Annotated in this window: 83 protein-coding genes, 1 tRNA gene and 1 pseudogene (2 of these 85 cut by a window edge); 27 read left to right on the top strand and 58 right to left on the bottom strand. The window is 62.1% G+C overall.

Annotated features, from left to right (window positions below; all coding sequences use genetic code 11):
* From KHZ24_04710 to KHZ24_04650, 13 genes are all read right to left on the bottom strand, one after another.
* Positions 1-764: the 5' portion of a glycosyltransferase family 2 protein gene (locus KHZ24_04710; protein MBS5450499.1), read on the bottom strand. Its footprint begins 349 nt before the window's first position; only the first 764 of its 1,113 coding nucleotides appear in the window; the start codon lies at positions 762-764; its stop codon lies off the left edge, out of view.
* A 10-nt stretch (positions 765-774) separates the two neighbouring features.
* Entirely contained in the window at positions 775-1,860 is a 1,086-nt protein-coding gene (locus KHZ24_04705; GenBank protein ID MBS5450498.1) for a glycosyltransferase, read from the bottom strand.
* Between the two features lie 38 nt (positions 1,861-1,898).
* Positions 1,899-4,979 carry a glycosyltransferase gene (locus KHZ24_04700; protein ID MBS5450497.1) on the bottom strand — a complete coding sequence of 1,027 codons (3,081 nt, stop codon included), beginning with the start codon at positions 4,977-4,979 and terminating at the stop codon, positions 1,899-1,901.
* On the bottom strand, positions 4,963-6,384 hold the full coding sequence (locus KHZ24_04695; protein ID MBS5450496.1) for a hypothetical protein: 1,422 nt from the start codon (positions 6,382-6,384) through the stop codon (positions 4,963-4,965). Before KHZ24_04695 ends, KHZ24_04700 begins: the two co-directional genes overlap by 17 nt.
* Positions 6,385-6,526: 142 nt before the next feature.
* Entirely contained in the window at positions 6,527-7,702 is a 1,176-nt protein-coding gene (locus KHZ24_04690; GenBank protein MBS5450495.1) for a nucleotide sugar dehydrogenase, read from the bottom strand.
* Between the two features lie 214 nt (positions 7,703-7,916).
* Positions 7,917-10,058 carry a glycosyltransferase gene (locus KHZ24_04685; GenBank protein MBS5450494.1) on the bottom strand — a complete coding sequence of 714 codons (2,142 nt, stop codon included), beginning with the start codon at positions 10,056-10,058 and terminating at the stop codon, positions 7,917-7,919.
* Positions 10,059-10,249: 191 nt separating this feature from the next.
* A complete protein-coding gene (locus KHZ24_04680; protein ID MBS5450493.1) occupies positions 10,250-10,438 on the bottom strand; it encodes a hypothetical protein in 189 nt (62 codons plus the stop codon).
* A gap of 736 nt (positions 10,439-11,174) precedes the next feature.
* Complete coding sequence (locus KHZ24_04675) at positions 11,175-11,555, bottom strand: P-II family nitrogen regulator (protein ID MBS5450492.1); 381 nt, start codon at positions 11,553-11,555, stop codon at positions 11,175-11,177.
* Between the two features lie 37 nt (positions 11,556-11,592).
* A complete protein-coding gene (locus tag KHZ24_04670; protein MBS5450491.1) occupies positions 11,593-12,861 on the bottom strand; it encodes an ammonium transporter in 1,269 nt (422 codons plus the stop codon).
* A gap of 696 nt (positions 12,862-13,557) precedes the next feature.
* On the bottom strand, positions 13,558-15,021 hold the full coding sequence (locus KHZ24_04665) for a trypsin-like peptidase domain-containing protein (GenBank protein MBS5450490.1): 1,464 nt from the start codon (positions 15,019-15,021) through the stop codon (positions 13,558-13,560).
* 363 nt (positions 15,022-15,384) lie between these two features.
* On the bottom strand, positions 15,385-17,025 hold the full coding sequence (groL, locus tag KHZ24_04660) for a chaperonin GroEL (protein MBS5450489.1): 1,641 nt from the start codon (positions 17,023-17,025) through the stop codon (positions 15,385-15,387).
* Positions 17,026-17,104: 79 nt separating this feature from the next.
* A complete protein-coding gene (gene groES, locus KHZ24_04655) occupies positions 17,105-17,395 on the bottom strand; it encodes a co-chaperone GroES (GenBank protein ID MBS5450488.1) in 291 nt (96 codons plus the stop codon).
* 302 nt (positions 17,396-17,697) lie between these two features.
* Positions 17,698-19,920 (bottom strand): serine hydrolase, encoded by a 2,223-nt coding sequence (locus KHZ24_04650; protein MBS5450487.1) that lies wholly within the window; start codon positions 19,918-19,920, stop codon positions 17,698-17,700.
* A 219-nt stretch (positions 19,921-20,139) separates the two neighbouring features.
* Here KHZ24_04650 and KHZ24_04645 point away from each other — a divergent pair, with 219 nt between their 5' ends.
* Complete coding sequence (locus KHZ24_04645; protein ID MBS5450486.1) at positions 20,140-21,630, top strand: M20/M25/M40 family metallo-hydrolase; 1,491 nt, start codon at positions 20,140-20,142, stop codon at positions 21,628-21,630.
* Positions 21,631-21,703: 73 nt separating this feature from the next.
* Here KHZ24_04645 and KHZ24_04640 read toward each other — a convergent pair whose 3' ends face one another.
* The 23 genes from KHZ24_04640 to KHZ24_04530 all read right to left on the bottom strand — a co-directional run bounded on the left by KHZ24_04640 (position 21,704) and on the right by KHZ24_04530 (position 53,037).
* Positions 21,704-24,040: an N-acetylmuramoyl-L-alanine amidase gene (locus KHZ24_04640; protein ID MBS5450485.1), complete on the bottom strand. Its 2,337-nt coding sequence runs from the start codon at positions 24,038-24,040 to the stop codon at positions 21,704-21,706.
* 68 nt (positions 24,041-24,108) lie between these two features.
* On the bottom strand, positions 24,109-25,371 hold the full coding sequence (locus KHZ24_04635) for an InlB B-repeat-containing protein (GenBank protein MBS5450484.1): 1,263 nt from the start codon (positions 25,369-25,371) through the stop codon (positions 24,109-24,111).
* 246 nt (positions 25,372-25,617) lie between these two features.
* Positions 25,618-27,735, bottom strand: coding sequence for a C40 family peptidase (locus KHZ24_04630; protein ID MBS5450483.1), 2,118 nt, complete (start codon positions 27,733-27,735; stop codon positions 25,618-25,620).
* Between the two features lie 54 nt (positions 27,736-27,789).
* Complete coding sequence (locus KHZ24_04625) at positions 27,790-29,478, bottom strand: hypothetical protein (protein ID MBS5450482.1); 1,689 nt, start codon at positions 29,476-29,478, stop codon at positions 27,790-27,792.
* 198 nt (positions 29,479-29,676) lie between these two features.
* Positions 29,677-30,405: a hypothetical protein gene (locus tag KHZ24_04620; protein ID MBS5450481.1), complete on the bottom strand. Its 729-nt coding sequence runs from the start codon at positions 30,403-30,405 to the stop codon at positions 29,677-29,679.
* 76 nt (positions 30,406-30,481) lie between these two features.
* A complete protein-coding gene (locus KHZ24_04615) occupies positions 30,482-32,092 on the bottom strand; it encodes a polysaccharide pyruvyl transferase family protein (GenBank protein MBS5450480.1) in 1,611 nt (536 codons plus the stop codon).
* A gap of 35 nt (positions 32,093-32,127) precedes the next feature.
* Positions 32,128-33,126, bottom strand: coding sequence for a glycosyltransferase (locus KHZ24_04610; protein MBS5450479.1), 999 nt, complete (start codon positions 33,124-33,126; stop codon positions 32,128-32,130).
* Between the two features lie 105 nt (positions 33,127-33,231).
* The gene (locus KHZ24_04605) at positions 33,232-34,497 is read right to left on the bottom strand and encodes a glycosyltransferase (protein ID MBS5450478.1); all 1,266 of its coding nucleotides are present in this window, start codon (positions 34,495-34,497) and stop codon (positions 33,232-33,234) included.
* Between the two features lie 26 nt (positions 34,498-34,523).
* Positions 34,524-36,650, bottom strand: coding sequence for a glycosyltransferase family 2 protein (locus KHZ24_04600; GenBank protein MBS5450477.1), 2,127 nt, complete (start codon positions 36,648-36,650; stop codon positions 34,524-34,526).
* Positions 36,651-36,722: 72 nt separating this feature from the next.
* A complete protein-coding gene (locus tag KHZ24_04595) occupies positions 36,723-37,817 on the bottom strand; it encodes an acyltransferase family protein (protein MBS5450476.1) in 1,095 nt (364 codons plus the stop codon).
* Between the two features lie 174 nt (positions 37,818-37,991).
* Entirely contained in the window at positions 37,992-40,652 is a 2,661-nt protein-coding gene (gene tsaD / locus KHZ24_04590; GenBank protein ID MBS5450475.1) for a tRNA (adenosine(37)-N6)-threonylcarbamoyltransferase complex transferase subunit TsaD, read from the bottom strand.
* An 83-nt stretch (positions 40,653-40,735) separates the two neighbouring features.
* Positions 40,736-41,026 (bottom strand): type II toxin-antitoxin system YafQ family toxin, encoded by a 291-nt coding sequence (locus KHZ24_04585; protein MBS5450474.1) that lies wholly within the window; start codon positions 41,024-41,026, stop codon positions 40,736-40,738.
* 3 nt (positions 41,027-41,029) lie between these two features.
* Positions 41,030-41,299, bottom strand: a complete 270-nt coding sequence (locus KHZ24_04580) for a type II toxin-antitoxin system RelB/DinJ family antitoxin (protein MBS5450473.1) — start codon at positions 41,297-41,299, stop codon at positions 41,030-41,032.
* Positions 41,300-41,398: 99 nt separating this feature from the next.
* On the bottom strand, positions 41,399-41,851 hold the full coding sequence (gene tsaE / locus KHZ24_04575) for a tRNA (adenosine(37)-N6)-threonylcarbamoyltransferase complex ATPase subunit type 1 TsaE (GenBank protein ID MBS5450472.1): 453 nt from the start codon (positions 41,849-41,851) through the stop codon (positions 41,399-41,401).
* 59 nt (positions 41,852-41,910) lie between these two features.
* On the bottom strand, positions 41,911-42,573 hold the full coding sequence (locus tag KHZ24_04570; protein MBS5450471.1) for a uracil-DNA glycosylase: 663 nt from the start codon (positions 42,571-42,573) through the stop codon (positions 41,911-41,913).
* Positions 42,574-42,617: 44 nt separating this feature from the next.
* Positions 42,618-43,805 (bottom strand): alanine racemase, encoded by a 1,188-nt coding sequence (gene alr, locus KHZ24_04565; GenBank protein ID MBS5450470.1) that lies wholly within the window; start codon positions 43,803-43,805, stop codon positions 42,618-42,620.
* 234 nt (positions 43,806-44,039) lie between these two features.
* On the bottom strand, positions 44,040-46,958 hold the full coding sequence (locus KHZ24_04560; protein ID MBS5450469.1) for an NAD(P)H-hydrate dehydratase: 2,919 nt from the start codon (positions 46,956-46,958) through the stop codon (positions 44,040-44,042).
* Positions 46,959-46,976: 18 nt separating this feature from the next.
* Positions 46,977-47,528: a holo-ACP synthase gene (gene acpS / locus KHZ24_04555; protein ID MBS5450468.1), complete on the bottom strand. Its 552-nt coding sequence runs from the start codon at positions 47,526-47,528 to the stop codon at positions 46,977-46,979.
* Positions 47,529-47,700: 172 nt separating this feature from the next.
* A complete protein-coding gene (glmS, locus tag KHZ24_04550; protein ID MBS5450467.1) occupies positions 47,701-49,530 on the bottom strand; it encodes a glutamine--fructose-6-phosphate transaminase (isomerizing) in 1,830 nt (609 codons plus the stop codon).
* Positions 49,531-49,766: 236 nt separating this feature from the next.
* On the bottom strand, positions 49,767-51,101 hold the full coding sequence (locus tag KHZ24_04545) for a phosphoglucosamine mutase (protein ID MBS5450466.1): 1,335 nt from the start codon (positions 51,099-51,101) through the stop codon (positions 49,767-49,769).
* Positions 51,102-51,342: 241 nt separating this feature from the next.
* On the bottom strand, positions 51,343-51,741 hold the full coding sequence (gene rpsI, locus KHZ24_04540; protein ID MBS5450465.1) for a 30S ribosomal protein S9: 399 nt from the start codon (positions 51,739-51,741) through the stop codon (positions 51,343-51,345).
* Between the two features lie 3 nt (positions 51,742-51,744).
* Complete coding sequence (rplM, locus tag KHZ24_04535; GenBank protein MBS5450464.1) at positions 51,745-52,197, bottom strand: 50S ribosomal protein L13; 453 nt, start codon at positions 52,195-52,197, stop codon at positions 51,745-51,747.
* A gap of 531 nt (positions 52,198-52,728) precedes the next feature.
* Positions 52,729-53,037 (bottom strand): CDP-alcohol phosphatidyltransferase, encoded by a 309-nt coding sequence (locus tag KHZ24_04530; GenBank protein ID MBS5450463.1) that lies wholly within the window; start codon positions 53,035-53,037, stop codon positions 52,729-52,731.
* Positions 53,038-53,372: 335 nt separating this feature from the next.
* Between KHZ24_04530 and KHZ24_04525 the strand changes: the two genes are divergently transcribed.
* The 3 genes from KHZ24_04525 to KHZ24_04515 are packed head-to-tail and all read left to right on the top strand — an operon-like array spanning position 53,373 to position 57,400.
* Positions 53,373-53,657, top strand: coding sequence for a hypothetical protein (locus KHZ24_04525; protein ID MBS5450462.1), 285 nt, complete (start codon positions 53,373-53,375; stop codon positions 53,655-53,657).
* Between the two features lie 34 nt (positions 53,658-53,691).
* On the top strand, positions 53,692-55,956 hold the full coding sequence (locus KHZ24_04520) for an AAA family ATPase (protein MBS5450461.1): 2,265 nt from the start codon (positions 53,692-53,694) through the stop codon (positions 55,954-55,956).
* Position 55,957: 1 nt separating this feature from the next.
* On the top strand, positions 55,958-57,400 hold the full coding sequence (locus KHZ24_04515) for an McrC family protein (GenBank protein MBS5450460.1): 1,443 nt from the start codon (positions 55,958-55,960) through the stop codon (positions 57,398-57,400).
* 9 nt (positions 57,401-57,409) lie between these two features.
* Here the strand turns inward: KHZ24_04515 and KHZ24_04510 are convergent, their stop codons facing one another.
* Positions 57,410-57,583 carry a hypothetical protein gene (locus KHZ24_04510; protein ID MBS5450459.1) on the bottom strand — a complete coding sequence of 58 codons (174 nt, stop codon included), beginning with the start codon at positions 57,581-57,583 and terminating at the stop codon, positions 57,410-57,412.
* Positions 57,584-57,991: 408 nt separating this feature from the next.
* Between KHZ24_04510 and KHZ24_04505 the strand changes: the two genes are divergently transcribed.
* The 4 genes from KHZ24_04505 (at position 57,992) to KHZ24_04490 (ending at position 62,940) form a co-directional block, all read left to right on the top strand.
* Positions 57,992-58,918 (top strand): hypothetical protein, encoded by a 927-nt coding sequence (locus tag KHZ24_04505; GenBank protein MBS5450458.1) that lies wholly within the window; start codon positions 57,992-57,994, stop codon positions 58,916-58,918.
* Positions 58,919-58,936: 18 nt separating this feature from the next.
* Complete coding sequence (locus KHZ24_04500) at positions 58,937-60,202, top strand: PD-(D/E)XK nuclease family protein (protein ID MBS5450457.1); 1,266 nt, start codon at positions 58,937-58,939, stop codon at positions 60,200-60,202.
* Between the two features lie 97 nt (positions 60,203-60,299).
* On the top strand, positions 60,300-61,619 hold the full coding sequence (locus KHZ24_04495; GenBank protein ID MBS5450456.1) for an AAA family ATPase: 1,320 nt from the start codon (positions 60,300-60,302) through the stop codon (positions 61,617-61,619).
* The gene (locus KHZ24_04490; protein ID MBS5450455.1) at positions 61,600-62,940 is read left to right on the top strand and encodes a hypothetical protein; all 1,341 of its coding nucleotides are present in this window, start codon (positions 61,600-61,602) and stop codon (positions 62,938-62,940) included. Before KHZ24_04495 ends, KHZ24_04490 begins: the two co-directional genes overlap by 20 nt.
* Before the next feature lie 184 nt (positions 62,941-63,124).
* Here KHZ24_04490 and KHZ24_04485 read toward each other — a convergent pair whose 3' ends face one another.
* Positions 63,125-64,738: a hypothetical protein gene (locus KHZ24_04485; protein MBS5450454.1), complete on the bottom strand. Its 1,614-nt coding sequence runs from the start codon at positions 64,736-64,738 to the stop codon at positions 63,125-63,127.
* Positions 64,739-64,887: 149 nt separating this feature from the next.
* A complete protein-coding gene (locus tag KHZ24_04480; protein MBS5450453.1) occupies positions 64,888-65,967 on the bottom strand; it encodes a hypothetical protein in 1,080 nt (359 codons plus the stop codon).
* 781 nt (positions 65,968-66,748) lie between these two features.
* Between KHZ24_04480 and KHZ24_04475 the strand changes: the two genes are divergently transcribed.
* The 5 genes from KHZ24_04475 to KHZ24_04455 all read left to right on the top strand — a co-directional run bounded on the left by KHZ24_04475 (position 66,749) and on the right by KHZ24_04455 (position 73,687).
* Positions 66,749-68,536 (top strand): AAA family ATPase, encoded by a 1,788-nt coding sequence (locus KHZ24_04475; protein ID MBS5450452.1) that lies wholly within the window; start codon positions 66,749-66,751, stop codon positions 68,534-68,536.
* A 157-nt stretch (positions 68,537-68,693) separates the two neighbouring features.
* Positions 68,694-69,395, top strand: a complete 702-nt coding sequence (locus tag KHZ24_04470) for a restriction endonuclease subunit S (protein ID MBS5450451.1) — start codon at positions 68,694-68,696, stop codon at positions 69,393-69,395.
* 2 nt (positions 69,396-69,397) lie between these two features.
* The gene (locus KHZ24_04465) at positions 69,398-70,921 is read left to right on the top strand and encodes an N-6 DNA methylase (protein ID MBS5450450.1); all 1,524 of its coding nucleotides are present in this window, start codon (positions 69,398-69,400) and stop codon (positions 70,919-70,921) included.
* An 81-nt stretch (positions 70,922-71,002) separates the two neighbouring features.
* Positions 71,003-71,854 carry a hypothetical protein gene (locus KHZ24_04460; protein ID MBS5450449.1) on the top strand — a complete coding sequence of 284 codons (852 nt, stop codon included), beginning with the start codon at positions 71,003-71,005 and terminating at the stop codon, positions 71,852-71,854.
* Between the two features lie 1,086 nt (positions 71,855-72,940).
* Complete coding sequence (locus tag KHZ24_04455) at positions 72,941-73,687, top strand: restriction endonuclease (GenBank protein MBS5450448.1); 747 nt, start codon at positions 72,941-72,943, stop codon at positions 73,685-73,687.
* 127 nt (positions 73,688-73,814) lie between these two features.
* On the opposite strand, the pseudogene KHZ24_04450 reads toward KHZ24_04455, so the two are convergent.
* Together KHZ24_04450 and KHZ24_04445 are read right to left on the bottom strand one after the other, a co-directional pair.
* A pseudogene (locus tag KHZ24_04450) lies at positions 73,815-76,708 on the bottom strand (SAM-dependent DNA methyltransferase).
* Positions 76,709-76,940: 232 nt separating this feature from the next.
* Positions 76,941-77,240: a hypothetical protein gene (locus KHZ24_04445; GenBank protein ID MBS5450447.1), complete on the bottom strand. Its 300-nt coding sequence runs from the start codon at positions 77,238-77,240 to the stop codon at positions 76,941-76,943.
* A gap of 479 nt (positions 77,241-77,719) precedes the next feature.
* Between KHZ24_04445 and KHZ24_04440 the strand changes: the two genes are divergently transcribed.
* From KHZ24_04440 to KHZ24_04425, 4 genes are read left to right on the top strand one after another with little or no spacing between them, the layout of a single operon-like run.
* Positions 77,720-79,798, top strand: coding sequence for a hypothetical protein (locus tag KHZ24_04440; protein ID MBS5450446.1), 2,079 nt, complete (start codon positions 77,720-77,722; stop codon positions 79,796-79,798).
* Positions 79,795-80,724: a hypothetical protein gene (locus KHZ24_04435; protein MBS5450445.1), complete on the top strand. Its 930-nt coding sequence runs from the start codon at positions 79,795-79,797 to the stop codon at positions 80,722-80,724. Before KHZ24_04440 ends, KHZ24_04435 begins: the two co-directional genes overlap by 4 nt.
* Positions 80,725-80,726: 2 nt before the next feature.
* Positions 80,727-81,809 (top strand): hypothetical protein, encoded by a 1,083-nt coding sequence (locus KHZ24_04430; protein ID MBS5450444.1) that lies wholly within the window; start codon positions 80,727-80,729, stop codon positions 81,807-81,809.
* A gap of 26 nt (positions 81,810-81,835) precedes the next feature.
* Positions 81,836-83,068: a hypothetical protein gene (locus KHZ24_04425; protein MBS5450443.1), complete on the top strand. Its 1,233-nt coding sequence runs from the start codon at positions 81,836-81,838 to the stop codon at positions 83,066-83,068.
* Between the two features lie 68 nt (positions 83,069-83,136).
* Here the strand turns inward: KHZ24_04425 and KHZ24_04420 are convergent, their stop codons facing one another.
* Entirely contained in the window at positions 83,137-86,949 is a 3,813-nt protein-coding gene (locus KHZ24_04420) for a UvrD-helicase domain-containing protein (protein MBS5450442.1), read from the bottom strand.
* On the bottom strand, positions 86,950-90,387 hold the full coding sequence (locus KHZ24_04415) for a PD-(D/E)XK nuclease family protein (protein ID MBS5450441.1): 3,438 nt from the start codon (positions 90,385-90,387) through the stop codon (positions 86,950-86,952).
* Positions 90,388-90,917: 530 nt separating this feature from the next.
* Between KHZ24_04415 and KHZ24_04410 the strand changes: the two genes are divergently transcribed.
* The 3 genes from KHZ24_04410 to KHZ24_04400 are packed head-to-tail and all read left to right on the top strand — an operon-like array spanning position 90,918 to position 92,006.
* Entirely contained in the window at positions 90,918-91,184 is a 267-nt protein-coding gene (locus KHZ24_04410; protein MBS5450440.1) for a hypothetical protein, read from the top strand.
* Between the two features lie 39 nt (positions 91,185-91,223).
* A complete protein-coding gene (locus tag KHZ24_04405) occupies positions 91,224-91,697 on the top strand; it encodes a hypothetical protein (protein MBS5450439.1) in 474 nt (157 codons plus the stop codon).
* Positions 91,698-91,712: 15 nt separating this feature from the next.
* Positions 91,713-92,006 (top strand): hypothetical protein, encoded by a 294-nt coding sequence (locus KHZ24_04400; GenBank protein MBS5450438.1) that lies wholly within the window; start codon positions 91,713-91,715, stop codon positions 92,004-92,006.
* A 191-nt stretch (positions 92,007-92,197) separates the two neighbouring features.
* Here KHZ24_04400 and KHZ24_04395 read toward each other — a convergent pair whose 3' ends face one another.
* Positions 92,198-92,479 (bottom strand): hypothetical protein, encoded by a 282-nt coding sequence (locus KHZ24_04395; protein ID MBS5450437.1) that lies wholly within the window; start codon positions 92,477-92,479, stop codon positions 92,198-92,200.
* 452 nt (positions 92,480-92,931) lie between these two features.
* Here KHZ24_04395 and KHZ24_04390 point away from each other — a divergent pair, with 452 nt between their 5' ends.
* Entirely contained in the window at positions 92,932-94,248 is a 1,317-nt protein-coding gene (locus tag KHZ24_04390; protein ID MBS5450436.1) for a tyrosine-type recombinase/integrase, read from the top strand.
* A 55-nt stretch (positions 94,249-94,303) separates the two neighbouring features.
* Positions 94,304-94,588: a type II toxin-antitoxin system HicB family antitoxin gene (locus KHZ24_04385; GenBank protein MBS5450435.1), complete on the top strand. Its 285-nt coding sequence runs from the start codon at positions 94,304-94,306 to the stop codon at positions 94,586-94,588.
* Positions 94,589-96,071: 1,483 nt separating this feature from the next.
* Here the strand turns inward: KHZ24_04385 and KHZ24_04380 are convergent.
* From KHZ24_04380 to KHZ24_04365, 4 genes are all read right to left on the bottom strand, one after another.
* The gene (locus tag KHZ24_04380) at positions 96,072-96,395 is read right to left on the bottom strand and encodes a type II toxin-antitoxin system RelE/ParE family toxin (protein MBS5450434.1); all 324 of its coding nucleotides are present in this window, start codon (positions 96,393-96,395) and stop codon (positions 96,072-96,074) included.
* Entirely contained in the window at positions 96,382-96,645 is a 264-nt protein-coding gene (locus KHZ24_04375; GenBank protein ID MBS5450433.1) for a type II toxin-antitoxin system prevent-host-death family antitoxin, read from the bottom strand. Before KHZ24_04375 ends, KHZ24_04380 begins: the two co-directional genes overlap by 14 nt.
* A gap of 335 nt (positions 96,646-96,980) precedes the next feature.
* Positions 96,981-97,283 (bottom strand): hypothetical protein, encoded by a 303-nt coding sequence (locus KHZ24_04370; protein MBS5450432.1) that lies wholly within the window; start codon positions 97,281-97,283, stop codon positions 96,981-96,983.
* 1,090 nt (positions 97,284-98,373) lie between these two features.
* Positions 98,374-99,228 carry a hypothetical protein gene (locus tag KHZ24_04365; GenBank protein ID MBS5450431.1) on the bottom strand — a complete coding sequence of 285 codons (855 nt, stop codon included), beginning with the start codon at positions 99,226-99,228 and terminating at the stop codon, positions 98,374-98,376.
* Between the two features lie 307 nt (positions 99,229-99,535).
* Between KHZ24_04365 and KHZ24_04360 the strand changes: the two genes are divergently transcribed.
* Complete coding sequence (locus KHZ24_04360) at positions 99,536-99,793, top strand: hypothetical protein (protein ID MBS5450430.1); 258 nt, start codon at positions 99,536-99,538, stop codon at positions 99,791-99,793.
* A gap of 405 nt (positions 99,794-100,198) precedes the next feature.
* Here KHZ24_04360 and KHZ24_04355 read toward each other — a convergent pair whose 3' ends face one another.
* Genes KHZ24_04355 through KHZ24_04340 form a run of 4 tightly spaced genes read right to left on the bottom strand, consistent with a single transcriptional unit; the run spans position 100,199 to position 103,107 of the window.
* The gene (locus KHZ24_04355) at positions 100,199-101,071 is read right to left on the bottom strand and encodes a Sir2 silent information regulator family NAD-dependent deacetylase (protein MBS5450429.1); all 873 of its coding nucleotides are present in this window, start codon (positions 101,069-101,071) and stop codon (positions 100,199-100,201) included.
* Entirely contained in the window at positions 101,022-101,795 is a 774-nt protein-coding gene (locus tag KHZ24_04350) for a protein-ADP-ribose hydrolase (protein ID MBS5450428.1), read from the bottom strand. Before KHZ24_04350 ends, KHZ24_04355 begins: the two co-directional genes overlap by 50 nt.
* A complete protein-coding gene (locus KHZ24_04345; GenBank protein ID MBS5450427.1) occupies positions 101,792-102,418 on the bottom strand; it encodes a 4Fe-4S binding protein in 627 nt (208 codons plus the stop codon). The genes KHZ24_04350 and KHZ24_04345 overlap by 4 nt, the downstream gene beginning before the upstream one ends.
* Before the next feature lie 59 nt (positions 102,419-102,477).
* Positions 102,478-103,107, bottom strand: a complete 630-nt coding sequence (locus KHZ24_04340) for an NAD(P)-dependent oxidoreductase (GenBank protein MBS5450426.1) — start codon at positions 103,105-103,107, stop codon at positions 102,478-102,480.
* Between the two features lie 142 nt (positions 103,108-103,249).
* Here KHZ24_04340 and KHZ24_04335 point away from each other — a divergent pair, with 142 nt between their 5' ends.
* The 4 genes from KHZ24_04335 to KHZ24_04320 all read left to right on the top strand — a co-directional run bounded on the left by KHZ24_04335 (position 103,250) and on the right by KHZ24_04320 (position 107,483).
* Positions 103,250-103,576, top strand: coding sequence for a helix-turn-helix transcriptional regulator (locus tag KHZ24_04335; GenBank protein ID MBS5450425.1), 327 nt, complete (start codon positions 103,250-103,252; stop codon positions 103,574-103,576).
* Between the two features lie 347 nt (positions 103,577-103,923).
* Complete coding sequence (locus tag KHZ24_04330; GenBank protein MBS5450424.1) at positions 103,924-104,643, top strand: hypothetical protein; 720 nt, start codon at positions 103,924-103,926, stop codon at positions 104,641-104,643.
* A gap of 242 nt (positions 104,644-104,885) precedes the next feature.
* On the top strand, positions 104,886-106,943 hold the full coding sequence (locus tag KHZ24_04325; protein MBS5450423.1) for a bifunctional DNA primase/polymerase: 2,058 nt from the start codon (positions 104,886-104,888) through the stop codon (positions 106,941-106,943).
* Positions 106,944-107,183: 240 nt separating this feature from the next.
* Positions 107,184-107,483, top strand: coding sequence for a helix-turn-helix domain-containing protein (locus tag KHZ24_04320; protein MBS5450422.1), 300 nt, complete (start codon positions 107,184-107,186; stop codon positions 107,481-107,483).
* 589 nt (positions 107,484-108,072) lie between these two features.
* Here the strand turns inward: KHZ24_04320 and KHZ24_04315 are convergent.
* From KHZ24_04315 to ccsA, 6 genes are all read right to left on the bottom strand, one after another.
* A tRNA-Glu gene (locus KHZ24_04315) sits at positions 108,073-108,148 on the bottom strand.
* A gap of 176 nt (positions 108,149-108,324) precedes the next feature.
* A complete protein-coding gene (locus KHZ24_04310; GenBank protein MBS5450421.1) occupies positions 108,325-110,397 on the bottom strand; it encodes a hypothetical protein in 2,073 nt (690 codons plus the stop codon).
* Between the two features lie 568 nt (positions 110,398-110,965).
* A complete protein-coding gene (locus KHZ24_04305; GenBank protein MBS5450420.1) occupies positions 110,966-112,510 on the bottom strand; it encodes a flavocytochrome c in 1,545 nt (514 codons plus the stop codon).
* Between the two features lie 291 nt (positions 112,511-112,801).
* Entirely contained in the window at positions 112,802-114,343 is a 1,542-nt protein-coding gene (locus KHZ24_04300; protein ID MBS5450419.1) for a helix-turn-helix transcriptional regulator, read from the bottom strand.
* A gap of 701 nt (positions 114,344-115,044) precedes the next feature.
* A complete protein-coding gene (locus tag KHZ24_04295; GenBank protein MBS5450418.1) occupies positions 115,045-115,239 on the bottom strand; it encodes a hypothetical protein in 195 nt (64 codons plus the stop codon).
* A gap of 48 nt (positions 115,240-115,287) precedes the next feature.
* Positions 115,288-115,343: the end of a cytochrome c biogenesis protein CcsA gene (ccsA, locus tag KHZ24_04290; protein ID MBS5450417.1), read on the bottom strand. It continues 715 nt past the right edge of the window; only the last 56 of its 771 coding nucleotides appear in the window; its start codon lies off the right edge, out of view; its stop codon occupies positions 115,288-115,290.

Below are 115,343 nucleotides of genomic sequence, written 5' to 3'. Positions count from 1 at the left end.
CTCACAGAGAGAGGGCCGAGCAGGCATCTCTGTTTCAACGTCTTCTGCAAAGCGCGCAGCGCCTCGAGAAAAGCAAGCGGTTCGGCGGACTTGCGCCCCTGGATACTACCAGCACGTCCCACGCGATGGTGGACGAGGCGATCAGGGCAAGTCGCAATACGAGTCGCCAGCGCAAGCGCCGCCATTGTGAAATAGAGGTCGTTGGCGTTTTGCATCCCCTGGAAACGAAGCCCCTCCCCTTGCACAAACGAGCGGAGAAACAGCTTTGTCCATGGTTCTGGGGTGCAAACTTGAAAGATACGATTTGGAACATCTTCCCAGCTGAACGGCTGCTTTCTGGGAACGAAGGCCGAATTGAGGTAGGGCGCGTCAACCCAATTGCCAGGTTTTCCCCTAAACTCATCAGCGCCGTAGAGCACGACCTCCGCCTTTGCCCGCTGGGCGCATGCGACCGCACGCTCGAGCAAAGTCGGCTCGAATAGGTCGTCGGCATCGAGAAACAGCACGTACGCACCGCGAGCGGCATCCAGGCCATCGTTACGCGAGGAGCCCGCGTGAAGGTTACTGGCATGTGTGATCACGCTGACGCGTTCGTCCTTCATGGCATACGACGAAAGCACGGCGGGCGTTTCGTCAGTTGAAGCGTCGTCAACTGCAATCAGCTCAAAGTCCGTCAGGGTCTGAGCGAGAATGCCGTCGAGGCAGCGCCGCAGATATGGCCCGCCGTTATAGACAGGCATCACTATCGAAACGAGAGGCGCCATAGACACTCCTTTACAGGTCATGTCTGGAACGGTACGCACGATACAGCATCCACGCAAGCATCCACGACCATGCGTGGGGATACACGATGAGGCACGTTGTTAGACGCCCTGTTATTCCAAAGCTTGCCCGCAACGCCGGAGAACCGGCATGCGCACGAGCAAACGCAGAGAAACTCGCAAGGCGCTTTCTCAGGGCGGGGGAAAGGGTACGACGTTCTTGCCAGACCAGCGGCCACAGGCGCACCATGGCGCGAATGATCCCGTCCTCCATCGTCTCGCACATGCGGGGGTATCGCTGGGAAAGTGCTTCGTAACGCTCGAGGTTGGCGCCGACGCAGTCAAGCTCTCCAGCCAGCGTCCGGCTTCTCACGATGCCGTCCCCGCGGAGTCGATAGAAGTAGAGACTATCAGGCAACAGCACGACACGCCTTGCTCGCTCAAATAGCTTATATGTCGTATTAACATCTTCAAATTGTTGCCCAACAGGGAATCGGATACCCTGCCAGAGCTCACGGCGGAACAACTTGTTCCAAACATAGTTCTGCAATTCATCGTCGCGCAATAGCAACTCGACGGCGTCATGAGGATCGAGGGCGCGCCGTTCTGAAACGCCGCGTCTCTTGATGAGACGGTTCTCCTCTGCGTCATCGCAGTTTTCCCGAGGGTCAGCCCCTTCGGGAAACTCAATGAAGCTACAGGCCACGATGTCAGCAGCCTCAGCTTCTAGTGCCCCGGCACAGCGCTCGACCATTTCCGGATGAATGATGTCGTCGGAATCTACGAAACCGATGAGGCCGCCCGTCGCGACATCCAAGCCAGCATTGCGCGCATCAGACAGACCACCGTTTGCCTTGTGGATGACGCGCACACGAGCATCTTGCCGCGCATACGCGTCACACAGGGCCGGGCAGCCATCTGGAGAGCCGTCATCGACGAGAATCACCTCGATGTGCCGGTATGTCTGTCCCAGTATGGAATCCATACAGGCAGGCAGATACTTCTCGACGCCATACACTGGGACAACGAGAGAAACGAGTTCGCTAATTTTATCTCCTTCTTTCTTGAATACCTGCCCACTGCCCCAGTGGACAGGTATATTGAAATGTCGGCAGAGAGGGCGTCATGCCTCACTCTCTAGTCATGAAGCAGCCTTTTATCCCACGAGCCCCGATATGCCTCGTTAAGGAAGGCGATCTGCTTGTCGTTTCCATCCAGATCAACGTTCACTTGTGTAAGAGTCCGTTCTTGCGAGCCCTCAATATAGTTAAGCGGCCGATTTGGCGCTATTTGAACCGTCTTCACGCCCGCAACAGTCTGCATCGTCTTAAGCCAAACATCGTCAGCCGTCGGACACGATGTCTCAAAAACATCGCGATCAAACAGGTGCTCAGACATGCAGTGCGGCGGATAAAGTGTTCCTGCTCCGCTTGTAGAAAAGAGCAACATCGAAGGGGTATCGAGGAACCGAGATTGTTCCTTCTCCCACAGCTTGTAAGGGAGGACCTTGCCATCTTGATCGAAACCGATAACATGACACCGTGTCGCGCAAACATATGTGGGAAAACGCTTGTGTCCATTTAATAAAATCTCAACAGTATCACTTGGATAATACAGATCATCATCAGCAGTAATTACTATTGCATCAGGGTACTCTTGCATTGCATAGTAATATTTTTTATGGCTACGTATATCGTCACACCAACGGATGGTCAATCCAAGCCGACGCAAGCGAAGAAGCGAGATTGGCAAATCTCGTAGCTTGTGAGGAAACTGAGACGAGGCTAGCCAAAGGATAACCATGTCCGGTTTAACAGTCTGAGCCAAAAGGGACTCGATTGCCTTGTGCACGCTATTGATCCGGTCAGGGAAGGACGTGAGGCTCACGATAACTGGAGTTGGGCGAGATGCCTCGTTGACACCACGGGAGATCTTCTGCATTTCAGCGTTGGCGGGAATACCAAAATGCTCTGGGATACGCCGCAAGGTGTAGGACATCCCATGCTCGTGGAAGCAGCGAGCAAGGCCGCGAACCTTGCGAGGCAGCCACGTGAGTGCACATCCAATTTTGTAGGACCGATAGTACTTAATCCTGTCAACGGAGCCGTCATCGCACTCTGCGGTCTGCGATAGCGTTTTCCCACCCGCTGTATTGGAGAGCATCCCCTTGTTAGTCCCGGCCTTCTGTACAGAGGACGGTGCCGAAACTGATGCAGATCTCCATTTAAGAAGAAGATAGGCTGTCGGGCTCAGCTCCAATACTGAGTGAATCCACTTCCAATCATCAACATAAACAAAATCTTCTTTTGGTAATGAGTCAATATTCCATTCTTTAAACGCTATTTGGTTGTAAAAAGAATACAGAAGGAGGAACTCTTGATCGTTTTTTGCGCGATCGAGATGAGTCCGGCACCCCGTGACAAAAAGAGAAACGAGGGACCGAGAGATTTCAGAATAACGCGGCTCGTATAGCATTCGGTTTTTTACCGCCGTAAGTGCTTCATAAAAGTTCAAAGGTTCTTTCGAGCGAGTTGCCTGAAGGCTCGTATGGACATTTGTACGATAATGGATGAGTTTCCTATCACAAACGGCAATACGATCAGCAAGCAATATGGCAGAGTCAACAAAGTAAACATCATTTGCTGACCTAATCTGTTGAAATACAAGTCCATGGTTTTTGATAAACGAAGCTTTAAAGAGCTTGTTCCACGGACAATCAATTGTCATATGCAGTATCTTGTCAGGGTTATCTTTGTATGAAAAGGGCATCGTTTTAGGTATATTATACCGTTGAAGCAGCATTCTTGCAGGCGTATTTATTTTTTTATCATTATCATAGTAATATCCATCACACAATACGATATCAGAATCGTATTGTTTAGCCACATGATATAAATAAAGTACCATATCTACGTGGAAAAAATCATCAGAGTCAAGAAACAGGTAGTAGTTTCCCCGAGCAACCTTCATGCCCGCATTTCGAGCAGCCCCAGCGTATTCATTGTCTTGAGTTAAAACTTGGATACGAGAATCTATCATTTCGTATTCTCTTAGGATCTGCAGAGAGCTGTCGGTTGAACCGTCATCTACGAGTATAATTTCGATATTTTTAAAAGATTGATCAATTAGACTATTCAAGCACTGTCTAAGGTAAGGAGCATTGTTATATACGGGCACTATAATTGATACTTCAGGATCTTGATTATTTATTTCAATATCAGATGTATTATCCATTAGCATTTTTAATCGATTATATATTTTTATATCAATATAATATTCATTAGTCTTATCAGAGATACGGAAGTCATTTGCTATAATTTTATTATAAAACAGTTTAAAGTATTTTTTTGTTTCACTATCAGATATAACATACTCATACTGATCGATAAAATCAGAAACAGATCTATTGATAAATGTCTGCTCAAAAATATCAAATATCTGCTTCCCCTGTAAGCGATCTTTGAGTATCTTATATGACTCGTAAATCCTAGTCGGATGATACTGAGCCTGCTGAACAAGTCCGTCGCCCTGAGACTTCTTTCGATAATGCTCTAGGGTTTTGTCGAGAAAGGAAATTCTATCAGCGAGAGCCATCGCATAATAGACAAAGGGAACATCCTCCAGACTTCTCATCTTAGGAAAAGTGATCTCATTTTCAGTTAGGAATCGGCGCTTGAACAACTTGTTACACGGGCCACCAGCAGCTATCAGAAAAAGCTTCTCAGCAACATCCCTAGAAGAAAAAACCTCTTGTACGTCTGCGAGAAGTCTTTTATTAATTAGCCAACTAGAGTCTTTATATTTATTCGTATCTTCCAAATATACATCTGCCATAAAAAGCAAAATATCAAGATTACGTTCTTGAGCACAGCAAAACGTTCTTTCGCACAAATCCAGTTCAAAAAAATCATCTGAATCAAGAAAGAGTATGTAGTCCCCTTGGGCCTGCTGTATCCCTAGATTACGGGCAGCATACGCACCGCAGTTTTCTTGGTGGATGACTCTGACTCTCTTGTCCTGCTCGGCATAGGCTCTACAGATAGAGAGACTTCCATCCTCAGATCCATCATCGATAAGTAATATTTCTATATTTTTTAATGTTTGATGTATGATAGTATTAATACATTCGTCTAAATGCTGCTCGGCATTGTATACAGGCACGACAATGGAGACATAGGGGGCCAGTTTTGCATCACCGTTTTTAGCAATATTCCGCATCGCGCTGCTCCTTCGGAAGGCACAGATATTTCCCCATAAGCGTGTCAGCTTCAGAAGGTAGCCATCTTCCCACGCCCGAGGCGCTCGAAAAAGTCATCTCACCAAACTTGATTGTACCGTCATCCAGCCGATACAGGTCCACGCGAACGTGGCAGAACCCCTTTGAGAGCTTCTCCGCCAGCTCCAGCATCTCAGATAGGTTGTCAGGACGCTCTACGACATCTTCCAAAAGCGGATGATCATAGACAAAAGGCATTGGGCGCCAATCTGTGTCCAGAAATAGCATTTTCATGCCCGTACGACGTTCAGCGATGTACTGGATATATTCTACTTTTCCGTTAAAACACCAAAATTTATAATCATTTAAATTTCCATCTTTGTTAGACAAATACTTTTCGATAATTATTTTTCTAGGTATATCATTATATTGCATTTCATATCCATTTACAAAAGCAAAATTCGTGTTAAGCCATGATCGAGCTTTGCTAAGCAACAGATTGGCTGTAATGTCTGATTTGGACGGCACAAGCAGATTCCACCCACTCCCATGCGTCGCCTTCATTACGAAGCTCTCAGGCAGCGTGTCGAACGCAATTTCTTCCGCTCGGTCATAGACGGCGCACAAGGGAATAAGATATTCCTCTCCGATTTTGCGCGCAACCCAATCGCGCACTTTTAGTTTATCTGCAAGTTCCGTCTTTCTAGGATCGTGATCGAATACCTTAAGCCATTGTATTTTTTCATTATATGTTGTTGGATTATATAAATCCAATGTGCAACCAGTTTTATTCTGATACCACATTCTCAAAGCATGTGCATATAAGCTCGGATCGAGGAGCTCATCTTGCCTAATGAATGCTCGACGGCCTAAACCATTAATCTCATCTTTGAGTCGTCGGTAATCAGAACTTATGATGAGCTGCGTCGATTCAATGCTGTCTTTAAGATCTTGGAGAAGTTCGTTATTCCTTTTTTGTTGAGAAATCAATTCACTATTCTCTTTTTGCAGAGAACGAACTGCAGTAATAAGCTCTGGTATGTTATTTGCCTGTAGATTGCCCTCTTTGCACAGATCCACGAGAGAATCGATTGATCCCGCAATCCACTCCATCGATTCTTTATTGCTGGCATATTGGCGCAAGTCTTCGCGATTCATCGATTCGAACAGATCGAATAGTCGCCCAACCGAGGAGTCATCTCGCGAAAGTAAATTCCTTATCGCAAGATTGTCTTGAATTGATCGGGCATTCATGCGTTCGACCTGCTTGGATATGCGTCCCAGTGTATTGGAAAGGTACTCTTCTGTCTGCCCGATAGACTGATCAAGCCTTGTGACCTCACGCATAAACGAGGCTGTGGGAGGGGGAAGAATATGTTTGAGCATCTTCTTGATACCCTGTATCACGTTCACGCACTCTCCTTTGCCGCTCGCGCAAAACACGCCTGGTCTGACGTTCTACATGCTGCGCCAAGAAGCCAGTAAATCGTCTCTTCCCCAGAAGGGCTCGCAGTTGCCTGGATCTCGGCCTCGCTTCAGCGCTCCGCCCTTAGTCCCGTTTGAACAGGTCGCGCGTGACCACCTTATCTGCAACGTCGCACAGCTCGGGCGACATGCGATTTGCTGCAATCGCATCGCTACGGCGCTTAAAGTCCTCCAGATCCTTCGTAACCTCGAGACCCATGAACTCCGCCCCCTGGGCCATAGGCTCGTAGATCAGAATCGTCGCACCACGCCTGCGCAGCTCCTTGATGACGCCCTGAATCGAAGACTGGCGGAAGTTGTCGGAATTTGACTTCATTGTGAGTCGATAGATGCCGACAACCTTCGGATTGTTTCGCAATATGGTCTCAGCGATGTATGCCATCCTCGTTTGGTTCGAGTCAACAATGGCCTGCATGAGGTTCTGCGGAACGTTGTCGTAGTTGGCCAGCAGCTGCTTCGTGTCCTTGGGCAAGCAGTAGCCGCCATAGCCAAAGGACGGATTGTTGTAGTGGCCGCCAATGCGTGGATCGAGGCAGACGCCATCGATGATTGACCGTGCATCAAGCCCTCGCACGTCAGCAAACGTATCCAGCTCGTTGAAGTAGCTTACGCGCAGGGCGAGATACGTGTTGGCAAAAAGTTTGACAGCCTCCGCCTCGGTGGACTGCATAACCAGCTCGGGAACATTCTCGTCAAGCGCTCCTTCAACAAGAAGATCGGCCGCTTGTCGGGCACGAGGATCATTCTTGTCGGCCGCGCCGACAATGACACGCGAGGGGTGCAGACAGTCATACAGGGCCTTGCCCTCCCGCAAGAATTCGGGAGAAAACAGAATCGCGTCATCGGACGCCTCTTCGCGCAGGCGTTGGGTATACCCAATCGGAACGGTCGACTTGATAACGATCGGGCATGCGATGTTCACCGCGCGAATTGCGCGATATGCCGCTTCGACAGAAGAGGTATCAAAAGCGTGAGTTTCCTCGTCGTAATTTGTAGGTGTAGCAATGAAAGCTATATCGGCTCCGGTATATGCGGAGGGCGCATCTAGCGTCGCCGTTAAGTTCAGATCGCTTTTGCCTAGATATTCCGAGATTTCACGGTCAATAATGGGAGAAGTCCCCTGGTTGATGAGCTCGACTTTCTCCGGGACAACATCAACGAGGCGAACTTCGTGATGGCGTGCCAGCATGACGGCATTCGCAAGGCCCACATAGCCCGCGCCAGCAACTGCAATCTTCAGTGACATACACATCTCCCATCCAACCAAGGCGTTCACAAAAAACAAGAGCGCCCCATCGCGCAAGAATTCTCCAGTTGAATTATATGTATTAGGCAAAATTCAACTCATCTAGATTACCCGACAACTATTCACTTCACGGAATGTAGACCGCCAAAATGCATTCAAAGCTTTTCGGTTTAGTAAGCGAAACACCAAAAGCGTTGCATACTCTGAATCATCTATTCGTCGCGTTGCTACGATTATCACAAGCAAGCCTTTGCGTTAAAGACAGCCTGAACATACGAATAGCTAAAATCAACTTAGAGCGCAGGGACACATAGGGAGAGCGAAGTGCTTCACCGAACGAGAGTCGAAGAACCGCCGTAAGACCGCGCTGCTTCCCGTCGGCATCCCGATAATCCAGGGCAATAGCCTGGATGCGATGGCACAGCGTCGCGGCTGTCAGGTCTTCTAGCTGCTTGTCCCCTTGAAGATGATAGAACTCCTTGCGCTCCTTCAACGCATCGATTGCATCAAAGCTCTTCTCACTCACTCCTCGGCCCATGATGCTCTCAGGCCGCTGGCGATAGAAGTAAAGCGGAGCCTCCGTTATGGCGACGCGAGACGCGCTCCAGAAGGCCTGCCAGCTCACAAACTCGTCCTCGTGCTGTTTGCCCTGGGGAAACCTCAGGTCATCGAACACGCGCCGCCTAAACAGCTTGTTCCAAACGACGGTGTATGAGCCCGTTCGGTCTCGCGCGAGAGCCTCACACGCGTCACGGCCAGACAGCCTTTCTACGCTGTCAGGCAAGCACTGGTCGTCAGGCGCCAGCCCCTCTTCCTCGGTAGAGAAACCACACTGGGCGATATCGGCATCCAGGCCCAGCAGCGTCTCGACAAAGAACGGGCTTACGACGTCGTCGCTGTCCACGAAAGCGTAATAATCTCCCCGAGCGATGTCCAAGCCCGCATTGCGGGCGGCAGAGAGACCGGCGTTCTTCTGATGTATGACTCTAACGCGCCCGTCACGCTCTGCATAGGCATCGCACAGCTTACCGCTTCCGTCAGTTGAGCCGTCATCCACCAGGATGATCTCCAGATTGCTGTATGTTTGCGCTAGCAGACTATCAAGGCAGTCCGCAAGATAGGGCTCAACCTGGTAGACGGGAACGATGATGCTGACGAGGGCATCTGCCAAACAGCCGCCCGTGTCATCAGAATCCATGCGCGTCCTGCCAGGTATTGCGTCCAAACGAGATTCCCCATGCTCCTTGCCGATGCCCCCGTCGTTGCAGTACGACGTCCAGATCTTTCTCGCCGTATCCTGGATGTCGTACCCCGCCAGGGCGAGACGGCTCCGCACGTCCTTTGAGAGCCGTTCGCGCGCACCGGGATCAGCCGTCATCTTAGCCAAGCGCTCTCCCCACGCGTTATGTCCGAGCTCGTGGTACTCGCAGAGCTCGGTCACGTGAGCCTCGGGAGGAACCGCTGGTGAGCAAAGAACCGGCAAGCAAGCCGCCTGGCCCTCGATCGCCACGATACCGAGCCCCTCAAAAAGCGAGGGGACGCACAGGACGTCCATCGCGCTGTAGAGCGGGGCCACATCCGAGATCGTCCCCGCGAATATCACGCGGTCCACCACGCCCCTCTCGGCAACGAGGACCCGTAGCATCGACTCGTCCTCGCCTTTACCCACAAGGAGCAAAGCTGCGCGGGGGATCTCCGCGAGCAGATCTATCAAGAAAGCCTGATTCTTCTGGGCGCACAAGCGTCCCACGCAGCCCAAGAGCAGCTGATCCTCGGAAACACCCAGCGCCGCGCGCTCTTTGGTGCGTGCCTCAGCGTCAAACGCGAATCGCCCCGGCTCGATGCCATTCAGCAAAAGCGTCCAGGGCAGGTCGCCGAACAAGAAGCGCGCTGCCACCTCCGACGGCGCCCAGCGCACATCGGACTGCCCCGCATACCGCCGCACAAAACTGCGGTGCACCGCCAGCTTAAGGGAACGAAGCATACCGGGATGCAGGTCGGTGTTATGGCTGTGGACGATAATCTTGGGAACGCCCGCGCGACGTGCCTCTGCTGCGAAGAGCAGGCCCGCGCCCTCATACAGGTTCAGGTGCGCTACGTCATAGCGTTCTTTGGCGAGCAGCTCTCGATACAGCCTGAGATTACGACCCAGCTTGCGCACGCTACCAGATAGAACGCGCACGCTCAGGCCCACCCGCGCAAGACGCTCGTCATAGATGCCCGGCGCGTACTGGCACGTCACGATATCGATACGGAGGTCAGAAAGATCCATGCGTTCGTAGACACTCGTGAGGAATGCCTCGATACCGCCAGACTCCCACTTTTCGCAAAAGCACAGAACGCGACGCATGCACATCCCTCCCCCTACGGCCCACGATACCGCAAACCAACGAAAGCAACGCGTCCCATTGTGACGCATGGACAAGCCATTCCGCCTGCAACCAGCAGAAAAGAGATTCGGGATTCCTCGCGCAGACGGGCCTCATTTGGCCAGAGCTCGCCCGACAGAATGACCCCAACGGGCCGCAGGCGTCGGAAACATCACGCCGTCTGTTTCCAATCGCCTAGCAAGCCATCGAAAAGCACGCCATCCACGATCCGCAAGGCCAGCGTGGATCGATTCGCCCCGAAACAGCCTAAGCGCCGCAACAATGAAGCGATCAGAGCCGGCGACTTGGGCTTCTGCAGGCGAAGGCTCGATTTTTGGGCAAAAAAGTCGATCATGTACATGCACGACACCCTAAAGCCAGGCCGACGGCCTCAAAAGGGAGCCGCACCAGCAGGGCATATCGGTATGCGCCATACACAGACGGCTTTCCAGGCCATCACGGGCCGATTTCGTGCAAACTGGCCCCTGCAACACCGCACAGGTGCCGGTGCGCGACGCCGTTCAGGCGGTTCTTCCACCCAACTGCTTGAAAGTGGCCCGCCGAGAGGCAGCACCCGAGATGAGACCGGCACCCAGCCGTCCAGCAAACCGACGCAACGGGCAGCGATAGACTTGTAGTCGAAAGCATCGCCTGGATCTTCGGCTAGCCCAAGAAACCGAGGCAGAGAGACTTGGCCGAATTCTACGGTTATGCCAGGTCTTGCAAAATGCGGGGCTAGAAATGGGCGCGAATTACGGTAGTGCTAGGTTTGCGCCGTCCTTTTTCGCGCAAGACGAGGGCACCTCAAGACATACAGCTCTTCTACCTGCAGGTTTCTCTAGGCGCATAGCACACAGGCAGTGACATCGAGCCTACAAACCTAGCACGTCCGCAATTCGAGGCCATTTTTGGGAGCTCCGTTTGCAAAACCTGGCACAACCGAAAATCGCGCCCAGTAAACGAAGGCGCACCGGGGACGGTCCCCCCGCGCAGACACCCCTTCGCCCACATCATCGGCCATGTGACGCAAAAGGTCCCGCGCCTCCCTCTCGAGAGGCGCGGGACCCAGACGGAGCTCGCTATGCCTCGGACGTCCCTTACGCCGCGCCGGCCGCGACCTTCTTGCTCGTCAGGATGGCCGCGTCGCCACGTTCGCCCGTACGGATACGGATGGCCTCCTCGACCGGGTAGATAAAGATCTTACCGTCACCGACCTCGCCATCCGTCCCGGTCTTCGCCGAGCCGATGATCGTATCCACGACGGTGTCGACCTCGTCGTCAGGCAGCACGATCTCGATCTTCACCTTGGCGCGCATCTGCACGAGCACCTCGGTGCCGCGGTAGTACTCCGTCCACCCGTGCTGGTTGCCCGCGCCCAGTGCCTGCGAGATCGTCATGCCCTCGATATCAGCCGCGAACAGCGCGTTCTTGATGTCCTCGATGACCTCGGGACGGACGATCGCCTCGATCTTCTTCATGTCGAATCTCCTTCCTCGTGCCTAGGGCACTCGCACCTTAGTTGAGATCCATACCGCTGAACGCAGGGTACGCAGGCTCACCGTGCTCGGACACGTCCAGGCCCACGGCCTCCTGACGCTCCGTGACGCGCAGCGGGCCGCCAACCAGCTGGATGACCTTCGCGATGGCGAACGCCATCACACCCGCAAACACGATGACGAACAGCACGGACTCGAGCTGCGCCACGACCTGCATCGGGTTGCCGTACAGCAGGCCCGTCAGGTCGCTGTAGTTGGCGGGATTCGCGAAGATGCCAGTCAGCACCGTGCCGCACATGCCGCCGATGCCATGCACGCCGAACGCGTCGAGCGCGTCGTCGTAGCCGAAGTGCTTCTTGAGCTTGGATACCGCGAAGTAGCAGACGACACCCACGATCGCGCCCATGACGACCGACGCCCACACATCGACGTAGCCCGCGCCGGGCGTAATGGCCACGAGGCCCGCAACCGCACCGGAGCACGCGCCGAGCAGCGTCACCTTGCCCGTGCACAGGCGCTCGACGGACATCCATGCCAGCATCGCCGTGGCAGCTGCGGTGTTCGTCGTCGCGAATGCCAGGCCAGCCTGACCGTTAGCCGCCAAAGCCGAGCCCGGGTTGAAGCCGAACCAGCCGAACCACAGGAACAGCGTGCCCAGCAGCACAAACGGGATGTTGTGTGGCTGATACGTCAGCTTGCCGTTGCCCTTGCGCGGCCCGATGACAAGCGCAAGCACGAGCGCCGTGACACCCGAGGAGATATGCACGACGTCGCCGCCGGCAAAGTCGTACGCGCCGAGCGTCGTCGCGATCCAGCCGCCGCCCCACACCATGTGAGCCAGCGGTGCGTATACGAGCAACAACCAGCACGCGATGAAGATGAGGAAGCGGCTGAAGCGCATACGCTCGACGATGCCGCCGGAGATGATGGCGATCGTGATGAGAGCGAACATGCACTGGAACAGCGCGAACACAAACTCGGGGATCGTGCCCCACGCCGTGTCGATCGTGATGCCCGAAAGAAACAGGCGATCAAGGCCGCCCAGAATCGGGTTGGCAACCGACTCGCCCGCAGCATCAGTCGTCGCGAAGCCGCTACCAAACGCCAGGGAGTAGCCCACGGCCACCCACAGCACGCTGATGAGGCCCGCGACGCTCGTGCACATGAGCATCGTGTTACCCACGTTCTTGCGCCGGACCATTCCTCCGTAGAAGAAGGCAATGCCGAGCGTCATGACGAACACCAGAAACGCGCAGATGATGATAAACGCGGTGTCGCCGGCACTGATTTCGGACATGCTCTCTCACCTCGCCTTTTCGTCGCGTCCTGCACCTTGTGGGCGCAAGATCGGCCATCTCTTACCTATCGAGATGAAGGGTGAACTCGACACGTTACACCAGCGTTTCCGCAGGCAGATGTACGCAAGCGGAAGCGAAGTGCTAACGAGGGGGACGCGCGACGGAAACTCGCGAGAAATATGTGCGGCGGGGAATAGCCTACTCACATGGCTTCTTGCGACAGAGAGCGGGGCGTCGGGCAGTACGTGCTCCGTTATGGCCCGAACCTGCGCGCCGGAAGTCGATCCGTGGACAGGAGCGGAGCTCGTGTATGTCCCTCGTTCGAGGGGAGGCGCCATCCTGCCGCTATGACGGCAAGACACTCTACGACATGCGGCGTTATTGCTACTGGATGTTGAACCTGCGATTGTCGATGTGCAAGCTGATGTGATCCCGCGAGACAACCTCAGGAGAGGGCATGTTCATGGGCGGCATTCCTGGCCAAAAATCGGCTATCCCCGCACGGGGCGTGCCGCTTGAGGCCTTCGAACCATCCGGGGAGACAGCACCAGCCAAGAAAAGGGCAGGGCCACCGTCGGGATGTCGAAAACCCGAGCGGCGGCCCTGCCCCAAAGGAGGAGTGGTGCACGTATGTGGATGCCCGGCCACGAAGCTCGGGCCGGGCAGGCGTGCCTATCGATCAGTCGTTATGCGCTCGTACGCTCGGAGGCAGGGAGCCCGCTATCTCCGTAGCCGTAACCGTAGCCATAGCTGCCTTCGCTATAGCCGTTGTCATACCCATACCCCGAGCCATAGCCGCTACCCGAGCCGTAGCCCGAACCAGGATTGCTCCAGAAGCCCCACGAGCCGCCGTTAGAGCCGTTGCCGCCCCAGCCCCAGCCCCACGTGTCGCCACCGGAGCCGTTGGAGCCGCCGTTAGAGCCGTCATTCCCGCCGAAGAACGAGAAGCCGCCACCGTTCGAACCGGTGTCCTCGGCAGCCGCCTCGCTCTCGGAGCCCGTCGTGCTCTCAGAGTCCGAGCCCAGCGTCACGTCGACGTCAACGCTCTTGCCGTTGCGATTGACCGTAAACGTCACCGTATCGCCGATCGCGTGAGAGCGCACGGCGATGATAGCGGCATCGGCAGAGCTCACGTCGTCGCCGTCGATAGCCGTGATGATGTCACCCGACTGGAGGCCAGCCTCCTCAGCAGGGCTGCCGCTCACGACTTCTCCAATGTAAGCGCCCCAATACGCGTCAGAGCCGGTTGCCTGATAGTTGTACGGCGTCACATCGCCAAGGGTCACGCCCACGAACGGGTGCTCGACGGAACCGTCCTCGATGATCTGCTGCGCGACGCTCATGGCATAGTCAGACGGGATGGCGTAGGACATGCCGGCCCAGTCGCCCGACGTTGTTGCAGACAGCGTCGTGATGCCCACGAGTGCGCCATCGGCATTGACGAGCGCACCGCCCGAACTGCCCTCGTTGATCATGGCATCCGTCTGAATGAGGCCGGTGTAGATGGCCTCCGCCGTGCCGAGCTCATAGGAGGCCGTGCGCGACAGGCCGGAGACGATGCCCTGCGAGACGCTCTGGGACTCACCCTTAGGGGCGCCGATCGTCATGACCCACTCTCCCAGCGCCAGATTTGACGAGGAGCCGACCTCGATGGGCGCCGGCGTGTTCTCGTCGGGCGTGATGTTGAGAACAGCCAAGTCGCTCGAAGGATCGGACCCAACGACCGTCGCATCGTAGTCCGCACCGTTGAGGTTGACCTGGATCTGCGTGGAGCCCTCGATGACGTGGTAGTTCGTCAGGATGTTGCCCTGGTCATCGATAAGCACGCAGCTGCCCATGGCCATGCCCTGCGTCTCGGGCGTCGAGATGGCCGCCGTGACGGTGCCGACCGACGGGCTTGCCTTGGCTGCGACGTCTTGGGCGAGCGAAACAGAATCCGTGTCAGTGTTCGTGGCCGAACCAGTGCCGCCCGTCGTAGCAGTGGCAGCCGCATCATCGTTGGCGGAGGAGTTGGCATTGGCCGCCAGTGCGGGAACGCCGACGGCAAGACCCAGCGAGAGGGCCGCCGCGGCAAACGTGCCGGCAAAGCCAAGCATCTTGCGGCGAGAGGTCATCAGGGCGCCTTCGACGCCGGTATTCGTGCGCTTCATGATGTGCTCCCTTCCGGTAAGGGCCCCGTCAGGTCCGCGTTTGAGGTGTGTCAGACGGGGCTTGTTCTTGCTTACTGAAAGGCATGGTACCCGGCGGGTGCTGAAAGTACCTGAAATCTGCTCGAGCTCTGGCAGGAGGCCTCTTTCCCCTCAAGACTGACACATATCGTTTCAGTGGGTTTTCAGGCGGAAGATTTTCTGCCTCGGAAACCTTGTGCGAAAGCAGGAGCTGCGCACGCAAAAGGGCCCCGCACCGGCATGCGCCAGCGCGAGGCCCTGAGAGCGGGACCGGCCGAGTCGTTGTCAGCCCCGCAGGCTATATAGCCGTCCCGAACCCGCAAGGGGCTCAGCAGACGTCATGCCTTAGTACATGCCGCCGCCCTGGCCGCCCTGAGCAGCAGCCGCAGCGATGGCGTCCTCGATCGTCGTGTCCTTGGGAACATCGGTGACCGTGGCCTCGGTGATGAGGATAAGGCCGGCGATGGACGCGGCGTTCTGCAGCGTCGTGCGCGTGACCTTGACCGGGTCGAGCACGCCCATCTCGATCATGTCGCCCCACTGGCCAGACGCGGAGTCCAGACCGTGGCCGGCCTCCATGTTCTTGACCTTCTCGACGATGACCTGGCCCTCGTAGCCGGCGTTGGAGGCGATGGTGGCCACAGGAGCCGTCAGGGCCTTCTTCACGATCTCGACGCCGATCTTCTCGTCGGCATCGCAGACCTTGAGCTCGTCGAGCGCGGGCAGGGCGTCCATGAAGGCGACGCCACCGCCGGCGACGATGCCCTCCTCGACAGCAGCGCGCGTGGCCTGCAGCGCGTCCTCGATGCGGTGCTTGATCTCCTTCATCTCGGACTCGGTAGCAGCACCGACCTTGATGACGGCAACACCGCCAGACAGCTTGGCCATGCGCTCCTGGAGCTTCTCGCGGTCGAAGTCGCTCTTCGTGTTCTCGATCTCGCCCTTGATCTGCTCGATGCGCTCGTCGATCTTGGCCTTCTCGCCAGCGCCGTCAACGATGGTCGTGTTGTCCTTCGTGACCTTGACGGACTTGGCGCGACCGAGCATGTCGATCGTCACGGCGTCGAGCTTGATGCCCAGGTCGCTCATGGCAGGCTCGGCGCCCGTCACGATGGCGATGTCCTCGAGCATGCGCTTACGACGGTCGCCGTAGCCGGGGGCCTTGACGGCAACGACGTTCAGCGTGCCGCGGAGCTTGTTGAGGATCAGCGTGGCCAGAGCCTCGCCGTCGACGTCCTCAGCGATGATGAGCAGCGCCTTGCCGGACTTCATGACGCCCTCGAGCAGCGGCAGGATGTCCTGGATGTTGCTGACCTTCTGGTCGGTGACGAGGATGTAGGGATCCTTGAAGTCGGCGACCATGCGCTCGTTGTCCGTCGCGAAGTAGGGCGAGATGTAGCCCTTGTCGAACTGCATGCCCTCGACAGCATCGATGTCGATGCCGAACGTCTGGGACTCCTCGACCGTGATGACGCCGTCCTTGCCCACGACCTCCATGGCCTCGGCGATCTTGTTGCCGACCGTAGCGTCGCCGGCGGAAATGGTGCCGACAGAGGCGATCTGCTCCTTTGTGGAGACAGGCTTGGCCTCCTTCTTCATGTGCTCGACGACGGCGTTGACGGCCTTGTCGATGCCGCGACGGATGGCGAGCGGGTTGGCGCCGGCCGTGACGTTGCGCAGGCCCTGGTTCACGATGACCTGGGCGAGCAGCGTGGCCGTGGTGGTGCCGTCACCGACGATGTCGTTCGTCTTGGTGGCGACCTCCTTCACGAGCTGGGCACCCATGTTCTCGATGTTGTCCTGGAGCTCGATCTCCTTGGCGACCGACACGCCATCGTTCGTGATGGTCGGGGCGCCGTAGGAGCGCTGCAGGGCGACGTAGCGGCCCTTGGGGCCCATCGTGACGGTGACAGCGTCAGCCAGGGTGTTGACGCCCTTGGCCAGCTTGGCGCGAGCCTCGGCGTTGAAAGCAATCTGCTTAGCCATAGGTATGGTGACCTCCTAGATACGAGTGCAAGCAAGCGGAGAAGCGGTTCTTGGCAAGGGGCCGTGGCCCCGGCGCGCGCTACTCCTCGACGATGGCGTAGATGTCAGAGTCGCGCATGAGGAGGTAGTCCTCGCCGTCGACCTTGACCTCGTTGCCGCCGTACTTGCCGTAGATGACGACGTCGCCGACCTTGACGTCCATGGGGATACGATCGCCGTCGTCATCGAGCTTGCCGGCGCCCACGGCCACGACCGTGCCGCGCTGCGGCTTCTCCTGCGCACCGCTGGAGATGTACAGGCCCGAGGCCGTCTTCTCCTCCGCCTTGTCGGGCTTAACCAGGACGCGATCACCCAGTGGCCTCAACTGCATGTGTAGGACCTCCTCGTCGAAATCTACCGACCGCAGCGCCCCCTTGAAGGCGCCCGGCCGTCCCCAGGCTGTTCGCGGTGTGGCCGCGAGGCTCGGGGCGCTATCTTGTCGGGGAGAATAGTACCCACATGGGCGGGGCCTAACGCTGCGATAAGAAAAAATCTCACATTTCAACGCTTAGATTTTATGGGTCGTGTGAGCTGGGCTTTTCTTGCGCGTGCGCGCACAGGGGGAAGGAAGGGCGCGGGGGCGCCCGCGGCCCACGCGACAGGCACCCCGCACACCGTTCCCCGCCAGTCGGCTTAACCGACCATGCTGGCGTGCACGTTTTCGAGGGCGCGCACGAGCGCCTGCGTGAGGTCAAGGCGCACCGGCGCATCGGACATCACGGCCACCAGGTACGGGCGGTCCCCCGCATACACAATGCCGGCGTCGTTCGTGGCAGTATATCCCGGGTCGTAGGGGTACCAACCAGGCTTCGAGCGAACGGTGTACTGATCGCCGAGCTCGTAGTAGATGCTGGAATAGTAGCCATGGGAGAACAGCCCCGACATCTGATGGCCGGCGTCCCCTGCCGTGCCGAAATAGTCGAACATGCGCACCCAAAGCTTGCCAAGCTCACGAGGGGTAAACCACGTGTAGTTGGTCGCCGCCTTGTTGGGGTCGACGCCGTTGTCGCCAAGCCACTGCGCGAACGGGGCGGATCCGAACGCGTTGCGCAGCGCATAGTAAGCGTCATTGTCAGACCAGACGCACGCATCACTCAGTGTCTGATACCACGCAGCTGCCGCAGAGGCATCATCATGGAACGCGTTCTCGTACAGGCTCGCGACGTAGGGAGCCTTCACTGTGCTCGCCGAGTAGAACGTCTGGTCAGCATTGGACGAAACGCCCTGGCCCGTGGCCAGGTCCATCATCACGAAACCCACCGAAAGCCCCTGGCCCGTAAACGAGCCAACCGCTCGGGCGAGCTGCGTCATGGAATCCGAGGACGCATGGGCGCCGCCAAACAGGGAGAGCCCTCCCGAGCTCGTCGCGTGGTTGAGCCGCCAGCGAAGCACCTGCGCATAGTTGGAAGAACCATCGCGCGGGTCAAGCCAATACCGATCGCCATCGATCCACTGCTCGCCATAGCGCATCTTGCCGTCGGCGCCGTAGTAGACCCACTTGGGAAAAGCGCTCAGATACGTCCAGCCGCGAGCCATATGGCCGTCGTAGGTGTCGAAGTAGTACCACCCGCCGTCGATGAGCCGCTCGCCCGTCACCATGGCGCCATCGAAGCCGTCGTAATAGACGGTTTTGCCGGATGTTGAGCCTCCGTCAGACATGAATCCGGTAGCCATGGCTCCGGTGTCATCATCAAAGCAGCGCTGTCCGCCGTGAAGCCGCTGCTCGCCCGTCAGCATCTGCCCCGAGTCGAGATCGAAGAAGAACGTCCCGGAGTCCACGGCCTTCTGAGCCGTGTCGAGAACGGCGAAGCCCGTTGTCATCGCACCCGTGGAGGGGTCGAAATAGTACGTCCGGCCGTCAATCTCAGCCAGCCCGGTGACCCGCTTGCCATCCTTGTCGTAGTACACCGTCTTGAAAGATCCGGAGCCTGTAGATATGGGCTGGCGAACAAACCCTGTCGCCATCGCGCGGTCCCCTACGGGGTCGAAGTAGTACCAGAAGCCATCGATGGAGCGCTCGCCAACAGCTCGCTCCCCATCGGGCTCGTAGTAGAACGTCTGGCCCGTGGCGTCATCGGTGAGCCATCCGGAAATAGCTGCGCCATCGGCCTCGGACGGAGAGAGGACGGCAGAGTCCCCAGGGGCTCCCTCGGCGCCGGGTGCCTGGCTGTCTAAGCGCACGAGATCGTTGCCAGGAAGCGCGGCGCCCCCGTCATTAGCCGCAGAATCGGCGGGAACAATCGCATCCGAAGGGTCCGCGACGGGATCGCGTGAATCATCCAACGTTGCGTCGGCCTCAGCCGAAGGAGGCTGATCCGACATGGCAGGGTCAGCCTCGGCGTCGCCAGCAGCGACATCGCCTGCGGGACGATCAGCCGCAAGGTCAGGCACAGTAGGGCTATCGGCATCGGCATCGGCATCGGCATCGGCATCGGCATCGGCATCGAGCGTACCGTCTGCGGATCCTTCGACCACAGGGTCGTGCTCCGTCTTGGCAGGCAGGTCTCCGCCTGAAGGAAGGGAAGCCGCCGCGTCATCTAGCGGGGGCGTTTCGGGCTGGGCGTCAGCAGCCTCCGCAGCAGCGTCGGACGGCTCATCGGAAACAGCAGGCAATAGTTCGGCCGGAGAAACAGGCGTCTGCCCAGCCTCGGGAGCCAGAACCTCGGCAGGCTCGGCATCAGGAGTCGAAGTGGCCAAAGGACCGTCCGGAACAGCAGCGTCCTCTTGTGCGACGGCGAGAGAGGCATCCGCATCGAGCGCCTCAGCTGCCAGCGCGGTCGGTACAAGGATGCACGACGACAAAACGACGCCCGCGGCAAGCGCGAACACCGTTGAATGGCGCTTTCTCGACCACATCTCCAGCCCCCTCACCTACCAAGACGCGCGCTTCTCGTTCATTATCCCCCTTTACAAAGCATCCACCCCGCCGGATAGGAGCAGCGCGACGGATCGCCTCACGGCCGCGGCGGGCCCGCCGTTCCAAGGGAGCTCGTCAACAAGCCTGCCCTGTTCACGTCACGGATATTTGCGCCAAGTATTATGTGGGCGTTTTCGACCCCAAGGAGGTTCCCACCCATGAGCACAAGCGCCCAACCCGGCCAGGGCACCGACGTCTATCGCTACCTCGCCAACGAGCAGGACTACCCAGGCCTGCCCGCCGACGCCGCCATCGAGCACCTCTCCCGCGCGCTGCAGTGCCGCACGGTTAGCTCTGTCGACGTCAGCGAGATCGACTACGGCGAGCTCGACAAGCTCCACGATCTCATCCGCGCAAGCTACCCGCACGTCATGGCTGCCGGCACGTACGAGGAGATCGGCCACAGCCTGCTCATCACGATTCCCGGCACCGACCCCTCTCTGCGCCCCGTTCAGCTCATGGCGCACCAGGACGTCGTGCCCGTCGTCCCCGGCACAGAGGCGGACTGGACACACGACGCGTTCTCGGGTCACGTGGACGACGAGTTCATCTGGGGCCGCGGCGCCATGGACATTAAGGAGATGCTCATCGGCGAGCTTGAGGCCGTCGAGTACCTGCTCGCGCAGCTCGAAGCAGAAGGTCGTCAGCTCAAGCGAACGCTCATCCTTGCGTTCGGCGAGGACGAGGAGTGCTTGCAGCAGGGTTCGCGCGCCATCGCAAAGGTGCTGGCCGAGCGCGGCGTGCGGCTAGAGTTTCTCGTGGACGAGGGCGACTATGCCATAGCGGACGGTGCCAACTACGGGGCGCCCGGCGTGCCGTTCAAGCTCGTTGAGCTCGGGGAGAAGGGCTACTGCGACGTGCGCATCACCGTGCGCAGCGCCGGCGGCCACTCGTCCAACCCGTTCGGCGGCACGTCGCTGGCCACGCTGGCACGCGCCATCTCGCGCATCGTCAACAACCCCTACCCGCTGCGCCTCTCCCCGCCGGCGCAGGCAACGTTTTCCGCGCTAGCGCCGCGCATCACTGAGGAGCCGTTTGCGAGCCTCGTGAGCGCTGAGGGGTTGTCTGCGGCCGAGGCCGTGTCCCTCAACGCCAGCCACCTTGCCGCCGAATGCGCCCAGCGTCGCGCGCTCTACCCGCTCGTGACGACGACAATCGCGCCCGACATGATCGAAGGAGGCTCGAAGGGCTCCAACGTCATGCCGCAGGACATGTGGGCCGTCATCAACTTCCGACTCGACCCCTACGTGACGAGCGCCGACGTTATGGAACGCTGCCGCGAGCTCACGGCCGATCTGGGCGTCGAGCTCGACATGTACCAGACGCCGAGCGAGCCCACGCCCGCCGACGCGGGGACGGGCGCGACCGAGGGTCTGGGCATGCAGGTCGTCTCGGAGGCCGTGGCGCACTTCCTGCACGATCCCTCGACGGGCTCCGGCCTCAGCTGCGTGCCGGCGCTGGCGACGGGCGGCACGGACGCGCACATGTACGAGGGCATCTGCGACGCGTGCCTGCGCCTCGGCCCCATGGTCGTCGACGCCGACGAGCAGCATCGCGGCGTGCACGGCACCGACGAGCGCGTCACGAAGCGTGGCTACCTGCAGGGCATCCGCATGCTGGTGAGGATCGTCGAGAAGGCGTGCCTGTAAGCGGACACAAACCCGCAGCACGCAAGGGCCGGCCGGGATTCAAGCAGAGCATCCCGGCCGGCCCGAAAGGGTTTTATGCGCCGAGCACGTCGCGGTGAAGAACGGTGATTACCTTGGCGGCCTGGGCGCGCGTCGCCGACTCGTTTGGCAGCATCCGCTTGGTAAGGTCGTCACCCGTGATGATGCCCTCGGACGCGCACCACCTGATGGCGTCTATGCCATACGCCCACATTTCTTCCTTGTCGGTGAACTTGTTAAAGTTGGTGGGGTCCGGGTTGGAGACGTCGACGCCCGCCCATTTCTCGGCAAAACGCCAGACCATCGTGGCGAGCTCTTCGCGCGTGATAGGTCGGTCGGCCAGGAACTTGCCGGCATTTCCGTCGTTGCCGTTGTAACCGGTCACAATGCCCTGTTCGGCGCACCAGGAGATGGCCGCGTTGTAGTAGAGGTACTCCCCGGTGTCGGGGAAGCCCGAGTACTGGGCATAGGCGGCGGGGTCAGTCGTGTCCGTCGAGTTCGGATTTGCGGCACGGTAGAGAATTGTGGCGACCTGGCCACGTGTCAGATAATCATCAGGATAAAAGTTGCGCGCTACGCCGTCGTCGTCCTTCGCACCGGTCATCAAACCGTTCTCCACGACATAGGGGATCCACCCCTGCGCCATGTACCACGAGCCCGGCAGGGTATCACCAAACGGGGAGGCAAGATCCGTCCCTATGCCATACGTTTGGGCGATTCCCTCGGCATCGGCATAGCCCATTTGGCGCAGCATGGCATCAGACCCCATAAGCTGAGCGTCACTCCAGCTGGAGATGTAGGCGTGCTCGACAATGACGCCCGTGAAACCAAGGCGACGCGCATAGCGCAGGATGCCGTAATAGTCCGCCGCAGATCCATCAGGGTTGATGTCGGACGGGCCCTCGATCTCGCTGATCAGCATCGTGCGGACCCTTATGCCGCGGTCGTTCAAGCCCAGCGCCACCAGTTTGTCCAGCACGTTTTGCGCAAGCTGTTCGCCCGGAACATGCGTCTGTGCGTACTTCCAAGAGCTGCCGTTGGGAAACCAGATCTCTGCGCCCGAGGCCGAGCCGCTGGGATCGGAATTGATGTGGATGCTCACGAGCACGTTGGCCCCGGCATCGTAGGCACGCTGCACGCGATCCCAAATAGACGGGCATTCGTCCTCGGAACGAGTGAGCACGACGCGAACCCCGGGATACTGCTCGAGAGCCTCTTTGCAGTAAAGCGTGATAGCCCACGTGAGGTCTTTTTCTTGCAGGCCATATCCAATCGCACCGGAATCGTAGCCGCCGTGGCCGGGGTCAAGCGCGATAACGAACTCGCCGGAGCTCGCATCACGGCCAATCGTGCGAAACGTGGCGTCCAGACCCGAAAGCGACGCCGCTTCAGCCAAGGAGCCGACTTCGCACAGAGAACCATCGCTGGCAATCCCGTACATTGAGGCAGCGCCCAGCTCTTCCGCGCCGTCTTCGATAGAAGCGACGCTAGTGCCATCGGATACCGTGAATGACCACGCCGAGTCGGCGATGCCCGCGAAGTCGAGAACCGCGCCGGAGATTGTCGTTCCCTCAGCGGAGATGGCATCGTACTTCAGCCCCGTAAGCTGGTATGTGCCAAGGGCATCCAGAGAGAACTGGAAGAGGGCCGCGTTGCCAGCCAGAGCCGAGGCATCGATCTCTCGGGTGGTGCCCGTACCATCAGCGTAGGCGAGGCGCGCCCCGGTCAGCACGAGCTGGTCATCGTCGAGGACAACGGCAACGCTCTGCGTGCTCCCAAGGGTTGGAGCCATCTCGTCGACATAGACGAAGCCGACTCCCGTCGAAGAAACGGGAGCCGACTCCTCGTCACCAAGAAGGGACGCGGATCCCTCGCCATCGGAAGCATCGAGGGTGGCCGAGACCTCTGGCGAAACCGAATCGGCAAGCGTCTCGTCGCCATCGGACACCGCAGACCCATCTGTAGCCGCGCCAGGCACCGCAGGATCCCCGCCCTCATCAGGAGAAGCAGAGCCAGTCCCCTGCCCAGCCTCAGATCCCGAAGCATCCTCTGCGCTGTCGGACACGAACGCGTCCTCGCTGTCTGAGCCATCAAGACCCGAGGCTCCCGCTTCGTCCGCCAGAACACCATCGGAGGTCGCACCGTCAGCGAGTGACGCATCCGGATCCGCGACGTCGCTCTCTGCAGGTTGAGGGACAGCGCCGGCCATCTCGGTCAGGACAGCACCAACGGGAGCCTCCCCCGCCTCACCAGCCCAGGCATTGTCGGCCGGAGCAAAACCCGCCAGCGACACCGCCACCAAAAGCCCGAGCGCGAGCATGACCGCAGAATGGCAGCCCCACAGACCCGCCCCGGCACTTGAGCTGCAAGCTCCCCGTTCTTTATGTCGCATAATCGTCCTTTCAAAGACATCGCGCGTCGCCTCCTGTTCGAAAGCGACGCGCGAGATATCAAAACGCGCTATGCAGCGGGGACATACTCCCCGGGGGCATCAGCGTCGGCCCCATTCGCCACGGCAGGCTCGGATGGCTCGGAAGCCCCGTCGACATCGGTAGCGGCATCGGAATCAGCCGCTCCATCGCCGGCCCCAGAGGAGTCAGGCGACGTGGGCTCGTCCGTCGAGCCATCGTCCGTGCCGGGCTGCACCGCGGGGCCATCGATGACGGGTTCATCGCTATCGCCAGGCACCTCATCGGGCTCGGAAACAACCGGCTGGTCGACAGGCTCATCCGGCATGGAGGGATCCTCGTCAGCCGAAACGGAGGGGTCACCGGTCTCATCCGTCACAGGCACATCAGCAACCGGTTCCTCGGGCTGGGCAGCCCTCTCCTCGGCCTCGACCTCTGCGGCAAGCGCCACGATGTCGATGCCGCGCGCCTCGGCTTCCTCGCCCATGGCCAGGGCCTCTTGCTTGGTCACCCACTTCGCATACAGCGTGATGTTGCCAGTCACGTTGGAGTCGAAACCGTAGACCCGCGTCAGCTCTTTATCGGCATACCAGTCCCAGAAGACATATCCATTGCGCGTCGGATAGGCGCGCTGAGCCTTGTTGCCCGACGTCACCGTCTGGGAAGGAACGATAGATCCGCCGTTGGAGTTGAAGGCGACCGTGTAGACGCCGCTCATCTCGACGACGTCGCGCTTGAGAACGGTGAGGACCTTCGCCGCCTGCGCACGCGTCGCCGTCGCGCGGACGTCGAGCCAGGCAACGCCGTCATCGATCGTACCCGTCAGCACGCCGCGATCAGCCGCCCATGCCAGGGGCACATACGCATAGTCGAACATCGAGCCGGGAACGAGATCCCCGTCAGGCGTTGCGTTAAACGCGCTGTAGTCGATATTGTCCACGTCGGCACCCATGACCCGTGCGAACCGGTATGCCATCGTAGCCAGCTGCGCACGCGTGATGTTGTCCTCAGGGAGGAAGTTACCAGTCGCAGAGTCTCCCGTCGTGATGCCGTTATCGCGGCACCAATTGATCGCGGCCGTGTAGTACACCCCGCCCGCGACATCCGGGAATTTCGAGGCTTGCTCGAAGTGGGAGGGATTCGTCGTCGCATCGCTCCCGGGGTTCGCGATGCGATAGAGAACGGTGGCGAACTGTCCTCGCGTGATACCGCTCTCGGGGAGGAAGTTACCAGTTGCAGAATCGCCGGTCATGATCCGGTTGTCCGCAACGTAGTCGATCCACCCCTCGTCCACTGCCCAGTGCGTGCTGTCCACATCAGGGAAGCGCGACGGAGCAGCCTGCGCGGTCCCAGGCAGCACGCACGCGCACACCAACAAGATGGCCAGCATCACGGCAAGGGCACGTGACGCAGTTCTTCTCAGTCGTTCAGTCACAGGACTATCCCTTCACTCAATTCCTCGGGCGGAACTCGAGTTCTGCCTCGCTTGGCCCCTTCGGATTTCGGTACAGCCAATCAGGACAGCACGCATCCAGAAAGACCGCCCGGCATCCGCAACTCCTTACACAAACGGCCTCTTTACGATGTAGTTGACGTCGTAGTGCCACATGCTGCGAACGGCAACGCCGTAGTACCCGTTGCCGGGGAACGAGTCGATAACCAGATCGTCCCCCAGATAGATGGCAACATGGCCCGGATAGAAGATCAGGTCACCACGCTGGCGATCGGAGAACGGCACCGTCATGAAACCCGGGTCGGCCGCCATGTCGTTGGCGTAGTGGTCGTGACCGGGCGTGAAGTAATGGTCGTAAGGCGTGTAGCCGCTGCCGAGGTCCATGCCCGTCGCATAGAGCGCCTGCATGACCAGGCCAGCGCAGTCGATGCCAACGCCAGGTGCCAGCGCGTAATCCCACACGTACGGCGTATACATGTAATCATAGGCGCGGCTGATAAACGTCTCGATGCAGTCCCAGCGATCGGCGGCAAGACCAATCTGCGACGGCGAGACGTACGAAAAGGCCGGGTTACCCGAGTAGTTGGGGACCCATACGTTCCAGGTGCTCACCTGGTAGTACCCGAGAGGGTTCTGGTACCCGTACTTGTTGACGGCGCCGGTCTCGTTGTCGAAGACGCGACGATACCCGTCGATGACGTGCGTGCCGTGCAGCATGCGTCCGTCGGCACCGTAGTAGACCATGCGATCGCCGTTGTTGAGCCACTTCCAGCCGGTGAGCATATGGCCGTCGGCCTCGTCGAAGTAGTACCAGCCGCCATTGAGGTACTGCTCGCCGTACTTCCTCTTGCCGTCGCTGCCGTACAGGGCGGTCTTCACGCCGCCCTGCTGGGTGGTGACCTCAGTCAGCCCCGTCGCCATGGCGCCATTGGTGGGGTTGAAATAGTACCAACTGCCTTTGACGTTCGTCTCGCCACTCGCCCGGGCGCCGTCGTACTCGTCATAGTAGACTTTCCTTGAGGGGCCTCCCTGCTCCGCCGTGCCGAACCCGACCTCCATGAAGCCGTCGGCACCGAAATCGCGCCAGCCGCCGTGGAGGGGCTGCTCGCCGGTGAGTTTGCGGCCATCGTCCAGCGCGTGGAACGAGTAGCCCTTGCCGCTAGGATCGCGCAGGAAACCCGTCGTCATGGCTCCCGTCGTCTTGTCGAAGTAGTACGAGTCGCCGTCAATGGTGCGCGAGCCGGAGACGCGAACGCCATCCTTGCCGTAATACGTCACCTTAAACGAGCCGGACCCCGAGGACACCGCGACGCGCGCGAAGCCGGTCGTCATGGCATTGTCCGAAGTGGGATCGAAGTAGTACCACTTGCCATCGATCTTCAGCTCGCCGGACGCCTTTTGGCCATCTTCGCCGTAGTAGTAGCGCTTGCCGGTCTGCTTATCGACAACCCAGCCGGTCTGCGCGGTTGCCTTGTCCGCAGTGTCCTCTTCGGGAGCGCTAGCCACCCCGGAGTCAGCCTCCCCCTTGTCGGCAGATGAATCCACAGCGACGTCCGGAGACGAGACGTCTGGATCCTGCCCCCCTTCCGGAGAGGGATCCGTCTCAGGCGCGCTGGCCTCGGGAGCGGTGGGTGAAGAGGGCTTGGGATCGGCAGGAACCCCCTCCTCGATCCCCGGCTCGGTTGCGCCTTCGGCAGCGCCGGCATCGATATCCGGCACGTCGGGAGCAGCCTCATCAAGAGCTGCATCATTCTCTACGGGCGGCACGTCGTCGCCGGGGGCAGCGTCAGTCCCGGACGCCGGGGCCTCGTCAGTCCCAAACTCCCCGGTGCCCTCGGACGCCGGAGCATCCTCTGGAGCAGCAGGATCCCCCTGCGGCGGGATAACATCCCCGGAGTTCCCCGCGCCGCCGGCCGGAGGCTCGGCAACCAGGTCGCCAGAAGATGCCGTATCCTCAGGCGTCGCGACGGAGCCCTCCGACACATCACCCGGCATATCGCTCGGTGCAGCAGAGTCGGGCGTCAACAGAGACGACTCGTCAATGAGCACCCCTGCGACGTCGTCGCCAGAGCCGCTCGTGAAGAACTCCGGAACAGCCACTTCCTGCCCGCTTGGTTCAACCGTCGCGCTCTCGCTTGCCAGCGCTACGGATCCCATCGCCGAGCATGCAACAACCGCCGTCAGGGACAACGACGCGAACGTGCGCGCTCCCATCCTGAAAAGCATTCGGCCAACTCCTTTCCAGAGTCTCGTTCCCACAACACGAGTGCACCCTCAGTGTCAGTAGCTCGGCACGCCATACCCAACGATATAGTCATAGGGGAAATAATGCACCTGGATACCCCCTTCGAGAGCGCCTATTGATAGAATATAAGTATCGTTTACTTCGACGACAATCTCGGCATGACTTGCTGACAGGTCGTCCCTTTCGGCAAACGTGCCGGGATACTTGAAGAAAACGACGTCTCCGACTCGGGGCGTTGAAGACGCCTGCCCATGCCACCACATGTAGTCATACACTTCATGCGGCCAGCCAGACACGAACCCGTCAGCGAGGAACCGATCCATGCCCGCCGCTTTGAAGCAGTGCCACACGAAGCTCATACAGGGACCCTCAATGCAGTAGCGCCCACCTGCGGCAACGACGTCATTCTGGTATCCCCACGCCTGTCCCTCAGACTGCCCGACAGAGTCATAGGCAACCGCCAGGACGCGATCCCGCTCCTCCTCGGCCGTATACATGCGGCCTGTATCCTCATCGAAGAAGTGCCATCGACCATCGACATACTGCTGGCCATACTGCATAGAGCCGTCAAAGGGGTCGTAGTAGACCGTCTTTGCGTCTTCTCCCGTAAGCGTCGTGAGCCCCGTCGAGAGAGCTCCCGTCGCTTCGTCGAAATGGCGCAGCTGGTCGTGAATGACCTGCTGACCGTACAGCCGAGTCCCGCTGCCAAGGTCGTAGAAGTTGAACGCGTTCGCGTCTTGGCGAATGAAGCCCGTCGACAGGGCACCGGACACGTCATCGAAGAAGAACGTGTTGCCGTCAACGCTCTGAACGCCCGACAAACGCCTGCCGTCGTCGCCGTAATAGGCGACCTTGAACGAGCCGGGGCCCGACGAGATAGGCTGGCGCACGAACCCCGTAGCCATGGCGCCATTGTTGTCAGGGTCGAAGTAATACCACGCACCATCAATTCGGTGCTCCCCAACAAGTCTCTCGCCAGTCGCGTCGTCGTAGTAGGTCTTGCCCCCTTCGGTGTGCCATCCGGCCGTTCGCGCAGGCACATTCTTAGCGGCATCGGCCTCAGCGTCCGGTGCCTCATCGCCCTGGACGGGAAGAGATGCCCCCGACATCGGCGCATCCGCCCCGCCCTCGTTAGACGAGGCCGCCTCATCGGAAGAGTCTGCCTGGCCTGTCTCCCCCAAACGTCCGCCAGCAGTCCCGTCGGAAGATGAGTCCTGCGAGGTAGATTCGCCCGCCTGAGGCAGCCCAGCCTCCGGGCTTGTCGGCTGAACCTGGGAGGCGCCATCTATGGCATCGTCGATGGTATCGTCCAAATCAGCAGGCGCGTCCCCGTCCACAGGAACGCCGTCTTCCTCCTCGACGGGTCCTGCTCCATTGCCCTGCTCGCTGGGGTCGGCGGCACCATCGACAGCGCCGTCCTCATCGTAGGCCTCGCCTGTATCGCCTTCGTCGGCTTGCCAGCTGTCGGAGCCTTTGGTCACGCCTTCGGGCGCCGCATCGAACCCGAGGCCGGCCTCCTCATCCTCACAGGGAAGCGCAGCGTCGCCGACCAAGGAATCCGGAGCCTCGGCCTCGCCGTACGGCTCCACAAGAGCAGGATCGGCCGAACTTCCCAGGGACAAGATCGGCGGCTCTTCGGCAAGCGCAGCAGCGCCTGCGCCCCCCGAGATGAGCGCGGAAAGAGCAAGAGACGCGAACACGCGCATTCCACTACGTGAGAGCATACGACCTCCTTGGACAGCGCGCCCCAGGGCCAACCATATGGGCCCCGCCGCGCCCACAACCGAGCGTCGCAGCGGGGCCCATCACCAAGCGCTTTTCTTCCATTATACAAATGTAGGCCGACTGCGTGCGGATCGATTGTAGTCAGGGTGGCATCGAGCGTGTCATCAGCGTGCAGTCTCGTGCCTCACCCTGAGGTGTTAGCCCCGAGGCGCCGAGCCCTCGCCCCGAAAACGGCGCTTGATGTAGGCCGGTATGCGCATGAGGGCGTTGCCCAGCCGATAGCTGTGAGACGCGCGCACATCGGCAACCTCCCGAGTCAGCCGGCCCGCCTCCGACGCACTTCGCTCGAGCTGGTCGCTCAGCTGCGCGACCCGTCGCTCAAGCTCGTCGACGTGGCACCGTTGCTGCATTTCTTCCCGCCTGCTGCGCGAAACCGTGCGCGGGTAGAAGAAAAGGCCATCCCTACCAGAAAGAGCCTTCCATTCACATATCTCCTGAGAGCTCGCGTCGCCTTCTGCCGTGGCGTCTATCAGAGAGAACAGCTCGTCGAACGCCTCGTCGACGAGGCGAGAGGCCCTGGCAACGTGCCCGGATATAACGGATAACCTCTGGTCTTGGTCCGCCAACACCCTCTCAATCGCGGCATCTGCGTCCTCTGCAGAAGAGCCGAGCGCCAGCAGCACGTCAAGCTGCCCCATGCTCTCATAATGGGCATGAACCTTGTCGTTATAGTCGATGCCGAGTGCGAGCTTGCCCAAAACGTGGTGGAGAATCGAGCAGTGCAACCTCATGCCTAGCGTCATGCGTGAACCCGCGATGACCGCAAGGATATCCGGTCCAGATAAGCGCTCCTCAAACGACACGATGGAGCGCGACTGCACGCCCTGCTCCCTTAGGATGTCAATCACGCGGGCATGAACGGCCACGTCTCCCACATCAAAGGGGACAAACGCCGCGCAGAGTCCCGTTCGCCCGACAAGACACCTCACGATGTGCGCCATGTCATCGGCAAAGCTCGGAGGATTGAGCGCACAGTCGCGCAGGGATATGACAAATGTAACCATCTGCCACGAGGCCGCCGGGAAGCTTCCGAGAGGCATGAGAGCGAATGTAGTCTCCAGATCCCAACACGAGATCCGCCTTCAAGCTCACGAACTCAGCCGGTACCCCAGCTCCCAGAAGCAGGTCGGACGTATGGGCGTCCCGCACCAGAAACGTCATGCGCGCCAGCGACATGAGGCGCACCGCCATCTGCGCGGCGGGTCGGGACAGCGGGCCGGCGCCAATGCCCAAGCCAATCGCGGGGATGCCTTGAGCACGCGCGAACAGAGCGAGACTCGCCTGAAAAGAGGGCTCCATGTAGGGGTCGAGCATGAACTCGGAAACGCCCCCGGTCACCGCCGACGGATCGTCGAAGAGAAGGCCCCCGAGATACAGAAGGGCAGTCGCGCCCTCCAGCGCGCGTTCGACAGGGGCACCTCCCGTCGGCTCGAATGCTTCGACCCCGAAATCGAGGCGGGCATGCGGCAGGGATGCACCCAATACGCGGAATACGGCTTCTGGATAGCGCTGCGCGACGCGTGCCATCGTAAAACGCGCAAGCAAATCGTCGCCGTAGTTTCGAGCACCGATCCACCCATTGAGCACGAACACCCGCGCTGGTTTCTCCATCGCGAGAAGCGCCGTGCCGCCCGCTGCGGACTGCCTGCGATCAAGAGAGTCCAGCAGACGCGCAAGGCTTTCTCCGAGGTTGGGCAGGGACGTGACAGCATCCCGCTGGCGGTTCAGGTCGCGCTCGTAGCTGGCGGGGTCGACTTCGTAGGACGCGACGACGGAAGGGAGCTCACTGGGCTCGAACAGGACCAGGGCGCCGGTCAAAGCATCGCATCCCGCCGAAGGCAGGGCCCCGCGCTCCACGAGCACAAGACAGCCTTCTGCAATTCGCATAGCAACCTGGGCATACGTCGGTCCATCGTCAACACCGGAGCAGTACACGGCAAAACGCACCGAGCGTAGGCTAAAAGCAGGGCGCTCGCCTGGGGCCAAGGCGTTTCCCAACGTCCCCCACGACGGGTCGAAAAACGCCGCCGGTAAACCCGTCGAATCAAAGACACGGGCCAGCAGCTGGGCACGCTCTTCGGTTCGCTTTTGCAGAAAAGCGATGCCCGAGCGCCCAGTCAGGCCCTCCGTCGCCGCGCGCGCCTCCATATACGTCTCGTCGGGCGCGCAGGAAAGCGCTGCATCGAAAGCACCGCGCGCCAGACAATTTGCCTTGCCACGCGTCACGAAAACCGCGTCGTCAGGCAGCCCCGGGCCGAACACGGCACAGAGCCCACCCCTATCCAGCTCATCCCCGACGGATCGGGCCGTGAGGACCGCCAGACAACAGGCCATGCGGGAGAGAACCGAGACACAGGCTTCGTCGATCGAAAGAGCGTCCGCATCCCACAGGATGAGGCTGGGGCGGAATGTATCGCACATAGACGCAAGCTCTCGGGCGGCGTCCCCATCTTCAAGCAGATGGTCGCAGAGCTGCACGGCATGGCCCGCGCAACGCAGCTCCGCACAGAGGCGAAACGAGGGGTCCGCTTCCGCCAAGGGCATCGCGCCCACAAAGAGAATTCGTGCGAACATACAGCCCCCCTGCGCTACATTTCGGGATGCGAGGCCACAAATGCAGCGGGGTCATCCCGGATAGCGCAGATGACCCGCCAGTCCTGGGGCGTGAACAGCGTGGCATCCAGAAGTCCCTCGGCATCGTCGCGCCTCAGCTCCTGAGACCAGCGATCGCAAAAGGCAGGGCGATGCTGTTCGGCAATGCGGTTGTAGTTCCAGCGATACGTGCCCAGCTTGATGACGTTGACGAGCTTACCAAAGTCCTCGACGCGGCGCGGGTCGCGATGCATGAACTCATAGCTCAGCTCGTACTCCTTGCACACCTCGAACACCTTGGAGTCGCTCTTGACCGACGACTCGGCGCGGCTCACGCGATAGTGTAGGAAGGCGTCCTTGAGCAGGGCGATGCGGCGAGAGGCAACCCATGCTTGGAATACGAACGACGTGTCCTGGAACGATGCGCCCGGCGTCTCGTTGAAGCGGACGTTATTGTCGACAAGCATCGAGCGACGGTAGATGGCTGCCCAGATGATGGGCAGCGCCTTCATGACCTCGAGGTCGTCACGGACGTCAAACGGCTTGCCAAGCCGGAAGTTGCCAAAAACGTCCTGGAATACGTCGTTGGTGCCGTCATACTCAAAGTAGTTTGACTTTACGATGTCGCAATCATTCTTCTTTGCAAATGAATACAGTTTCTTGAACATCTTAGGAGAAGCGACGTCGTCGGACTCGACGATGCCTATATACTCGCCGCGCGCCTTGTCGAGGCCGCAGTTCATCGACGCGCCGTAGCCTGAATTGGGCTTGTCGATGATGACGAAGCGCGGATCATCGGCAGCGTAGCGCCTGAGGATGTCGAGCGAGCCGTCCGTCGAGCCGTCATTGATGCAGATGAACTCAATGTTCTTGAGCTTCTGCGCCTTGAGGCTGTCGAGGCACTCGGGCAGATACTTCTCAACGTTGTAGATTGGCGTGAGAACCGAAACCGCGATCTCGCTACCGCCATCGTGCTTCTTGCTAAACAGTCCCATCGCCAAACCCCCGAGCGCTCCGTCGTTCTCTTCCTCGCCGCTCCGTGAGACGCCTGGTCTCACTGCGTCGATCTTACACCGTACACATGCAGGTTATTTAGCCCATCATCTCCGTACGCGCCTGACGAGCGCCTTGAACCGAGAGGGAAGCCAGGTCAGCACCCGCCCGATGCGGAAGGCATACGAGGCACGCACCTCCTGCTCGCCCCGTTGCGCAGAATCGAGCGCCCCTCGCGTCTCGGAAAGAAGATTCTCGAGATAGACCACACGGTCATCGCGACGAGTCACTTCCTGGCGGGACTCATCGAGCGCCCGCTCCTGCTCGCCCAGCCTGTCGCGCAGCGTCGAGAGCTCCCGCTCGTAGAAGCCCCGTATCCGCGCGTTCTGGAACTCTAGGGCATCGCGATATTCGGCATATTCGTCGAACAGGAACTGCTGAGCGTCCTTGTCGCGGACCTTCTGATAGAACGCCCGGTAACGCTCATCAATCAGCTCCTCATGGCTCCTGGCCAGCGGAAGCCAGTGATCAAGTAGGCCGCGATAGAGCTCGAGATATTCCGACGCGGTCGCCGCGGAGTACAGGTCGTAGCGCACCGTATCCAGAACGAGGTTGACGTAGTGGGCCACCAGCCCGCCCTTGAGGTACGCCCCATCGTTGAACGCCCCGATGTGCTCGAGGGCGCGATATCCGTCGAGGCCCCGGTCGACACGGGTTAGCGTTGCGGCGGAGGCATCACGGCGATAGCGATAGTAGCGGCTTCCCACAAGACAGATGCGTTCGGCACAGGACAGCGCCTCGTAGGTAAAAGCAAGGTCCTCCGAGGTGCGCAGCTCCTCATGGAAGCGGATCCCATGCCCGTCCAAGAAGTCCCGCCGAAACAGCGTGTGCCACACGGCAGGGGTCATGAGGCCCGTTGCCGGCCCCTGTATGTCGGCAAGCGAGAAGGCACGGCCGTATAGAGACTCGTCAGCGCAGAGCTCGCGAGCTATGAGCACGTCGTCCTTTGCGTACCACTCCGAAAAGCCAAAGGAGGCCATCTGAGCGTCGAGCGGCTCGGCGACCTCCAGGACCCCCGCGAGCAGGCCGGGCTCGATCGCATCATCGGAATCGACGAACTGGACGTACTCGCCCCGCGCGTGCCCGAGCGCGACGTTACGGGCAGCGCTCACGCCTCCGCAACCCTGCGTGATAACACGTACGCGCCCGTCGGACTCCGCATAGCGCCTCAGGATGTCAGGGGACTCGTCGGACGAGCCGTCGTCAACGCAAATCACCTCGATGTCGCCCATGGACTGGGCGAGAATCGAGTCAAGGCACGCCTCAAGATAGGGAGCCGAATTGTGCACGGGGACAAGAACGCTGACCTTCATGGCATTCCCTTCCGGGTGAGAGGCGGCTAGCGACGTAAGCGATGGAGCAGATCGACAAGCCTACGAGGAATCTTCGTCGCGGCGCGACCCACCCTAAAGCTCATCGAGCCACGAAGGCAGCCGATCTCCCGGCGGGCGTCAGAAAGCTGAGACTCCAGCACGTTGATGTAGGAGGAGAGGTCCTCGATGCTGTCGTACCGGTCGAGGTTGAGGAAGCTGCGTACACCCTCTGACAGGATCTTTTGGGCGCACTCGTAGTCGCGAGCATTCACAAACCACCACTTATCGTGCCCGTCAAGCAGGCGAGACTCCCTCAGCAAGCCCGCAAAAGACTCAAGAAACGCCTGTTCGATGTCATCGCTGCGCATAAGCTCGCGCAGGCACATGCCCCCCGAGAGATAGGCGTTCACGTAGCCTTTCTCGTGGACGGGCAGCAGTCCCCCCTCTTCGAGCGCACGGTACAGCTGTGCCATGTCATCGCCCAGCTTCCGCGCCAGGTTGCGGGCACCGTCCACCGTAATCCCCTTGTACGAGCCGCGACGCATCAGGTGCGCGGGCAAGGGCACGATAGTCCGTGCCTGCATGAGGGCAAGGGCGACAGAGGCGGCACTTGTGAAGTCCAGCTCGACGCTACGTGCAAAGTCGGTGCGCCACAGCTTGTTGGAGGCGTCAAGGGACGAGAACGAGAGGAGGTCGTCGCCCAGCTCTGCGGGAGCGAGCGATGCGCGATCGGCCTGGCCGAGAGGCTTGGTTCCGTCGTTCGAAAGCATGTGAAGGGAGCGGGTTAGATCCTGCGTGCGCAGATGGTTGAACCAGTCGCGCACCGTCACCACGTCGGCAGCCGGGGTAACTCCCCGGGCCGCCTGCACCATGTCGCGCAGCGCATACCAATCGTAGTGATCCCTCAGGTGAGCGCAGATAACGAACGAGCCCCGCGCCAGCCTCAGCGCCTCGCCAACCGTACCGACAAGACGAGCCCGCTCGTCGCTCGCGACGAGGCGTTTCAGCTCGACCGACGAAGGCCGGTCCGGATAGGCATCAACGCAGAGCAGTTCGACGTCCTGCAGGTACTGGTTGGCCAGCGAGACAAAGCCCTGGTCAAGGCACGTCTCATCGTAGCACGACACCGCTATGACGCTGACCGTTGGGGTCTCGGGCGAAACGGACAGCTCGGCGCGTACAAAATCGGTGAGGTCGTGCAGATAGGGAGCCTGGCTAGAATGTCCCACCATCAGGCCATGCTCGTCAGCGATGCGCCGGTACTCTTGCGCAAAGCGCATACGATCGGCTTGCGAAATATACAGGATGTCTCTCGAGAGAAACTCGGACGACCACGAGAGAAGGCGCTCTTCCTGCCCCGGCAAAAAGCCCGCCTGAGCCCACTGGTTGACAACGTACTCGACGATGGCCACGTGCTTGACCAACCGCGCCACGCGATCGTCCTCGGCGGCGTTGACAGCAGAGCCCTCTCGCTCACAGCGGTAGTGGTAGAACGTGTCCCGGCAGTACGAGATCACCCGAGCGCGCGGGAACGTGCAGAACTGGAACGCGTTGTCCTCGCCCAGCGTGAAGGTCTCGTTGAAGCGCAGGCCGTTGTCGTTGAGCAGCGAGCGCCGGTACATCTTGTTGCACATCAACGGATGAGAGCCGTTTTCGTAGAACAATGCGCCAAAGCTGTCGTTTCGATAAACGGCGTCGTGCGTATCGAAGCAGGCGTCAATCCAGCCAACCGAGGGGAAGGACACTCCGCCGAACACGACGATGTCCGCCCCGTCGCGATCTGCGATGTTCAACAGCTTCTCGCAGGTATCGAGGTCAATGAAGTCGTCGGAGTCCACGAAGAGGATGTACTCTCCACACGCTGCGTCCAGCGCCACGTTGCGCGCGTGAGAAACGCCGGCGTTACTCTGATGAATGACACGGATGCGCGCATCCCGAGCCGCGCGGGCGTCGAGCATCGCGCCGGAGCTATCGGTGGAGCCATCGTCTACGCAGAGGATTTCTATGTCAGAAAACGTCTGGTTCACAAGGCTGTCAAGACAGGCTTCGAGATATCGCTCGGTGTTGTAGACCGGTACGATGACGGTGACGCGCGGCGCACGAGGCGTGACGCCCAAGCTTTTTTCAACGGACAACGCGCGCTTCTCTGCCATGGCACCAACAATCCTTATCTGGGACAACAGACCCGTTTTCTGCATCCCTGACAGGATAGAGGATGAAACGCTCTAGTGCGGCGCTTGCACGGAATCCCGACGAGCCGCGAAGAACGCCCCGGAGATAGGGCGCGGAAGAAGCCAGAGCGCGCCCGTGAGAAGCGCGATAATAGCGCAGCGCAGCAGAACGGCCTCCAGGACAACGGGCCCCGGCAAGTCGACCAGCATCTCGAACATGAGATCCCAAGGCAGGACATTCATCTCGACCAGGTGCATGCAAAACACCGGTAGCGTGATGGAGCCGAACGCCTGGGGCACGGACACCAGTCTCGGGAAACGACGCTCGAACAGCTGGCAGCCTTTGATGACGCACAAAGCACCGAACACGCCTCCGACCAGGTCAAACACTCCATGCCCGTACTCGTTGCTCACCAGATAGATGGGCCCTCCCCATATGCCGTCTACCAGCCAGATGAGGAGCATGGCAACCCAGGCGGCAGGATGGAGCGCGCCCCGCTCAAACAAACCCCTCGCATGGGCAAGCTGGCCGAGGTAGAGAAAAAGGGTTGCGCACAGGGCGGGCTGGATGCTCCACGGGAGCCAAGGCAGCCACGTCACCCAGTTCGTGGACGCGTATCCCAACACGAACAGGGCCGCAACGATAACGGGTGTCCCCGGCAGCCGGTTCGCAAGCGCAAGCAGCAATTTGGCCCAAAACAGGGCAAGCAGGTACCAAAGAGCGCCAATGCCGATAATGCCCGCCGGCAGTCCCGCGAACTGCCCTCCCGCCCCGTACAAGCAAGCCAGAGACCAGCGTTGGAGAAGCTCGAGGACTCCGCCGCCCTGCTCGGGAATAAGCAGGCCGCGCACGGCAAACAAGGCGAGAAGGATGATGCTCGTCCACAAATACGGCAGTAACAAGGCGCGGGCGTTCTTGGCGACGTAGCGAGCGTCGAGGCGTACATCTGGCCTGCAGAAGTAGCCGCTTATAAAGAAGAACAGCGGCATGTCAAACGAGTAGCAGAAGTTAACGATGGGCCAGGGGATGCCCTGTGCCGAAGAGTGGCCCACGATGACCGCGAGCATCGCGACGCCCCTGGCAATGTCAAAATAGGCGATACGGCCCCGAGGAGCCGTCTTGCTCGGCATCGCCTGTTCGCCACCCATCGCAGCCCTTCCCCATCGCCAATGTCGCTGTGCCCGATCGCCCCTCTGGCCCCGTGTCGCCCTTCGATCGTGCCCCCACCCGAACCGCAGGAATCCACGCCCACGACGTCCCTGTCCGAGCCGTCGGGCGAAAGGCCGGAAAGCTAAACCCCCGTGAAACACGGAGCCGCCATCCTACAGCCCCATGTTCGGATCGGCGTCGGCGGTAAGCGGGCTCGTCTCGCCGCGCTCGAGCTTGCGCTTCGCCACCAGGGCGATCATGGCCGCGTTGTCCGTGCACGTCGAGCGCGGGGGCAGCGTCACGCGAATGCGGCGCTTACCGAGCTCGCGGGCGAACGCCTCGCGCAGTGCGGGGTTAGCCGTCACGCCACCCCCGGCGCAGAACTCGCGCACGCCAAACTGCTTGCATGCAGTCAACGCTTTGGACACCTGCACGTCAATGACGGCAGCCTGGAAGCTCGCCGCGAGGTCTGGCAGGTTGATGGGCCGCCCTGCCGCGTTCTCCTGCTGGATGTACGTGATGACGGCCGTCTTGAGCCCGCTGAGCGAGAAGCGGTAGTCGTGGCTGTGCAGCATGGCCCGGGGGAAGTCAATCGCCTTCGGATTACCCTTGGCCGCCAGCCTCGAGATGACCGGGCCGCCAGGATAGCCCAGGCCCAGCGCCTTGGCTACCTTGTCAAACGCCTCGCCCACTGCGTCGTCGAGTGTTTGCCCCAGCACCTCGTAGTCGCCCCACGCCCTCACATGCACAAGCATCGTGTGCCCGCCCGACAGCAGGCTCGCCACGAACGGCGGCTCGAGGTCGGGCGTCTCGAACAGGTTGGCAAACAGATGCCCCTCGAGGTGGTTCACGCACACGAGCGGTTTGTCGGCCGCCCACGCAAGCCCCTTGGCGAACGCGACGCCCACGACGAGCGCACCCACGAGGCCCGGCCCCTGCGTGACGCCCACGGCCGCCAGCTCCTCGGGACGCAGCGGGCCCGTCGCAAGGCCCAGCGAGGCCCCCGCCTGCGCCATGGCCTCCTCGTAGACACCGACGATAGCCTCCGTGTGCTTGCGGCTCGCGATCTCTGGCACAACGCCGCCGAAGCGAGCGTGGAAGTCGATCTGCGTCGAGACGACGTTGGCGCGCAGCTCGCCCGCAGCGTCGATGATGGCGATGGCCGTCTCGTCGCAGCTGCTCTCGATAGCCAGGACGAGGTCGCCCGCGGCCTGCAAGGCCTGCCGCTCCTCCACCGTGCGCTCCGGCTCGACCGGCGGCCAGACGCGCTCGGCAGGACGAGGCTCGGGCTCGTCGGCCTCGACGTCGATAGCCAGCGGCAGGCTCGCCTTCATCGTGAGCGCGTCGCGGGGCGTGCCGTCGGCCGTCCGCCCGTAGTAGGCCTTGCGCACGCCGACGACCTCGAAACCCACCTGCTCGTACAGCGCCCGCGCCGCCACGTTGTCGCGCGCGACCTCGAGTGTCGACGTGCGCGCGCCGAGCATCTGCGCGTCATAGGCGATGCGCGACAGCAGGCGCTTCGCGAGGCCCTGGCGGCGGCGATCGGGGTCGACGGCGACGTCGAGCACCTCGAGATTGCCGTCGACGATGAGGCCGCCGGCAAAGCCGACGATCGTGCCCTGGTCATGGATGACCCACCACGTGCGACTGGGCTGTGCGTACTCGTCGGCAAACATGGCCTGCGTCCACGCCTTGTGGCCGCTCGCCGGGTCAAACGCGCGCGCCTCGAGGTCGGCGACGGCGGCAAGGTCGTTGACGGACATGGGGCGCTGCTGCACGTGGATGTCGCCGAGGTCGTCGTCGACGCCCGTCACGCGCACGCTCGCCGGCTCAGCGATACCCAGGCGCACGCGCTCGTTCTCCTCGGCGTCCGAGAGGCGGGTGTAGATCGGGAGCACCAGCGCCGGATCCCCCGACGGCGCACCACAGCACAGCATCTGCGGCGTTGCGGGAGAGCTTGCGTGGCTTACCACGCGGCGCTCTTCCGCGCCTTGCATCTGCTGCACCGTGGGCGCCGTCGGGGTGTCTTCTTCTCGGCACGTAGCCGCCGAGGCGGATGCGAGTTCGCAATCATCCTCGGCGGTGCCACGGTGCTGCAGATGCAAGGCGCCCGATGCCGACGCGTATTGAGATACGCGAGGCATCGGGGAACGCAGCAGCTGCGGCGCCGTGGTCACCGCCGCGCGCAGGAGGCCTTCGCCGGTCGGATACCACAGGCTCTCGTCGACGAAGTTTGCGAAGCCCGCTTCCTCGAAAGCGGCGCGGTACTTCTTGAGGCCGTCGCCCGTGAGCTGGATGGCCTCGCGATCGGAGCGGGCAGCCCATGCCTCGACGGCCACGGGCACCTTGCAGACGATCTCGCTGGCAAACAGGCGCTCGACACCCTCGTCGCCCAGCCGATACAGCCCGGGGTAGACCTCCTTGCGCATGGCGTCGCCCACGACGCCTACCAGCCCGCGCACGCCGGCGTCCCAGGCGACCCACGCCACGGCGTCAAGCGTCGACGCCCCGTACAGCGGGACGCACAGGCCGCAGGCCAGACCCTTGGCCGCCGCCACGCCGATGCGCACGCCCGTGAACGAGCCAGGTCCCGTGCCGCACACGACGGCGTCGACGTCAACGCGCGTCAGGCCGGCGCCAGCCAACAGCGCGTCGACGGTCGGCACAAGCTCGACGTTGGCCTGGCGGCGGCACAGGTGATCGGCTGCAGCGACGATCTCGAGCGAGGCGCCGTCTCCCGTCCGCCCCAACGCGCACGCCAGCATGTCGGTGGACGTGTCCACCGCGAGGACAACCCGCTTGGCAACGGGAAGCGTTTCGTCAGCTTTCGTCATCATGCTCACTCTCAGGACTCCAAAACGACACGCGCTCATACTTGAATGGAACCGCTTAAACCTTAACCCGAGCGCCGGCAAGCTTATCGCAGCAGCTCGTCATGCGAGCCCGTTCTGGCCAGGAAGGCAGTGTTCCCTTCGACAGTCCAGATGAGTAGCCAGTCCCCCACATTGCACACGTGGCACTCATTGGCGCCCTCCCAGGCACCCGAGAGAACGTGCATCTTGTGATGGCGACGCAGCTCCGCCCGCGACTCGGTGGTGTTTTGACTGATAAGCTCGACAACCTCACGAAGTTTGGACAGATCGGCGTGCTTCGCCTTGAGCTTTTTGGCGTCGCGGCAGAATGCTCGAGAAGGCTCGATTCGCAGCATGGGCTACAGATCCAGCGCCGCGAACAGCTCGTCTGCAGATGCGTAGGACCCCTCTCGGCCCGAGGCGGCAAATTCTTTCGCCTCCGCAAGTGCAGCCTTCGTCTCCTCGTTGGGCTCCTCGACGGCAAACGTCAGAGGAATGCTCTTCGTTCGAGCAATCTGGGCGTAAAAGGCACGAGTAGCCGTCGCAAGATCGAGCCCGTAGGACTTGCAGACTTCGGAAGCCCGCTGCTTGACGTCCTCGTCGACGCGCAACGCATATGAAACGGTCATGACACACCCCCTGCCTCTCGCTGTTTACTATCGTCGTTAATTGTAGCACAGCAGTAAACAGCAAGCCCACTCACCTGGCTGCCCCGGGCGTCATACCGCCTAGCGCGTCTCCCCGTCCCACGCCGCGAGCAGGGCTTCGGCGCGCTTGCCGTGGGGGGCGGTGCGCACGATGCGGGCCGGCTCACCACCCTCGGGAGCGACGGGCTCGCGCATGACCGTCACGTCGAGGCGCTCGTCGCCCAGCTCGTTGACGTAGGCCTCGCCCCACTCGATGAGGCAGGCGCCGTCGGCCTCGAGCACGTCGTAGATGCCCACGTCGTCAAGCTGCTCGGGTCCCTCGAGTCGATAGAGGTCGAAGTGGTACAGCGGGATACGTCCCTCGTCGTGCACGGACATGATCGTGAACGTGGGGCTCGTCACGGCGGACCCGTCGCCCAGCCCTGCCGCCACGCCTCCCGTCAAGCACGTCTTGCCGGCGCCCAGATCGCCCGTCAGCACGACGACATCTCCCGCCTGCAGCGCGCGTCCCAGCCCCACGCCCAGCTCGCGCATCGCATCGGGCGACGCCACGCGCCACGCGCCCGCGCCCAGGCGCGTCAGGCCTTCCGCGCTCATCGCCGCACCCCCGGCGTCCCAGCGGCAGGCACAGCACCGGCCGTCGGATCGCTGAAGCCGACCTCGCCGCGCAGCAGCTGGCCGAGCAGATGGAAGTCACTCTCGAGGTCGGGCAGCTTGCTCGCGTCGCGCAGCACGGCTGCCGGGTGGAACGTCGGCAACACAGCGAAGTGGCCCTCGTGGAACACCTTGCCGCGCAGGCGCGTGATGCCGACCTCCGTGCGCAGGATGAAACGCGTGGCGGGATTGCCCATCGTCATGATGACGTCGGGCCAGATGCTACGGATCTGCTCGCGCAAGAACGGCGAGCACACCTCGACCTCCTCGGGGCGAGGGTCGCGGTTGCCCGGCGGTCGGCACTTGAGCACGTTGGCGATATAGACCTCCTCGCGCGCGATGCCCGTCTGCTCCGCGAGCATACGGTCGAGCAGATGTCCCGCCTGGCCCACGAACGGCTCGCCCTGGGCGTCTTCGTTGGCACCCGGCGCCTCGCCGACGAACACGACGCGCGCGTGGGGGTTGCCGACGCCAAACACGATGTTCGTCCGCGTCTCGCACAGCGGGCACAGCCGACAGTCTCCCAGCACGGCGCGGATCTCGTCGAGCGTGACCTCGCCGGCGCGCTGGTGCTCGTGTCCCGGGATCTTCAGCATGGCCATGGCGCGCATCACCTCACTCGCTCATCTCGTGGCACGAGGCGCTTTTACAGCCCCACGCCGTTGCGGTTGACGTACACCTTGGGCAGCCGCATGCCAAAGCCGCAGGCCACCTCGTAGTTGATCGTGCCCAGGCGCAGCGCCAGGTCGTCGATCGTGATGACCTCGCCGCCCTGGCGCCCCACAACCGTGACCTCGTCACCCACCTCGATGGGCTTGGCCTGGTAGCCGCGCGCCAGTGCCAGCTCGGGCTCGACTTCGATCATGCACTGGTCCATGCAGATGTTGCCCACCTGGCGCCAGCGCAGCCCGCCGTAGATGACCTCCATGTCGTTGGAGAGCCTTCGGGACAGGCCGTCGGCATAGCCCAGCGGCAGCGTCGCGATCTGGATGGAAGGCCGCGCCACCCGATACGTCATGCCGTAGCCGACGCCCTCGCCCACGCGAGGCCGCTCGACGCGCACCGCTCGCGCCTTCACGCTCATGGCGGGGCGCAGCCGCAGCGCGCCGACCGTCGTCTCCGCAGGGTGCAGGCCGTACAACCCGATGCCCACGCGCACCATGTCGAAGTGCGTCTCGGGGTGCAGCATCGTAGCCGGCGTGTTGGCGCAGTGGACGGTACCGGGGTTGAAGCCCATCTTGCGGATGAGCGCCACCGCGTCACGGAAGCGCTTGAGCTGCAGCGTGAAGTCCCAGTCCGACGTCTTGTCAGCCGTGGCGAAGTGCGTGAACGTACCGGCGAGGCGCAGCCCCTGGAGGTGCTCGGCCACCTGCACGAACTCCCCCACCTCGGCAAACGGCACGCCGATGCGGTCCATGCCCGTGTCGACGGCGAGGTGGTACTTGGCCTCGACGCCGCGCCGGCGCCCCTCCTCGCCCAGGCGCGCCGCGAACTCGAGGTCGTAGACCGACGGCATGACGTTGTGCTCAACGAGCAGCGGAATGGACTCAAGCGGAGGCTGGGATAGGATGAGAACCGGCTCGTCGATGCCACCCTCGCGCAGCTGGAGGCCCTCGTCGACCGTCGCAACCGCAAAGGCGTCCGCACCGGCAGCCCGGCACGCCTGCGCGACGGGCACGGCGCCATGGCCGTACGCGTCGGCCTTGACGACGGCCATGAGGCGCGTCGGCGGCTTGATGATGCTGCGGTATGCACGAACGTTACTGCGGATGGCCTCGAGGTCGACCTCGACCCAGGCCCAGCGCGTCTTCGGTAGCTCTCGTTGCTCGGGCACGAGCCCTCCTTCTTGCAGGCGATCACGAACGTACAGCGGCGGATGTGCGGCGCGCTTCCGGTCGGAGGCCGCGCGTCCCGGGCCAGCCCCGTCAGCCGCTCTCGGGCATGCCCCAGGCTGCCCGCCGAAGTGCAGCGCGCACCATTCTAGCGCGTCTGCGCCACAAAAGCGCAGGCTGGAGCCGGCTCCCGCCGAACGCGCACGGAAGCCGGCTCCAGCTCTGCGGGATACCCCCTACGAGCGCTTGCCGCGCTTGGGGCGGGGTTTGGGCTTGGCAGTCTTGCTCGCGGCCGAGGGACGCTGGTCGGGTGGGATGGCCGGCTTCTCGCCGATGCGCAGCGTCGCGCGCTCGTGGAACGCCTCGACGGGGTTCGGCTTCTTCTTAGGAAGGCCCGACGCCGTCGAGCGCCCGCGCTTGAGCGCCCGGCCGGACGCGGGGCGCTCGCCTGTGGCGTCGGCGTCCCCATCCTGGGTGGGCGCGGCCATCGGCGGAGGAGCAATCCTGATGGACGCGTCAAACGTCGCCGGAGCCTCCGATGCAGCCTGCGGGTCCACAGAGCGGCCTGTCGGGCGCGCGCTCAGGGCGGCGCTCAGAAACGCCGGGAGGCGGGAGGCCGTCGACGCGGGTGCCGGGGGCGTGGCGGGCTCGCTCTCGGGCTCGCGTGCCTCGACGGCAGCGGCCACCGCCTCGAACGCGCCTGTCTCGCCGTTGGGGACGCTCCCCTCGGCGACGAACGCCGCCATCTTCGCGAGGAACGGCGGGACGCCGCTCGCGTCGGTGGCCACATCCTCGGCGGGGCCTGCCGGCGCCGGGAGCTGGCCAGTCGAGGAGGCGTCCTGGGCAGGCAGCGCGCCCGTCTCCGATGCAGGCACGGCAGTGGGCAGCTCGCCAGTCGCGCCCAGGGGCGCAGCGGGCGCAGGAACGTCGGGGGCAGCCGGGGCGTCGGGAGTGCTCTGCGCGCTGACGGGCGCCATCACAGTCGTCGCGCCCGCCGGAGCCGGGACGGGATCCTCCTCGGGAGCCGGGACGTCAGCGGGCTCATCGGCGATGTCTCCTGCGGCCGCAGCGGGAGCGGCCTTCTCGTCGGAGTCGTCCGGCTCGTCGGGTGTCACAGCCTGCGCGGAGGCATCCTCGGCAGCGCCGGCATCCTCCGGTGGGACGCTCTCGCCAGCAACCGGGGCCTGCGCCCCGTCGCTCGCCTGTGCCTCAGGCTTGGGACGCCGCTCGAGGCGCTCGTGCTCGGGCGTCGGCTCCTCGAGATCGCCCGCCTCGACGTCCTCGACAAGCGCCGACTCCATGGCCAGCACGTTTTCCGTGCGCCGGCGCGCGGCCGCCGCCAGCAGCTCGCGTCGCGTGGGGGCGGGGGCCCCGGCCTGCCGCTCGGGCTCGGCCTCGGGCTTGCTCGCAGCAGCAGGTGTCTCCTCGGAAGCCCCCTGCAGCTCCGGAGCTGCGGCCTTTACCGCCGGTTCCTCGTCCGCGAGGGTCGCGTCGCCCTCGAGCACAGTTCCCGGGTCGTCCGATGCCTCGTCGAAGTCGCGCTCGGCGCGCCGCAGCAGCTCGTCGATGGCCTTCCCCGCCACGTCGGCGACGTCGGGTGCCATGACGCCGCGGGAGCCGTGCGCGCGGCAGGCGAGCTCGCCGGCCACGGCGTGCACGCGATCTGCCCCCGCCATGAGCATGAGCAGGTCGGACGAGTCGATGCCCTCGGCGCGCTCCTCTTCGTCCATCGTCGCAAAGAACTGCGCCAGCAGGCTCGCCGTCATGCCGGCAAGCACGTCGCCCGTGCCGGCCGTCGCCAGCGCGACGGGGCCGGGCTGGGGGATGAGCGTCGAGTCGATCGTCGCGACGGCGCTGACGGGCCCCTTCGCGATGACGCAGAAGTTGGCCGAGCCCACGGCCCACGCAAGGTCCTGAGCCGCCTCCATAGCGCCGGCCAGCGTCTGCGTGCGCTCGAGCTCGCCGCCCATGAGGCGCGCCAGCTCGCGGCGGTGCGGCGTCAGCACGAGCGGGGCCTCGCGGCGCAGCGCGTCGGGATGCGCCGCGGCCGAGCCGGCGCAGATGCGCACGGCGGCGTTGAGCGCGTCGGCGTCGAGCACGAGCGGGCGATCCGTGCGCAGAAGGTTGCGCACGACCTCGCAGGCGCCGAGCGATGTCGTCATGCCCGGGCCCGCCAGCACGGCGTCGGCCCGCTCCACGAGCGCAGCGACCCGGTCGGCGGCCTCGACGGAGAATGCACCCTCCGGGTCGGCCGGCAGGCCGATGACGGGCACGGAGAGCAGGTGCATCTGGGCGACGGGCACGACGGGGGCCGGCACGACAAGCGTCACGTAGCCCGCACCGCTGCGCGCGGCGGCCGTCGCAGCCATGATGGCGGCGCCGGGATAGCGCGACGAGCCCGCCACGACGACGACGCGGCCGCGCGTGTACTTGTCCTGCAGCGGGTCGGGCTCGGGCAGTACGTCGAGGTAGTCGCGCTCCTCCATGACGAAGGCGGCCGCGGCGTCAGAGATGTCCTGCAGCCCCTCGTCGTCGTCCGTAAGGCTCGCCACGACAACGCGGCCACTCGCGGCGCGGCCCCTTCCGCTCACGAGGCCGGGCTTGGCCGCAAACATCGTCACGGTGACGTCGGCGTCGAAGTGGGCGCCATCCGCCATGCCGCTCGTCGCGTCGATGCCGCTCGGCACGTCCACGGATACGAGGTGGCCGTCGAATATCTCGTCGACGACCTGCACCCACGTCTCGTAGGGCTCAGGCAGCGCGCCGTGGAACCCGATGCCAAAGCACGCGTCGATGACAACATCGGCCGGCAGGAGCAGCTCCTCGAGCTCTTCGGGCGTCGGCGCGACGTGCACCGGCACGCCCATGTCGGTCGCGCGCGTGGCCATGCGGCGGGCAAGCTCGCTCTTCATGACGGCAGGCGTAGCAGGCGCGACGACGCTGACCTCGTAGCCGTGGCGCGCGAGGTTGTCCGCCGCGACCCAGCCGTCACCACCGTTGTTGCCCATACCGCACAGCACGACGACGGAGCCGTGCTGCACGAACCGAGCCGCCTGCACGGCGACGACGGCGCCGGCGCGGCGCATGAGCTCGGCGAGGGGCGTCCCCTTCTCGACGAGCGCCCGCTCGAACTCCCGCACGTCGGCTACGCTCATGACTGGCTGCACGATGCATCATCCTTCCGTCGTATCGGGCGCGTCCACTCCGCCCGCGGCATGTCTTGCTGAGGGGCCCGAGGTTCCGCCCCTGGACGTCCCTGCGTCTGCGGGACGATCGAGCTCGTCGAGCAGAGCCCGCGCCTGCTTGAACTGCTCGGCGATGACGGCGCGCTCGTCGACCTTCTCGTCGCGCCGGGGGACCGAGTCGGGCGTCGCGGCAACGGCATTCGCCACGGCCAGCCCGCGGGTGTGCGCGATGGACACGAACACGTCCGTGATGCCCTGGCCGCGCGCGATGCGCTCCGCCGCGCCCGCGAGCACCATGAAGGGACGGCCCTTGGCGTCGTGGCTCACCGAGACGTCGGAGAAGCGGACGCCCTGGCCGAACCACCCGCAGCCCAGGGCTTTGAGCGTCGCCTGGCGCGCGGCAAAGCAGCCCGCGTACGCGCTCGCCGGGTCGGGGCGCGCGTCGCACCAGGCGCGCTCGGCGTCGGTGAACACGCGATACTTGAAGCGCGACGTGCGAAACAGCGTGTCGCGCATCCGACCCGTCTCGACGATGTCCATGCCCACGCGCGCCACGCTCGTCACCTCCGATGTCTTGAGCGAGCCTCATCCCGTCCTCATGCGCCCCATGATACCCGTGCGGGGCCCGCCGGGACGCCTTCGCCCGTCGAGCCCCGCCTCTCGCGCAATATCTCCCGCGTGCCCCAGCCCCGCGCCGCCGGGTCGCGCGCCCCTACTCCGTCGTGACGGACTTTGCCAGGTTGCGCGGCCTGTCGACGTCGCAGCCGCGGTCGAGCGCGACGTCGCGCGCCATGAGCTGCAGGTAGACAGCCACGACGACCGGCGTGCACCAGTCAGGCAGCGGGGGCAGCCACAGCACGTGATCCGCAAGAGCCGCCACCTCATCGTCGCCCTGCGTCGCCACGGCGATGACGACGGCGCCGCGAGCCTTGATCTCGGCGATGTTCGAGACGGTCTTGGCGCGCAGGGCGTCGCGCGGCACGACGACGACCACGGGGAAGCCCAGGTCGATGAGGGCGATGGGGCCATGCTTCATCTCGCCGGCCGGATAGGCCTCGGCGTGCAGGTAGCTGACCTCCTTGAGCTTGAGAGCGCCCTCTCGCGCGCTCGCGGAGTTCAGGCCGCGCCCGAGGAACAGCGCCGAGTGCGCCCCTTCGAACGCCGTTGCCGCCTCGGCGGCCAAGCCCTGGCGGTCGAGGGCCGTGCGCACGACGGCAGGCAGGCGCTCGAGCGTCGCCAGGTGCTCGGCGACCTCGCCGGCGTCCATGCGGCCGCGCTTGGACGCGAGGAACAGCGCGATGAGGACCATCGCCACGAGCATCGAGGTATACGCCTTGGTGGAGGCCACGGAGACCTCGGGGCCCGACTGCAGGTAGAGCACGCCGTCGGCGTCACGCGCGGCCGTGGAACCCAGCACGTTCGTCACGGCGAGCAGGCGCGCCCCCATGTCCTTGAGGCGGCGGGCGCACAGCAGCGTCTCGGCCGTCTCGCCCGACTGAGTGATGACGAGGCACAGCGTGTGCGGCGTCACGAGCGCGTCGCGATACATGAGCTCAGAAGCGACGTCGACCTCGACGGGCACGCGCGCCCAGCTCTCGATGAGCGCCTTGGCCACGAGGCCCGCATGGTAGCTCGTGCCGCAGGCGACGACGTAGATGCGGTCGATGGCGCGCAGCTCGTCGTCGGTGAGGTCGAGCTCGTCCAGCTCGACGCGACCAGAGCGCACGCGGTCGTGCAGCAGCCGTTCGAGGGCCTGCGGCTGCTCGGAGATCTCCTTCATCATGAAGTCGGGGTAGCCGCCGAGCGTGGCCGAGGACACGTCCCAGTCGATGTGCAGCGTCTCGACGTCCACACGCTGGCCCTGCGCGTCGGTGACTTCGACGGAGCCGTCGGCGCGCAGCACGGCGAACTCGTTGTCCTCCAGCGCCACGACGTCGCGCGTGTAGGGGGCCAGCGCCGTGAGGTCGCTTGCGGCCAGGGCGCCCTTGGGCGTCGAGGCGACGACGAGCGGCGAGCCCTTGCGGGCGGCCACGATGACGCCCGGCTCGCGGGCGGACACGGCAACGAGGGCCCACGCTCCGTCGAGGCGCTGGCAGGCGGCGCGCAGGGCAGCGGCGAGGTCGCCGTCGTACAGGCTCTCGACAAGATGGACAACGACCTCGGAGTCTGTCTCGGACGTAAACGTGTGGCCCGCGGCGACGAGCTCGGCGCGCAGCTCGGCGTAGTTCTCGATGATGCCGTTGTGCAGCAGCGAGATCGTGCCGGTGCAGTCGGCGAACGGGTGGGCATTGCGCTCGGAAGGCACACCGTGCGTCGCCCAGCGGGTGTGCGCGATGCCGCACGTACCGTCGAGCGGGTGTTCGGCCAGGGCGTCGGCCAGCATCTGCACCTTGCCCTTGCGCTTCATGAGGTGCAGCGCACCTGCCCTGTCGATGACAGCCATGCCCGCCGAGTCATAGCCGCGATACTCAAGTGACTGCAGGCCCTTGAGCAGGATGGGCTCCGCCTGCTCGCGTCCCGTATATCCCACGATGCCGCACATAGACGCCTCCCGAGTGAGGGTGTGAAGGAGTGCTCGCTTTTGCATGCGAAGCGCCGCGTTTGCTTTCGCAACGCCTGCATCCGACGAATGCTAGCGCCGCGCTGGTGTATGTGCGGTTTCGGGGCGCGCCGCACCGGATCGGCGGCAAAAACGAGCAGGCCGGGCGGCGGGGCTTCACAACGTCACCCCATCGCCCGGCCTGCCTACGACGCCATCCGCACCGTCGAAGCGCCTACCTACTCGCCGTCGAGCTGCTCGCGCACGACAGCCGCAATGCCCTCGGCCACGTCGCCGGCGATCTGCTCGCTGGCAGCCTCGACCATGACGCGCACGAGCGGCTCGGTGCCTGACGCGCGCACAAGGATGCGCCCGTCGCCGGCGAGCGCCGCGTTGGCCTCGTCGATGGCGCGCGTGACGAACTCGTTGTCCTGCCACTCAGCCTTGCGCGGCGTGCGCACGTTGACGAGCGACTGCGGGTAGCGGCGCATGACGCGCGCGAGGTCAGCCAGAGAGCGCCCGGTGCGCTTCATGACAGCGAGCAACTGCAGGGCCGTCACGAGGCCGTCGCCCGTCGTGTTGTGGCGCAGGAAGATGATGTGGCCGGACTGCTCGCCACCCAGGACGGCGCCGTCGGCCAGCATGCGCTGCAGCACGAAGCGGTCGCCCACGGGCGTCTGGGCCACGGAGACGCCGAGCTCGTCCATGGCGCGCGTCAGGCCCATGTTGCACATGACGGTCGAGACGACCTCGCCCGCCTCGAGCTCGCCGCGCTCGGACAGGTCGCGAGCGCAGATGGCGAGCACCTTGTCGCCGTCGACCTCCTCGCCGGCGGCGTCCACGAACAGCACGCGGTCGGCGTCTCCGTCGTGGGCGATGCCGACGTCGGCACCCGTCTTAGCGACAAGCTCGCGCACGGCGTCCAGGTGCGTGGAGCCACAGCCCACGTTGATGTCCATGCCGTTGTAGTCCGTGTTGATGACGTGCACGCGCGCGCCGAGGCGCTCGAGGGCAGCCGGAGTCGTGCGGCACGAGGCACCGTGCGCACAGTCCACGGCGATCGTCAGGCCCGTGAGGTCGCAGTCGATCGTCGCGATGGCGTGGTTGATGTACGTCTCGCGCGCGAGCTTGAGCTTGCGCAGGGCGCCGACCTGCTCGCCCGTGCCGAACTGCTGGGTGCGCCAGCCGTCGGCGGCGAAGGCGGCCAGGGCGTCCTCGACGTCGTCAGTGGCCTTCATGCCGTCGGGGCCGAAAAACTTGATGCCGTTGTACTCGGGCGGGTTGTGGCTTGCCGAGATAACGACGCCGCCGTCCGCGCCCTCTTCGCGCGTGATGAGCGCCACGGCGGGCGTAGGGATGACGCCGCAGCACGCAGGCTCGCCACCGGCCGCCATGATGCCGGCGACCAGGGCGCTCTCGAGCATCGTGCCCGAGCGGCGCGTGTCTCGACCCACGACGATGTGCGGGCCCAGGCACGACACGGCGCCCATGCCAAGGCGATAGGCGAGCTCGCACGTAAGGTCGTCGTTGGCGACGCCGCGGGCGCCGTCCGTTCCGAACAGGCTGTTGGGCATAGCAACCTCCTTCGACGCGGGGAGGGTCCTGTGACCGGCGTTCGGACGCGCGCAGGCGATCACGGTTGTGCGCCCCCGCGGGGGCGTGCCGCCATTCTTCCCCGGACTGGGCGGGCGTCTTCGCCCGGCGGCCCTCGATGGGTCGACTGCCACCAGGCGAAGGCACCCCGGAAACGAAAAGACGGGACCCCCGCACAGAGCGAAGATCCCGTCGATAGCACAAAGGTAGAGCGAGAAAGCCTTAGCGCTTCGAGAACTGCGGGCGCTTGCGGGCCTTCTTGAGGCCGTACTTCTTGCGCTCGACCACGCGAGCGTCGCGGGTCAGGTAGCCGGCCTTCTTGAGCTCGGGACGATAGTCGCCCGCCTTCAGCAGGGCGCGGGCAATGCCGAGGCGCAGGGCGCCGGCCTGGCCGGAGATGCCGCCGCCGTCGCACAGGGCGATGACGTCGAAGTGGCCGAGGGTGTCGGTGACCTTCAGAGGCATGCAGGCCATGTCGACGAGCTGCTGGCGGCCGAAGTACTGGGCAGCCTCACGCTTGTTGACGAGAACCTTGCCGGTGCCGGGCACCAGGTGCACGCGGGCAACGGCGTTCTTGCGACGACCCGTGCCCCAATAGATGGCTTCGTTCGTGTTGGCCATGGGTTACGCCTCCAGGTCGATCTTGCGGGGATTCTGGGCCATGTGGGGATGGTCCGGGCCGGCGTACACCTTGAGCTTGGTGAACTGGGCACGGCCGAGCGTCGTCTTGGGGAGCATGCCCTTGACGGCGCGCTCGAGGATGCGCTCGGGGTGCTTCTCCATGGCCTGCCGGTAGGTCTCCTTCTTGAGGCCGCCCGGGTAACCGCTGTAGGAGTACCAGGCCTTGTCCTCCGCCTTGTTGCCAGTGACGCGGATCTTGTCAGCGTTGACAACGATCACGAAGTCGCCGGTGTCGATGTGGGGCGTGAACTGAGGCTTGTTCTTGCCGCGCAGGATCGAGGCGATCTGGGCAGCCAGACGACCAAGGACCTTGCCCTCGGCGTCGATGAGCACCCACTCGCGCTTAACCTCGCCGGGCTTAGCGTAGTACGTGGTCTTCACGTAAAACTCCTCCAACTCAATACGAACAGTTGTCACCAATACAGAGGTTTCACGGGGCTCTGCGAAAGTGAACCTTTGGATTGTAGGGGCGTACCCGGAGGGCTGTCAACGAGAAATCTCTCGAGTCGGCAGGAAGTGAAAGACCTCCATACGGGACGCGGGGGTGGGTAGCGCTCTGGGACTGGCGCCGGATTTGGCTTGGATGCGTAGTTTTGCTTCTTTTGAGCTGAATATGCAGTTGGATGGATGATAGTGCGCCACGAGGAAATATAGCCCAGCCCAAAGACCGCCCGATGGCCAAAACTATGCCGCTTTGCGAGTCCGCAGCCTGCGTGGTCGCGGTCCGAGCAGCTCCCACCTGCCCGAACGAGCACCCCGCTTCGGATCAGGCGCCGTGTATCGAGATAGCGACTCGCAAAGCATGCCACTTTTGGCCACAGACCCCACGGGATGCCAGACTACGAGTGGCAGGCGCACAAAAAACGCGCGGCGCCACCCGTTTGGGCGGCACCGCGCGCCAAAGAACAGAGCAGCAGTCAGGACAGGCTACGCTTCGGGCTTCTCGGAAGCGTAGAACGTCGCGTCGGCCTGGACATCGGCGATGGACTTGTCGCCGAGGACCGGCAACGGCATGTCGAGGAACTCCGCCAGCGTGGCGACGGGCTCGGACGCGTCAACGAAGTGGCCCTTGTCGTTGAGCTCGGCCGTGTCCTGGACGCGCCAGAAGTGATCGTTGACGTCGGTGAGGTAGTACGAGGCGCCCGCATAATCCATGTACACCGCGTGGTCTGCACGCAGGTGGCCAGCCAGAGCCTCGCCCTCGAGCACGATCGGATCTTGAGCCTTCTTTCCCATGGCACGCTCCCTTTCTGCCAGGCGAGACGTCTGCCCAGAGCCCGGGAAGAGCCTCGCGAAACATCGTGCCCCTATCATGACGCATTTGGAGACGATGTGAAGGGTCAACGTAAAAATTGATGCGATACGGAAGGGGTGGTCCTCGATGCAAGCCTGCCTCAAATTACTCCCAGGAAGGAAGAGCACTCGCCTGGTCAACACTCATGCGTGAACAACGATATTAATGTAATAATTAACCCCCCCCCCGACTATTTGGCCTTCCTTGCATACGGCTAAACTCAAACTCAGTTCTTGCTTCGCTTTTCTAAGGTATTGGCCCACAGAGGAGGCTGAGAATGGCACGCATCTGGGTCACGGACAATCAGTACGACAGCAACGCCATTAAGGTGTTTGTTACGGACGACCGGTATCAGGCCGACCTCAAAGCGTTCGTCACCAATGATCAGTGCGACGCAAACGGGGACGAACGCTGGTACTACGTCGACAGCCAGTACGACAGCCCCACATCCACCGTGTGCTGGGTCGACAGCCAGTACGACGCTGATCTCAAAGTTTGCTTTACAACCGACAACTACGACACCGGTTGGGTTACCGGCAATCCGTACCAGCATAGGCTGTAGGAGTATTTTTAATAGCCCGGGAGGGTGGCATCAAATGAGCCCTGATTACCATAATTACCATATAATTAGCAGTATTAATGAATCACTAACTCAATTTGAATTCTGCAGTGATAAGCTAATCGAATTACTTGAACAGATAAAGACGAACATTGTCCCCGACTCTGCGAGGCCAAAAACAAACAACGGTTTATTTCCTTCGCTCATGGATCCGTTCTCTTTTTATATTCAGATATTTAGGTATAATGATAGAACAAGAAGAAGTATACTACTAGAGCTAAAATCAAGACTTAATCTTTCTGGAGACATTCCATCCGCCTATCCCGGATTCCCCACAGCCAATGCGTGGTGGCTCTTCGCAGATGCAGATTCCCAGGAGGAAAGCGTCCCTGCCCTCTGGCAACTTTTCAAGTCTGCCCGGAGACTGAGTAAAAACCAGGGTGATTCAGAAAAGAATTCTTTTTACAAAGATTACGATCGCGCACTTGAAATAAAGGGCGTAGCGGACAGCAATCTCCCGCAATGCTTGTTCTATATTTGCCCCGACTTTTTTCCTCCTCTTGATAGAAATCTCAAAGAGTACGGCCCGCTCAGAACATTGATACCTGATATCGAGTGGAGTTCATCCAGCGGCGCTCGGTATCTTGATGCTCTAGATCGCATTCAAGAAGCTCTTTTGTCAAACAAACTAGCTGAGGACGACATCCCCCACCTCTCGGAGCGGGCTTATGCTGCCGCCAGGCAAGACGGCAACAACGTATCTTCCGCACCTCGTTATATGTTCCTGAACCTCTCCCCGAGAGAATGGGATCCCCGCCAGTCCCCCACTGACGAGGAAATGATTTTTCACACCAAAAGACAAAATGGAAAAAGCCTGAAAAAAATAGATTGTTTTAAGCATATAAATACAGGTGACTATTTTATTGCATATATGGCAACGCCTATTAAGGCAGCCTGTTCCGTATTACAAGCCACCAAACCGTATGATGGATCCGCGTTATATTTTAGGCGATTGGCAAATTTCAACAATCCCGTACCTTTCAATACCTTGAAGGATGACTCTCAGGTTTCAACGATGGGCAATCTCGGCCGACGAGGGATAACTCTTGACGAGATTAGTGAGCAGCAGTTTTTCCATATCCAGAATGAGCTAGGAGGAGGGCTCGCTCCAGAGTCAAGTGTCATCGATCGGCCTATGCGCCAGAACAATGCGAGCGTTGCATTGAACACCGTCCTTTTCGGTGCGCCGGGGACGGGAAAGACGTATCAAACGAAACGGCGTGCCGTCGGCATCATCGGCAGCGACGTGCCCGATGACTGGGATGAGATTTCCGATCGCTACAAAGCTCTCGAAGATGAAGGCCGCATCGGCTTTGTGTCGTTCCACCAATCGTTCTCGTATGAGGACTTCGTCGAAGGCATTCGCCCCGTTCTTACGGACGGGGAACGTACCAGCCCGGACGACAGCCATTCACTCGCGTACGCAGTAGAAGACGGCGTCTTCAAATCCTTCTGTGAAAAAGCCGCCAACCACCCCAGCGACGCCTACGTGTTCATCATCGACGAGCTGAATCGCGGAAATGTGGCGGCCATCTTTGGCGAGCTTATTACGCTGCTCGAAGAAGACAAGCGGCTCGGTGGCGAAGACGAGCGCACGGTCCTGCTCCCCTACTCCAAGCAGAGGTGGGGCATCCCGGGCAACGTCCACATCATCGCGACGATGAACACGGCCGACCGTTCGCTCACCAAGCTCGACGCGGCGTTCAGGCGGCGCTTCTCGTTCGAGGAGGTCGGCCCAGACTATGACGCCCTGCGCAACCATCTCGGAAACGAAGGCATTGTCGATGGCGTCGATGTCCCCTGGATGCTCCAGGCAATGAATGCGCGCATCGAGGCGCTGCTCGACCGCGACCACGTGCTCGGCCACTCCCTATTCTGGAAGGTCGCCTCGCTCGGCGACATCAGGCAGGCGTTCGCAGGCAAGATCATCCCGCTGCTGCAGGACTATTTCTTTGAGGACTACGACCTCATCCGCGCCGTACTCAACGACAGGGACGGGAAGTTCGTGCACAAGATCGGAGATGACGAGAGCGAGTCCCTCGGGATCGACCTCGGAATTCTCGACAACATGGCAGATACCGTCGGAGCGCGCTTCGAGGTCATCGACAGGACGGACGGCAATGCGTGGTCCGCAAGCGACTTCCGGCGCATCTACGAGAGCTTCGGTCCCTATAGGTCTCGCCAGCCCGAGGCAGCCGCCGACGAGAGCAACCAAGCCAGCGACGAGGATGCGGACGCATAACATGCCTCGCAACCTCATTCAAATCCGCGAGTTCGACAAGCTCGTAAGTGACGGCAGCCAGGACAGCCCGAGTCCTGGCTGCACGTCCATGGAAGAAGACGCCTTCAACCAGCTCTATGACTTCATCCTTCGAGCGGCAGAGCGAGACGTCGACTCGGAGGACCCCATCGAGATCATGCGCCTGGGCATGGCAGAACGCCAGCGCTCGATCCAAGCGCGCAATTACGTGGGCGTCCTCACCACAAAGAACGGATTCACCGTCGAGATTCTGCCAAAGATAGCGGGGCTCGACCTGGAAACCGCCAGCAACGAGCGCCCTTCAAGCGACGGCCTCGAGCAAACGAAAGAGGCCTTCATCCGCATGCTCGCAGCTCTGCGCGGCACCTCGTTCAAGCACTTGGGGCGCTCGTCGCTGTTCTCCCATCGCATGCCGCTCTACGAGCTGTTCATCCGCATGTTCGTCGAGGAGGTCGAACGACTCGCCCAGCGCGGCCTGCGCTCCGGGTACACCCCGCGCGATTCTAACGAGCGCTTTCTGCGCGGTCGGCTCCTCGTGGCGCAAGACCTGCGGGCCAATCCCATCGACCGGTCGCGGTGTTTCGTGCGCCACGCCGTGTTTGGGCTCAACCGCCCGGAGAACCGCGTCATCAAGGCGGCGCTCGCACGGCTGCTCAACAGGAGCACGAGCTCCGAGAACCGCACGCGTATCCGCAGGCTCCTGGCGATGTTCGATGGCGTGGACGATACGCCCGACTGGCGCAAGGCGGCGTCACTCTGCGTTCGAGATCGCAACCTCGACGACTACGCTCAGGCCCTTGAGTGGGCGCGCATCTTCCTGGAGGGTAGCTCATTCACCGCTTTCAGTGGCCCCACAGTCAGCGAAGCCCTACTCTTCCCGATGGAGCGCGTCTTCGAGGACTACGTGCCCTACCTCATGAGGCGGGCCTTGCAAAATGGGGCGCTCGACGGGTCGGCAATCGAGATCCGCACACAGGGGCCCGTCCGGGATCTCTTCGACAAAAAAGAAGGCGACGGGGCCGGGATCAGGATGACGCCTGACATCGTCATACTGAAGCGAGAGGCGGGAGGCCAGCCGAAGCCTGCTGTCGTCCTTGACACCAAGTGGAAGCGGCTAGACGGTAGCAACCCGCAACCGTCGCGAAACGACCTCTATCAGATGTACGCCTATGGCAAGCGCTACAAGGTCAGCGACGTCGTGCTGGTATATCCAAAGTCGCAAGGGCTTATGGCGGGCTGGCAGAAGAAGTTCGTCAGCGATGGGGCGGATGGCAGAGGGCTCCGCGTTAGAGTCTTCATGCTCGACCTGTCCCTCCACAGCGAGAGCTCCATACTGCCGGGGACAGCACCCAAAGGTGGCCCAGGTAACCAAAGGGGAACGATCGGGGAGCTCCTGGAAGGGATTAGAGACTCGCTGAGGGCATAGCGGATTCCCCTATGCCCTCAGGGCGGTAATCGGAAACACATACACGTCATTCTCGGCATCATAGCGACAGAAGGGGGAGGTCGCCGTCACCACGGCCATGAACTCAGGGCGGGGATTGCGCGCCGCCGGGTTCGCGGCGACCTTCTTGCGTAGCCGGTTGAGATTTGCGATGCCATCCGGCACTTTCTCCTCCCCCAGCTTGATCTCGATGCCCGCCCAACGCCCATCCCTCAGCTCGATAATGGCGTCGACTTCAAGCCCGTCAGCATCAACTATCTGCTCATACTAGATTTTCGAGGTAATTCACACTCGATTTTCGAGGCATTTTGGACTCGATTATCGAGCGAGTTTGGATGCCGCGGATCACGAGCGTCGCGAGTGCTCTCCTGGGGCCACGGTCGCGTCGACCAGGTGCCGTCAGCCAACTCGCGGGGCTGTGGGTAGGCGGCCCCGCACCATATCAGAAGGCCTCGTCACGAGGCTACGGTCGGAGAGGCGCCGCCGTCATCAAAGACGTATTTCTTGATACGAAAGCCATCCACCCGCTGCCGACGAGCGAGGATAATCACACCAGAGAAGGAGGGGGTATCCATGCAATACATGTCGACGCTAATGAGCGCGCTCAGCACCATCCGGCAGTCCCTCGATGAGGTAAATTCCTACATTGAAGAGCTCTGGCAACAGGTCGATGAACTGGAGACGCGCCTCGGAGAAAGCGAATACGATGGTTGGCACGTCTCGCAGTGTGATCTCGACGTGGGAAAAGGAGATACCGGACTCCACGGGGATCTCCTCCTGCAGGCCCCAATCAAAGGAACAGACTGCTGCATCGAGATGAGATTCGAGGCTTCGGATTTGATCGATCAGGCCACCCTCGATGATCTTGATGATTTGGACAGCTATTCTCTCCAGAGTTATCTCTATCTTCCGACCCCCGTGCTTCGCTACGCAGATGGCTCCCTTGGCTGGACCCCGGGAAATACTCTGATGGGCGAACAGGTCATGGAGGCCATCGCCCGGTACGCCCCGCAGTTGGAGCGCGCCCACGAGGCCTTGCGCCGTTTCTTCCCTGGCGATCCCCGGCCCATAGGGAAGAAGTTAGGACCGGCGCCTTTCGACATCGGGGCCCTGAAGGGCCGTCACAACTCGTACTATCCGGCAGCCATAACAGTCAGAGAGGGAAACGTCTGGCAGCTGAATGCATTTGACGAGTTAAAATTCGGGCTCAGTGATCAGGTCCAGCCAACGCCACCAGACATCGCGCGAGACCTCGGCATCCGGGCCACCAGCGCCGTGCTCCCCTCTCATCCAGGCGTTGCACCTGCAGCCCCGGGCAGCCCCGAGGCCGACGACTCGGAGCCCAGAGCGCTCCTCTCGACTTATTATAATGGCGACAAAACCGCCTATCCGTTCGATTCCTTCGTCACGAGCGATCCCGAGGCAGGAGCTGCGTTCCTGCACGACCTCGTCAACGAGTACGACCGTCTTCTTGGGGAGCAGACGAAGGATAAATCCTAGAAGAGAGGGCTGCGGCTTATGCTAGAAAGCGGCAATCAATCTGCCCCAGCTTCTCTCGATCCCCAGGGAACGGACGAGGAGTGTATCCGGCGTTTCCTGCTGGACATCGGCTGCCTCGATCGCCTTTCGAAATGGACGAGGCGCTTCAACACGTTCGACGTCCTCGGCATCTCCCGGGTGGAGATCAGGCACAGCAATGCCCTTGCCTGGCTCATGGACCCCGAAGGGAACCACGGCCTGGGTGACCGGGTCATGCAGGGCTTCGTGCGCCACGTGGCAGAGTCCCTGCCCGACGCGGAGGCCTTCGATGACCTGCTCATGGACTGTCGCGACTTCGCGGTACTGCGCGAATGGCAGAGCATCGACATCCTAGCCGTCTCAGAAACCCAAAAATACGTCCTGTGCATCGAAAACAAGATCGGCACCGGGGAGCACGACAACCAGCTTGATAGGTATCGAAAGACAATCGAGCACGCCTACCCAGGCTTCCGCCGACGCTTCGTCTATCTCTCCCCGGAGGGTGCCGAAGCTTCAGACCCCGACACGTGGTTCCCGATGAGCTACGAGGACGTGCTGAGAATCATCGGATCGGCAACCGACGGGGCCGAGCTTGCCGAGGGACCGCGCATGCTCATCGACGACTACGTCGACACGATAAGGAGGGATGTCTTGGAGGACGAGGAGCTTGCGAGGGTCTGCAGGGACATATACGCGAGGCACCGACGGGCACTTGACCTGATCTACGAGAACCTGCCCGACGCGATCTCCGAGCTTGCAGATGCCTGCGTTAGGTGGGCCCGGGAGAAGCAGCGCTCCGGCGAGCTCATCTTGAATGAGGACAAATGTGTGAAGACCTGCACCCGCTTCACCACACCCGAGATGTCCCTGCTGTTGCCCGATGGCCCGGAAGCAAACAGCGGCTGGTCAACGGCCAACCATTACTTCTTCGAAATAGAGCGCGGGAGAGGCAGTGCTCGGGGAAACGCCAAGATGCGCATTAAATTGGCCCTCAATCATCAAGGGCTACCATCGGACCAGGAGGCAATTGCAGAGGCCATCAATGACCTTTACCCCACGAAGGGGTCGGCGAAGAAAGGGGCTAACTGGCTTTGGAGGGTGCACTGGAACTACTCCCAGAACAAGTCCTTTGAAGAGGGCTTTACGGACGGCGAGGTTTTCGCCTCCCTGGACAAAGCCCTGAGTCAGCTCAAAGCTTTCGAGCGCGACTTGTTCTCGAAGCTCCCCGAGGAGTACGCAGCCCGCGTCGCCGGAATCACCTTCTAGGGGTGGACTCGCCTGGGACTTTGCCATTGTGGTAGCCCCAGGCGAGCACGGGTACCGGCAAAAAGGCTCGTATATATACCCCCAGAATTGAAATAAAATGGAGAGTCCTATGGATAAACCAAAAACTATTAATGACTACTCAACTATAGTACGTAAATCAAAGAACGTCATCTTTCACGGGGCACCCGGCACCGGGAAGTCCTATCTCGCAAAACAGATAGCTGCAGACATCGTCAGCGACGGCACGTGCGAGAAATACGAGGACCTCACAAGCGAGCAAAAAGAAAGAATCGAGTTCGTGCAGTTTCACCCGAGCTATGACTACACCGACTTCGTCGAGGGCCTGCGCCCGATGGTGAACGACGACGGGTCTATGGGCTTCGAGCTGCGTGACGGCATCTTCAAGAGCTTTGTCGATCGCGCCCGAAAGAACTGGGAAGACTCGCACAAAGACGCGAACGAACTGGCAAAAGAGCGGTCCGCGCAGGAGGAGATGAGCTCGTTCTTTTCAAGCATTGAGCTGGGATCAACGCCTTTCAAGATAAAGACGGGAAAAGAATTCGTTATCACTGACGTAGGCGAACGACTCATCCATGTATTTATCCCTAACAACGCATCATCCAATCGAAAAACTCTATTCACATCTTACATTCCCAGGATGCTCGAGTCTGGTAAGGATTTCGAAGGACCCGGAGAAGTTGCCCTCTTCTTTGGGAAAAACCGTCAGAACAGCAGTTGGTCATATTATTGGGGCGTGTACCATGAGATATGCAAGCGCCGCGTGAAGCGGCAACACGCCGCGAGCACCTCATCCGGCACGATCCCTCAACTCGAGTCCTATGTCTTCATCATCGACGAGATTAACCGCGGGGAGATCTCGAAGATCTTCGGCGAGCTGTTCTTCTCGATCGACCCGGGCTATCGCGGTGAGTCGGGCGCGGTGTCGACCCAGTACTCCAACCTGCACGATGACTTGAGCGAGCGCTTCTACATCCCAGAGAACGTGTACATCATCGGCACGATGAACGACATCGACCGCTCCGTGGACAGCTTCGACTTCGCCATGCGCCGCAGGTTCCGCTTCATAGAGCTCGAAGCTGACAGCTGCCTGGATGCACTAAAGGGCTTGGATGCAAAGGAATATCAGGATGCCATTGATCGCATGAAATCCCTGAATAAGGCGATAAAAGACACCAGTGAGCTGGGTCGGAACTACCAGATAGGCGCAGCATACTTCAAGAAGTTGCAGGAACTCAAGCCCAATGAGCTCTGGGAGGACTACCTCGAGCCGCTGTTGAGGGACTACGTCCAGGGAATGCCCGACGCGGAAGAAGCCGTGGAGGGATTCAAGGCGGCATTCTCCTCCAAACAGAAGAAGCCCACCACAGGTGACAGCGGTGCATCCAATGAGAACTGAGGACAACTCCAGCAAAAAGAAGGAGGAGTTCCTAGACAGCATCCCTCACCTTGCGCAAGCAGTCGCGGACAGAACCCTCAGCCAGCTTGAGAAGGACGGCGTTTTTGTACTTCCGGAGGCGATAAGGAACGCCGAAGATCTTGAGGGGAATGCAGAGGTTCTCCAAAGCATAGACGGCAACTATCGCACAGGAAACGTGATGGGATTCCTCGGCCTAGGGGAGGAACGTCTCGTCATATCGTCGCGCTTCAGTGGCAAAGACGGGCGCGACAGCTTCCTGCAGTACATGATTGCCAGGGTGTTCGATCTTCCCAATATCATTGACCTGCCAACCGACGCCAGCCTGAGCGGAAACCTGTTTGACTACCTAGCCCTGTTGCTCCCCCGCTATCTGAAGCGAGCGATGCGAAAGGGCCCCTACAAGGAGTATGTTAGACGGCTGCACAACGACGCCAACGTACGCGGTGCGATAGACATTGCCAGGCACATCGCAAGCAATACTCCCTTCGTCGGCAAGATCGCCTATAGCCAAAGGGAGCTGTCCTACGACAATGACCTGATGGAGCTCGTGAGGCACACCATAGAGGTTGTCAGGGGAAGGACCTATGGCGAGGCTTTGCTCTCCAGAGCCAGAGATGAAGTGGCCCTTGTCAAAAAGCTGACACCCGGCTTCTCTCCCCGCGATACCCGACGCGTCATCGAGGCCAACAGAAAACATCCCGTGCGCCACGCCTACTACCGGGACTATCGATCACTACAGCGTCTCTGTCTTCTGATCTTGCAAAATAGAAAGCACCTGGTCGGGACGAGCGACCAGCAGATATATGGCGTGCTGTTCGACGGCGCGTGGCTCTGGGAAGAGTACGTGGCGACTCTAATGAGAGACGCCTTCTATCACCCAAAAAACAAGGGACGTGGGAAAGAGAGGAACGGCCAGCAGCTCTTCTGGGGCGAAGAAAGCAGAGAGAAGGGGCTAATCTTCCCGGACTTCATCGGCAGAGACAGTGAAGTCCGGGTGATCGCTGATGCGAAGTACAAACCGGCCAGCAACATATCAGGCCGCGACTACCAGCAGCTACTGGCTTATATGTTCCGCTTCGACGCGAAGACGGGCTACTATCTCTACCCATTCGCGCCGGAAAAAGAGAAAGCACAAGACGTGACCCTGCATCTGAACAGGGGAAGCACCTTCGAGGAGAACGTCGAAGCCCGGAAGGACATTGTCGTCAAGAAGCGCGGGCTGCAGATACCGTCGGGCGATTGCGACTTCAAAGAGTTCGCGAAGCGTATGCGGGAAAGCGAGGGGGAGTTCTTGGTATAACAAATCCGCCACGAGCATGATCTCGAGTGGGACCTTCTTCTGAGCATCGTCAGATGCCGCCCCGCGCATCCCCGGGTACCATCCCAATCTTGATGGCACCCGGGGATGGAGGGCCCATGCAGGGCATCAGGCCAGCCATCCTTGAGCGCCCTCCCAGGAACGCAGCCGCGCCGGCCAAACGCCGTCAGTCGTCTCGGCGGGGCAGCGGATAGGCGGCCTCCTCCAAGTCGTCAAGGGCCGTACTCAGCGCATCCAGGTCGCCGGAGCGCAGGGCCACGAGTACCGCCTGGGCAGCGGGCCGGCAATCGAGCCCACCAGGCATGTCATCCTCCTGGCCACGGGAGATCGCTTCCGCCTCGTCGAAGCACACGTCGATCACCGTGTCCTCGTGCTCGGCAAGCATCAGGAAGAGGGGCTTGCACCACGCACGAAGCTCAGCGTCGACGGTGGCCGAGGCCGGCAGGACCTCACCCGCCAGCTGGTGCAGCGCCTCGATGCTGCGCCGGCAGTCGGTGAGCCATTGTGGGTCGCAGGAAGGATCTTCCTCCGACAGAGCATAGCCGTTAGGACGAGCGGTCATCAGACGGCACCGCGCAAGGAACACCATCTCATCGCGATCCAGCTTCCTGCGAGGTGGAGCGGCACGTCTCGCCCCCTCCTCCTTCTCAGGAGGTTCGTCATTCGGGCCCTCGGCAGCGTCCCCATCGTCCTCATCCGAACACTCGTCATCGTCTTCCGAAGAGTCTGCGGGGTGTTCCCAATACTCGTCATAGTCAGGGCGGAACCCATCCTCCCACTTGCCTGCATCACCCGCCCCGGGGAACAGGTGGCCGCCCATGTCGTAGTTCCACGGAAACATGGTGCGATCGTACGCCACGAGCGCGTCCTCCACGGCTTGCTCGCTCCCCGCCTCAAGCGCCGCGAATATCGCGCGAGCGGGGTCTCCGTAGAAGCGATCGAACGACTTCTGGTAATCCTCGCCGTAGTCGTGGAAGCCGAGGATTTCGTTGGGAGCCAAGATCGTGTCACGGAAGATGAGCGGATGCTTCGCGTAGGCAGCGATCAGTAGGTCCTTCCAAGCGAGCATCTCTCCCTCCATGTCAAAGTTCTCGTCGCACGCAAATCGGTGTAGAGCCGCAAGACACTCGACAAGCCTCCGGCAAACCTTAGGCTCCGCGGCCTCTGCGCCCATGAGCACGCGATATGCCAGGCACTCAGACGCCCGGTTGCGGTAACGCATGGTGTCGGTATACCCTTCGGTCGCCACAACGTCGCTCGGACTAATGCGCCCGGCCCGCAGCAGCTCGGCGACATCGGGCCAGAGGGAGGCAGCGATCTCGTCGTAATCCCACTCGTGCAGGAACTCCATGCTCACGATGCACGCATAAGCAAGCGCCTCCTGATTCGTACGGATCTCGACGCCAGCGCCGAGTGTGCCTAGCTCCGGGAGCAGCCCGAACTCGCGACAGACCGCCAGCATCTCCTCAGCGCTTGCGTCATCGTGCACCCTCAGCACGCCCCGCTTGAGCGTCAGAAGATGCAGCGTCCCGTCGGGGTACACGCGAAACGCATTCGCACGCGACCTCAGGTAGCGCCTCCGGGTCAGAGCGTCGAGACCAGGCAGAAACGCGTCGATGCGCAGCTGCGCGGTCGGCATCGCAGACGAGAGCGGCACCATGCCCTCCCCGCGCGTTGCCCCCGCCGCTTCGAGCATATCAGGAAAGCGCAGCTCTTCCGGGAGCACCGCCTTCTGCACGTCAGGCAGCCAGTATCCGAGGCCCCACGTGAAGTCCCTCATGCGATGCTTACGAGCCCGAGGGCTCGGTGCATGCTCGCTAGGATCTTGGGCGGCATCCGGCTGCACATCTTGCGACGCATCGGGCGCTTTCGAGTCCGACACCGGGCTTGCCGGGTCCACGGAGCCTACAACCTCTGGGTGTTCGTCTTTCATCGGCACGTCGTCTCCTCTCTAGTCTTCCAAATACCCGACCATCTTCCGGGCCACGTCTTGCTCGGTTCCTCCTCGCCAGAGACATCTGGCTCATCCAATGGAGCCATTCCTGCATCGCAGCATGGGGCAGGCTGTCCTCTCCAGTGTTCCACGACGGCTTGGATCTCCCCCTGAGATTGGTAGCACCCCTGGACATGCCGCGGTTCCTCGTCTGGGCCTGGGAGCAAGAGCAGCATGTCCCCGAGCATCCGCAGAAGCTCCGCACCAGAACGTCCGATGAGGCGCTTAGATTCGACACTGTTATGCCGCTTGAGGGCGACGTGGCAGCTGAAGCCAGCGAGTATGGGTTCCGTAACGATGTCAGGGCGTGCCGATTGGCTGGACAGCACCAGATGTACGCCGGCGGTACGACCCAGCCGGGCAATCCGCACAATTGAGGTCTCGGCGTCTTCCTGAGCCGACATTATCAGGTCGGTCAGCTCGTCAACGACCATAACGATGCTGGGCAGGCGCTCCAGAGGGGAATCCCGCTCCCCGAGAGAGCCGCGGTCCACGAGATCGTTGTAGCCTCTCAAGTCGCGTACGCCAGCGTCGGCGAATACCTTGAGGCGCCGATCCATCTCGGCGACACACCACCTCAGCACAGAGACGGCCCAACGCGCGTCGGTAATCCGGGGCGCGAGAAGGTGGGGGATGCCGTCATAATCCCCAAGCTCGACCTTCTTAGGGTCCACCAAGATGAGGCGCACCTCATCAGGGGTCGCCCGCATAAGTATGGACGTGATAATCGACCTGAGCATAGTGGTTTTCCCCGCGGCAGTCGTGCCAGACACCAGGAGACTGCCCAGCTCAGCAAGATCAATGTGAACGGGCTTGCCGTCAAAGTCAAAGCCCACGGCGACGTCGAGCGGACCGCCGTCAACAAAGGGCAGCACGTCACCAAGTCGGACAGGCGACAGTTTCCCGGATAAACTGAGGTCCCGTGGCGCATACAAGCTCGACACGGTGGAGAGCAGGTGCGGTCCCGCCCCGCCCTTTTCCAGCAGGGAAGGATCCGGCAATACGTAGTGACTCATAAGAAATCTCCCTTCGAGAAATAGGTCAATACTCGCAGGGCGTCGGTCCGCCCCAGGTGGGTCGAAATGTGGCTCCGCAAAACAGAACCGCTACGCACACCAGCTTCCAAGGGCGTCCGAATCCCCAGCCGGCGCCACAAGGCGGAGTCCCTTGCGACGAGGAGCTTCGCGTGATGACCCTCCGGATGCGATAAACAGCCCGCCGTAGGTGGGTTCGGACCCGGGATCACCTGCACCACCCTCCACGAGAGACAGGCTGGGACCACTCACCCGAGCCCCGCCCGAGGGGCCCTCCCCAAGACCGGGACGCAGCACGTACCCAGCAGCGCCGTCCTCGTCCAGCGTCGCCTCCAACAAACCCGCCCGCGCAAGGCCCTCCAGCTCCCAGCCCGCCTCGGGTCTGCCGAGCCTGAAGGCGCGTGAGACATCGAACGCGGTGACGGGGCGAGCCTCGCTGGCCACATAGGCGAGGACTGCCAGCCCCATCCCTGATGCCGGCGTCTCATACATCCACTCCTGAATAGAAATGTTCATTGCTCCTCCTTTGCCGAATAGCTTGCGTTTCTTCTGTTGTGCATTCTCTAGTTATTACTATGTTGTTAGTCCAAATATATCACTCGCGCAAACTTGATGTCAATAGTCTCTACTGCTCACATAGACGTCATAACTTGTAAGCCTATAATGTCTTGCAGGGTTTCTGTCGCACGGTTAGGATAGCGTATGCAACTGTGGTTTCCGGTTACCTCATTCTTGAAGAAGGAAAAACGAGAAAGGAGCGCACATGTCCACACAACCAGGAACGGTCGTATCCGCGCCAGAGCGCCCTGTCAGCGAGTTTCACGCGACACTGCACTTCACAATCGAGCCGAACTGGGAGCACATGTCGCAGATCATATGTGCCGTCAACATGATAAGCGGCACTGTCCAATCAATCTATCCATCCGGCACCGAGCAGCTGCCCGATGGCTCTTGGGACCTCTCGTTTGTCGGCAGGCAGTCGACAAGCCTGGAGCGCAAGCCCAGCGACGCAGCGAAAGATGGCGACGACGAGAAGAAAGACGGCTCTGGAGAAACCCCCGTTGAGCAGCCCAGCGAGCAAGAGCTGCTCAACGAACGCCTCAAAACATACCTTGAGGAGACCTTCGCACAGCCCGTCGTTGTCACGTCGCTGCATCCAGGACTCGCAAACCTCGCCGATGTCGAACTCTGCTCGATATTGAACGACTGGCAGCGCAACAGCTACGGAGGGAGGATCAGCGCAGAAGAGCTCCGCCTTGGACGTCGACACACCGACGCAGACGCCTTCCTCACGACCGACACCGACACCGCCTACTTCACGCTCGACATGCTCTTCGATAAGGGACCAGACCTTGACACGCTCGCAACGTGTCTCAGCTACGCGAACGCCGTTTGGGGCAACGGCTTTCTCATCGGGCCGTATGACGCATCGCGCGAAGATGACGGTTCGCTGTGGATAAACTTCGTGGGCAGCATCAGGCCCCGGTTTGGCGATTATCGCTTTCGCAGGTCGGAAGCCGTAGCCACGTCCTGGATTGCCAAGACGGAAGAGCGCGTAAGCGACTTCTTCAAATGCGCCTGCCAGCTCAGCCCGCTTGAGGTGTCTCCCGACAAGCCCGAGAACATGAAGCTAATCCAAAAGCGCCCCAGGCGCAGGTTCTTTGGCCCAGAACCCATCACCAAGGAAGGCCTCGAGCGCCTGATCGATGCGAACAGCACGCAAGGTCAGGCAAGGTTCGACAGCCTCGTGGGAATGGGAGAGGTCAGGCGCCAGCTTGAGGAGATAGCCGCATACGCCGCAGGCTGCCCCACCGACCAGCGCCCCTGCCTGCACATGGCATTCCGCGGCAACCCCGGCACCGGCAAGACAACGATGGCGCGCATCTTCGCCGACCTGCTGCGCGAGCGCGGCGTCATCAAGAAGGACGCCCCGTTCGTCGAGACTGACCGCGAGTCGCTCGTCGGCCAATACGTGGGACAGACGGCCGTCAAGACAAAGCTCGTCGTCGAGGAGGCCCGCGGCGGCGTGCTGTTTATCGATGAGGCCTATGCGCTGGGAATGTACGAGGGCGGACATGACTTCGGCGAGGAGGCGCTCGCCACGCTCATCAAAGCCATGGAAGACAGCCGCGACGAGCTCGTCATCATCATGGCGGGCTACACAAAGCCGATGGACCAGATGATTTCGAAGAACCCAGGCCTGCGCGACCGCATCGGCTTCTACCTCGACTTCCCCGACTACACAGCGCCCGAGCTCACGCAGATCCTCGAGGGGATGGCCACCAAGGAGGGCTACGCGCTGGACGACGGCGCGCGCGGGGCGCTCACCGACTCGTTCGGCCGCATCCTCGCCGCTCACATGCCCGACTTCGCAAACGGCCGCGTGGCCCGCAAGGTCTACGAGCGGATGCGCATGCGCCAGGCAACGATGCACGAGACGAGCAAAGACATGGACGCGGACGTTGTGAGCTCCGTCTTCGCAGACCCCGACATCCGCGCGATGACCGGAAAGAAGTCCGGCAGCAGCATCACCGTCGGTTTCGCCGCATAAGCGCTCGGTAAGGGGCGCCGGGGTGCGAAATAAGCATTACTAATCGGATAGGATAGGAGGCTTGTCCATGCTAGACTCGTTAACACCTATATCGCTCTGTCCATCACCTCCCGTGGGAGGAAATGAGGCAGAGCACTCTCCCCGAAGGAGCCGCCTCGTGCGCATCTCCGACATACCCGGGTTGAGCGTCATCTCCGGACGCCACCCCACGCGCTATACGAAGAAGTCTTCCGCAGGAGATGCGCGAGACAGAGGCAGTTCGGCAGGGTCGGAGACCGAGCGCCCCGCGCACCCCGTCATCCGCCCAGCCGCCATAGCCGACGGCATCATCGACGTCGCCTCCCTCAGCGCACCAGACGGCTTCGAGGCGCCCGAGGCTGGGCCCTTCACGCAAGAGGGGGACGTCGTGCTCGAGACGTCACTGCCATTCGCGGCCGCCTATGTCGGACCGGGGGACGAGAGCCTGTTCGTGCCGAACACCTGCGTTTTGCTGCGCCTCGACGAGGAAGGACGCCGGCGCTACGACCCGCTGTACATCACTGGCTTCCTCAACCTGTCACTCACCAACGAGCTGCTTCGAGGCAGGGCCACAGGCCTGCGCGGCCTCGTCATGAACAACAGGCTCGTGGGCGAGATCGACATACCCGACGTGCCGATCGACGTGCAGCGCCGCATCGCAAGGCTTGTCGCGGCTCGTCAGAGCGAGGTACGCGCCCGCCGCCAGGTCGAGCGGACCGAGGAGCGTCTCGTGACGGCGGCTTATCTGAACTGTGATGAGGTGCGCACGGCGCTGGCCGGGGACAGCTCAGCGGGTGTCGAGCCCCAGGCCCGCGCCGACGCCCAAGCGAGGAGGGACTAGCCATGGAAGCCCCCACATCGATCGCCCGTGCGCTCGCCTTTCTGCGCCAGGGCAAGCCGTTCCCGCTGCGTCTCGAGGGCGGCGTGCTGCGGGCGGCGCATCTACTGTGCTTCCTGCGCTACGTCGAGGACAACGCCGCCGAGCTGGGGCTGCGCTTCGAGCCCACTGAGATGCTCTCATCTGTGGGCCCCGCCTACGGAACGGCGTTCTTCCCGCCCGAGAAGCTGGCCAGCCACGTGGGCGCAATCGCCGGCAGGCTCGGCATGGACGGGCGCGCATTTGCGGGATACGTCAACGCCATTGCGTCCGAAGACATGCGTGCAGCCCTCGGGCTGTTCGACCTCGCAGACGGCGATCTGAACCTGGCCACGCATCCCGAGGCCGGCGACGAGGCCAGCTCCCTGTTTGCGAGGGCAGGTCGCCTCGGACCTCTTACGGAATCGGCATCCTCGCATGTGACGGGGCTGCTCGTGGCCGGCATTGCGCGCAGACTCACCGTGGAAGCCGGCGGGACAGACTGCGTCGAGCCGCGGCAACCCAAGCGTAGGAAGGGGACAACCGCCCCGCAGGTCGTGCGCGTCGTCGACCCCATGTGCGGCCAGGGCGGTTTCCTCCACCAGAGCTGGGATGCCCTGCGCGAGGCACTGCCCTCGGCAGAGATCCAGCTGAGCGGATGGGACACCGACGCCACGGCCATCGCGTTGACCTCGATGCGCCTGCTGCTTGCGGGATACCGCGGGCCGTTCGCGGGAGTGCGCATCGCCAATCCTCTCGATACGCTAATGGAACTGGGCGGGCCCTACGACGTCGTCGTGTGCGAACCCCCATACGCGGTCGACGCGCCAGCAGGGACCGACCTCAAGTCGACCGACGGGGCATCCAACTGCCTGCGGCTTTCCGCGCGCCTGCTCAAAGGTGGCCACGGCGTCGGCATAGTCGCCACCTCGTCGCGCGCGCTCAGTGGCCCGGTCACGGCAATGCCGACCGAGATGGCAGACAGGCGGGGCGCGCTCGTGCGCAACGGGTGCCTGTACGCCTGCGTCGAGCTCACCCGGCGTCTGCCGACCACTCGGCTGAGCATAGACAGCACCGCACTCTGGGTGCTGCGCGGCACGGCCGACAGCGAGCCTGCCGCAGACAGCGAGCTCGTATTGCTCGCGCGTCTCGACGGCGACGGGCTCGAGCGCGAGCGGCCAGGCTTCTACGAGGGGCTGGTCGGTGACGAGCCCGAGCAGGAGCGCGAGGCTGGATGGCTTGTCGATCTGGTGGCCGAGAGGCGCGAACTGCCCTATCTGAGCGCGCGAGTCGCCGGGGAGCGCATCCTCGCGAGCGAGGAGCGTTCGCTGCGCCTGACAGACTACGTCCAGACGATGGACGTGGCCAGGCGCCTCGGAGCGGCCGGCGATCTCACCGCAGCCAGAGAGGAATACCGGCAGGCTCGCGTGCGACTCGAGCAGGCGCACGCCGAGTTCGACGCGGCCCTCGACGAGCTGGTCGCCGGACAGGACGGCACTGCGGGCAAGTAGCCGAGCGCACCGGACAACGGCGCGCGAGCGCCAACAAATCTAACTTGTAACTACCCCACATACACAGAGGGAGATATTCGCATGGACATCAACCAGCAGGGTGAGACTATCGTACGTATGGCGCAGGCAGTCCAGGAGGCACAGGAGGCCTTCGAGGAAGCGCAGAACGCATATCAGGCGAAAGTCGCCGCCATCGCTTCGGGATGCGCAGCTCACGGCCTGGACGGCTGGGCCCTCGACATAACGCCAACCGAGAAGTCGTTTGATCGGCTCGTCGAGACGTCGGCCTATCTCCCCGTCGGAGGCAGCGACTGGCAGATCCACGTCGACTTCCGCAACGGAGATGATTTTTCCCTGGCGCTCTACACCTCGAGCTCCGTGCTCCCCGTCTGGCAGCCACTCTTCGCAGCAGGCCTATACGCAGACGACGATCCCTCCGAGATAGGAGGCGTCGTTGCCCGCATGCAAGACGGCGTGCGGGTCGCCAGTCTCCTGTTTGACACCATGGTGCGGCGCGGATTCTCCAACGTCGGGGCCGGGAGCAATAGCCCAGGCTTCAGCGGCGCCCTGCTGCTCGCGCATAGCTATGTGTGCGATATTACGTACTCCGAAGACGCCGGATATCAGCTTGGCCTCATCATGAACGCATGGCAGGGTCTCAAGCATACGGAGGCCGAGGCGAAGCATCTCCTTCACGTCGGCGAGCAGCTGGTGCCGGCGGCAGTCGAGCAGGCGATGGCACACCATCCCGGCGTCTCCCTGGAGCAGGACGGCGAAGAGTCTCGAACCCGCGTCGACGAGACGGGAACGTCGATATCCGTCCCGTTCCCGACGTTCACCGCGACGGACCCCGAGGAGGCAGCTGAGTTCCTTAAGGAGCTCGCCACCGCTCACGATGCGCTGCTCTGCGCGGAGATACCGGCGGGGAAGTAGGACGGCGGGCACCGGGCGGGCAGGCCGGGGCTGGTCCTCGCGCGCATTTGGGTAGCCTGGTTTGCCCGCCGTTGCCGTACGTGGCGAATACCGGTGTCGGGATTGGCCATTTTGCGGCTAAAGCCGGCATCGGTATTCGCCATTTTTTGGCTGATCCCGATATCGGGAATCGCCAAAGGGGAGTTACCCTCCGCAGCAAGGGCGCAATCCCCGGCCGGGCCGTCGCCCCCTCTTCAAGCTGCATGCCGAGCGCGTTGAGGCGTAGCGGACGGGCAGGAGGCTTAGGTGTCATGCGCGGGGGCGGGCCCACGCCTACGGGGGACGGCAGGGGCGGGACATAAGATGCGGAACGTCAGCGCGCACCAGGGCACAAATCGCGGTTGTGCGCGATCTTGCAAAACGACGGCTCAAAAATGGGCGCGGATTTCGGATGTGCTAGGTTTGCGGAGCTTACTGCAGCTACGGTGAGTGTCGCCATTTGAAGAAACCGCAGGTAGACGAGCTACGGACAGTACACTGGCCACGAGACGAACGCCAGATCGCCGCGCAAACCTCGCATAGCCGTCAATCGTGCCCATTTCCAGCCCTCAGTTTTACAAAACCCCGCACAACCGAAAGAAACGCCCCATAAGCGAGGACAGACACCGCCGTGTACCACCCGCGCCGCGGCTGTCCGTAAGGATACTCGGAAACCCTCGCCCATTATGGGCAAGATAATTATTGGCATGCCAATAATAGAGAGAGGCCCGAGCGCCCCGAGAGTCCTTGGCACAGTTGGTTGGCACGAAAGGCGTATTCCACGTCACAACAGAAAATCCCGGGCGCAAATTAAAGGCAGACAATACGAGAGTAACCAGCCAAAAGGCTTTGCGAGGGGATGCCACCACCAGAAGTGGCACGCTACCCAAGAAAGGATCCGCCATGCCAATTCCCGAGCAGGTGAAGTTTCATCAGGTCGTCTTGCGCTCGCTGCAGTATGGCGGGGAGCTCACACTCAAAGAGGTCCAAAACTACGTTGCCGCCGAGTTCGATCTCACCGCCGCCGATAAGAAGTACCGCACAAAAGGCGGCAACGTTGTCTATGCCATGAGGATCAGCTCGTCGCTCTCGCTGCTCAAAGAGGCCGGCTTCATCACGTCGCCGCGGCGATCGGTATATACGATCCTCCCCTCCGGCAGAAACGTGCTCAACATCGAACTCACGCCGGAGTCCTTCTATAAGCGCGCCCAAGAAGAAGCCGAGAATATCAAGAACGGTCTCGTTTACAGTCCCCGAGCGACCTCATGCGACGTCGTCGAAGTCACGCCAGAGAAGCAGATCTTCGTCGCCGCTCGCAGGCAGCGGGAAGAGCTCTCCCGCAACTTGCTCGACGCCATCATGGGCATTCCGAGTCCTGAGGGCAATTACTTCTTCGAAAAGCTTGTAACCGACTTGCTCGTCAACATGGGCTATGGCGAAGGCCAGGCAACCCAGGCATCAAACGACCGTGGGATAGACGGTATCATCAAGACCGATCCCCTCGGCTTCAACCCCGTCTACATTCAAGCCAAGCGCTATGCGGCCGACAACAAGGTTGATCGTCCAACTATCCAGTCCTTTGCCGGGGCGCTTGGAGCCGTATCGCGCGGCGCCTTCATCACGACGTCTTCCTTTACGCCGGCAGCCGTCGAGTACGCGCGAACCTACCCGCACGCCGACATTGTGCTCATTGACGGCGCGAGACTCACAAGCCTCATGATCACGTACAACCTGGGCGTATCCATCAGCGAGACCATCCAAATCAAGCACATCGACACAGACTATTTCATGCAAGCGATGGGAGAACGAGAGTAGAAAACAAGCTTCCAGTCAAAGGCATTTCTACTGGACGAAGCGCCTCGCTATTCCAAAGCGCACCGGGGAGTCGAGAAACACTCGGCTCCCCGGCCACGAGGCTGCAGATGACCCAAAAGGATCGATCTTATGAGGTCATCTCGATGTAACGGTCAAACAGGATCTGTAGGCGCTCGCCATTTGACTTGCATGGTTTGCGCGCACCGAACGCCACGTCGACCACCTTATCGAGTTCAGCATGCGCCTTTCTCAGGTCCGCCGGCATGAATGTTGGGTCATAGAGGTCCGCAAGCGATTGTCCCGGGTGATTCGCTCGAGCAGCAAGAACAGTCTTGCCGGCATCGATCACGCGCTGGCGAGTCTCGCCATCGAGTGTGGGCAGAGGCAGGTTGTTCCAAACGACGGTGTTGCTGAATCGATAGTCCGACTTGATGCGACCGCCTATCGCATCTTGCCAGGTCATGAACATCGACGACTCGATAATGGCGAAACTAAAACCATCGGGGTCAAGACACGTATAGATATTATTGCCCGCGATAATATCAGGAAAATACCAGTCGCAAGTAGAGTATTCGCGCCGGCCGCTAAACACACTCGGAATGGCAAGATACTGCGTGTCAGGCTGATGGTTTTCATCGAAAAGCCAGGCCGTCGATGCCTTCTGACGTGTAACCGCCTTCTTGCTCAGCAGTCGCATCTCTCGAACAGCTTCAACCCGGTCGGCGATAAACTTCAAACGCTTCATATCACTCGGCTTGGCATCCACCAGCCACAAACACCAGCGATCGATACCATTGATGAGCTCCCTTCCCATACGGAAGGGGCGAACATACGGAGCAACCGCGGGATCGGCCATGGCCTCATCGTAAGAGGCCCGATCATTAATGATGAGATGCCCACCGTCAGTCGGCTTCGACCCGAAAGAAGCCGGAGCAAGCTCGGGGCTCAACGGCTTCGATCGCTTCCTGACAAAGATGTTCGGACCGTCGATGAGGTAGCCGTTAATGTTTTTGGCAGCATGCTCAACTGGATCGCCGTTGATGTCGGCGTACTCGAAAAGTCGGGGCTTGACCTTATCGTCCTGGGTCATCCCGACGATGATCACATGGACGTGCGCGAGGTCATCGGACTGCGCATCCCACGCAAATGTGCGATGGGCAAACGCGATGCGCCAGCCTTCTGCGAAGAGGGGTTCGAACAGCATCGGCACCGGCTGCCCCTGGCATACGCTGTTCGTTGAAACGAATGCAAACGCAGGGAGCGTCGAGCGTCGAGCGTCGAGCGTCGAGCGTCGAGCGTCGAGCGTCGAGCGTCGAGCGTCGAGCGTCGAGCGTCGAGGAATTCTGCAGCCTTCCAGTGCCAGGCAGTCGCGTAATCGAGATATCCGTCGTAATGCTCGCCAAACACATGTCTCATGTCGGACTTTTGCTCATCGCTCATGAGGTACTGGCCCACAAACGGCGGGTTGCCCATCACGTAGCTGCACCTCTCGGCAGGCACAACATCGTTCCAATCTATACGCAGGGCATTCGCTTGCACAATACACCCGTAGTCCCTCAGGGGGAGTTCGTCATACACGCGCTGGACGATCTTTGCCGTGTCGGCATCCGCCTGCTTCTCGGCAATCCACAGGGCCGTCCGCGCCACGCAGCACGCAAAGTCGTTAATCTCGATACCGTGGAAGTTCGCGAGGCTCACCCGGACGGGAGACTCCTCGATCTCCTCGAAGGCAAAGTGCGCATACTGGTCCTTCTGCTGCTCCTGCAAAATCCTGTTCTCAAGCCTCCTGAGCTCGAGATACGTCTCTGTGAGGAAGTTGCCCGATCCACAGGCCGGATCAAGAAAAGACAGCGAGGCGAGCTTGTCGTGGAACTCGTTGAGCGCCTTCGTCCTCGCGCCTCCCGCTTCTGGCTTTTGCAGAATAGCGGAGAGCTCAGCCTTGAGACCGTCGAGAAACAACGGGTCGATAAGCCGGTGAATGTTCTTGGGACTCGTGTAGTGCATGCCACCTGACCTGCGGCTGTCGTGCGACAGCGCACCCTCGAATATGGAGCCAAAGACCGTCGGCGACACACCTGACCAGTCAAACTCCTGGCACCCCTTGACAACCAGGATCGTGCGCAGCTCCTCGCTAATAGTCGGAATCTGCACCTTCTCGGCGAACAGCCCGCCATCCATGTAGGGGAAGTCCTTGTAGGGACCAGACTTGAGATCAAACGGGTCGCGCTCGTCATCGGGCGTATCCAGCCACACGAACAAATCCGCCAGAGCCTTACGCATACGCCCCGCCGGCGTGTCCCTCAGGAAGTTGCGGAAGGCGTTCGAGGGAATCAGCCCATTAGCATCTTCGCAGAACATCAGAAACATCAAACGCGTGCAGATAACCGAGAGCGCATGGTGAACATCGGGGTCATCGGGGTCCATGAGCGTAGCGAACGACGCAGCAAGCTCGTCGTGCACCTTTCCCATGATCTCTCCTGCCCGCACGGAGACCTCATGCGAGAGGGCCACTGTCCCGGAGCCGCCCACAAGAAACTCAAGGGCGCCGAGGTTGCGAGGCAGCTCGCCGAGCGCAATCTCGACAGCCGGGCCCCTCAGGCACATCGGGTCCATGTTGCGGTCGTAGATGCGCAGCGTCGAGAAGTTGCACGTCATGACCCACCGAGGCTGCTCATTGAACGGCAGGGCCTCCACGTAGCCCATGCACTGTTCGACGGGCGTCACCATACGGCCCTGGCGCATTTCGGGCTTGTCAAGGTCAATGCCAGCGCTCTTCTGCTCGCACAGCGCAAGCGCGCCCTTGCCATCCGGGCGCTTTACGGTAACGTCGGCAAAGCCCTTGGAGCTTCCCGCCGCCGTGTCGACTCGATCCTCGAACTCCAGGCGTCTCAGCGCGGCCTCATCCCCTAAGACGTTCTGGAGCAAATCGATCCAAAACTTGTGAGTCTCTCCTTTCTCGTCGCCACGGCCCGACCAATACTTGACGAACTCTTCCGCCGCCTGCCGGCTCGCTTTTGGCATAGATCTCCTTTCTCGATGGCGAAGCCTCCACCCGTCCAATTATCACACCGCAGAGCCAGGTCACCAGGGCGGGAAAATGCCCGCCTCGAGCTATGCCAGCCGTTTGAACAGAGCGCGCCACAATTCACGCATTGATGTGCCCCCCGCTCGCATTGAGGACGAAATCCATATCAGTACCTGCTATTGAGGTTACCCATCGTCGGAAGGTTTATCGGAGCAGGTAACCCGCCTCTCACTCCAGCCCGTGCGCACGACGCCACTCGGGGTTGAGCGGCGTTGGGAGCGCCTCGAGGGCGGCCTCGACGCTGGAAGCAGCCTCGGGCACAGGCCCCGCCTCGCCCGCGGCCTCGCGCTCGGCCTTGCGGCGCTTAGCCTCCGTGAGCGAGACGTAGCTCGTGTGCCGGGAGCGTGCCATCGCCTCCTGCCACGACCGGGGCGGCCTGGAAAACGTCTTCTTCTCGCCGTCGACAATGATGTAGTCGTCGTTTGAATCCGGGAAGGCAAACTGCCCGTTCTCTTTCTGATCAGCCATCGCCATTCTCCTCTCGCCATGGGCGCCCCTCGGCGTCCTTCGGTTGCTAACAGCATAGTACTATCCATCTAGTACATCAACTGTTGACAACAAGCAAGTCCTATGCGTATAGTTATCTCGGCGCCATTCACAGGCGTCAGACACTCACCACGCAGGCCATGCGCATCGAGCGCAGGGGCCTCGCACCCACAGACATGGAGACTCATACAGTCGCACCGCAGCCCAAGTCCACCACCCCCGACCAGCATTCGAGCGCAGACGGCACGCCCTTCGCTTACGGCATCCCCAGATCCCTCGACTGGCGCTCCCGAATTGACAAAGACTCCCCGCTGGCCATCGATCCGAACCAACCCGTCGAATACGCCGTAGTTTGGCGGACTTTCAACCTCAAGCCAGGCCCCTCTTCCCAAACGAAGGCACGCACAAGCGACGAGAAGGAAGGGAAGAGCCCCCTACCTTCGGCGCTCCGCTTTCCCTCCATGCTCATGGAGACTCGCGTCCCCAACCGCATCCCCATGCCACTCGAAGAGGCAATCGTCCGCGCTCAGCGCGGCATTGACGAGGCGCTTCCGGACATCTCAGACGACGCACGCGAGGACTTTCTCGCCGACCACAGGCTGCTCCTCCTCGCGCTCGTGCCCAGCGAACGCGTCCGGGCCGTCGAGCTCAAGGGCGGCAGGCTCGCCGAGGTCCCGCTCCCCACTCCCGACGCGTTGTGGGAGCTGGCCCAACCCTGGGAAAACGAGCTGAGGCCAATCAGCCTCATGAGCGGCATCCCCGGCGGCCTCACGAGCGAGGAGGCCCTCGCCTATCTCCACATAGCAAGCGGCGATACCGAGTTCACCGACGAGTGGTATGCCCAGACATGGGCCGAGGTACGCGAGCTGCTGCACGCCGGGACGATCGGCGTCCCCGACGTCATGGCAACGGCCGTCTGCACGATCGTCGCCGACGGGCGCGACCGACCGGGAGAGTGCCGGGCCTTCCACGAGCTCGTCACACGCCAGCTCGCCGAGCCCCACTGGGCTGACATGGAAGTCGACCTCGTGTCCTCCCTGCACCGCACCGCCCGCCCCGGCCCCCGCGACACCGTACGCGACGCCCTCGCCTGGATCGCCCCACTCACCGAGCTCATGGCCGAGCCCCCGTATTACGAGATCCTATGGAACACCATCGAGGCGGAAGCCGAGATGATGGGCATCCACGACCCCTATGAGTTCGAGCACGCCAACTGGAGGCAGGCACGCGCCGTCATTCGCGCGCTCGACGCAGGGGACGTGGACGCCGTCAGGCAGGCTCTCGACGCCTACGAGCGGGAGGCGTCATGGTCTGACAGGGGCGACGGCTGGGCGGAGCGCCCCAAAGACCCCAAGAGCCCCGATGCCCCGCTGGACTGGCTGCTCACCCGCGAGGCGGCGGACAAGCGCGAGGGGATGCCGGAGGGCCCCGTGCTCCCCGACAACTGGAATACGCTGGGGATGCCGCCGAGCCTGTGGTTTCCCGAGGCACTCGACCGTCATCTCCCCGATGGCGACGACCTCCCCAGCCAGGGCGATCTTGAGCGCGCCCTAGCAGGAGCCCAGCGCGACATCGACGAGGGGCTCGAAACGGCAGACGAGGTGGTGCGTCGTCGCTACATGGCGAGCCGGGCACGCCTGCGCGTCGTCGTCAGCGACGGGAGCCTTCAGCTGGTCACGCTGGAGAAGGGCCAGCTGCGTCTGGCGGACACCGAGGACGCCAGACAGACTTTGGATGCCTGCCGCGCCTTTGGGCTGCTTCCTCCAGACGAGCCAAACGAACCGGATCAGATAACGACCGGCCAGGAGGCGATGGCGTACTGCCACCTCCTCAGCACTCACATGCGAAGGGGCAAGCGAGCAGAACGCATACGCGCGGGGCTGTGGCCCCCCGTCGCCGCCCTCATGCGCTCTGGGCAGATCGGCGCGGCGGACGTCTTTGCGACGCGGGGAGGCTCACTGGAGATGGCCGGGCGCGACCGTGCGGCGGAATGCCTCGCGTTCCATCGGCTCGTGAAAGAGCGGGGACTCGAGTTCGAGCAGGCCATTGACATCGTGGAGGTCATCGTCGCGCTGCACCTGCACGTCGCCGAGGAGCACTACCCGCTCGTAGACGAGGCGCTCGCCTGGGCAGGCCTCATCACGAAGGCAAACGAGCACTACAACGCGACCCTGGCCTATGCTCAACTGGCTGCGGAGTGCATCGACCAGTACCGCCCCCTACCGCCCATGGACGGGCCGGAGCCCGCCCCCGACGACCCGCGCCCCTCGTACTTCGCCGTGTACGCCCGCGCGGCGCTCGACGCCTTGGCAGCTGGGGATTTTTCCGCACTCGAGCGAGCGCTCCTCGACTGGCGCGACGTGTTCTCGCCTCTGAGCGTCGCTCGCTACATGCGCGACCCCGACCAGCAGGCGGAGATCGACGCAAGGGTAGCCGAGCAAGAACAGGAGACGAAGGATACCCCGGACGAAGGGGACAAGACCGCTTCGCAGTCTGAGGCCGACGACGAGGGGAAGGGCACGGCCCCCTCTCAGCGATGAGTGCCCGCATACCGTGGGGTGAGCGGCCCGAAACCGACGTGCAGCTCACCGCCGGGGACGCCCGCGCCGTCATAGCCGCGTACGCAGAGGCGAGGGAGGCGCGCGACCAGAGCTGGTTGCGATCGGGAGCCGCCTGCGAGCGGCGTCGCATCTGGGATTACACGGAAGGCCTTCTCGACCAGCTCGACAAGCACCTCTCGAACGAGGAGGGCCGGCTCACCCAGGACGGCCTGGAGCGCATCGCTCGCACAGCGCTCCCCGATGGCTACCCAGCGCTCCTCGTGGACGCGCAGCGCATCCCCCTGATACGACGGGCCGGGGACCTCGAGTTCTTCTGTCTGCTGCTCTCGTGCGGGGAGGTTAACTCCATCAGCATAGCGTGGCATTGCGCCGACTGTTTCCTGGGCATTCCCAGCCTGGGAGCCCTGTCGACGCGCAACATCGACGAGGTAGGCGTCGACCTCTCGTTCGTTCGTGACGAATTCCCCTGCGGCATGCTGCTGAGCGGGGCCAGGCTCGGCATCGACGCCCTGCGCCGGGAAGACCCCACCTTCCTGAGGTCTGTGGGTCCGCTCTCGACGGACGACTGGAACAGCATCCGGTGCGCCCTTGGCGACGTATATCACCTGCGCCTCGCACGCGTGTACCACAGCCGGCTCGACCAGTGGGCAAACGGAGACCGCGACGCTTGCGCTGAGCTCGTGCGCCCCAGCACAGATACCTCGGCGGGGCAGAGCGCAGCTGTCATGGCCCTTTGCCACCGCTTGATACGCCGGTATGCGACAGGACAAGGAATGGTCGAGCTGGCGCCCGAGGAAGAGGGGCCCGACGATGCGGCAAGCCTGCTGAGAATGGTCGGCGACGCGCTCATCGAGGCCGGCTACAGCACCTCCTACTACGATCCCGAGAGTGGGGAGTTTTCTTAACGATGGACACGGATACGAAGACAGCGGCCACGCGCAGCGCATCAGGCAGATCGGCAGGCTCCAGCCTCATCCTCGCCATGTTGGAGTCACCCGCAAACGGGAACGCTCCTGGGCTCTCAGAACACGTCCCCTGGCAGGACGCCCTCAGCGTCATCCGCGAGCACGCAAGCACGAAGCGGCACTGGGCTAACATGCGCGAACGCTACGGGATCAAGCAGCCCCCACAAGCAGAGCTCCCCCATCACCGGCGTGGATCCGGCAGGGGAATCCCCTTCGAGAGAGAGCCCTTGGAGAGCGTCGATCGGCGTGTGGCCTCGTTCCACTCGACTCTGGTTGCGCGTGCCCTTCCATGCATCGCGAGGCTCAAGCCGGGGGACTATCCCGACGAGCTTATCAACGCAGGGACAGTCCCTCCCGAGCGCCGGGCCGGCGGTCTTGCCAGCGAGTGCCTAGCGTCCGACACGCTCTGGGGCCGTCGAGAGGACGATCCCCTCGTCGTACATGACGTGGCGTGGGGAATCGTCCGGCAGTGCGTCGAGAGCTTCCTGGGCGTCCCCGGTTATCGCGTCTGGCGCAGCAAGTCGAACAGCGAGCCGTGGGTCGTGGGGCTCACTCTCGTGAGTGGGAACAGCCCCCACAACAGGGCGCTGGACGACGAAGCCCTAGGCATACAGGCGGCCCGCGAGGAAAAGCCGGAGCGTTTCGTGGACGACCGAGATTACGGGGAGCTCAGCGTGGATGACTGGAACGAGATCCGGCAGTCGCTCGCGGGGCTGCTGCACGCACGCCTGCTTGCCCGCTCCGTCGAAAAGCTGGAGGTCATCAGCGAGAACCGGGACGCCCCGGGAGACATCGAAATCCGGGCAGACAGGCCCGACAGCACCGCAGCCCTCAATCGGGGTGTCATGGCGATATGCCAGCAAACCATCATGTCCTATCTCGGCGTGGAGACGTCTCGAGCGCTTCTGAGCGGAGAGTGCGGCCTCGCCTGGATACGAGATGCGGTGCGGGACATACGTTCAGGCCTCGTGGAACTTGGCTATGCCACAGAGTCCGTTGGAGTCCACCAGTACGGCTGGATCTAGCCTCCCCAAAGAAAGGAGAGCAAAAAATGACCACCGATGCACATGAGCAATGGGTGCCGGAGGTATTCACGCCCACCGGTGATCCACGCGCCGAGGATACGCTTGCGCTCACTCCCGAGGAGGCCCGCCGACTCATCGGGATATACGCCGAGGGCAAGCGCGACCTGATCAGGAGAGGCGTCGAGGCGACGCAACCGGCCTGGAAGGAAGAGGGGCCGTGCAGTGACATCCTCGACGACTACTTCGATGCCGCCCATCGGGATGCTTCCGCCGCGCGGCTCCGCGCCGGGGAGCTGATCGCACGCCTGCCCATCGGGGCATATCCGCGCGAGCTTGTCGACAGCGAGCACATCTCGGTGTCGCGTCGGTCGAGCAGCCTTGAAAGCGCGGCCTATGCCGCCAGTTGGGACCTCGGGAGATACCTCAGTGGCCCCATGCTGTACGGGGCCGCAGAGCAACTGGCACAGGCGTGCGTCCGCATCTTTCTCGGCATCCCCTTCATGGTGCAGGGCGGCGGATCCGTCGCCGCGCCGGGAACGCCCACCTTTATGGTGCACGACGACGGCAACGAAGGCTACGCGATACCCATCGACGACTGGCAGCTCGGGCTCGCAGCTCCGCCCGGCGAGGTACCGCCCCTTGAGCAGGAGGGGCTTCCCGAGCTGCTTGACAGCGCGGACATCGACCGGATCCGTGAGGCCCTGGGCTACAGGCTCCACTCCCAGCTCGTCGTCTGGTACGTGGCACGCCTCGAGCGGCTCGTCAGCGAAGGAAGCGGCTCGGGTGGTCCCCTGTCGTGGTCATCAGAGGAGGGGCTCGTCACCTGCGACCCGCGCACCAGCGAGGGCCAGGCGGCCGGTGTCATGGAGATATGCCACGGTATCATCGCGGCGTTTCACCGCGACCAGGAGCATCTCGCGACCGCCTTCGGAGAAGAGGTAGCCCTCTGGCTGGCCGCGCAGGAGCGAACCGTCGGCGAGGGACTTATCAGGGCAGGGCGTCCGTCCAATGACTACGACATCCCGACGGGGACCTACGGCATCTGTCGGCCGGGATATTGTGAGGTCATGAGGAGCGAGGGGCATCCGCTGCCTGGGGCAACGCCCGAGCAGCGCGAAGAGGAGGCCCAGAAGCGAGACAACGCCCGCATCGACCGGGACAACGCCGAGGCCGAGCACCTATACGAGCTCTCGAGGCGACTCGAGTATGAGCCGCTCGACCTCAGCGACCTCGAATACGAGGACGAAGACGAGGCCTAGAAGCCAAGGGGCCGCGGGCAACGCAGTATAACGACATGCGTACCGCCCGCGGCCCCAATCTTCTCTTCCTACGACTCGCTATCCTCGACCGGCAATGCGCCCTTCTTGCGGCACCGCGCGATAACGGTAGCACGCAGTAGGGGCAGGTCGTCAGGCCCAAAGGAGTAGGGCACGACCTGAGGCTCGTTGGGCGCCAGAGGATCGCGTTGTTCGACACGGACAAAACGCAGGTCAACGCCGGAGAAGCCAGCCTCGAGCACCGCGAGGGCGTAGCACTGCGCCTGAAGCAGGCGCTTGTCGTGCAGGGCCTCCGGCGTCTCGTCAGCGGTGCCGCCCGTCTTGTAATCCACGACAAGAGCGCGCTGGGCAGCGCGGGGCAGCGCCGGGTCGAAGCACAGCAGGTCGATAGATCCCTCGAGGTAGGCCCGTCCCTCACCGACCCCCGGGCCACCGTCGACCTCCCCAACGCGCAGGCACAGCGGGGCCTCTCCCTGCGTACGCGGGTAGGCATACGCCTCGCGCGCCACCTGGGAGCCCGCCCAGAGCGTCACAGCGTCGCGCAGGCGCCCGAGCTGGCCAGGCGTGGGATCGGACACGTCGAATGCGGACAGGCAGGCACGCAGGCGACCGTCGGAGGGCAGGGTGGGCAAGCCGGTCGCAGAATCAACCGCTCCGGCGTCGTGGCAGGCAGCCATCCACTGGGCTGCGAGGTGAAATGCCGAGCCGAACGACGTCGGCACAGCCCACGCGTCACCGAGCGCGACCTTGGGACTCACGGCAGGAGCCGAAACATCGGGCAGAGTGAGGGACGTGCCCACCTCATCAGAGCCGGCGTCTTCCGTCGCGTCAAGCGCATCGGGCTTGCCAGCCGACGAGGCGTCATCAGGGTCGCTCGCCCCAGCGTGCCCGTCGGCAAGCGACGAGTACGACACCATGCCCGCGCGCGACGGGTCGAAGCGCACAGCCAGGGGCTCGCGGGTAGAACGGTCCTCAAACACGGGGACCGTCAAGCGTTCGGGTTGGCCCGAGGCCTCCCCGTCGCCGTCCTTCAGCCCGAGCGCCTCCCGGTCCTCGCGCGTCATGCGAGCACAGTAGTCATCGACCAGCTCCTCGCAGGGAGCGCCGTTCTCGTCCCTCAGGGCATCGAGTACGTAGCGTTTGGCCTCGTCGCCTGTGCCCTGCTTCTTACACTCGATGCGCTCACACGTCACGCGCGCACCCAGCTCCCCCTCCACGGGATAGCCCTCGGGACTCGTCGCGAGGTCGCCGTCCCCGCCGACGAGGGCGAGACGGATGTCCTCGAAGGCCTCGGATTTGTACCCCGTAGCGTCCTTCGCTTTCGCGGGAGCCGCGGCAATGATCAGCGCCTCACGAGCGCGCGTGACACCCACGTAGAGCTTACGCCGCAGCTCGCCAAGCTCTGCCTCGCCAAAAGTGCTGATAACGCCCTCCGTGTACCTGAGCAGGTTCCCCGGCTTGAGGAGGTCGCCCGCCTCAAGGTCGCCGACACTTAGCCCCGTCGGCTTCACGGCAACGTGGAGACGTCCCGCATGAGTAGCTAGAAAGACCTTGGCTTTGCTAGAATCCCAGCAATCGTAGCAGTCGGCCAGGGCCACGATGGGGAACTCGAGCCCCTTGGACGCGTGGATCGTCATGATACGCACGGCGTCCTGTCCCCTGAGGTTCAGTGCCCCGGGCCCCTCCTTCATGCCTTCCTTGAAGCGCTCACGCAGCGTGGCAGCGATCGACGCGGTTGACGCCCCCTGCTGGGGATCCGTCTCGATCTCTTCCACCATACGCAGTGCCTTGAACACGTTGCCGGCACGTGCCACGCCCACGGCGCCGCCCGCCTCGAGGCGATCGAGCCACCCAGATGTCAGGATGGCGTCGCGCAGCACGACAGAGAGGGGCTCTCTGCGGATCCGCCCCACGGCGCTCACAAGGGTCTGCGCCGCAAGCGACTCCCGGGGGGTGGGAAGCCCAACGCCCTCGGGCAGATCGTCGACACCGTGGGCGATGGCGCAAAGGCCGCCCCACAGACTCTTTGAGCCCGCCGAGGCACAGGAGGCCACGTGCGTAAGCTCCGCCAGCGAGAGCCCGAACATGCCGCCAACAAGGACCGTCCCGAGCGCCCCCGCATCGTTGCTACCCCATCCATCGGACTCTGTAGCAGAGGAGGCGTCATAGGGATTGGCAACGGCGCCGGCAAGGGCGCAGACCTCGCGCGCCTCGAGTCTGCGGGTAAACGTCGAGCCGCCTGACACAACACACGGGATACCACGTGCGAGCAGTGCGTCAACGAACGTCTGGGCATTCGTCATCTTGCCGAGCAGGATGACCATGTCAGCCCAGGAACGGTTCTCAGAGCCGTCCTCGTGGAGCGCGATGAAGCGACGGGCAATCCCCTCGGCGAGAACGCACCGGGCAGGGTCGACGTCGACCGACGGTAGCGGCACGGATACGATGTCGACGCGGGGGCATCCTGCCGTGAAGGGGTTCTTTGCCTCGTGCTCGGCAACGGGAACGTACTCAAGGGGCAGGAACATGCCGTCGTAGCCCTTGAACGCGCGGGAGAACACCTGATTTGCGAATTCGATGATCTCGCCGTGCGAGCGGAAGTTCGTCTCCAGGCGGGCGCACTTCGCTCCGATGTCGCCCATCTCTTTGCGGTGGTCCTGGTAGACCTCGATGTCTGCCCCGCGAAAGCCGTAGATACTCTGCTGGGCGTCACCCACCGTGCACAGGCGCCTGAGGTTATCCGACAGCAGGCGAACGATCTCCACCTGCATTTGATTCGTGTCCTGGAACTCGTCGACCATCACAAGGCGGAACTTGTCGCGGTACTCGCGGGCGACGGCCCCGTCCTTCTCCCGCAGGGCTCTGAGCGCGCAGCGCAGGAGATCGTCCTGGTCAAGGGCGCGCATGGCCCGCTTTGCCGCCGCGTAGCCCGACCACACGCCGCGAGCGAGCTTGAGGAGCTCGTCGCGCGCAGGGGCAACTTTATAGACAGAACGCTCGGCCTTGAGACGGCTGATGGAGGCTTCCAGCTCCCCCTGAGCCTCTTTTCCAGCCTCCGCCTGCTCGCCTTTATTCCGAATATTCATTTTGCACTTGAACTTGTCGAGGATAATATCCAGCGTCTCCTCCGCAGAGGAGTCCCCGTTCTCCGCGACAAACCTCTCAAGCGCGGGAATACCCGACGTGTCGCTGCCCACGCGCTCTCGTACCGTGTCTGCCCACTTCTGCGCACAGCCCTCAGCCGCCCGTTCCATGGCCCGCATGGCCTCGATGGCATCGCGAGCGATCTCCGAGGCGGGCCGAGGAGCCGGACCAGCCTCGATGGCGTTGGGCCCATCTGCGAAGCTGGCAACCTTGTCGAGTATGTCCCTTACGTTCCCGCGGATGTCTCCCGCCTTGTCATCAAATAGGCCGAACAGGTCGGGGTACTGTTCCGCCCGAATGGCGTCGTTGAACGCTGCGTCGAGCAGCAGCTCCCTTGTGTGGTCATCGAGGATGACAAACCCCGGGTCGAGGCCCAGGTCGAGCGCGTGGGCGCGCAGGATGCGCTCGCACGTACCGTGGATCGTGCCAATCCAGGCGCCGTCGACGAGCTGCGCCTGCTCGCCCATCCCCTTGGAGCGCAGGGTCGAGCGCACGCGCGCCTTGATCTCGGCCGCGGCCTTCTTCGTGAACGTGATGGCCAGCACCTGATTGACGTCGGAAACACCCGAGAGCTCTGGGTGCTCCAGCGCGTAGGCGATGCGCTGCGTGAGCACGAACGTCTTCCCGGAGCCGGCGCCTGCGCAGATGAGCAGCGGTCCATCGACGCATTCGATGCACGTACGCTGGTCTTTCGTGGGCTCGGCGGACTTCTTTCCCATCTACATCACCCTCTGTACGCACGTAGCGGCCAGCGGACAGTTTTTGCAGCTCTTGGCGCCGAAGCGCGGACGGGGCCCTATGTCGCCGTCACGCATGCGGCCAACTGCCTCGGCAGCCTGGCCCTCGGTATATTTCAACAGGGCGTCCCACCCGCTTGCCCCAAAGGCGTCGCGCTCAGGCGAACCCTCGGGATACGGGGGCACGTACAAGCCGGCATTGAGATCGGCAGACTTAGCGCTCTTGAGTAGAATGTCCCGCTGGGATTCGTCAATGAAGCCCGCAAACGCGAGGTTCTTATCGCCCAGCTTTTTGTACGTCATGTACAGGGCACCGACCGGCTCATAGCCCAGCGAGCGCAGGGCGGACGCATAGATGAGCGCCTGAGAGTGGAAAGGCAGCGGATCCGCGACTTCGCCCCCTTCGTCTGCCCCGGACACGCCCAGCTGGCAAAGGGCCGGCAGGACGACGGCGCTCCGCACGTCACCTTTCCCGTCAGGCTTTGGAGAATAGTCGCCCGGAGCGATAGTTCCCTTGTAGTCGATGACGAGCGCACGCCCCCTGTTATCGACGTCGATGCGATCGATCTTGCCCCTCAGGCGCACTCCAGCGTAGTAGACCGGAGTCTCGTCAGCCGAAAAACCAATCTTCTGCTCGAACGCCCGGGGGGCAAACCCCTCGGGAATCCACTTGTCTCGCCGTACGCACGACTTGAGCTGCCTGAGATATCGGGCAAAGCTGCGCTCCTCTGCCTCATCGATCGCGACAAGGCAGTCGGAAGGCATGAGCAGGCCATCCCCGCTTCGATCGGCGAGCGCCGCCTGCGCAAACTCTCGACGGGCTCCGTGAAAGCACTCCTCGACAAGCCTATCGACCAAGTCGTACTCATCTGGCGTGGTCGACGGGGTGAGGCGCGGCATGCCCTCGTCTCGCATGCGCTCGTGCACGCGCTGCAGGACCTCGTGGCAGAACGTGCCCGCAACGCGTGCGTCGAACTGTGCGTCAATGCCCTCTGTAGAAGGAAGGTTCTTCTCGAAGAACCAGCGAGCGGGGCAGCTGATGTATTTCTCGAGCGCTGTTGGCGACAGCGCTGGCTCGCCCAGGTCGGGGTTCTCCGAAAGCAGGGGCTCCGTCGACGCGGCCGTGCCCGTAAGGAGTTCGGGCGCGTCGAACTCAACGACCTCGGACGGACGGGGCGTCGCCGGCTCAATGAGTTTGCTGAACGAGTCCTCACCCGGAACTCCGTCGCAGGGAAGCGAGCCGTCTTTCGGCAGGCCCGTGCCCTTGTCGAGGTCGTCGAGATCCGTGACGTCCGGGCGATAGCAATCAACGGCGTCCTCGAACAGGGCGGAGGGTCGCAGGTCCTCAGCGTCAACGCCGTGCAGTCGGCGCTCAAGCACGAGGATCTCGCCCGCCGCTTCGACAGAGCCGGCAAACTCGTGGCGAAGCCGATCGGCCGCACTGGCACCGGAGCCGACGCCTAGAGCATCAAGCAGGCGAGACACGACGTCGTCGCGCTCGGAGAGCGGGTAGGCTTCCGCCGTGAGATCCGCGACGATGACGGCGCGGGCTCGCATCCCCTCCGCGTCAGCGAGACGCACGATGCGCAGGAGCGACGAGGGATCCTGGGAAGCAGGAGACTCAGCGGAGCCCTTGGGCGTTTCGGGCACCGTGGGCTGCGGGGCGTATAGGCGCGAGCAGGGCACACAGGCGCCCTGGAAGAGGCCGGTGAGCTGGTCAACGAGGGAGCGAGACATGGCGGCATGGCTTCGAGAACCCGCAGGAGCATTCGACTCGCCGGCGCCTACCCCCGCCGCTTCGAGGAGGCCCTTCGCGAGCTTGAGCGCGGCGCTCTCGCAGAGCCAGGCGTCGTCGGGGGTGCCGTGGGGCCTGGTCTGGTGCAGGGCCTGCGTCGCCTTGAGAAGATCCCCCGCACGCACGGCCGTGACGGCTGGCCCCGCAACGTTCGGCGACGCGGCAGCGAGGTCATCCAGCAAGTCAGAAGCGCTCGTGACTCGGCGTTGCCGCCACTGGCGGTCGAGCTGGCGCATGTTCTGCGGCTTTTCGCCCTCCGCCCTTGGGCTTCCAACGCCCAGCAGGGGGTTTAGCGCCAGATCGCTTGCGATGGGCCGCAGGTCGGGACGGGCCTGCTTTGCCCGCTCCATGGGATCCTCCGCGGGAGCCACCTCAGCATCGGCGAGACGGGCGAGGCCCATCAGGGCACGCCCCACCTGCGTCAGGGCGAGCGGCACCATCCCGCGCGCCCAGCATGACACGCCGGCATCCACAAGACGGCCCGCCAGGCTCGAAGCGGTCGCCAGGGGATCCCTGCTTGTAAGAATCACATCACTGGGTGCGATGCCCCACTCGTCACGGAGGCGGATGATCTCCTCGGCGAGGGCGGTAGGTTCGGCGTAGCGGCCCGCCGGCAAGAGGAAGCGCACGGCACCCGTAGGCTCAAGCGGGGCCACAGCCGGCCCGCTCGCCTTGAAGAGGCGGCTCGCAAGACCGTCGAGCTCCGGGGCACGGGGAGCGTCATGCCGAGCGCTTGCGGGGGCCTCCTCGACAGAGAGGGACGCGCCCGCATCGCGGCATCGGCGCGCGAGGCCCGCCACAAGGCGCACGGTATAAGCACGGACGGGATCATCGGCAACAGCATCGTCCACGCCGCAAGGGGATGTGGCCTCGCAGGCAGCGCGCACCGCTCGCGCGTCGGCATGGACGGCAATCGTGACGCCGGCATGCACCGCAACCTGGGCAAGAAGGCCACACAGGGCGGGGTCCATCTCGCCGATGCCCTCGAGCACGAGGTGTTCCCAGCCGAGAGAGCCCATGAGGCCGGGAAGGAGGGCGGCCGCCGTGCCGGGTTCGACGAGGCCGGCGTCGGGGAGAGACGCCAGATATGAGCGGGCGAGGTCCACCAGCCCGAGTTGGGCGCCGCTCAAGCCCTCGGGAAGGGCGGCCCTGGAATCAACGAGAGCAGGAAGGCCGGAAGCGGAGCGTACAAGTGACTCGAGACAGCCGACGAGGCCGGGGGCCGTGAGGTCAAGCGCGCTACTGCCGACGGCGGGGGCGAGGGCTGCGCGCTCGACAGCGCGGGAGACGAGAGCCCGGCGTTGCCCCGACGAGACGAGGCACCGCCCGTCGCCGAACAGCGTCCAGCGCTCCCGAGCCCAGGCAGGCAGCGTCGTGACGCCCACGCCGAGCGTTGGGATGATCCGCTCCCCTTCGGCCGTCGCGCTCTCGTCAGCGAGTCGACGGCGCGCGGCCTTTGCCCGATCGGCGGTCGGGAACACCCGGGTGCAGGGTACGCCTGCGGATGTCAGATCCTTGACGGCAATATCACAAGCGAGGCGCGCCCCGTGGAAGTCTGCGGCGCATATGACGCGCAGGCCCGCGGTGGCGCGGCCCTCCAAACAACGGCTCGTGCTTTCGCCCATTGGCAACCTCCCATCGGATGATGACGGGTCGATTGTAGGCGCCGAAGAGCCATCCGGCACCTTCGCCGTCACCAACGACGCGATAGGGATCACAAGGGACGTAGGGAGCGAGTCCGGCCTGTCAGGAGGGATGAGCACGAGGCCACTTGCAAGGGCAACATGCACCCCCGAGCCCCGCTGTCATTGCCAGGCAATCACCGTGTCTGCTCGTCAACCCGCGTCGTCTTGAGCCAGTCAATCTCGTCCTTTATCGTCCTAGGCGGATTTATGACATAGTCGCGATTAGCCATCAGATCCCACCGCTCCCAGCCCCCGGAGTCACTACTATCAGGCCCTATGCCAGCCTCGGTGAGAACCAGGCGTTCTGCCAGCGGCTTCGCGCGCTCACGCCTCGCGACCCTGCCCACAATGGGCGCGACTACCAGATCGCACGCGTCAAAATGGGAGGCTCCGTTTCTGTCCAACCGTCGAGGTATTTTTCTCCTGACAGTCAAAGGCAAAGAACCTGACCATCGACGGAATGAGGCCTCATGGATCGAGATGCAAAAAGCGCATATGGCCCGGACGGCGTCGTGCTGTGGGATGGCATGAAGCACGCCCAGCTGCGGTCGGAGCTGCTGCGAGCGGGGTATTCCGAGCGCTGCAGCAAGGGATCGCACCTGCTGTTCTCCAAAGCGGGCCGCACGCCAATCGGAATGAGCGGCAAGTACATGTCGAAAGCCGTCCCGACGGGAACTCTGACGAGAATACGCAGGGCAATCCTGGCGCCCGATCACGGTAATGTGTTGGCGGCGTAAACAGCGAGAGGCGCGGGATGACATCGATTTGGAGGCCCCGTGAAAACGCTCAAGATCTCTGGCGAGTGCGTCTTCATCAAGGACGAAAGCGAAGGCCGCTGGAGCGCTACCTTTCCTCAGTACAACCATATGGCGACGAGTGGCGACACGCTAGAGGAGGCCATGAGGCTTGCACAGGACTGTCTGCGCCTCGAGGCTTTAACGCGCCTCGATGACGGCGAGTCCGGCGCCGTCGAAGCCCAGCACGTCGGTGAGGTGCGCGTGCTTTCGGTTGAGGTGAATGAGGAGGAGCTTGCCGAATCCAAGTGCCTCAGCCGCGCCGAGGCGGCAGATCTCATTGGCGTCAGCAGGCAGCGCGTCGGACAGCTTGTAAGGGACGGCAGGCTCGCGACGCGGATGGTGGGGGCGTCTGAGATGGTCACTAAGCTGTCGGCAATGGCCTACCGCGACTCGGTTCGCGGCCCGGGGAGAAAGTCCGGACAGCATAAGAGCAGAAGCGCGAAAACGGCCTAACGAAGGGGAATAGTTGTGGATACCTTAACGCTCGCGGGGCAGTGTGTTGCAATCGAGGACGACGACGGGTGGACCGTCGAGTTCCCGCAATACGGTGGCATGTCGTCTAGCGGCGATACGCTGGAGGAAGCTCTAAAAGCTGCCGAGGATTGCTTGAAGCTGGAGGCGCTGGTTCGCCTAAGCCACGGGGAAACCGGCGTCGTTTCCGAGGACCACGTGGTAGAGGTGCGACACATGGCCGTCACGGTTAGCGAGGATGACGCTCGAGAGGCGCAGCGCTTGTCCGAGGAAAAGTCGGAAGAGGAGTGAGGAGCCCGGTAGGTGGGGACCTCGCGAAGAGAGGACGCCGCACCACAGGGAGCAGTCCCGAGCAGGGCTTCCTCACATAGAAGCGAGAATGGTCACAAAGGGAACGGCTCTAAGAAGACCCCGACCCTCTACATCGAGGGTCGGGGTCAAAATAAGACGACAGGGTTATTGGAAAACACCCCTGAGCACGGCTATTGGATCTCCTCCACGCTGTTGCTCCCACCACACGGCCTAAAGACGCGAGTCCACTCGTCAACGCAGTCACGCTTAAGCGTGACGTAAATATCCGTAGGCTCGCCACAAGTCCAGCTATATGAACCGCTCACGGATACCAGGTCTTCTAGTTTTCCCGTCCACTCCTCAAGGCCCGCGTTATTTGGATGCCGGAGATTAATCTGATACTCGTAGCCTCCTTTTGAGTCTTGAACAAAAACTTGCCTATTGAACTGGTCCACGTGCGTGATCTGGTACATCTCTCCCCATCCTTCCCATCTCACTGAGCTATTTCCCTTTGTCTTACTCGTCGCGGGATAGTCTAATCGCATAATAGAGCAAGTGCGCGACGCCACGGTCACGTCTCAGTCGTTCTAGCCCCCATAGTTAGTCGTTCTTGGACATCCGCGCAAAAGGCGCCAGCTATAAGCGAGGGCTAGAGCAGCAGGTCTATTGTGATTGGCGTGTAGACGGAGACGTAAGAACGACCGGTTTTGAGTGGTGCCCCCAACGGGACTCGAACCCGTGTTCCAGCCTTGAAAGGGCTGAAATAAAACGGTTACCTGCGCTTTTACTGATTTTTACGGAAAAATAGATAGGCCATTTACCTGCGGTTTTATTATAATCCGGAATGTATGTGCGGCATCGGAAGACGATTTCGGTTTCGCCGTGGTTTCGCGAAGCCTGCCGCGAAACCAGATTGGGAGAGGCCGTGGACTACGGGCGCGAGTACGGAAAAGGCTGCCTCATAAAGGAGAACGGCAAGTGGCGCGCGGTGATTCGCTACCGCGACTTGGACACCGGCGAGAGGAACGGCGCGGGGAAGCCGGTGCGCGGGAAGTGGCGCACCCTGTCGCGGACATTCGACATCCCGAGCGCCCCGGGCGACGGCGACATGACCGGCGTGAAGCTGGCGGAGCGAGCCCTCAAGCAGTGGAGGGACGAGGTGTTGGCGGCCGAGGACGAGCGCCAGGCGCAGGCGCGCATGGAGCGCGAGGGGTACGTGCCGGTTCAGGGCGTGGCGGAGCTAGTGGCGGCGTACCTCGTGAAGGTAGAGAACGAGAGCAGGCCCGAGAACTCCACCATGGCCACGTATCGCAGAATGGAGCGCCACATAGCGGGCGAGCTGGGCGGCGTGCCCATCGACGGGCTCACCGAGGACATGGTGGTGAGGTGGCTGGGCAACATGAACGCGCAGTTCGCCCCCGAGACGGTAATCAAGTCCCTGCGACTGCTCAACGCCTCGCTCGAATGGGCGGTTGACATGGGGCGCATACCGACCAACCCCGCCAGAAAGTGCAGGAAGCCAAAGCAGAAGAGACCCGAGCCGAACTACCTGGACATGGAGCAGAGGGCGCGGCTTATGGCCACCCTGGACGAGGCGCCCGCGGCGGAGCCCTACGCCCTGGGTGTGCGCATAGCGCTCATGACCGGCATGCGGGAGGGCGAGATATGCGCGCTCAGGTGGCGGGACGTGGACATGAACGCCGGCGTCATCCACGTGAGGCACAGCATCGGGCGCGGGGATAGCACCTACGAGAAGACGCCAAAGAACGGAGGCAGTCGGCGCAACATCCCCATGCCCGAAAGCCTCGTGAAGGCAATGAGGTCGCGCAGGGCGTCCGTCATCGAGGAGCGCATCGCCGCGGGCGCGAGCGGGCGCGACATAGACGACCTGTTCGTGCTGGGGCGGCCCGACGGGGCGTACATGAACCCGCAATACCTGTCGCGCACGTGGCGGAGGCGCTACGCGGCCGGCCTGGGGCTCGTGGGCAGCCAGGGCAGGCGCCCCGTGTTCCACGACCTGCGCCACACATTCGCGACCGTCGCCATAGCCGCGGGCGTTGACGTGAAGACCGTGAGCAGCATCCTGGGGCACGCCAACGCAGCCATGACGCTCAACATCTACGCCGACGCAGACCCCGAGGCGAAGCGCCGGGCGGCCGACGCCGTAGCGGCCGCCATGGAGGGCGGGGCCACCGAGCCGGGCCAGGTGGTTCGGTTTCGTCCCACGGGCACGGGCGAGTAATTTCCAGATATCCCCTTGAAAAAGCATCAAGGGGCCCGCGGTGAGAGGAGCGGACGTGCTGGGGATATACGAGGCCGTGCTCTACCCCGAGGAGGGCGGCTACGGCGTGGAGATCCCCGACCTGGGGGTTGCCACGTGGGGCGCCACCCTGGACGAGGCGGCGGCCATGGCCCACGAGGCGATGTGCGGGGCGTGCGCCGTGCTGCTGGGGCAGGGCTCGGAGCTGCCCCAGACGGCGTGGGGCCACAGGGCACCCAACGGCGGCTACGTGCTGGCGCTGTGCGCCGACGTGTCGGCCGACGCCCCGGAGCCAGCTTGCGCCCGCAGCGACCGCCGGTAACAGAACGCAGCCGCAGGCCGAACTCGGGGCTGGGCCACCTCCCAAGAAATGGGTCCCCCCGGAACAGTGGCGAGGCAACGTGGCCCGCTGCCCCACCTCCACCGGGGCGCCGCCTGGCCTCGCCCCGGTGGAGAGGAAAGTTTCCTCGTGGGCCTGACGGGCAACACGGCGGCCTGGCAGTCGGCGGCGTCTGCAAAGGCCTCGACCGCGCCGCCTACGTTGCCGGACTACCCCAGGCCCACAGCGGTTGGGGAGCTGCAGCCACTCCCAACGGGGAAGATGGCCCTTCCTATCGGGGACCTTTTTCTAGATAATTCCAATTGAAGAACCCCCCCCCGACCCGATTAGCGGCCTCGTGCACAGCCATGGAGAGGTCCGCTTCGTCGGAGCCGCAAGAATCAGAGAGGCAGAGGCCAACGCCGATAGAACTCTTTCGAGCATCAGGGTCGCCACTAGAGACGGGGGCACTGCGGCACGGGAGGGCGGCCTCGCCATAGGCCCGGGTGGCTCGCGGTTCGAGCCCTTTCATTCAGCGCGTTCTGGCATTCTGGCAACGGGCAGCGTCCCACACGGGGCCGGGAAACCGTCACCCGCATTCCTGGGCGCCTGTTCATCTAATGGGGCGCAGCAGTTTCCAACGACCACGGGCAGGCCCCCCATCAACGGGGGCGCCCGCCCCGCCGTCCCCAGGCCCCGAGCCGCTACGCCTTCATGGAGGCAAGGGTTCCGTTGAGCTGCTGGTACTTCGCGGGAGACAGCATCCCTGCTACCTGCATTTTCGTCGTTCCGTCCTCCCCCTCGCTCAGATAGACCGTACATGTTTCTGTCTTGCGGTAGAGCAGAGCGAGTGTTCGGATGAGGACACACCAGCCGCCCGCCCCTGCAGCCGAACATTCTGGCGATCCCCATATGCCTGATAAGGCCGAAATCTCCGGTGCGCCCCGAAGACCCAGGTCTCACTCGAGGGGGAAGCGCCCGCAACCGGGAACATGCCGGCAAATTCCATTATGGCAAAGGCATAACAAAGCCATAGTGCCTCTGGCGGGAGAAGAAAACAGAAAGACCCAGAGCGCAACGACACCAGAGGGGACATGGGGCTGAAACGTCGGCCAGCCCGCGCAGGCTCGCGGGCGACGAGGGGGCGCCGCGCCGCAGAATCGCCCAGACGCCCAAAATGTCAGGCTTCTAGTATATTTTGCGGAAGGATGCTTATCGCGTCTCACAAGGCGTTCTGTGGCCTTTGAGGGGCATTCCGCAAAAGCCGGCGACACTGCAAGCGAGGCATCCGAGCCGGGGCGCGCAGGCAGGGGCGCCCCTCGGGGGACAACGCCCGGGGCGCTCCCGCCGACAGCCCGAGCGCCGCCGCCCTCCCCCGGATGCCAGCCGCCGCCGGCGGAACCAGAGCCGGCTGCGGCCGCGACGGAGAGGAGGGGCCGGCCGCCCCCGGCACCGGGCCGAGCGGGCCGCCCGCCGCGGGCCCCGCCTACGGGACCATGGAGCCGATGTCCCGGCGCTTGTACAGGAACCGGCGGAGCTCCATCACGTCCCCGTCCACGACGTAGAAGACCATGTAGTTGCCGACCTCGAACCAGTGGTAGGGCAGGGGGCGCTCCCGCGTCGTGCGGTACACCGCCGCCATCGCGGGGTTGAGGGAGTGCGCCAGGATGGCCTCCTCCGTCGCGTCCAGGAGGCGCCCCGCGGCGGCAGGGTTGCGAAGCTCGCCCGCGATGTAGGCGACGGCGGCGTCGAGGTCCTCCCAGAACAGCGGGAGGTAGCGCAGCTCGTATCCTCCCCTACGCCCGCTCACGGCCCAGCCCCGCCCTGATGGAGGAGAAGACCTCCTCGTGGGTGTAGCGCGTAGGCACCGCGGCGGCCTGGCGGTCGGCGGCGTCCAGGGCCGACTCGACCGAGCCGCTCATGCGGTCGAACTGCTCCAGGCTCATGACGACCATGGAGCCGTGGCCGTTCTTGGTGAGGAAGACCGGCCCCCCCTCGCGGACCTCCCGCTCCACCTCGGGGTAGCGGTTCCTCAGATCCGAGACGGGCCTGATGCTCATAGCCATGGCGGACAACCTCCCTATCAGAGAATTATCCGAATGATATCAGAGCCGGGCGCGCCGTGGTCCCCCGGCGACGAGAGGGCCGCGAGAAACCGCAGCCGGTCGGCCCCGGGGTGCGCCCGCGGCCTCCGGCCGGGGCCCCCGCCAAGAGCGGATGGTCTAGTGGATAGCCTTTTTAGGGGGGTGTGGGGGGATAAGCGTGTGAGAGCGCAGCGGATCGGCCCCGGGAGGGGCCGGGGCGGCGAGCCGCGACCCGGCCGCCCCGTCTTTGCCGGCCGTGCCGCGGGGCCGTCGGCCCTGGGGAAGCCGCGGCGCCGTGCGGCCGCCCCGGCCTACCCCCTGCTCATGGTCGAGCCGTCCCGGAAGACGAGCCGGCCGTCCCTGGGCTCGCAGGAGTCGTCTATGCCCCCGGAGAAGACCCACTCGCCGTCCCCCTCCCTGCGCACTTCCCCGCTCCCGAGCTCCGCCTCGCCCGAGCCGTCCGCCGCGTAGTATGCCCAGTCGTCCCCGTCCACCGAGAGCCTGTACGTGACCCCGCCTTCGGTCGAGTACCAGTCGCCGTCGATTGAGCCGGCGCCGGCCACGGCCGTGGCGACGGCGACGAGCGCGGCAAGGACGGCAAGAACGAGCAGCATGAGGAGCGCCCTTCGCCCGCGCGAGCCCCCGGCGCCGCCCGCTCCGGCTGCCCGGGCGGAACGGGGGCGGCCCCGGAGGGGTCGCCCGAGGGGCGCCCCGCGGCCCCGGGTCCGACGCCCGCGCCCGAGGCAGGCCCGGGGCCGTCGCCAGCGGCGTAAGGCGCGCCATCGGAGTGGGCCGCCGAGGAGCCCTCGAGGCTCCCCTCCCCGTGGGGGCCGCCTTCCGAGGCGAAGTAGGCCCCGTCGATCCCGTGGCTGCCGACGACCCACGCAAGGACGCACCCGGGAAGCCTGACCATCCACCCCCCCCCGGAAGGCATCGCCCCGTCTTGAGCACCAGGGAGACGACGCGCTCCCCGTCGGCGCCGAGCGCCTTCAGGACGGGGGACAGGCCGAGGTAGCAGACGAGGTGCCCGGCGACCCGTATGGCCCCGGACGGGAGCGCCTCGTAGCTCCCCTTGCCCCACCGCCCGTGCGAGCGGATCGCGCCCTCGACCCTCTCCCTGGCCCGGTCATCCAGCCCCCTATCCAGGAGGTCGGGGGGCGCCGGGAGAAGCTCGTCCCCGTCGGCTCCCAGCCAATCCGCGGGGGAGCCCGCGCAGGCGGAGGCCGCCCTCTCCCCCCAGGGCCCGGACCCCAGGCTCGAGGCGCCCCGGCCAGCGACGGGGGCGCCGGGCCGGCTTCCGCATGCCCCCCTGAAGGAGGCAAGCTGCCGATCCGAGAGGATCCCGCTCCTCTCCAGGGCGCCCCACTGCCCCTCGTCCTCCGGGGAGTAGCCGGAGACGAAGAGGTCCCGCACGATGATGCGCGGCATGGCCTGGAGGAACCACACGACGAGGGCCAGGGGGGCGACCGCCTCGACCACGGAGAGCAGGCTCGCGGCGACGCCGTATGGGTCGAGGTACGAGCCCGCGGCCCAGAAGAGCAGGAGCAGGGCCAGCATGGCGGCCACGTACTCCGCGGCGGGGCGGACGCGACCCTTAAATAGCAGATAGTACGGGCCGAGGAAGAAGAACCCGACGTAAGAGTACGAGCAGTCGCGCAGGTTCCCCGTCTCCTGCGCCTGAGGTCGGGCCACCGCCAGCGTTGCCTAGCGTCGAGACGAACCCCTGACTACTTCCACAACCAGGCAGACGCCCCTTACCCCAGACTCCCCCACCTCCCAGCGAACGGTGAGGCCGTCCAGGGGCGCCGAGTGCCCGCCCTCCCCCTGCCCGGGGGCCAGGATCTCACCAAGCACCTGCCCCCCATCAAAGCCGCAGCCATTTAGAATGGAGTCAAGCCCAACGCCCCGTGCGTCGTAAATATTTACCCACACCTCGCCGGGGGCATCATCCAAAGAGTAGTCAACTCCCTCCCCCAACCCCCGGGCGGCCATCTCTGACAGTAACCTTTTCAGCAGATCCGCGCCCCCTTTCCCACCGCAGCAGTCCTCTCGGTCGCCGCCTCCCCCCGACACGTCTCCCCCCGCGCCGTGAGCGTAGGCCTCGTAGTAGGAGTCCAGCTGCCTTCCCTCGAAGATGCCGAGGGACCCCAGCACCCTCCACCCGACGTCGCTCGACGGGGCGTAGCCGGACACGAACAGGTCGCGTGCGAGGATGCCGGGGAGCTTCGCGGTGAACCAGACGTGCACGGCGATTAGAACGGCGTATGTTAGCGGCCCCAGCTCAACAGCGCCGCCAGACGACGTGTAGAAGAGGAGGGAGGACAAGACCCACAGGGGATAGACCAGGGCCGTGCGAAGCACCCCCGCCGCGACCCAGCAGGCGGCCGCCGCGCACAGCAGCATCAGCACCAGGCGCACCGCCGCCCGGACCGCGCCCTTCCACAGGAGGTAGAGGGGGCCCGCCAGCAAGAAGGCGACGCGCGACCCTACCGGCGAGAACGCCCACTCGCGCATGTCCCCGTTGACCGGGTTCCGGAACTCGACCTCGTAGCTGTCCATGCGACCCTCCAATCGCGAGCCCAGCCGGCACCGACGCGAGGACGGCCAGGGCCCGGGCGCTTCCCAGGAGCCGGCAAGGCCCTCCCCGCAATCCCCGCGAGCATAGAAGCACCCCCGGCAAGTCCCCCTCGGGCGCGCGGAAACGCCCTCCCGCCTGCGGCATTTCCCAAAGCGATGTCACCAACGCCGGCTTTCCCGTAAAAAGAGACATCGGCGAGTGGCGCCGGACGCACCCAGGGGGAGGTGGCGCCGGCCCCCCGGGCCGGCCAAAATCGCCTCGGTCATGGTCCGGGTGGGAGGGGGCAGCATGTTCGACGCGGGCGAGTTCGAGGGGCTCGAGAGGGAGCTCGCCAGGTGGATCGTCGCAGAGCCGTTCGTCTGGAAGGAGATGAGCGAGGGCCGGATGGCGGCCGAGCTGCGCGCCCTCGCGGGGGCGGCCGGAGCCGGCGCGGCAGGCGGGCGGGGAGGGCCTGGGCTCCTGCCGGAGCGCCCACAGACGAGAGCGGGGCAGAGATATGCGCATGGGCAAATAGGGCGAACCCCCCGCTCCTCCGAACTCGGCTAGCCGCTTTAAAGTGGATATGCTCCGCCCTGCGCGACCATCCAAGGCCTCCCCTACTCGGGAGAAAACTTTAGGAGAAAACAAAACGCGCCCGTCCGAAAAACACGGACAGGCGCATAGGTATTATAAAAAGCATTTAGCTGATTTGACAGTTCATATCCAAGGGTAGAAAGATTCCCGACGGTGGTCGGGCTATTTTTGATAAGTCAAAGAATGTAAAAATATGTCGATATAAAAAAGACATGGCGATACCTCCTTAATACCACCATATTTCTAAAAAAGGGCGACTTTAATACACCGTCAGAATTTCTAATTTTAAAAAGAAAAACGGCGGCTTTGATTATCTGTTTTCAAAACCGCCGCCTTTGTCGCCATTCTAATGTATAAACTGCGGCTTTGACGTTAAAGTTACATCTGCATTTTTGATATTACCGTTCCTATATCCTCCTCAATACAAATAGATTGCTTTTTTATCTGCACTGGTGCAAATGCTTCTGAAAGATTGACACAAGCATAAGTGGCGTTAGGATTTTGATAGGTCATTTTCCAAAATGGATATTTTATAATAACCGGCGTACTGCTACCGACACCCAATTCCAAATACAAAATGTGTAATCCATGATGACGACGCACGAAATCTTGATACCGTCCGGCTGCTTCATGCCACCCCTCATCTTCTACAAATGTATCGTCTGCCCGTAAATTCATGGACATGGGCGCACCACATACAGGACAATGAGGTACTAATTCACTAGGGATTTTCATATTTTTCTGTTTATCAACCATTTCTTTTGCAATGATTTCATTGTCATAGGTCTTTTGACAGCATGGCTTAGAGCATTGCCAAAGACCATAATCCCCTTGCGTATAAAATAATTTGTGCTTATCAAATCCAGCCTTTTGAAAGCAATGGTCAACATTTGTTGTAAGCACAAAATAATCCTTTTTATCTACCAGTTTCAAAAGGTTTTTATAAACAGATTTCGGTGTATCTAAATAGCGGTTAATGTAAATATACCGGCTCCAATATGCCCAATGTTCTTCCAATGTGTCAAACGGATAAAAACCGCCGGAATACATATCGTGAAATCCGTATTTACTGATGAAATCGGAGAAGTTATCTTCAAAGCGTTTTCCTGTATAAGTAAATCCGGCAGAAGTCGAAAGTCCGGCTCCGGCTCCAATCAGAATAGCGTCTGCTGTGTCAATTTCCTGTTTTAAACGGATTAGATTATCGGAGCAGACGTTTATAGATTTCGTAGTCGCTGTCCTTGAAAACATTGAAAACCACCTCCAATTCAGTTTGATTTTCCTGTTGGCACTCCTTTACTGTCCGTATAGCGATTTCTGCCGCTAACTCATTTGGGAAATGAAACTCTCCTGTTGAAATACAGCAAAATGCAAGGCTTTTCAAACCGTAGGCGTCTGCAAGCTCTAAGCAAGAACGATAACAGCCCGCCAATAGTTTGCAGTCTGTTCCGGTTACTCTGCCATAAATGATAGGACCTACTGTGTGCAATACATATTTACATGGAAGATTATACGCTTTTGTTATCTTTGCTTTTCCAGTAGGCTCTGCTGACTTTTGTGCCGCCATAATGCGGGAACATTCTAGGCGAAGCTGTATTCCGGCTGCGGAGTGGATCGCATTGTCAATGCAGCCATGACAGGGAACAAAACAACCTAACAAAGCATTATTAGCAGCGTTCACAATCCCATCCGTTTTTAATGCGGTAATATCGCCTTGCCATAAATAAATTCCCTTTTGGACAGGGGAGAGGTCTGCAAGAGAAACAAGATGTTTTTCTTTTAGTTCTGTCTGCAAATAAGCGTCCTGTATGTTTAGAAAATCTTTCCCTATGTTTTTAGGTGGACGGATATTCATTAAGGAACGCAGAAATACCTTTTGTTCCGTTTCATTATCCGGCACTTCTATTTTTTTCAAATCTTCATTTTCACTTTTTAAATAACGAATGAGATAAGAGCGTCGTTCTTGCTGCGTCATATCGTCCTCCTTTCTACCGCCTGTTCCGGGCAGATTTCTTTGCACTTCCCGCAATGTAAGCAATGTTCCTGTTGTATTTGGAACGGTCTTTTGCTAATGTCAATGCACTGTTGGGGGCATATACGGAAACATGATTTACAGCCACTGCATTTTTCTGTGATATAAAACAAAGTTGTATGGTTTTCCATTCCACCAAAAGAAAATTTTTTACGAGAGATTGGCTTGCTGCTTAAATCAAAAAACTCTCCATTACCTTTGTATATTTGAAATACTGTCAGCGCAGAGCGGCTTTCCCTATTCGGATAAATCTTTTCCATGTAGGGATTTTTAACAAAAATCTCATTTAGGCGTTCCTGTCCGATTTCACGCACTTCTCCCCGCAAGGTAATTGACTGGCTGTGCATGGTATCGTTTCCTTTCAGTCCTGTTAGTGAGATAACAGGCTGCCTTTTTAGACGGTCATAAAATGCTTTCCCTTTTGCTGTCAAAAAGTACAATCCATAACTATCTGCCAACATAACATCAATAACGCAAGTAACAGGAAAATTTTTTTCATCTGTTGTCGCAAAGATAACAGATTGAATATCCTTTTGTAAAATCTGCAAATATTTCTCTGCGCTCATGTTATTCCTCCTGTGAAAAGCCCCCTACCTTTCCGGCAGAGGGCTTTTCGTATGTTTGATTATTCCGCTACAACAGAAATTCTCTGCTGAATATGATTACCTTTTACCGCTTCGTCAACCATAGCGACTGCATAATCTGCATAGCTGATGACGCTCTCGCCTTTGGAGTTCAGCGTCAATTCCTCGCCGCCCAGAATGTATTTCCCAGTTTTTGCTCCGTCAGCCTGAAAATCTCCGGCGGGGCTTACATACGTCCACTTTACATCATTTCTGGTACGAAGTTCTTCTAACGCCTTACCCATATTAGCAGCCAGCGGCTTAAAGATGTCGGGGAAGTCTGCACCGTCCATTACCTGTACGGTATGCTCCGGGTTTACATACAGGCTGCCCGCTCCGCCGACAACCAGAAGTCTTGTGTCCTCGCCGCTCACAAGGTCACAAAGATGTTTCAGAGAAGTGCTGTGCTGCGGCAGCGTTTCCGGCGTCCATGCCCCGAAAGCGTCGATTACAACATCAAAGCTCTCCAAATCAGAAGCGGTAAGGTCGAACAGGTCTTTCTGGATAACCTTTTCAGCGGCGGATTTATTTTCGCCCCGCACGACTGCGGTAACATCAAGCCCTCTGTCCACGGCTTCCTTTACAATCAGCTTTCCCTCTTTGCCATTTGCACAAATAACTGCGATTTTCATAGTGTGATTACCTCCATTTTCTTCTATTGCGGCTTTTTTTACCGCTTGTAAGATTACAATATATCCGTAAAGCAAATTCGTAAAGTAAGTACTTTATTGTGCTGTAGTTACAAAAAAGAAACTATTGAAAGGAAGTGGTAAAATGCAAACAAAGAAAGAGTTGCCAGCTTGCCCGGTGGAAACAACACTGATGTTGATTAGCGATAAATGGAAAGTTCTTATTTTACGCGATTTATTACCCGGAACAAAGCGTTTTGGAGAATTAAAAAAATCCATCGGTAATGTTTCGCAAAAGGTATTGACTACTCAACTTCGGGATATGGAAGAAAAGGGGCTTTTAAACCGTCATGTGTATGCTGAGGTACCGCCACGAGTGGAATATACTTTGACGGATTTAGGCTACAGCTTGAAACCGATTTTAGACGCAATGTGGAATTGGGGCGAAGAATATAAAGCGAAGAACGCATAATTAAAATTGATGAAAGAGGAAGCACTGGTTTATTGAGTGCTTCCTCTCTTTTAATAATTTTACAGGCAGAGAAGCATCCGGAACGGGCCATCGTCATTTTGGCCCAGCAAGCCGCGGAGATCCTGAACGTGTCGGCCAGACATGTCGCCCGGCCCTGCGGGTACAGGCAAAGCGGGGCCGGGCACTTCAATAGGCTCGCAAAGCAAGTCTGATGACTGGAAAGGATTCGATGACGACATGGGTAACGCCCCTGATGTAAATTCTAAAAAAGGCAAGTTCGAAGCGAAGGGAAGAAGCCCCACTCCCCCGCAGGGCATCAGAAGGGGCGCCGCGCACGCCCCAATGTCATGGAAAACGAGGACGTCCAAGCCCTTGGGCTAAACGCGGAAACTCTCTCTGGCAGGCTCAAAGCAGCCGTAGCCGAGTCCGGCAAGAGCAAAGAAGAGATAGCGAAGCTTCTCGCCGAGGCGATGGGGAGAGCTAGCCTGTCGACGGGGAGCATCAATCGCTACCTCAACCGACCGGGAGAATACCTTTGCTCGGAGTACGCTGGACCGCTTTGCAAGGCCATCGGCGTTGAGTGGATCGACGTGCTCAAAGGCGAAATTGGACAGGAAGGCGTAGCAGCCAAGTTCGAGAGGCTGAGAAAAGAAGCCGCGAAAATCCTTCGGATCTACATGGCGCTAGGCCCCGACGGCCAAAACGTGCTCCTTCGAACAGGCGTCGCACTGCTCAAGTCTGGGCACACCCAAGCGGAAGAGATCGCCCTAGAGTGCATTCGTGATGGAGACCCAGACGGGGACGACTACCTGCTGGCCTGCGAATCAGACCGAAAGCGCGCAAAGAGAATAACCCCGGACTCCTCAGAGTGCGAGTATGACGACCTCGGCTGTCCGAGCCAGGACTCCCTCGCTATCGGCGAATGGCTTGCCCGCAAGGCGCTTGGAGAAGATGACCCCGACATCTCGAGCTTCTCTTGGAGCCGCCCCAAGGGCCACCGGCTGCATGGGCGGCCGCACAAAGATGAAAGAACCGTGGAGAAGCCGCCTTCCGGCCCGGACGAGTAAAAAAAAACTTTTAGGACATTTTATCGCCCTGTGAAGGCCCTAAATGTACCCCAGCACAGGGCGGCGCTGCGACCTCGGAGCAGAAGCGAACATTATGCCCCCGCATCGAAGGGCAAAATGTTCGCCCCGCGGTTCACGCCGAAAACGCAGGGCTTCACACAGGACGTCTTCTATCGATATTCTCCTTATCGACCTGCAGGTCATAGCATCAAGAAATGAAGAATGATGTTGATAGGAGATATATGGATAACGACGTTTCATCATTGGACGGAGCTCTGAAGGCCGCCGAGCACGGCTTCTCCGTCTATGCGATGGTCAGCTGGCCGGCCATTAACGGCAATGCCAAGAAGACGCCGCCGTCGGGGCGCCACGGGCGCAAGGAGGCCACAAAGGACCCGAGCGAGATCAGGGCCACTTGGGGGGAGCATCCAGACTGGGGTGTCGCGGTCGCCACAGGGCGCCTGAGCGAGGGGCTCGTATGTCTGGACCTCGACACGAAGGAGGCTCACGGCCGCGGGCAAGACGGCGAAGAAGCACTCTCGGAGTGGTGCAGGCAGGAGGGGCTGGAGCTGCCGGAGACCGTGAGCGGCAGCTCCCCCTCTGGTGGGCGCCATCTCTTCTACCGGGTCTCGAACGGCCCCATCCCAAAGACCCGCACGGGAATCCTTCCCAACGTGGACTTCCTCGCGGAGGGCGGGGGCGTCATCATCCCGCCCACCCGCGGGGCAAACGGCATGCCATACACCTGGGATCCGGGACATTCACCCCGGGAAATCAAGATTGCCGAGCTTCCGCCGGAGATCCTCGCCCTCGCGAGCAGCTCCAGGGCACACGCCGAGAAGGCGTCTGAGCAAGGCGGGCTGTTCGAGACCGTTCCCGAAGGTAGCCGTAACTGTCACCTCTACTACGGCGGGCGCGCACATCGGAACTCGGGCGAGAGCGACGAGGCCGTCTCGACGTGGATACGCGAGGAGAACCAAGCCAGATGCGTGCCTCCGCTCGGCGCCGACGAGGTGAAGAGCATAGAGAGGAGCGTCCTGTCGAGAGCCAAAGATGGGTCCAGCCGCAAGGATAAGCCCAGCGCCCCTCCGACGGTAAGCGAAATCTGCGAGTATCTGCGCCAGGACTTCGACGGCTTCGCCTACAACAAGCTTGAGCGCTGCATATTCAAGACGGGCCCTCTGCCCTGGGGAGAGGAGTGTCCGCACGAGTGGACGGACACCGATGACAGGCAGATGTTTGCCGAGCTGCAGTCTAGGTACGGGGTGAAAAACCGCAAAGACGTCGAGGACGCCCTCGACATAGTCGCCAAGGAGCGCAGTTACAACCCCCTCACGGACATGCTCGATAGCCTTACGTGGGACGGAGAGGAGCGCGCGGCAAGCATACCTGCTTTATTGCTCGGAACGGGCGATACCGAGTACACCCGGTCCTCCTGGGGGCTGTTCATGAGGGGAGCCGTGGCGCGCGCCTATGAGCCCGGCTGCAAGTTCGAGTCCGTCCCCGTGCTCTATGGCGCCCAGGGCATAGGGAAGTCCACGCTGCTGAGACGTATGGCAATGAGTGACGGCTACTTCTCGGACTGCCTAACGGACCTCGGCAACCCCGAGCAGTGCGCCGAGCGGCTCCGAGGCAAGTGGATTGTCGAGATTCCCGAACTGTCCGCAATCAAGGGACGCCAGGTAGAGGCGGTGAAGTCCTTTATTAGCCGGCAGGATGACAACTTTCGCGACAAGTACGCCAGGCGCACGACATCGAAGCCACGCATGTGCGTTCTGGCGGGCACAACCAATTCTCGACCAATCATAAACGACCTGACGGGAGGGAGGCGTTTCCTGCCGATCGAGTGCGGGGTGGCCGAGCCCGCGGTCAACGTAAACTCGCCCGAGGCGACCGCAATCATCGAACAGGCCTGGGCAGAGGTCGTTCACAAGTGGAAGGAGGGGATTGATCGAAGGCTCTATCTCGACAAGCACGAGGAGGCCGTGGCCGAGAAGATTCGCGAGGACTTCGCCGACGAAAACCCGGCCCTGGGCAGCGCGCGAGAGTACCTGAGCCGCAAGGAAGTCGCGGGGTCACGCGTCTGCGTCAAGATGCTGATGCGCGAGGCGCTCGGCCTCGACGAAGCCGACTGTCAGCGAAACCGCCGCCTCGCGGGCGAGCTTGCGGACTTTCTCGACTCAGACGCGCAATGCCCCGGGTGGACACGAATGAAGGGGCGCCAGCGAAGCACCGGCGAGCTGGGCGCGTATGGACCGCAGACGGTGTGGGAGTTCTGGGGCAACGAGAACAACGACTAGGGCACAGTCGCGGAAACACGGTTTCCGCAGATAGCAATGCCTTTACCAAAGCTTTGTTTCTCAAGTTTCCCATCATTTATTAATTTAGAAAAACAAACAATTATTTATATAGTGTGAATGAGTATTCAAAAAACCTTGGCAACGACGGCAACGAGGCAACAGGGGCGCACGCACCGCCCCCCTGCCAGCCCGCACCCCGCCGTTGCCTGGGACCAACAGCCAACACTCGAGGAGAAAAAAGTGGCTCAGTTTGACAGTGCTGGGATCATAGAAGAGCTGACGTTTGACGAGATAGCTCGCAGCCTAGGATACGTGAAAGCAGAGGAGGCGATGCCGTTGCCCGAACCGACACCCACCGTATCGGACGAACTCGCCCGCATGAGGCCGATGGTGGGCCCCAAGCAGGCAGCCGAAGCGCTCGGCATCTCCGAGCGAGCCGTGGTTGGCATGATCCACAGCGGCCGCCTCTCGGCGGTTCGCATGGGCAAGCTATGGCGGATTTCTCGCGACGAGGTTATGCGCGCCGCGGGCGTCGCGTAGGCGCGAAACCATTCAGAGAAGCCCCCGGAACACTCAAGAGGGCGAGGCGGCGCCCTTGGCAGAGTTAGCCGCTCCGTCCCCCGCTGAAAAGAGCGCACAGCGCTCCGCCCAACCATACTGTATGGCACTCCAGGACCGCCCGGGCCCGCGGCCCGGAGGGCTGGCGCGAGCGCTTCTGCGGCAATCCCCCACATTCCTGGCGACGCGCCCTACGGAAGTTCGGGCCTGGCGCGCCGCCAGACCGAGGCAGGTGGCCCCGAGCGTGCCCGTGGGGCTACGCTCCGTCCCGGCCGGCAAGCGGGCGCGTGTGCGCATCGAGGCAGACTAAGCTTGCGGCAGGCAAGCCGGCATCCCGTCAGGGGATGCCGGCCCCTCTCGTTTACGCCCGGAGCGATAGGCATAGCCGTCAAAGCCGCCAGGAGTAGCGGGAACGACCGCACTCAGCGCAAGGAAACCTAGCGGAGCCTTACGGCACATCCACCTATGAGCCGCCCATTTTGGTTTCGCGGTGGTTTCGCCGCATTCAATCTGAACTTGAATGTTTTGATCCGTTGGAAGAGAAATACCGCACTCTACCTGCGGTTTTGAGTGGTGCCCCCAACGGGACTCGAACCCGTGTTCCAGCCTTGAAAGGGCCGTGTCCTAGGCCGCTAGACGATGGGGACAGCCTAGATATGGCGCATCCTGCCGCTTAGCGGGGTCAGGATTGCAGCTCTCGCATAGTATCACATCGGGCGCATCTTCGTGCGGGCATTGCGGCATCCACGATTCCCACGGGTCACGCAGCAGGCGCGACGGCGGCCCGAAAGGATGAACCGCCGTCGCGCCCCCGCATGCAGGCCTACTCCTTGAGCCGCCGACGAATGGCCTTGTTGATGACCTTGAGCGCCTTAACGCGCGCATAGTGCTTGTCGTCGGACTCCACGACGGTCCACGGCGCGTACTCCGTCGACGTCAGCCTCAACATGTCGTTGACGCACCTCCGATAGAGGTCGTTCTTCTCGCGGTTGCGCCAGTCCTCGTCCGTGATCTTCCACCGGCGCGTCGGGTCGTCCTGGCGATCGCGGAAGCGCCTCAGCTGCTCGTCGGGACTCACGTCGATCCAGAACTTCACGAGCACGGCGCCCCACGTGCGCAAATCGTCTTCGAACTCGTTGATCTCCTCGAACGCCCGGCGCCACTCCTCCGGCCGCGCAAAGCCCTCGATGCGCTCGACGAGCACGCGCCCGTACCACGTGCGGTCGAATATCGCCGTGTGCCCCGTGCGCGGCAGATCGTTCCAGAAGCGCCACAAAAACGGATGTGCCAGCTCGTCGGAGGTTGGCGCAGCAATGGGATGCACAACGTACGACCGCGCGTCGAGCGCCGCTGCCACGCGCTTGATGTTGCCGCCCTTGCCCGCAGCGTCCCAGCCCTCGTATGCGATGATCAGCGGGATCCTGCTGCGATACAGTGCCAGCGACAGCTCCGATAGCTCGGTCTGCTCCTCCTTGAGCTCGCGAGAATAGTCGGCATCGGATATCGTCTTGTCGTAGGTCACATCGTCGAGCGACGGCACCTTCACGAGGTCAAAGCGAGAGGTCAGGTGCTTGGCCGAGCCGATGATGTCCCGCGGGCGCCGCACTGTGGGCGCCGACGCTCCCCCGCCCGTGCCCACCGTCGGCACGACAATCGACGGCGTCGCCATCGCCTCTTCGCTGGCATTGCCCTCACATGCGGAGGCAGCCGACGCAAGTACCGCGCCGAGCTCGGAGCCGACCGGCTCTCCCAGCGCCGTAGCAGCAAGGGCCGTCAACACGTCATCTGCGCCCAAGTTGCACGGAGGCACGGCGCCCGCGCCGTCCTTGAGCGCCTCGGCATCGCACGTAGCATCCATATCCGCATCTGACGAGGCAGCAACCGAGATGCTGACGGTCGCCGCCCGTGCCTCGTCGAGTCCGGTTCGCACGTCAGGCGAGACGTCCCCCGGCGCGCACTCGGACGCTTCGCCCGCCGCCTTGGGCGATCCCTCGCCAGCAGTCCCCGCATCATCGCGGCTTTCCGCCGACGCCCCGGCAGACGCTGAGTCTTTCGCCTCCTCCGTCACGGGCGGCCGATATTCGTGTGCCACGTCGCCAGCCGGAATGGGCTGCGACGTGTCGAAGCCGCGCGCCTCAAGGGCGGCTGTCATCTCGTCGGCCAGCGCCTGCATGATCTGCAAGTTCGCGTTGCGCTTGTGCAGCGCAGGAATAACGTGCCACGTGTCACCGCTTTTCGCGGAGCGCTCGAGCCAGTTATCGAACGTCTCGTAGTACTCGCCGTAGTGCTGCATCTGGCTAATGTCGCGCTCGTCGACCTTCCAGGCGGTATTGCGGTCGAGCATGAGGTCAACGGCGCGGCGGCGCTGCTCCTCAGCGGTGATGTGCAGGAAGAAGCGCACCATGAGATAGCCGTCTGCCTGAATCTGTCGCTCGAAGGCGCGGGCCGAGGCGATATGGCGCGAGATGCGTCGCTCCGCTCGCTGCCTGAGCACAGCGCGCGCATCGCGATCAAGCCCCGGGACGCTGTCGCCGTGGCGAACCTCCTCGATATACGCACGCGTCAGAGCGTCGTAGTATGCCTGGTCGAAGATCGTCATCGTTCCGTGAGCACCCAGACGACTCCAGAAGCGAGCCATGAACGGCATGCGCGACTCATAGCCCACCGGGTCTTCCGTCGTGTGGACTGCATAGAGACGCGGGTCGAGGTTGACGACAAGATCGGATATGCGCGCGCCCTTGCCCGAGGAGCCCCAGCCCTCGAACAGCACGACCGTACCCATGCCGACAGCCTTGGCCTGCTGTTGGAGCACCATGAGGCGCTCCTGCAGCTCGGCGCGGCGTCTTCGGTACTCACCGCCCGCGATCCGGTCCTCGAACGTCACTCGCTCCAGCATGGTGCCCCCTTCTCGCCCGCGATCCCTGGCAGTGCGCGCCACGCATGCCCGCAGGCACGCTCGCTACGCCTTGGTACCCATACTTTATGCCCGGCGCGACCATTTCGCACGCAACGGAGTGAGCTTTCGCGACCGAGAAGTCGCCTCGGAAGGCCAGAGCAGCCGCCAAAGGGGCGGTTTTGGCCAAAACCTGGCAGCTTTGCGAGCCGCTCTCGCCCCAACGGGCGCCCACGGATAGCGAGCCATATACCTGCCGCGAGAAAAACCCAGGTCGCCGCTTGCCCACCGGCTCGAGAGAGCCCTTCTGGCGGCAGTCCAGGGCGAGGACCCCTCACAAAGCGGGCGCATTTTGGCCACGGAGGCCCCTCGGAAGTCTGCTCTGGGGCTCCGGCTGCCTTCCGCGGAGGATCGGAGTCGCCGAGCACGGTCGATCCGGACGTGCCGACGCCTCCCGTAAGTCCCGGGAGCAAGAGCACCTAACCTCCAGCGCCCCAGATACAGAACGCCCCGGGAGCGCGCGTTGGACACGCACGTCCCCGGGGCAGCAAAACTCCGTCCAGCAGGATTACTAGGCGATCGGGTCGGCAGCGGCAGCCTTCTGGCCGGCAATGCGGCCGTTCACGAGGCAGTCAGCCGTGGCGCAGGAGCCGAGGCGGCAGGCGCCGTGCACACCACCGGTGACCTCGCCGGCCGCGTAGAGGCCCTCGATCGGGTTGAGGCGCACGTCGAGCACGCGCGTGTCGACGTCGGTCTTCACGCCGCCCATCGTGTGGTGCACCTTCGGCCACAGGCGCGTCGCGTAGAACGGGGCCGTCTCGATCGGCTTGGCGGTCTCGGGGATCGTCTTGCCGAACTGCTCGTCATTCTTTGCCGCCACGTAGCCGTTGTAGTCCTCCATCTGCTTGAGGAAGGCGTCCTTCGGCATGTTGAAGTGCTCGGCGACCTCCTCGAGCGTGTCAAACTTCCAGGACACGCCGTTCTCGAGGCACATCTCCAAGTTCGGGCGGCTCCAGTCGGGCACGTTAGCATCATCGATGACCTGGATCAGCGGCTCAGCGACCTCGAAGATGACGTCGCAGTAGCGCTTGCGGTCCGTGAGCTCGTTGACGCAGCGCTCGCCGGTCAGCGGGTTGATGCTGGGAGCGAAGCCAGCCGCGGAGTCGATCCAGGTCGGGCCAACGCCGTAGCCCTCCTCGTCAGGGCTGCACCAGGGGCCGCACTGGATCCAGTCGAGGTGCACGGTCAGCGCGCCGCAGTCCATGGCCGTGCAGAGGCTCTCGGCCGTCGCACCGGCGGCGTTCGTGCAGTCGACCGTCTCGTCGAGGCGCGGATCATGCTGCTTGCGCCAGTTGACGTCGCGGCCAAAGCCACCGGAAGCCAGGACGACGCCACGCTTGGCCTTGACGTAGAGCGGCTCGCCGGAGGTCGGGTCGTTGTTGGAGGCGCCCACGCGCAGCTCGGCGCCGATGACGCGGCCGGACTCGTCCTTCACGAGGTTGGCGAGCATCGTCTCGGTCTGGATCTCGATGCCCATCTCGGACAGCTTGTCGATGAGCGGCAGCACCATAGAGGCGCCGTGGGCCGTGACCGGGTGCAGCGTGCGCAGGATACTGTGGCCGCCGTAGGGGATGGGGTTAGCCTCGCCCGTCTCCTCGTTCATCTGCCACTCGGTGCCAAGGACGTCGCGCGTCCACTCCCACGTCTCGTTGGACTTCTCGGCGATGACGCGGCACTTCTCGACGTCGTTCAGGAACAGGCCGGCAACCTGCATGTCGTGGACGTACGCGTCGACGCTGTCCTCGATGCCCAGCGCCTTCTGGCCATCGGACATGCACACGGCGAAGTCGCCGTCAGCCACGAGCGAGTTGCCACCCGTGATGGCGAGCTTCTCGACGATCTTGACGTCGACGCCCGCGGCGCCGGCCTCGTAAGCGGCAGCGAGTCCGGAGTAGCCTGAGCCGATGACAAGGACGTCGCACTCCTCGTCAAACGTCACGTCCTCGGCGGCAAGCGCCGGCACGGGCTGGTGGGCGGCAAGACCCGCGACGGCGAGCGCAGCCGTCCCCAGAGCCGCACCCTTGACGAACGCACGACGACCGATCTGCTCCTGCATGATAGATCCCCTTTCGTTACCCGTTGGCATATCCCGTGAGTGTCATTTGCTTTCGCTCGGGCGGCCCGTGCGTCCCGTTGGGGCGCCCGGCGTCGCCTTCCGCGTCGCTGGCCACAGAATGCCGCGGGGAGGTGTCCGGCGTCATGCCCCCGAGATAGTGAACGATCGATGGGGATGCCATAGCGATGGGGAGGAAACGGAGTCACTATCGCTGGGGGATGGACAAGGCTAGGGGCTCTGAGCTGCCCAAACGAGATTGAGAGCTCCCATAGGGCACATGCGAGCCCAAAACTAGCCCCGTGCGCGCTCCCGAGCGATCGTGTCCTGCGTCATCTCGATGACGTCGAGCAGCTCCTGCTGGGAGTGGATGCCGAGCTTGCGGTAGACGTTCGTCGCGTGCGTCTTGGCCGTCTCGAGCGAGATGCCGAGCTCGTCGGCGACAAACTGGCGGTTGCGACCCCGACCGAGCAGACTGCACACGTCGGTCTCGCGCGGGGAGAGGGCGTATGTGGCGCGGATGTGCGCGATGACGCCCTCGTAGTCGCGCACGTGCAGGCCACCCTCGCCCGCTGCGGTCGTCGCGCCGGGACGCACGTTGCCCCAGCCAAACTGAGGACGCTCGAACGACACGGCGACGAGCAGGATGAGCAGCGTCGCCACGCTTGACACGATGCGCTGGCCCTCGATGTCGATGCCGACGCACGCGACGTTCCACAGCAGCAGACCCAATGCGGCGCCCGCCTCCGTTGCGAACAGACCGAGCGCGACGGAGCGCGCAGCCGGTACTTCGTGACGCAGCTGCTTCGAGCCGAGCAGCGACCAGAACGCGATGAAGAAGTACTGGTAGCCCAAGGCATGGATGCCGGGGCCGAACAGGTAGAACGCCTCGTAGGGGAACAGCAGATACGCGATGGCCATCAGAGGAAGCGACGTGCGAAACACGAGCTGCCACGCGTCCATCTTGAGCAGGAACGCCGTGAGGAACGTCAGCGCCGCCGCGAGGATCGTGCCGATGACGACGCCATAGCACGACAGCCAGTACAGCTCCTTGGGCACGACCTCGAACGACGCGTTGATGAAGCCGTGCGAGAAGCCGAAGACGAGCGAGATGACCGCAAGCAGAAGGAACGAGCGGTCGCGCACGAGCGGGGCGAGCGCCTCACGAATGCGTGCGGCACCCCGAGGGGCGGGGATGTCCTGCTGGCCGGTCAAGGTGGGCTGGGCCTTGGTGTCGGACTGGCCGGGCTCCGTAGTGGGCGGCACCTCGCCGCGATGGCCGGAGGAGCAGACGAAGCCGGCGACCGGGCAGAGCATGCCGACCGCAAGCGGAATCCACGTAGGCGCGGCGTTGCACAGGAGGAACAGCAGGCCGCTGGCAGCCATGGCCAGCACGTTGTGCGTCAAGGCGACGCGCATGCCCAGCGAAGATGTTGCCGAGCACCACAGGCACAGCAAGCAGCCCTCGCACGTGCCCGTGAAGAAGCCGGATGCCAGGGCGATGGCGCTGATGGAAGAGTCGCTCAGCGGAGGGGTCAGCGCGAGCACGAGGCCGAGCGATGTGCCCAGGACGCCGCTGGCCAGCGCCGCGATGCGCAGGCCCGATGCCAGTCTGCGTCCCGAGGCAAGGCACGACGCAACAAGGACGATGCCGACGGAAGCCGCGAGCATGACGACGTTGACGCCCCAGCGGGCATTCGTGAGCTCGATGGTATACGTACGCAGGGAGAACGGGCCTCCCCAGTAGATGAGCCACGTCCACAGGTACATCAGAGCTAGGCCAGCGACGATGCGCCAGTCCCAGCGTATGCCGCGGAACATGCTCTCTGTCCTCATGCGCACCCCTCCGCCGACTCCCGTTTTCGCATAGTATGCCGCATTTCACAGCTCCGGGGCGCAGCCGAAAAAACCTCTGCGGGCACCGAAACGAGGTGCAGACTCAGCTAAAGGGACACTTTCTGTCCCAAACGGGCGCGCGTGTATGGCCAGCTGACCCGACAGATTCCCACAAGGCGGAGGTGACGTGCCAAAACCGCAGGTGAATAGCGAGTCGCGCAGGTCGAGGAGGGAGACGGCGTCGGGAGCGCCATGCACGCCTCCCCTTCCTGGCCAGAAATCGGTCCGACGGCTACAGCCTGGGGCGCAACCGCACGCTACCCCTCCCCCTGCCGAGAATCATCCCGCAAGCTGAGGCCCGAGAACGGGGCGCCGATGTAGCCCGACAGTCGCATCCCGGAGCACTCCCAGCCGCTCGCGCACACTGCAGGGACCGCTTCTGGGGCCTCGCATCCCTCCCTGCAGCCATACCCGCGCAGGTACGCGTCCCAAAGCGCGACCGCGATCCATGGCGCGACCGCAGTCTCGCCCTCGCTACGAGAACACCTCGGGGCCACATGCGCCGTCCGTCAGTCGCAGCCAGGGGACTTACGCCCCAGGGCCCACCCGGCTCGCTCGCACGCGGCACAAAAACGCCCCGGGGCCGCGCGCGTGATCTGCGCAGGCTCCCGGGGCGGCGAGATATCGTATGTCGTCCACAGCTACGGACGCTGCTTGCGCTCACGGCGCTCGATGGCCTCCTTGAGCGCGTCGATGTCCTTCTGCGTCTTGCGGCTCTTGATGAACATCGCGATGGCGAAGGCCATCAGGATGATCCAGATGAGCGCATAGGCAGCAATGACGAACGGGGCCGAGCTCAGGGCCGTCGAGTACACGTCAGCAAGTACAGGATCCATGGCAGTCTCCTTTGAGAGTCAGCGAATCGTCGGGTCGGGCGTCGAGCCCTAGTCGTCGAGCTCCTCGAAGCGGCGCTTGAGAGCCTCGACCTGCTGGGCCTGCT

It is taken from the genome of Coriobacteriia bacterium (assembly GCA_018368455.1).
In the GTDB taxonomy this organism is placed as follows: Bacteria; Actinomycetota; Coriobacteriia; order Coriobacteriales; family UMGS124; genus JAGZEG01.
Note: the sequence above shows the minus strand (reverse complement) of the source record. Positions and strands in the feature narration are given on the sequence as shown.

Coding starts and splice junctions, on each gene's coding strand:
- KHZ24_04700 (MBS5450497.1), bottom strand. CDS start 4,979: ATGCGGAATATTGCTAAAAACGGTGATGCAAAACTGGCCCCCTATGTC.
- KHZ24_04685 (MBS5450494.1), bottom strand. CDS start 10,058: ATGCGTCGCGTTCTGTGCTTTTGCGAAAAGTGGGAGTCTGGCGGTATC.
- KHZ24_04680 (MBS5450493.1), bottom strand. CDS start 10,438: ATGTACATGATCGACTTTTTTGCCCAAAAATCGAGCCTTCGCCTGCAG.
- KHZ24_04675 (MBS5450492.1), bottom strand. CDS start 11,555: ATGAAGAAGATCGAGGCGATCGTCCGTCCCGAGGTCATCGAGGACATC.
- KHZ24_04665 (MBS5450490.1), bottom strand. CDS start 15,021: ATGAAGCGCACGAATACCGGCGTCGAAGGCGCCCTGATGACCTCTCGC.
- groL (MBS5450489.1), bottom strand. CDS start 17,025: ATGGCTAAGCAGATTGCTTTCAACGCCGAGGCTCGCGCCAAGCTGGCC.
- groES (MBS5450488.1), bottom strand. CDS start 17,395: ATGCAGTTGAGGCCACTGGGTGATCGCGTCCTGGTTAAGCCCGACAAG.
- KHZ24_04650 (MBS5450487.1), bottom strand. CDS start 19,920: ATGTGGTCGAGAAAGCGCCATTCAACGGTGTTCGCGCTTGCCGCGGGC.
- KHZ24_04645 (MBS5450486.1), top strand. CDS start 20,140: ATGAGCACAAGCGCCCAACCCGGCCAGGGCACCGACGTCTATCGCTAC.
- KHZ24_04640 (MBS5450485.1), bottom strand. CDS start 24,040: ATGCGACATAAAGAACGGGGAGCTTGCAGCTCAAGTGCCGGGGCGGGT.
- KHZ24_04630 (MBS5450483.1), bottom strand. CDS start 27,735: ATGCTTTTCAGGATGGGAGCGCGCACGTTCGCGTCGTTGTCCCTGACG.
- KHZ24_04625 (MBS5450482.1), bottom strand. CDS start 29,478: ATGCTCTCACGTAGTGGAATGCGCGTGTTCGCGTCTCTTGCTCTTTCC.
- KHZ24_04610 (MBS5450479.1), bottom strand. CDS start 33,126: ATGGGACTGTTTAGCAAGAAGCACGATGGCGGTAGCGAGATCGCGGTT.
- KHZ24_04605 (MBS5450478.1), bottom strand. CDS start 34,497: ATGAAGGTCAGCGTTCTTGTCCCCGTGCACAATTCGGCTCCCTATCTT.
- KHZ24_04600 (MBS5450477.1), bottom strand. CDS start 36,650: ATGGCAGAGAAGCGCGCGTTGTCCGTTGAAAAAAGCTTGGGCGTCACG.
- KHZ24_04595 (MBS5450476.1), bottom strand. CDS start 37,817: ATGGGTGGCGAACAGGCGATGCCGAGCAAGACGGCTCCTCGGGGCCGT.
- tsaD (MBS5450475.1), bottom strand. CDS start 40,652: ATGACGAAAGCTGACGAAACGCTTCCCGTTGCCAAGCGGGTTGTCCTC.
- KHZ24_04585 (MBS5450474.1), bottom strand. CDS start 41,026: ATGCTGCGAATCGAGCCTTCTCGAGCATTCTGCCGCGACGCCAAAAAG.
- KHZ24_04580 (MBS5450473.1), bottom strand. CDS start 41,299: ATGACCGTTTCATATGCGTTGCGCGTCGACGAGGACGTCAAGCAGCGG.
- tsaE (MBS5450472.1), bottom strand. CDS start 41,851: ATGCGCGAGCTGGGCGTGGGGCTGGGACGCGCGCTGCAGGCGGGAGAT.
- KHZ24_04570 (MBS5450471.1), bottom strand. CDS start 42,573: ATGGCCATGCTGAAGATCCCGGGACACGAGCACCAGCGCGCCGGCGAG.
- KHZ24_04560 (MBS5450469.1), bottom strand. CDS start 46,958: ATGAGCGTAGCCGACGTGCGGGAGTTCGAGCGGGCGCTCGTCGAGAAG.
- acpS (MBS5450468.1), bottom strand. CDS start 47,528: ATGGACATCGTCGAGACGGGTCGGATGCGCGACACGCTGTTTCGCACG.
- glmS (MBS5450467.1), bottom strand. CDS start 49,530: ATGTGCGGCATCGTGGGATATACGGGACGCGAGCAGGCGGAGCCCATC.
- KHZ24_04545 (MBS5450466.1), bottom strand. CDS start 51,101: ATGCCCAACAGCCTGTTCGGAACGGACGGCGCCCGCGGCGTCGCCAAC.
- rpsI (MBS5450465.1), bottom strand. CDS start 51,741: ATGGCCAACACGAACGAAGCCATCTATTGGGGCACGGGTCGTCGCAAG.
- KHZ24_04530 (MBS5450463.1), bottom strand. CDS start 53,037: ATGGGAAAGAAGGCTCAAGATCCGATCGTGCTCGAGGGCGAGGCTCTG.
- KHZ24_04525 (MBS5450462.1), top strand. CDS start 53,373: ATGGCACGCATCTGGGTCACGGACAATCAGTACGACAGCAACGCCATT.
- KHZ24_04520 (MBS5450461.1), top strand. CDS start 53,692: ATGAGCCCTGATTACCATAATTACCATATAATTAGCAGTATTAATGAA.
- KHZ24_04515 (MBS5450460.1), top strand. CDS start 55,958: ATGCCTCGCAACCTCATTCAAATCCGCGAGTTCGACAAGCTCGTAAGT.
- KHZ24_04505 (MBS5450458.1), top strand. CDS start 57,992: ATGCAATACATGTCGACGCTAATGAGCGCGCTCAGCACCATCCGGCAG.
- KHZ24_04500 (MBS5450457.1), top strand. CDS start 58,937: ATGCTAGAAAGCGGCAATCAATCTGCCCCAGCTTCTCTCGATCCCCAG.
- KHZ24_04495 (MBS5450456.1), top strand. CDS start 60,300: ATGGAGAGTCCTATGGATAAACCAAAAACTATTAATGACTACTCAACT.
- KHZ24_04485 (MBS5450454.1), bottom strand. CDS start 64,738: ATGAGGGACTTCACGTGGGGCCTCGGATACTGGCTGCCTGACGTGCAG.
- KHZ24_04480 (MBS5450453.1), bottom strand. CDS start 65,967: ATGAGTCACTACGTATTGCCGGATCCTTCCCTGCTGGAAAAGGGCGGG.
- KHZ24_04475 (MBS5450452.1), top strand. CDS start 66,749: ATGTCCACACAACCAGGAACGGTCGTATCCGCGCCAGAGCGCCCTGTC.
- KHZ24_04465 (MBS5450450.1), top strand. CDS start 69,398: ATGGAAGCCCCCACATCGATCGCCCGTGCGCTCGCCTTTCTGCGCCAG.
- KHZ24_04460 (MBS5450449.1), top strand. CDS start 71,003: ATGGACATCAACCAGCAGGGTGAGACTATCGTACGTATGGCGCAGGCA.
- KHZ24_04455 (MBS5450448.1), top strand. CDS start 72,941: ATGAGGATCAGCTCGTCGCTCTCGCTGCTCAAAGAGGCCGGCTTCATC.
- KHZ24_04445 (MBS5450447.1), bottom strand. CDS start 77,240: ATGGCTGATCAGAAAGAGAACGGGCAGTTTGCCTTCCCGGATTCAAAC.
- KHZ24_04440 (MBS5450446.1), top strand. CDS start 77,720: ATGCTCATGGAGACTCGCGTCCCCAACCGCATCCCCATGCCACTCGAA.
- KHZ24_04435 (MBS5450445.1), top strand. CDS start 79,795: ATGAGTGCCCGCATACCGTGGGGTGAGCGGCCCGAAACCGACGTGCAG.
- KHZ24_04430 (MBS5450444.1), top strand. CDS start 80,727: ATGGACACGGATACGAAGACAGCGGCCACGCGCAGCGCATCAGGCAGA.
- KHZ24_04425 (MBS5450443.1), top strand. CDS start 81,836: ATGACCACCGATGCACATGAGCAATGGGTGCCGGAGGTATTCACGCCC.
- KHZ24_04420 (MBS5450442.1), bottom strand. CDS start 86,949: ATGGGAAAGAAGTCCGCCGAGCCCACGAAAGACCAGCGTACGTGCATC.
- KHZ24_04415 (MBS5450441.1), bottom strand. CDS start 90,387: ATGGGCGAAAGCACGAGCCGTTGTTTGGAGGGCCGCGCCACCGCGGGC.
- KHZ24_04410 (MBS5450440.1), top strand. CDS start 90,918: ATGGATCGAGATGCAAAAAGCGCATATGGCCCGGACGGCGTCGTGCTG.
- KHZ24_04395 (MBS5450437.1), bottom strand. CDS start 92,479: ATGTACCAGATCACGCACGTGGACCAGTTCAATAGGCAAGTTTTTGTT.
- KHZ24_04375 (MBS5450433.1), bottom strand. CDS start 96,645: ATGAGCATCAGGCCCGTCTCGGATCTGAGGAACCGCTACCCCGAGGTG.
- KHZ24_04370 (MBS5450432.1), bottom strand. CDS start 97,283: ATGCTGCTCGTTCTTGCCGTCCTTGCCGCGCTCGTCGCCGTCGCCACG.
- KHZ24_04365 (MBS5450431.1), bottom strand. CDS start 99,228: ATGGACAGCTACGAGGTCGAGTTCCGGAACCCGGTCAACGGGGACATG.
- KHZ24_04360 (MBS5450430.1), top strand. CDS start 99,536: ATGTTCGACGCGGGCGAGTTCGAGGGGCTCGAGAGGGAGCTCGCCAGG.
- KHZ24_04355 (MBS5450429.1), bottom strand. CDS start 101,071: ATGTTTTCAAGGACAGCGACTACGAAATCTATAAACGTCTGCTCCGAT.
- KHZ24_04350 (MBS5450428.1), bottom strand. CDS start 101,795: ATGACGCAGCAAGAACGACGCTCTTATCTCATTCGTTATTTAAAAAGT.
- KHZ24_04345 (MBS5450427.1), bottom strand. CDS start 102,418: ATGAGCGCAGAGAAATATTTGCAGATTTTACAAAAGGATATTCAATCT.
- KHZ24_04340 (MBS5450426.1), bottom strand. CDS start 103,107: ATGAAAATCGCAGTTATTTGTGCAAATGGCAAAGAGGGAAAGCTGATT.
- KHZ24_04335 (MBS5450425.1), top strand. CDS start 103,250: ATGCAAACAAAGAAAGAGTTGCCAGCTTGCCCGGTGGAAACAACACTG.
- KHZ24_04330 (MBS5450424.1), top strand. CDS start 103,924: ATGGAAAACGAGGACGTCCAAGCCCTTGGGCTAAACGCGGAAACTCTC.
- KHZ24_04325 (MBS5450423.1), top strand. CDS start 104,886: ATGGATAACGACGTTTCATCATTGGACGGAGCTCTGAAGGCCGCCGAG.
- KHZ24_04310 (MBS5450421.1), bottom strand. CDS start 110,397: ATGCTGGAGCGAGTGACGTTCGAGGACCGGATCGCGGGCGGTGAGTAC.
- KHZ24_04305 (MBS5450420.1), bottom strand. CDS start 112,510: ATGCAGGAGCAGATCGGTCGTCGTGCGTTCGTCAAGGGTGCGGCTCTG.
- KHZ24_04300 (MBS5450419.1), bottom strand. CDS start 114,343: ATGAGGACAGAGAGCATGTTCCGCGGCATACGCTGGGACTGGCGCATC.
- KHZ24_04295 (MBS5450418.1), bottom strand. CDS start 115,239: ATGGATCCTGTACTTGCTGACGTGTACTCGACGGCCCTGAGCTCGGCC.